General features: G+C 62.8%; 114 protein-coding genes and 3 pseudogenes (2 of these 117 only partly in view). 56 read left to right on the top strand and 61 right to left on the bottom strand.

The features are described 5' to 3' along the window. Nucleotides 1–34, bottom strand: partial view of an HAD family hydrolase gene (locus DSM43276_RS10915; protein ID WP_078331151.1) — the start only. 740 nt of this gene lie to the left of the window's left edge; only the first 34 of its 774 coding nucleotides appear in the window; it begins with the start codon at nt 32–34; the stop codon falls past the left edge of the window. An 88-nt stretch (nt 35–122) separates the two neighbouring features. Between DSM43276_RS10915 and DSM43276_RS10920 the strand changes: the two genes are divergently transcribed. Next, nucleotides 123–1,634, top strand: coding sequence for an FAD-binding oxidoreductase (locus DSM43276_RS10920; protein ID WP_078331152.1), 1,512 nt, complete (start codon nt 123–125; stop codon nt 1,632–1,634). Here DSM43276_RS10920 and DSM43276_RS10925 read toward each other — a convergent pair. The 3 genes from DSM43276_RS10925 to DSM43276_RS10935 all read right to left on the bottom strand — a co-directional run bounded on the left by DSM43276_RS10925 (nt 1,631) and on the right by DSM43276_RS10935 (nt 3,422). Then, nucleotides 1,631–2,290, bottom strand: coding sequence for an MBL fold metallo-hydrolase (locus tag DSM43276_RS10925; protein WP_078331153.1), 660 nt, complete (start codon nt 2,288–2,290; stop codon nt 1,631–1,633). The genes DSM43276_RS10920 and DSM43276_RS10925 overlap by 4 nt on opposite strands. Before the next feature lie 66 nt (nt 2,291–2,356). Continuing rightward, nucleotides 2,357–2,806 carry an SRPBCC family protein gene (locus DSM43276_RS10930; RefSeq protein ID WP_078331215.1) on the bottom strand — a complete coding sequence of 150 codons (450 nt, stop codon included), beginning with the start codon at nt 2,804–2,806 and terminating at the stop codon, nt 2,357–2,359. Between the two features lie 28 nt (nt 2,807–2,834). Beyond that, complete coding sequence (locus DSM43276_RS10935) at nt 2,835–3,422, bottom strand: TetR/AcrR family transcriptional regulator (protein WP_078331154.1); 588 nt, start codon at nt 3,420–3,422, stop codon at nt 2,835–2,837. 104 nt (nt 3,423–3,526) lie between these two features. Between DSM43276_RS10935 and DSM43276_RS10940 the strand changes: the two genes are divergently transcribed. The 6 genes from DSM43276_RS10940 to DSM43276_RS10965 are packed head-to-tail and all read left to right on the top strand — an operon-like array spanning nt 3,527 to nt 8,087. Beyond that, nucleotides 3,527–4,057: a DUF4242 domain-containing protein gene (locus DSM43276_RS10940; RefSeq protein ID WP_078331155.1), complete on the top strand. Its 531-nt coding sequence runs from the start codon at nt 3,527–3,529 to the stop codon at nt 4,055–4,057. Then, nucleotides 4,054–5,103, top strand: coding sequence for an acyl-CoA dehydrogenase family protein (locus tag DSM43276_RS10945; RefSeq protein WP_078331156.1), 1,050 nt, complete (start codon nt 4,054–4,056; stop codon nt 5,101–5,103). The genes DSM43276_RS10940 and DSM43276_RS10945 overlap by 4 nt, the downstream gene beginning before the upstream one ends. Continuing rightward, nucleotides 5,079–5,807, top strand: coding sequence for an ABC transporter ATP-binding protein (locus DSM43276_RS10950; protein WP_078331216.1), 729 nt, complete (start codon nt 5,079–5,081; stop codon nt 5,805–5,807). The genes DSM43276_RS10945 and DSM43276_RS10950 overlap by 25 nt, the downstream gene beginning before the upstream one ends. Nucleotides 5,808–5,830: 23 nt before the next feature. Next, entirely contained in the window at nt 5,831–6,973 is a 1,143-nt protein-coding gene (locus DSM43276_RS10955; RefSeq protein ID WP_412458696.1) for an ABC transporter substrate-binding protein, read from the top strand. Then, nucleotides 6,970–7,794, top strand: a complete 825-nt coding sequence (locus tag DSM43276_RS10960) for an ABC transporter permease (protein WP_109556272.1) — start codon at nt 6,970–6,972, stop codon at nt 7,792–7,794. The genes DSM43276_RS10955 and DSM43276_RS10960 overlap by 4 nt, the downstream gene beginning before the upstream one ends. Nucleotides 7,795–7,835: 41 nt before the next feature. After that, nucleotides 7,836–8,087 (top strand): hypothetical protein, encoded by a 252-nt coding sequence (locus tag DSM43276_RS10965; protein ID WP_078327229.1) that lies wholly within the window; start codon nt 7,836–7,838, stop codon nt 8,085–8,087. Between the two features lie 7 nt (nt 8,088–8,094). Here the strand turns inward: DSM43276_RS10965 and DSM43276_RS10970 are convergent, their stop codons facing one another. Both DSM43276_RS10970 and DSM43276_RS10975 read right to left on the bottom strand, forming a co-directional pair. After that, on the bottom strand, nt 8,095–8,745 hold the full coding sequence (locus tag DSM43276_RS10970; RefSeq protein WP_078331158.1) for an enoyl-CoA hydratase-related protein: 651 nt from the start codon (nt 8,743–8,745) through the stop codon (nt 8,095–8,097). Beyond that, complete coding sequence (locus DSM43276_RS10975; protein WP_078331159.1) at nt 8,742–9,404, bottom strand: TetR family transcriptional regulator; 663 nt, start codon at nt 9,402–9,404, stop codon at nt 8,742–8,744. Before DSM43276_RS10975 ends, DSM43276_RS10970 begins: the two co-directional genes overlap by 4 nt. 135 nt (nt 9,405–9,539) lie before the next feature. Here DSM43276_RS10975 and qcrB point away from each other — a divergent pair, with 135 nt between their 5' ends. From qcrB to DSM43276_RS10990, 3 genes are read left to right on the top strand one after another with little or no spacing between them, the layout of a single operon-like run. Then, nucleotides 9,540–11,126, top strand: coding sequence for a cytochrome bc1 complex cytochrome b subunit (gene qcrB, locus DSM43276_RS10980; RefSeq protein ID WP_136629040.1), 1,587 nt, complete (start codon nt 9,540–9,542; stop codon nt 11,124–11,126). Between the two features lie 34 nt (nt 11,127–11,160). After that, entirely contained in the window at nt 11,161–11,562 is a 402-nt protein-coding gene (locus DSM43276_RS10985) for a guanyl-specific ribonuclease (protein ID WP_078331161.1), read from the top strand. Beyond that, nucleotides 11,559–11,864, top strand: coding sequence for a barstar family protein (locus DSM43276_RS10990; protein WP_078331162.1), 306 nt, complete (start codon nt 11,559–11,561; stop codon nt 11,862–11,864). Before DSM43276_RS10985 ends, DSM43276_RS10990 begins: the two co-directional genes overlap by 4 nt. A 64-nt stretch (nt 11,865–11,928) precedes the next feature. Here the strand turns inward: DSM43276_RS10990 and katG are convergent, their stop codons facing one another. The 4 genes from katG to DSM43276_RS11010 all read right to left on the bottom strand — a co-directional run bounded on the left by katG (nt 11,929) and on the right by DSM43276_RS11010 (nt 16,040). Next, nucleotides 11,929–14,145, bottom strand: coding sequence for a catalase/peroxidase HPI (gene katG, locus DSM43276_RS10995; RefSeq protein WP_078331163.1), 2,217 nt, complete (start codon nt 14,143–14,145; stop codon nt 11,929–11,931). Nucleotides 14,146–14,181: 36 nt separating this feature from the next. Then, entirely contained in the window at nt 14,182–14,640 is a 459-nt protein-coding gene (locus DSM43276_RS11000) for a Fur family transcriptional regulator (RefSeq protein ID WP_078331164.1), read from the bottom strand. Nucleotides 14,641–14,793: 153 nt separating this feature from the next. After that, nucleotides 14,794–15,201, bottom strand: coding sequence for a MarR family winged helix-turn-helix transcriptional regulator (locus DSM43276_RS11005; protein WP_078331218.1), 408 nt, complete (start codon nt 15,199–15,201; stop codon nt 14,794–14,796). A 173-nt stretch (nt 15,202–15,374) separates the two neighbouring features. Beyond that, nucleotides 15,375–16,040 carry a GNAT family N-acetyltransferase gene (locus DSM43276_RS11010; RefSeq protein WP_078331165.1) on the bottom strand — a complete coding sequence of 222 codons (666 nt, stop codon included), beginning with the start codon at nt 16,038–16,040 and terminating at the stop codon, nt 15,375–15,377. Between the two features lie 243 nt (nt 16,041–16,283). Here DSM43276_RS11010 and ripD point away from each other — a divergent pair, with 243 nt between their 5' ends. After that, nucleotides 16,284–16,844: an NlpC/P60 family peptidoglycan-binding protein RipD gene (ripD, locus tag DSM43276_RS11015; protein ID WP_078331166.1), complete on the top strand. Its 561-nt coding sequence runs from the start codon at nt 16,284–16,286 to the stop codon at nt 16,842–16,844. A gap of 25 nt (nt 16,845–16,869) precedes the next feature. Here the strand turns inward: ripD and DSM43276_RS11020 are convergent, their stop codons facing one another. Further along, nucleotides 16,870–17,316: an SRPBCC family protein gene (locus tag DSM43276_RS11020; protein ID WP_078331167.1), complete on the bottom strand. Its 447-nt coding sequence runs from the start codon at nt 17,314–17,316 to the stop codon at nt 16,870–16,872. Between the two features lie 109 nt (nt 17,317–17,425). Between DSM43276_RS11020 and DSM43276_RS11025 the strand changes: the two genes are divergently transcribed. Next, nucleotides 17,426–18,100, top strand: a complete 675-nt coding sequence (locus tag DSM43276_RS11025; protein ID WP_078331168.1) for a (2Fe-2S)-binding protein — start codon at nt 17,426–17,428, stop codon at nt 18,098–18,100. A 15-nt stretch (nt 18,101–18,115) separates the two neighbouring features. Here the strand turns inward: DSM43276_RS11025 and DSM43276_RS11030 are convergent, their stop codons facing one another. Beyond that, complete coding sequence (locus DSM43276_RS11030; protein WP_078331169.1) at nt 18,116–19,597, bottom strand: flavin-containing monooxygenase; 1,482 nt, start codon at nt 19,595–19,597, stop codon at nt 18,116–18,118. A 176-nt stretch (nt 19,598–19,773) separates the two neighbouring features. Here DSM43276_RS11030 and DSM43276_RS11035 point away from each other — a divergent pair, with 176 nt between their 5' ends. The 6 genes from DSM43276_RS11035 to DSM43276_RS11060 all read left to right on the top strand — a co-directional run bounded on the left by DSM43276_RS11035 (nt 19,774) and on the right by DSM43276_RS11060 (nt 24,064). Then, nucleotides 19,774–20,085: a hypothetical protein gene (locus DSM43276_RS11035; protein ID WP_136629042.1), complete on the top strand. Its 312-nt coding sequence runs from the start codon at nt 19,774–19,776 to the stop codon at nt 20,083–20,085. A 44-nt stretch (nt 20,086–20,129) separates the two neighbouring features. Continuing rightward, nucleotides 20,130–20,363: a hypothetical protein gene (locus DSM43276_RS11040; RefSeq protein WP_078331171.1), complete on the top strand. Its 234-nt coding sequence runs from the start codon at nt 20,130–20,132 to the stop codon at nt 20,361–20,363. Between the two features lie 25 nt (nt 20,364–20,388). Continuing rightward, nucleotides 20,389–20,652 (top strand): hypothetical protein, encoded by a 264-nt coding sequence (locus DSM43276_RS11045; protein WP_078331172.1) that lies wholly within the window; start codon nt 20,389–20,391, stop codon nt 20,650–20,652. Between the two features lie 154 nt (nt 20,653–20,806). Beyond that, the gene (locus DSM43276_RS11050) at nt 20,807–21,289 is read left to right on the top strand and encodes a hypothetical protein (protein ID WP_078331173.1); all 483 of its coding nucleotides are present in this window, start codon (nt 20,807–20,809) and stop codon (nt 21,287–21,289) included. Nucleotides 21,290–21,449: 160 nt separating this feature from the next. After that, nucleotides 21,450–22,697: an MFS transporter gene (locus DSM43276_RS11055; RefSeq protein ID WP_078331219.1), complete on the top strand. Its 1,248-nt coding sequence runs from the start codon at nt 21,450–21,452 to the stop codon at nt 22,695–22,697. Then, entirely contained in the window at nt 22,694–24,064 is a 1,371-nt protein-coding gene (locus tag DSM43276_RS11060; RefSeq protein ID WP_078331174.1) for an LLM class flavin-dependent oxidoreductase, read from the top strand. Before DSM43276_RS11055 ends, DSM43276_RS11060 begins: the two co-directional genes overlap by 4 nt. Here the strand turns inward: DSM43276_RS11060 and DSM43276_RS11065 are convergent. From DSM43276_RS11065 to DSM43276_RS11090, 5 genes are all read right to left on the bottom strand, one after another. Beyond that, nucleotides 24,053–24,343 (bottom strand): hypothetical protein, encoded by a 291-nt coding sequence (locus DSM43276_RS11065; protein ID WP_078331175.1) that lies wholly within the window; start codon nt 24,341–24,343, stop codon nt 24,053–24,055. The two genes, DSM43276_RS11060 and DSM43276_RS11065, sit on opposite strands and share 12 nt — an antisense overlap. 166 nt (nt 24,344–24,509) lie before the next feature. Beyond that, entirely contained in the window at nt 24,510–25,346 is an 837-nt protein-coding gene (locus tag DSM43276_RS11070) for a ChuX/HutX family heme-like substrate-binding protein (protein WP_078331176.1), read from the bottom strand. Then, nucleotides 25,336–27,078, bottom strand: coding sequence for a diflavin oxidoreductase (locus DSM43276_RS11075; protein ID WP_078331177.1), 1,743 nt, complete (start codon nt 27,076–27,078; stop codon nt 25,336–25,338). Before DSM43276_RS11075 ends, DSM43276_RS11070 begins: the two co-directional genes overlap by 11 nt. Before the next feature lie 7 nt (nt 27,079–27,085). Beyond that, nucleotides 27,086–32,503 (bottom strand): glutamate synthase-related protein, encoded by a 5,418-nt coding sequence (locus tag DSM43276_RS11080; protein WP_078331178.1) that lies wholly within the window; start codon nt 32,501–32,503, stop codon nt 27,086–27,088. Between the two features lie 288 nt (nt 32,504–32,791). After that, entirely contained in the window at nt 32,792–33,124 is a 333-nt protein-coding gene (locus DSM43276_RS11090; protein ID WP_078331179.1) for a hemophore-related protein, read from the bottom strand. Nucleotides 33,125–33,411: 287 nt separating this feature from the next. On the opposite strand from DSM43276_RS11090, the gene DSM43276_RS11095 reads away from it, so the two are divergent. Beyond that, nucleotides 33,412–34,293 (top strand): universal stress protein, encoded by an 882-nt coding sequence (locus DSM43276_RS11095; protein ID WP_078331180.1) that lies wholly within the window; start codon nt 33,412–33,414, stop codon nt 34,291–34,293. A gap of 66 nt (nt 34,294–34,359) precedes the next feature. Next, complete coding sequence (locus DSM43276_RS11100; RefSeq protein WP_234803113.1) at nt 34,360–34,866, top strand: DUF1802 family protein; 507 nt, start codon at nt 34,360–34,362, stop codon at nt 34,864–34,866. Here the strand turns inward: DSM43276_RS11100 and DSM43276_RS11105 are convergent. Further along, nucleotides 34,836–35,612: a hypothetical protein gene (locus DSM43276_RS11105; RefSeq protein WP_078331182.1), complete on the bottom strand. Its 777-nt coding sequence runs from the start codon at nt 35,610–35,612 to the stop codon at nt 34,836–34,838. The genes DSM43276_RS11100 and DSM43276_RS11105 overlap by 31 nt on opposite strands. A gap of 133 nt (nt 35,613–35,745) precedes the next feature. Here DSM43276_RS11105 and DSM43276_RS11110 point away from each other — a divergent pair, with 133 nt between their 5' ends. Further along, nucleotides 35,746–37,362, top strand: a complete 1,617-nt coding sequence (locus tag DSM43276_RS11110) for a diflavin oxidoreductase (RefSeq protein WP_078331183.1) — start codon at nt 35,746–35,748, stop codon at nt 37,360–37,362. A 3-nt stretch (nt 37,363–37,365) separates the two neighbouring features. On the opposite strand, the gene DSM43276_RS11115 is transcribed toward DSM43276_RS11110, so the two are convergent. The 4 genes from DSM43276_RS11115 to DSM43276_RS11130 all read right to left on the bottom strand — a co-directional run bounded on the left by DSM43276_RS11115 (nt 37,366) and on the right by DSM43276_RS11130 (nt 39,793). Beyond that, nucleotides 37,366–37,731 carry an RNA-binding S4 domain-containing protein gene (locus DSM43276_RS11115; protein ID WP_078331221.1) on the bottom strand — a complete coding sequence of 122 codons (366 nt, stop codon included), beginning with the start codon at nt 37,729–37,731 and terminating at the stop codon, nt 37,366–37,368. A 60-nt stretch (nt 37,732–37,791) separates the two neighbouring features. Continuing rightward, nucleotides 37,792–38,598: an aminoglycoside 6-adenylyltransferase gene (locus DSM43276_RS11120; RefSeq protein ID WP_109556278.1), complete on the bottom strand. Its 807-nt coding sequence runs from the start codon at nt 38,596–38,598 to the stop codon at nt 37,792–37,794. An 86-nt stretch (nt 38,599–38,684) separates the two neighbouring features. Then, entirely contained in the window at nt 38,685–38,930 is a 246-nt protein-coding gene (locus DSM43276_RS11125; RefSeq protein WP_109556279.1) for a hypothetical protein, read from the bottom strand. A 236-nt stretch (nt 38,931–39,166) separates the two neighbouring features. Continuing rightward, complete coding sequence (locus DSM43276_RS11130; protein WP_109556274.1) at nt 39,167–39,793, bottom strand: TetR/AcrR family transcriptional regulator; 627 nt, start codon at nt 39,791–39,793, stop codon at nt 39,167–39,169. A 124-nt stretch (nt 39,794–39,917) separates the two neighbouring features. Here DSM43276_RS11130 and DSM43276_RS11135 point away from each other — a divergent pair, with 124 nt between their 5' ends. Further along, nucleotides 39,918–41,147 carry an acyl-CoA dehydrogenase family protein gene (locus DSM43276_RS11135; RefSeq protein WP_078331186.1) on the top strand — a complete coding sequence of 410 codons (1,230 nt, stop codon included), beginning with the start codon at nt 39,918–39,920 and terminating at the stop codon, nt 41,145–41,147. Nucleotides 41,148–41,168: 21 nt separating this feature from the next. After that, nucleotides 41,169–42,317, top strand: coding sequence for an acyl-CoA dehydrogenase family protein (locus DSM43276_RS11140; RefSeq protein WP_078331187.1), 1,149 nt, complete (start codon nt 41,169–41,171; stop codon nt 42,315–42,317). Here the strand turns inward: DSM43276_RS11140 and DSM43276_RS11145 are convergent. The 3 genes from DSM43276_RS11145 to DSM43276_RS11155 all read right to left on the bottom strand — a co-directional run bounded on the left by DSM43276_RS11145 (nt 42,314) and on the right by DSM43276_RS11155 (nt 45,566). Then, nucleotides 42,314–42,931, bottom strand: coding sequence for a DUF1345 domain-containing protein (locus DSM43276_RS11145; protein ID WP_078331188.1), 618 nt, complete (start codon nt 42,929–42,931; stop codon nt 42,314–42,316). The two genes, DSM43276_RS11140 and DSM43276_RS11145, sit on opposite strands and share 4 nt — an antisense overlap. Before the next feature lie 163 nt (nt 42,932–43,094). Then, nucleotides 43,095–44,507 (bottom strand): Hsp70 family protein, encoded by a 1,413-nt coding sequence (locus DSM43276_RS11150; RefSeq protein ID WP_078331189.1) that lies wholly within the window; start codon nt 44,505–44,507, stop codon nt 43,095–43,097. Nucleotides 44,508–44,564: 57 nt separating this feature from the next. Further along, nucleotides 44,565–45,566: an alpha/beta fold hydrolase gene (locus DSM43276_RS11155; protein WP_078331190.1), complete on the bottom strand. Its 1,002-nt coding sequence runs from the start codon at nt 45,564–45,566 to the stop codon at nt 44,565–44,567. 191 nt (nt 45,567–45,757) lie between these two features. Here DSM43276_RS11155 and DSM43276_RS11160 point away from each other — a divergent pair, with 191 nt between their 5' ends. Together DSM43276_RS11160 and DSM43276_RS11165 are read left to right on the top strand one after the other, a co-directional pair. Further along, nucleotides 45,758–46,285 (top strand): hypothetical protein, encoded by a 528-nt coding sequence (locus DSM43276_RS11160; RefSeq protein ID WP_078331191.1) that lies wholly within the window; start codon nt 45,758–45,760, stop codon nt 46,283–46,285. Beyond that, nucleotides 46,282–46,548, top strand: a complete 267-nt coding sequence (locus DSM43276_RS11165) for a YdeI/OmpD-associated family protein (protein WP_078331192.1) — start codon at nt 46,282–46,284, stop codon at nt 46,546–46,548. The genes DSM43276_RS11160 and DSM43276_RS11165 overlap by 4 nt, the downstream gene beginning before the upstream one ends. 11 nt (nt 46,549–46,559) lie before the next feature. Here the strand turns inward: DSM43276_RS11165 and DSM43276_RS11170 are convergent, their stop codons facing one another. Next, nucleotides 46,560–47,207, bottom strand: coding sequence for a TetR/AcrR family transcriptional regulator (locus tag DSM43276_RS11170; protein WP_078331193.1), 648 nt, complete (start codon nt 47,205–47,207; stop codon nt 46,560–46,562). Nucleotides 47,208–47,296: 89 nt separating this feature from the next. Between DSM43276_RS11170 and DSM43276_RS11175 the strand changes: the two genes are divergently transcribed. The 4 genes from DSM43276_RS11175 to DSM43276_RS11190 all read left to right on the top strand — a co-directional run bounded on the left by DSM43276_RS11175 (nt 47,297) and on the right by DSM43276_RS11190 (nt 51,047). Continuing rightward, complete coding sequence (locus tag DSM43276_RS11175) at nt 47,297–48,535, top strand: oxygenase MpaB family protein (protein ID WP_078331194.1); 1,239 nt, start codon at nt 47,297–47,299, stop codon at nt 48,533–48,535. A 10-nt stretch (nt 48,536–48,545) separates the two neighbouring features. Next, nucleotides 48,546–49,064 (top strand): flavin reductase family protein, encoded by a 519-nt coding sequence (locus DSM43276_RS11180; protein ID WP_234803110.1) that lies wholly within the window; start codon nt 48,546–48,548, stop codon nt 49,062–49,064. A 415-nt stretch (nt 49,065–49,479) separates the two neighbouring features. Then, nucleotides 49,480–50,298: a SigB/SigF/SigG family RNA polymerase sigma factor gene (locus DSM43276_RS11185; protein ID WP_078331195.1), complete on the top strand. Its 819-nt coding sequence runs from the start codon at nt 49,480–49,482 to the stop codon at nt 50,296–50,298. 326 nt (nt 50,299–50,624) lie between these two features. Beyond that, on the top strand, nt 50,625–51,047 hold the full coding sequence (locus DSM43276_RS11190; RefSeq protein ID WP_078331196.1) for an STAS domain-containing protein: 423 nt from the start codon (nt 50,625–50,627) through the stop codon (nt 51,045–51,047). Nucleotides 51,048–51,073: 26 nt separating this feature from the next. On the opposite strand, the gene DSM43276_RS11195 is transcribed toward DSM43276_RS11190, so the two are convergent. Both DSM43276_RS11195 and DSM43276_RS11200 read right to left on the bottom strand, forming a co-directional pair. Continuing rightward, a complete protein-coding gene (locus tag DSM43276_RS11195; protein ID WP_078331197.1) occupies nt 51,074–51,529 on the bottom strand; it encodes an ATP-binding protein in 456 nt (151 codons plus the stop codon). Between the two features lie 938 nt (nt 51,530–52,467). After that, nucleotides 52,468–53,148 carry a PAS and ANTAR domain-containing protein gene (locus tag DSM43276_RS11200; RefSeq protein WP_078331198.1) on the bottom strand — a complete coding sequence of 227 codons (681 nt, stop codon included), beginning with the start codon at nt 53,146–53,148 and terminating at the stop codon, nt 52,468–52,470. A gap of 260 nt (nt 53,149–53,408) precedes the next feature. Between DSM43276_RS11200 and DSM43276_RS11205 the strand changes: the two genes are divergently transcribed. Next, on the top strand, nt 53,409–54,779 hold the full coding sequence (locus DSM43276_RS11205) for an amino acid permease (protein ID WP_078331199.1): 1,371 nt from the start codon (nt 53,409–53,411) through the stop codon (nt 54,777–54,779). A 74-nt stretch (nt 54,780–54,853) separates the two neighbouring features. Continuing rightward, the gene (locus DSM43276_RS11210) at nt 54,854–55,306 is read left to right on the top strand and encodes a TIGR03618 family F420-dependent PPOX class oxidoreductase (protein WP_078331200.1); all 453 of its coding nucleotides are present in this window, start codon (nt 54,854–54,856) and stop codon (nt 55,304–55,306) included. A gap of 13 nt (nt 55,307–55,319) precedes the next feature. On the opposite strand, the gene DSM43276_RS11215 is transcribed toward DSM43276_RS11210, so the two are convergent. From DSM43276_RS11215 to DSM43276_RS11240, 6 genes are all read right to left on the bottom strand, one after another. Further along, nucleotides 55,320–55,928 (bottom strand): TetR/AcrR family transcriptional regulator, encoded by a 609-nt coding sequence (locus DSM43276_RS11215; RefSeq protein WP_078331201.1) that lies wholly within the window; start codon nt 55,926–55,928, stop codon nt 55,320–55,322. Continuing rightward, nucleotides 55,925–56,965 carry an agmatine deiminase family protein gene (locus DSM43276_RS11220; RefSeq protein ID WP_078331202.1) on the bottom strand — a complete coding sequence of 347 codons (1,041 nt, stop codon included), beginning with the start codon at nt 56,963–56,965 and terminating at the stop codon, nt 55,925–55,927. The genes DSM43276_RS11215 and DSM43276_RS11220 overlap by 4 nt, the downstream gene beginning before the upstream one ends. Beyond that, a complete protein-coding gene (locus DSM43276_RS11225; protein WP_078331203.1) occupies nt 56,962–57,945 on the bottom strand; it encodes a nitrilase-related carbon-nitrogen hydrolase in 984 nt (327 codons plus the stop codon). Before DSM43276_RS11225 ends, DSM43276_RS11220 begins: the two co-directional genes overlap by 4 nt. 99 nt (nt 57,946–58,044) lie before the next feature. Continuing rightward, nucleotides 58,045–59,205: an FAD-dependent oxidoreductase gene (locus DSM43276_RS11230; RefSeq protein WP_078331204.1), complete on the bottom strand. Its 1,161-nt coding sequence runs from the start codon at nt 59,203–59,205 to the stop codon at nt 58,045–58,047. Continuing rightward, nucleotides 59,202–60,107 carry a DUF1295 domain-containing protein gene (locus DSM43276_RS11235; RefSeq protein ID WP_211196720.1) on the bottom strand — a complete coding sequence of 302 codons (906 nt, stop codon included), beginning with the start codon at nt 60,105–60,107 and terminating at the stop codon, nt 59,202–59,204. The genes DSM43276_RS11230 and DSM43276_RS11235 overlap by 4 nt, the downstream gene beginning before the upstream one ends. Beyond that, on the bottom strand, nt 60,097–60,720 hold the full coding sequence (locus DSM43276_RS11240; RefSeq protein ID WP_078331225.1) for a class I SAM-dependent methyltransferase: 624 nt from the start codon (nt 60,718–60,720) through the stop codon (nt 60,097–60,099). The genes DSM43276_RS11235 and DSM43276_RS11240 overlap by 11 nt, the downstream gene beginning before the upstream one ends. 137 nt (nt 60,721–60,857) lie before the next feature. Here DSM43276_RS11240 and DSM43276_RS24010 point away from each other — a divergent pair, with 137 nt between their 5' ends. Next, a complete protein-coding gene (locus tag DSM43276_RS24010) occupies nt 60,858–61,070 on the top strand; it encodes a hypothetical protein (RefSeq protein WP_078331205.1) in 213 nt (70 codons plus the stop codon). Between the two features lie 14 nt (nt 61,071–61,084). Here DSM43276_RS24010 and DSM43276_RS11250 read toward each other — a convergent pair whose 3' ends face one another. The 5 genes from DSM43276_RS11250 to DSM43276_RS11270 all read right to left on the bottom strand — a co-directional run bounded on the left by DSM43276_RS11250 (nt 61,085) and on the right by DSM43276_RS11270 (nt 65,130). Continuing rightward, a complete protein-coding gene (locus DSM43276_RS11250; protein WP_078327310.1) occupies nt 61,085–61,630 on the bottom strand; it encodes a chromate transporter in 546 nt (181 codons plus the stop codon). Further along, nucleotides 61,627–62,196 (bottom strand): chromate transporter, encoded by a 570-nt coding sequence (locus DSM43276_RS11255; RefSeq protein WP_078331206.1) that lies wholly within the window; start codon nt 62,194–62,196, stop codon nt 61,627–61,629. The genes DSM43276_RS11250 and DSM43276_RS11255 overlap by 4 nt, the downstream gene beginning before the upstream one ends. Next, nucleotides 62,189–63,220, bottom strand: coding sequence for a phospholipase D-like domain-containing protein (locus tag DSM43276_RS11260; RefSeq protein ID WP_211196721.1), 1,032 nt, complete (start codon nt 63,218–63,220; stop codon nt 62,189–62,191). Before DSM43276_RS11260 ends, DSM43276_RS11255 begins: the two co-directional genes overlap by 8 nt. Before the next feature lie 62 nt (nt 63,221–63,282). After that, nucleotides 63,283–64,335 carry an acyltransferase family protein gene (locus tag DSM43276_RS11265; protein WP_078331207.1) on the bottom strand — a complete coding sequence of 351 codons (1,053 nt, stop codon included), beginning with the start codon at nt 64,333–64,335 and terminating at the stop codon, nt 63,283–63,285. A 408-nt stretch (nt 64,336–64,743) separates the two neighbouring features. Continuing rightward, nucleotides 64,744–65,130, bottom strand: a complete 387-nt coding sequence (locus DSM43276_RS11270) for a PPOX class F420-dependent oxidoreductase (protein WP_078331227.1) — start codon at nt 65,128–65,130, stop codon at nt 64,744–64,746. Between the two features lie 174 nt (nt 65,131–65,304). Between DSM43276_RS11270 and DSM43276_RS11275 the strand changes: the two genes are divergently transcribed. Both DSM43276_RS11275 and DSM43276_RS11280 read left to right on the top strand, forming a co-directional pair. Continuing rightward, complete coding sequence (locus DSM43276_RS11275) at nt 65,305–69,399, top strand: bifunctional nitrate reductase/sulfite reductase flavoprotein subunit alpha (RefSeq protein ID WP_136629044.1); 4,095 nt, start codon at nt 65,305–65,307, stop codon at nt 69,397–69,399. A gap of 191 nt (nt 69,400–69,590) precedes the next feature. Next, entirely contained in the window at nt 69,591–71,288 is a 1,698-nt protein-coding gene (locus DSM43276_RS11280; protein ID WP_078331229.1) for an amidohydrolase, read from the top strand. Here the strand turns inward: DSM43276_RS11280 and DSM43276_RS11285 are convergent. Continuing rightward, a complete protein-coding gene (locus DSM43276_RS11285) occupies nt 71,285–72,274 on the bottom strand; it encodes an acyl-ACP desaturase (RefSeq protein ID WP_136629046.1) in 990 nt (329 codons plus the stop codon). The two genes, DSM43276_RS11280 and DSM43276_RS11285, sit on opposite strands and share 4 nt — an antisense overlap. Before the next feature lie 444 nt (nt 72,275–72,718). Between DSM43276_RS11285 and DSM43276_RS11290 the strand changes: the two genes are divergently transcribed. Beyond that, a complete protein-coding gene (locus DSM43276_RS11290) occupies nt 72,719–73,078 on the top strand; it encodes a DUF5994 family protein (protein ID WP_078294570.1) in 360 nt (119 codons plus the stop codon). Here the strand turns inward: DSM43276_RS11290 and DSM43276_RS11295 are convergent. The 3 genes and pseudogenes from DSM43276_RS11295 to DSM43276_RS11305 form a co-directional block, all read right to left on the bottom strand. After that, nucleotides 73,075–73,482, bottom strand: a pseudogene (locus DSM43276_RS11295) (arsenate reductase ArsC); the annotation flags it as partial. The gene DSM43276_RS11290 and the pseudogene DSM43276_RS11295 sit on opposite strands and share 4 nt — an antisense overlap. After that, nucleotides 73,482–74,576: an ACR3 family arsenite efflux transporter gene (gene arsB / locus DSM43276_RS11300; RefSeq protein ID WP_078331570.1), complete on the bottom strand. Its 1,095-nt coding sequence runs from the start codon at nt 74,574–74,576 to the stop codon at nt 73,482–73,484. The pseudogene DSM43276_RS11295 and the gene arsB, both read right to left, overlap by 1 nt. Next, complete coding sequence (locus DSM43276_RS11305) at nt 74,573–75,004, bottom strand: ArsI/CadI family heavy metal resistance metalloenzyme (RefSeq protein WP_078331569.1); 432 nt, start codon at nt 75,002–75,004, stop codon at nt 74,573–74,575. The genes arsB and DSM43276_RS11305 overlap by 4 nt, the downstream gene beginning before the upstream one ends. Before the next feature lie 101 nt (nt 75,005–75,105). Here DSM43276_RS11305 and DSM43276_RS11310 point away from each other — a divergent pair, with 101 nt between their 5' ends. Continuing rightward, on the top strand, nt 75,106–75,465 hold the full coding sequence (locus DSM43276_RS11310) for an Rv2640c family ArsR-like transcriptional regulator (RefSeq protein WP_078331568.1): 360 nt from the start codon (nt 75,106–75,108) through the stop codon (nt 75,463–75,465). 37 nt (nt 75,466–75,502) lie between these two features. On the opposite strand, the gene DSM43276_RS11315 is transcribed toward DSM43276_RS11310, so the two are convergent. Further along, the gene (locus tag DSM43276_RS11315) at nt 75,503–75,958 is read right to left on the bottom strand and encodes a DUF5994 family protein (RefSeq protein ID WP_078331567.1); all 456 of its coding nucleotides are present in this window, start codon (nt 75,956–75,958) and stop codon (nt 75,503–75,505) included. Between the two features lie 296 nt (nt 75,959–76,254). On the opposite strand from DSM43276_RS11315, the gene DSM43276_RS11320 reads away from it, so the two are divergent. Beyond that, entirely contained in the window at nt 76,255–77,139 is an 885-nt protein-coding gene (locus tag DSM43276_RS11320) for a hypothetical protein (protein ID WP_078331566.1), read from the top strand. Between the two features lie 2 nt (nt 77,140–77,141). On the opposite strand, the gene DSM43276_RS11325 is transcribed toward DSM43276_RS11320, so the two are convergent. Next, a complete protein-coding gene (locus DSM43276_RS11325) occupies nt 77,142–77,672 on the bottom strand; it encodes an FKBP-type peptidyl-prolyl cis-trans isomerase (RefSeq protein WP_176134109.1) in 531 nt (176 codons plus the stop codon). Between the two features lie 252 nt (nt 77,673–77,924). Here DSM43276_RS11325 and DSM43276_RS11330 point away from each other — a divergent pair. Both DSM43276_RS11330 and DSM43276_RS11335 read left to right on the top strand, forming a co-directional pair. Further along, nucleotides 77,925–78,194: pseudogene (locus tag DSM43276_RS11330) on the top strand (FAD-dependent oxidoreductase); the annotation flags it as partial. 105 nt (nt 78,195–78,299) lie between these two features. Beyond that, entirely contained in the window at nt 78,300–78,491 is a 192-nt protein-coding gene (locus DSM43276_RS11335) for a hypothetical protein (RefSeq protein WP_078331577.1), read from the top strand. Between the two features lie 24 nt (nt 78,492–78,515). On the opposite strand, the gene DSM43276_RS11340 is transcribed toward DSM43276_RS11335, so the two are convergent. After that, nucleotides 78,516–78,728 (bottom strand): TOBE domain-containing protein, encoded by a 213-nt coding sequence (locus tag DSM43276_RS11340; protein ID WP_078283026.1) that lies wholly within the window; start codon nt 78,726–78,728, stop codon nt 78,516–78,518. A 286-nt stretch (nt 78,729–79,014) separates the two neighbouring features. Between DSM43276_RS11340 and DSM43276_RS11345 the strand changes: the two genes are divergently transcribed. Next, the gene (locus DSM43276_RS11345) at nt 79,015–80,118 is read left to right on the top strand and encodes a GGDEF domain-containing protein (RefSeq protein ID WP_109556312.1); all 1,104 of its coding nucleotides are present in this window, start codon (nt 79,015–79,017) and stop codon (nt 80,116–80,118) included. A gap of 86 nt (nt 80,119–80,204) precedes the next feature. Here DSM43276_RS11345 and DSM43276_RS11350 read toward each other — a convergent pair whose 3' ends face one another. Continuing rightward, nucleotides 80,205–80,411: a cold-shock protein gene (locus DSM43276_RS11350; RefSeq protein WP_078295515.1), complete on the bottom strand. Its 207-nt coding sequence runs from the start codon at nt 80,409–80,411 to the stop codon at nt 80,205–80,207. Nucleotides 80,412–80,958: 547 nt separating this feature from the next. Here DSM43276_RS11350 and DSM43276_RS11355 point away from each other — a divergent pair. From DSM43276_RS11355 to DSM43276_RS23940, 4 genes are all read left to right on the top strand, one after another. Then, a complete protein-coding gene (locus DSM43276_RS11355; protein ID WP_078331564.1) occupies nt 80,959–81,387 on the top strand; it encodes a cellulose-binding domain-containing protein in 429 nt (142 codons plus the stop codon). A 184-nt stretch (nt 81,388–81,571) separates the two neighbouring features. Then, a complete protein-coding gene (locus DSM43276_RS11360; RefSeq protein WP_078331563.1) occupies nt 81,572–81,940 on the top strand; it encodes a heme-binding protein in 369 nt (122 codons plus the stop codon). A 554-nt stretch (nt 81,941–82,494) separates the two neighbouring features. Next, the gene (locus DSM43276_RS11370) at nt 82,495–83,103 is read left to right on the top strand and encodes an LGFP repeat-containing protein (protein ID WP_078331561.1); all 609 of its coding nucleotides are present in this window, start codon (nt 82,495–82,497) and stop codon (nt 83,101–83,103) included. Between the two features lie 142 nt (nt 83,104–83,245). Further along, nucleotides 83,246–83,374 (top strand): hypothetical protein, encoded by a 129-nt coding sequence (locus DSM43276_RS23940; RefSeq protein ID WP_268807895.1) that lies wholly within the window; start codon nt 83,246–83,248, stop codon nt 83,372–83,374. Here DSM43276_RS23940 and DSM43276_RS11380 read toward each other — a convergent pair. Both DSM43276_RS11380 and DSM43276_RS11385 read right to left on the bottom strand, forming a co-directional pair. Further along, entirely contained in the window at nt 83,371–84,189 is an 819-nt protein-coding gene (locus tag DSM43276_RS11380; protein WP_078331560.1) for an SDR family NAD(P)-dependent oxidoreductase, read from the bottom strand. The two genes, DSM43276_RS23940 and DSM43276_RS11380, sit on opposite strands and share 4 nt — an antisense overlap. Nucleotides 84,190–84,220: 31 nt before the next feature. Beyond that, nucleotides 84,221–85,123, bottom strand: coding sequence for a 2OG-Fe(II) oxygenase (locus DSM43276_RS11385; RefSeq protein WP_157896067.1), 903 nt, complete (start codon nt 85,121–85,123; stop codon nt 84,221–84,223). Between the two features lie 381 nt (nt 85,124–85,504). Here DSM43276_RS11385 and DSM43276_RS11390 point away from each other — a divergent pair, with 381 nt between their 5' ends. Then, nucleotides 85,505–85,930 carry an SRPBCC family protein gene (locus DSM43276_RS11390; protein ID WP_078331558.1) on the top strand — a complete coding sequence of 142 codons (426 nt, stop codon included), beginning with the start codon at nt 85,505–85,507 and terminating at the stop codon, nt 85,928–85,930. Nucleotides 85,931–86,192: 262 nt separating this feature from the next. Here the strand turns inward: DSM43276_RS11390 and DSM43276_RS11395 are convergent, their stop codons facing one another. Continuing rightward, nucleotides 86,193–86,945 (bottom strand): hypothetical protein, encoded by a 753-nt coding sequence (locus tag DSM43276_RS11395; RefSeq protein WP_078331557.1) that lies wholly within the window; start codon nt 86,943–86,945, stop codon nt 86,193–86,195. A gap of 577 nt (nt 86,946–87,522) precedes the next feature. Between DSM43276_RS11395 and DSM43276_RS11400 the strand changes: the two genes are divergently transcribed. After that, a complete protein-coding gene (locus DSM43276_RS11400) occupies nt 87,523–88,089 on the top strand; it encodes a sugar O-acetyltransferase (protein ID WP_078331556.1) in 567 nt (188 codons plus the stop codon). A 144-nt stretch (nt 88,090–88,233) separates the two neighbouring features. Here DSM43276_RS11400 and DSM43276_RS11405 read toward each other — a convergent pair whose 3' ends face one another. Beyond that, nucleotides 88,234–88,845, bottom strand: coding sequence for a phosphoribosylanthranilate isomerase (locus DSM43276_RS11405; protein WP_078331575.1), 612 nt, complete (start codon nt 88,843–88,845; stop codon nt 88,234–88,236). Nucleotides 88,846–89,692: 847 nt separating this feature from the next. On the opposite strand from DSM43276_RS11405, the gene DSM43276_RS23690 reads away from it, so the two are divergent. Continuing rightward, on the top strand, nt 89,693–89,878 hold the full coding sequence (locus DSM43276_RS23690) for a hypothetical protein (protein WP_136629050.1): 186 nt from the start codon (nt 89,693–89,695) through the stop codon (nt 89,876–89,878). Nucleotides 89,879–90,337: 459 nt separating this feature from the next. Here DSM43276_RS23690 and DSM43276_RS11415 read toward each other — a convergent pair whose 3' ends face one another. Next, nucleotides 90,338–90,889, bottom strand: coding sequence for a YaeQ family protein (locus DSM43276_RS11415; RefSeq protein ID WP_078331554.1), 552 nt, complete (start codon nt 90,887–90,889; stop codon nt 90,338–90,340). 350 nt (nt 90,890–91,239) lie between these two features. Here DSM43276_RS11415 and DSM43276_RS11425 point away from each other — a divergent pair, with 350 nt between their 5' ends. Next, a complete protein-coding gene (locus tag DSM43276_RS11425; RefSeq protein WP_005058085.1) occupies nt 91,240–91,488 on the top strand; it encodes a DUF3297 family protein in 249 nt (82 codons plus the stop codon). An 865-nt stretch (nt 91,489–92,353) separates the two neighbouring features. Here the strand turns inward: DSM43276_RS11425 and DSM43276_RS11430 are convergent. Continuing rightward, nucleotides 92,354–93,844: a bifunctional aminoglycoside phosphotransferase/ATP-binding protein gene (locus tag DSM43276_RS11430; protein WP_234879377.1), complete on the bottom strand. Its 1,491-nt coding sequence runs from the start codon at nt 93,842–93,844 to the stop codon at nt 92,354–92,356. Nucleotides 93,845–94,053: 209 nt separating this feature from the next. On the opposite strand from DSM43276_RS11430, the gene mgtA reads away from it, so the two are divergent. Beyond that, nucleotides 94,054–96,687, top strand: a complete 2,634-nt coding sequence (gene mgtA, locus DSM43276_RS11435) for a magnesium-translocating P-type ATPase (RefSeq protein WP_078331553.1) — start codon at nt 94,054–94,056, stop codon at nt 96,685–96,687. Between the two features lie 288 nt (nt 96,688–96,975). On the opposite strand, the gene DSM43276_RS11440 is transcribed toward mgtA, so the two are convergent. Beyond that, nucleotides 96,976–97,794, bottom strand: coding sequence for a universal stress protein (locus DSM43276_RS11440; protein ID WP_234803131.1), 819 nt, complete (start codon nt 97,792–97,794; stop codon nt 96,976–96,978). A gap of 340 nt (nt 97,795–98,134) precedes the next feature. On the opposite strand from DSM43276_RS11440, the pseudogene DSM43276_RS11445 reads away from it, so the two are divergent. Both DSM43276_RS11445 and DSM43276_RS11450 read left to right on the top strand, forming a co-directional pair. After that, nucleotides 98,135–98,248: pseudogene (locus DSM43276_RS11445) on the top strand (universal stress protein); the annotation flags it as partial. 339 nt (nt 98,249–98,587) lie between these two features. After that, nucleotides 98,588–99,247, top strand: coding sequence for a VIT1/CCC1 transporter family protein (locus DSM43276_RS11450; protein WP_412458703.1), 660 nt, complete (start codon nt 98,588–98,590; stop codon nt 99,245–99,247). A gap of 12 nt (nt 99,248–99,259) precedes the next feature. Here the strand turns inward: DSM43276_RS11450 and DSM43276_RS11455 are convergent, their stop codons facing one another. After that, nucleotides 99,260–100,942, bottom strand: a complete 1,683-nt coding sequence (locus DSM43276_RS11455; RefSeq protein ID WP_078331574.1) for a SulP family inorganic anion transporter — start codon at nt 100,940–100,942, stop codon at nt 99,260–99,262. A gap of 136 nt (nt 100,943–101,078) precedes the next feature. On the opposite strand from DSM43276_RS11455, the gene DSM43276_RS11460 reads away from it, so the two are divergent. After that, nucleotides 101,079–101,339, top strand: coding sequence for a hypothetical protein (locus DSM43276_RS11460; protein WP_078331548.1), 261 nt, complete (start codon nt 101,079–101,081; stop codon nt 101,337–101,339). Here the strand turns inward: DSM43276_RS11460 and DSM43276_RS11465 are convergent, their stop codons facing one another. From DSM43276_RS11465 to DSM43276_RS11480, 4 genes are read right to left on the bottom strand one after another with little or no spacing between them, the layout of a single operon-like run. Further along, a complete protein-coding gene (locus DSM43276_RS11465) occupies nt 101,340–103,058 on the bottom strand; it encodes a sensor histidine kinase (RefSeq protein ID WP_078331547.1) in 1,719 nt (572 codons plus the stop codon). Nucleotides 103,059–103,108: 50 nt separating this feature from the next. Beyond that, the gene (locus DSM43276_RS11470) at nt 103,109–103,771 is read right to left on the bottom strand and encodes a response regulator (protein ID WP_078331546.1); all 663 of its coding nucleotides are present in this window, start codon (nt 103,769–103,771) and stop codon (nt 103,109–103,111) included. Beyond that, entirely contained in the window at nt 103,768–106,182 is a 2,415-nt protein-coding gene (locus DSM43276_RS11475) for a phosphoketolase family protein (RefSeq protein WP_078331545.1), read from the bottom strand. The genes DSM43276_RS11470 and DSM43276_RS11475 overlap by 4 nt, the downstream gene beginning before the upstream one ends. After that, a complete protein-coding gene (locus tag DSM43276_RS11480) occupies nt 106,179–107,081 on the bottom strand; it encodes a universal stress protein (protein WP_078331544.1) in 903 nt (300 codons plus the stop codon). Before DSM43276_RS11480 ends, DSM43276_RS11475 begins: the two co-directional genes overlap by 4 nt. Nucleotides 107,082–107,311: 230 nt before the next feature. Here DSM43276_RS11480 and DSM43276_RS11485 point away from each other — a divergent pair, with 230 nt between their 5' ends. Next, nucleotides 107,312–108,286, top strand: coding sequence for an Acg family FMN-binding oxidoreductase (locus tag DSM43276_RS11485; RefSeq protein ID WP_211196722.1), 975 nt, complete (start codon nt 107,312–107,314; stop codon nt 108,284–108,286). A 28-nt stretch (nt 108,287–108,314) separates the two neighbouring features. Here DSM43276_RS11485 and DSM43276_RS11490 read toward each other — a convergent pair whose 3' ends face one another. Both DSM43276_RS11490 and DSM43276_RS11495 read right to left on the bottom strand, forming a co-directional pair. Beyond that, nucleotides 108,315–109,316 carry a zinc-binding alcohol dehydrogenase family protein gene (locus DSM43276_RS11490; protein ID WP_078331573.1) on the bottom strand — a complete coding sequence of 334 codons (1,002 nt, stop codon included), beginning with the start codon at nt 109,314–109,316 and terminating at the stop codon, nt 108,315–108,317. Nucleotides 109,317–109,369: 53 nt separating this feature from the next. Beyond that, nucleotides 109,370–110,023 carry an Rv1733c family protein gene (locus DSM43276_RS11495; protein WP_234803130.1) on the bottom strand — a complete coding sequence of 218 codons (654 nt, stop codon included), beginning with the start codon at nt 110,021–110,023 and terminating at the stop codon, nt 109,370–109,372. A gap of 197 nt (nt 110,024–110,220) precedes the next feature. Between DSM43276_RS11495 and DSM43276_RS11500 the strand changes: the two genes are divergently transcribed. The 3 genes from DSM43276_RS11500 to DSM43276_RS11510 form a co-directional block, all read left to right on the top strand. Beyond that, nucleotides 110,221–111,027: a universal stress protein gene (locus DSM43276_RS11500; RefSeq protein ID WP_078331542.1), complete on the top strand. Its 807-nt coding sequence runs from the start codon at nt 110,221–110,223 to the stop codon at nt 111,025–111,027. 32 nt (nt 111,028–111,059) lie between these two features. Further along, complete coding sequence (locus tag DSM43276_RS11505) at nt 111,060–111,932, top strand: universal stress protein (RefSeq protein ID WP_078331541.1); 873 nt, start codon at nt 111,060–111,062, stop codon at nt 111,930–111,932. Between the two features lie 157 nt (nt 111,933–112,089). After that, nucleotides 112,090–112,969, top strand: the 5' portion of a protein-coding gene (locus DSM43276_RS11510) for an HNH endonuclease signature motif containing protein (RefSeq protein ID WP_136629052.1). 395 nt of this gene lie beyond the right edge of the window; 880 of the gene's 1,275 nt are visible here — the first part of the coding sequence; the start codon lies at nt 112,090–112,092; the stop codon falls past the right edge of the window.

Below are 112,969 nucleotides of genomic sequence, written 5' to 3' on the forward strand. Positions count from 1 at the left end.
CGGCCACCGGATTGGGTGCCGGGCTCACCGTCATGTGGGCCAATCTACCGTTGCACGCAACGCACACCGGGCGTAGGCGACAAGATGGGGCATCCACCCGATAGTGGCCGGCAGGAGCAGTGATGGACCCCCAACCGAATCGCCCGCGCACACCTGCGCTGATCACCAGGCGCAGTGTGCTGTCCGCCGGGGTGGCCTTGACATTCGGCGCTGCGGCGATCACCGGATGCTCACCAAAACACTCTGAAGACGTACCGACCATCCCTCGATGGGAAGACCTGCGCCGCAAACTATCCGGCACTCTCACGGTGCACGGGGAAGCCGGGTCTGACGAGGCCGCGCGGACGTTCAATCCCCTGTTTGACGTGAATCATCCTGGCGCGGTGGCCTTCTGCACTTCCGAGCAGGATGTGGCGGGTTGCGTGGAGTTCGCATCCAGCTCCGGGATACCCATAGCCGCGCGCAGTGGTGGCCACAGCTATGCCGGTTACTGCGTCCCGAACAACGGCCTGGTGGTCGATCTCGGGCAGATGGCGGCGGTGTCGGTGACCGGGACGCGGGCAACGGTCGGATCTGGCGCGCGTCTGATCGATGTCTACGCGGGTGTCTGGGCTGCAGGCCGGATGCTCGCAGGTGGCTCATGTCCGACCGTTGGCATCGCCGGGCTGACACTCGGCGGCGGGATAGGGGTTCTCACCCGCAAGTTCGGACTCACGTGCGACCAGCTGATATCGGCACGCGTGGTGACCGCCGACGGTGGGATCCGAGTCGTGTCGTCGGATTCCGAGCCCGAACTATTCTGGGCCATCCGCGGAGTTGGCGGCGGAAACTTCTGCATAGTCACGGAGTTCACCTTCGAGACCGCCCAGGCAACAGAGCTCACGGTGTTCACGCTCGACTACGCGCCGGGGGACATGGCGGCGATCCTGCGCCGGTGGCTGATGTTCATGGACGATGCGCCCGATGAACTGTGGACAACCCTGCACGCCGTGGCCGGCACCACACCGCAATGCCGGATCGTGGGATGTATCGCCAAGACCGACAATCCACGTGCACTGGTCGATGGTCTCCGCAGCGCGATCGGCATCGGCCCATCCGATCGATTCGTCGCCGACAAGTCCTTTCTCGATGCCATGAAGTTCATGGGCGGCTGCTCGACATTGACTGTGGCTCAGTGTCATCCGGCATGGAACGGCGACGGGGCGGGACAGCTGCAGCGCGAGGCGTTTGTGGCGTCCTCCCGCATGGTCCCGGACGCGGCTATCGACACTGCCAGAGTCGAGGCGCTCCTGGTCGGCGACCGCGGGCTCACCTTCATCTTCGACAGCCTCGGAGGCGCCGTGAGCCGAGTTTCGGCCGACGCCACCGCCTTCCCGCATCGGCGGGCGGCCGCATCGATCCAGATCTATCACGGAGTCGGCGCAGACTCGTCCGTCGCGTATCGCCGCGTGGACGAGGCACGGGATCGGCTCGCGGAGGTCTGTGGCGCCGCCGCATACGTGAATTACATCGATCCCCGGCTACCCGATTGGGCCGCAGCGTATTACGGGGACAACCTGACGCGGCTGCGACGGATTGCTTCGGCCTACGATCCGAATGGAGTCTTCGGGTTCATGCAGGCCGTTCGCCCTTAATCGCGCCGCACGCTTTGCTGCGCCTGGGCGATGAGCTCGCGCCAACGACCTTCCGGAAGCTCGTACACCGCGGAGTTCCCGCCGTAGGCGCTCGAGATGACGACGTCCGGGTCCAGGCCCCCCAACAGGTCCAGGCTCCCCGACAACTCATCGGCACTGCCGCGCCCGGGAACCAGGAAGGTAGACCATACGCCCCCCTCGGTGGGGAACATGGTGTCTCCGGTGAAGAGGTACTTCTCGCCGTCCGCACCCGTGACCAGATAGCTTGTGCTGCCGGCGGAATGTCCCGGTGTGGGGATGGCCTCAACGCCGTTGTCGTCCACGTGACGTTCGTCGATGGCGACATCAAGGTCCGCGTGCTCACCAATCTCGTTCCGCTCGTGGGCGGATGCGTGCAGACTCGACCCGAATCGTTGTTTCACGACGGCGAGCATGGGTCCGGCCTCGTCCTGATGCGACAGGTACTGGTGGGCCACCCCGCCCAGTTCTGCGATCACCTCGAAGTCGGCATCGGTGGCGGGACTGTAGAACAGCACGTTCCCGTCGGGGCGGGTCCACAGGTAGGCGTGGGTGGTCAACCCGGGGAACGGACTGTCCCTGCGTGTCTCCCACAGATCTGATCGAATCCGGCGCACATTCGACGTTCTCGTTGTCATGAGGCCAGTCTTCAATGTCAAGTGAACTTGAGGTCAAGGGTTGAACCCCGGATTCTTGGGCCGAGGCTAGGCGCGTGACTCGGCGAGTGCCGCGAGCCTGTCCACCGAGTCCTGCAGCCGCTCTGACGTCGTGTTACGAGCCCGCGGCAGCCTGTTCTCGTCGGTGAGATTTGTCCAGTCGTACGTATGGGTCACCCGTGTGCGGCTGTCGCCGAGCGGCTCTAGTTCCCATCGCCACAGGTGACCAGGCGGTTTCTTGCCCACCTCCGAGGGCAACCACGCGATCCTGCGCGCCTCCTCGAACTCCACGATGTGGTTGTCGCGAACGGCACCGTTGGTGAGGGTCATCACGAATACATCACCCACGCCGTGCACACGTTGTGCGGCGGCCTCGGCAAGGTTCTCGTTGCCATCCCATTCACGCTGCCGTGCGGCATCGGCAATGAGCTCGAAGATCACCGCCGCCGGGGCATCCACCTCGCGACTCGCCGAGACCACTCTGACGTCCTCAGTCATGCAACCCATCCAACCAGAGTCCTGCCGTCTAGCCGATCGATTCTCGAGCGAGTTTGCGTGCCAGCGTTATCGGCTCCACGGATTTCTCCATCTTGGACGCGGTCAGCGCGCCGTCGTAAAACAGCTGCACGCGTCGGGCGACGTTGTCGGGGCGTGATATCCCGGCCTCACGCAGCAGTGCTGTCACGGTCGCACGGAACCACGCACGATGCGCTCGCACCGGTTCCCATTCTGTCCCGGGGAATTCGGTAGCAGCGTTCGCGTACAGACAGCCGCGGAAGTTTCTGGCATGCGCGGCACTGGCGGCCAGATCGAAGAACGTCAGGACTTTTGCGATGGGATCCCGCCGTGTGGCGACCGCCGCATCCCAGCGGTTGCGATCACGCTGATCCAATTCTTCGAGGTAGGCGACGATGAGCGCATCCTTGGATCCGTAGCTGCTGTACAAACTCGCTTTGGCAACCCCCGACTCACGCAGTATCTGGTCGATCCCCACCGCTCTAATTCCCTGCGTGGCAAAGAGATCTGCGGCCGCACGAAGCAGTCGATCAGCGGGCGCGAGCACACGGGGGGTCCCGGCGATCTCGGCGTCCGACGGTGCTGTCGTGGAACTCATGAGAGCAGGGTAACCCACCCGACCCCGATAGACAGACCGGTCTGTCCATGGAACCGTCACCTTCGTCGCACATCGAGTCGTACACCGAAGTTAGGAAGAGTGACGTGACGCTGCACCTCTACGAGATCGCCCTTATCCCTGCCGATAAGACCGATGCCACTCAACTTCTCAAAGACATCGACGGGCTAGTTCATCGCGGTGGCGGCGAATTGATCGAAGCGCAGGTGACACGCGAAGCTCGCCGTATCTTCGTCATCGCGGAGTTCGATGGCGAGGCGGCACCGCTGGATGCGGACTCTCTGCGCGTCGAGACGGTTTCGGGACCGCATCCGGTTCGCCTTGTCGGCGCGGACCTGGAGCAGCTGAAGTCCGTGCGGCCGGCCGCCGGATACCTGGTGGAATGGGACCTACCGGCGGACCTGGATATGCCGACCTATCTGGCACGCAAGAAGGCCAAGGCGCCCAAGTACGCCGACGTACCTGAAGTCAGCTTCCTGCGCACGTACGTCCGTGAAGACATGGGCAAGTGCCTGTGCTTCTACGACGCTCCCGACGAGGAGGCCGTGCTCCGTGCACGTAAGGCCGTCGACACCCCGGTCGACAGACTGCACGGACTCGGAGATATCACGCTATGACGGCCGCCGTGGCCAAGGGCATCGACGCGGCACTCGAACGCGTCGGCGACGAGGTGGCCGCACGTGCGGCGGCTCTCGACGCGGATGAGACTGACGTACGGGCCGATATCGCCGCACTGGGCGCTGAGGGTCTGTTCGATGCAGGTCTCGTTGATACTGACCTCGCCCCCATGGCGCGCGTGATCGAACGGATAGCCACAAGCAGTCTGGCCGTGGGCTTCTCAGCATGGGCGCATCGCATGACCATCGAGTATGTGAGCCTCGCGCCGCAGGCCTTTCGTACCGCATATCTGCCCGCCCTGACGGCCGGTCGCCGCGCGGGGGTCACTGCGATGGCGGCCGGTCTCAAACAGGTTGCAGGGCTGGGGGAGGTGCCGCTACGCGCCACGACGCATCCCGACGGCCTACGCATCACCGGCCCGATCCGTTGGGCATCCAACGTGTTCCCCGATGCGCTGATGGTGCTACCCGCCTGCGGAGCGGACGGCGCCACCTTCGTGGTGGCGGTCGATGTCAACGCGGACGGGATACGTATCGAGCGACCACCGAACCTGATGGCATTGACTGCCACGGCCTCGACATCCCTGAAACTGGACAACCTCCATGTTCCTGCCGAGAACATCATCAGCACAGATCTACGAGGCTTTGTCGCCCGAATCCGGCCGGCATTTCTCCTACTCCAGACTGCATTCTGCACCGGAGTCAGCGGCGCGGCACTTGACGGCGCACGATCCGCGCGCGGCGAGCTCGCCGGACAGTTCGACACCGAACTGGGCGGGCTCGCACAGCGGAATCACGTACTGCGAGATCGTCTCTATGCCTTTGCGGCGGCACCGTCAGCTCCGAGTATCGCCGAGCTTCTTCGCCTCCGGCTGGACGCCGCAGGCCTCGCCGGTCAGGCGTCGCGGCTGGAGGTCACCTTGGCCGGAGGCGCCGGTTACGCACTGGGAACCTCGGCGAACCGGCGGTTTCGCGAGGCCGCCTTCCTGCCCATTCAATCACCCTCGGAAGGACAGCTGCGGTGGGAACTGAAGCAGTACGAATAACAAACGGCACCAGGTATTTCGGGTCAACAGCCGCCTTCCGTGACATCGATGTCCAGGTGACATCCGGTGAGTTCGTGGCTGTCCTGGGCCCCAGCGGGAGTGGCAAATCCACGCTATTGCGCGTACTCGCGGGACTGGAAGAACTCAGCACCGGAACCGTCGTCTGGGCATCGGATGGAGGGCGACCACGAACGGGCGTCGTCTTCCAAGACCCCTTGCTGATGCCGTGGCTCACCGTCGCGGAGAACATCGCGTTCGCCAAGCGGTTCGCGGTGCATCGCGGCGGCTTCGACGACGCGTACGTGGACGACTTGGTCGGGCGTTTCGGGATACGACGGCTCTCGGGCCGTTATCCCGATCAATTGTCCGGCGGCCAGGCCCAACGTGTTTCGATCCTGCGCGCGGTGGCGACCCGGCCGCGGTTGCTGCTCTTGGATGAACCGTTCAGCGCACTGGACCCCGCGACGCGAGCGGATCTACAGTCCTGGCTGGCAGAGCTGGCCGGGGAGCTGGCCGTCACCGTCATCCTGGTAACCCATGACGTCGACGAAGCATTGACGCTCGCGCACAGGGTGGTCCTGTTGGGCGACAACGGGCGCATACGTCAGCAGTGGTCGCTCGACAACAACGCCGTGGCGCAGCGCAACCGGATACGCCAAGAAATCCTTGTCCAGTACCAACCGGCCGAGACGGGGACCCAGTGAGCGGCATCATCTCGCGCCGGGCGGTGCTGGCGGGAGCTGCTGGAATAACCACCACAGCAGGACTCTTCGGCGGCGCGGGACTGATTCGCGCCGCGGCATCCGACGCCTCGAACAACAACGCCCAATTGCGCATCGGGTATCTACCGATCACCGATGCAGCACCGCTGCTCCTCGCGCACGCTGCGGGGTTGTATCCGGCCGGCGCCGTGAGCGCCGCCAAACCGGTGCTGTTCCGCAGCTGGGCCGCGCTGGCAGAGGCCTTCATGGCACGGCAGATCGATGTGGCGCATCTGCTGATGCCCATGGCGATCCAGCTCCGGCAGGTACTGGGGCACGGCGTCCGCGTGCTGGGGTGGAACCACACCAACGGATCGGCGCTCACCGTAGCTCCGGACATCGAGCACTTGGAGGATCTTGCCGGTACCCAGGTGGCCATTCCCTTCTGGTGGTCGATCCATAACGTCATCTTGCAAGAGCTGTTGCGCAGCAACGGGTTACGGCCGGTGGTTCGGAGCACCGCCTCCCGCGGCCAGCGCACCGTTGAGCTCATCGTGATGAGCCCCTCCGATATGGTGCCGGCGCTGGCTAACCGATCCATCGGGGGATACGTCGTCGCCGATCCGTTCAACGCCATCGCACAGATCAAGAAGATCGGACGGATTCACACGTTTCTCGGCGATGTGTGGCGCGACCATGCCTGCTGTGTCCTCGTCACACGCGACGATGTGATCGCCGGGCGTGCGTCGGCCGTTCAAGGTGTCACTGACGCGGTGGTGGCCGCCCAGCTGCGGATTGATGGGGACAGAAAGTCGGCGGCGAGCACACTCGGTGGCGGAAAGTACCTGCCGCAACCGGTGGCGGCGGTGCAGACGGCGTTGACCTACCCGAATCCGCCCTACCCGCTGAAACATCCGGACTGGCACCCGCAGCGTCTCGGCTTCCAGCCGTTTCCCTATCGGAGCTTTACGCAGCGATTGGTCGAGTCGATGCACAACACCGTCGTCGATGGCGACCGCGGGTTCCTTGACCGGCTGGACCCGGCGCGGCTACACGACGACCTCGTCGACGACACCTTCATCCGCAGCGCGATCGCCACACACGGGGGACCTGAAGCCTTCGGTATCACCGCCGATTTCACCCGAACAGAACAGGTACAGGCATTGTGAGCACCATCGAGAGCACGCCCACGATCATCCGCGACGGCGGAGCCCCACCGTGGAAACCACGACTGCTCAGCAAGATCTGGCCTCCGGCAGTGGCCATCACGGCGAGCATCGCCCTGTGGTGGCTCTCGAGCTCAGTGCTGAGCCAACCCCATTCGCTGCTACGCCAGACGGCTCCGGACCAGGCGCTGCCCGCGGCCATCGATCTGTTGAATCGCGGAGTGTTACTGCCGGATGTCGGAATCAGCCTGTGGCGGTTGCTGATCGGACTGAGTCTCGCCACCGTGATCGGCGTCCCAGCGGGTCTGCTGCTCGGTGTGAGCACCAGCGCCGAACGTGCCACCCGCCCGGTGATCCAGTTTCTGCGGATGATCTCACCACTGTCGTGGACGCCGATCGCGGTGGCCGTGTTCGGGATCGGCAGCCAGCCGGTCATTTTTCTCATCGCCGCGGCGGCGGTGTGGCCGATACTCATCAACACCACGGCGGGCGTCCACGGCATCGAACCCGGGTATCTGCATGTGGCGCGGTCGTTTCATGCCACTCGCCTCGAGCTCCTCACCACAGTGATACTCCCGGCCATCCGGGGCAACATTCAGACCGGGGTGCGCATCGCCCTGGGCATCGCCTGGGTGGTGCTTGTTCCTGCCGAAATGCTGGGCGTGCGATCAGGTTTGGGCTATCAGATCCTCAACGCACGTGATCAGCTGGCGTACGATCAGGTGGTGGCGGTCATTCTTGTGATCGGCGTGCTCGGATACACCCTGGACCTGCTGGCGCGACGAGTACTGGCGCCGAGGTTTCGTGCACCTCTTGCCGGGTAGGCTCACACGAGCCGTACTACCCGATACCAGAGGTGGGCCACATGAACACGCTTGCACGCCGACTAATGATTGTGGCCGCGGGAACGATATTTCCGCTCGCCGCGGTGTCCGGCATCGCACCGGCCATCGGCTCGGCAGATCCCATCGTGCCCAACTGTCCGGACGGATGGTGGGACCCGGTGGCCAACACGTGCCGACCAGCGGTAGCGACAACGCCGTTGAACTGCGATAACGGTTGGTGGTGGGACCCGGTGGGCAACGTGTGCCGCCCACCGGTGGTTCCACCTCAGTAGAGCTGCCCTACGCCGCCAGGGCGGCGGTGGTCGCGGCGAACATGGTCGTCTTGATGGCGCCCAGCGTTCCGCTGTTCTTACCGGCCAGGGGACCCATCAGATCGACTGCGACGCTGAGTACTTCGTCTTCGGCCGCGGCCCGGTCGGCCAGACCCGCGGCAACGGCGGCGTCTCCGCCGTACCGATGTCCGGTAGTCATGGCGGTGACCGCTGTCTGCGGGGTCACTTTGGCCTGGATGAGGCTCGCCATTCCGGGGGTAAACGGGATGTTGATATCGACCTCGGGGAAGCACAAGTACCCACGGTCGGATCGCATCACCCGGTAGTCGTGGGCGACGGCAAGCATCGCCCCGGCCCCGAACGCGTGACCGTTGACCGCGGCGACGGTGGGCAGCGGGAGGGTGAGGACCCGACTGAAGAGCGCGTGCACGCGGCCGATGTACCAGTCAGTCTGATCACCGTGGGACAGAAGCCAATCCAGATCGAGTCCGTTCGAGTAGAACTTTCCGGCTCCCACGGTGACCAATGGCTTGGCATACGTCAGCGCATCGTCGAGGAGCCCATCGACGGTATCGAGCCAATCTGGGGAGAAGCGGTTCTCGTCCGCGCCGAGGTTCAGAACCGCGACGGTGTCCTGAAGTTCGAGAGTGGGGGTCATCCCGTGTTTCCTTTCGTTTTGGCGCCCTTCGTTTTTGGGCGCGCTGAGGGTGGATCGAGAGCAAGAATGGCGCGCACCGCGGCCTGCAGACGCGAGCGTGCCGCCGCATCGGGCTGGCGGCGCCCCCGCAACAGAAGGCCGGTCGGCAACCCCACGATGCAGTCCTCGATGACCTGAACCGCGCGGCCGTCCTCCCGATCCCACAGGGCTCGTGACAGGCGAATGAACAACGCGACGAGCATCGCGTCGGCGCCCGCCATGGCGTCGACGACGTCGCCGGGAACATCGGGGCCCAGAAGATCCTCGCGCCGCACACCGAGCACGAGCCGCGAGGATTCGGGGAAACGTTCGGCGAAGACGGCGGGGGTGTCGGCGGCCGCGACAACCGCGTTCACGGCGGCGGCATGGATAGGGGCACCGGCCGCGAACGCTGCATCGACGGCGTCACGTTGCATGGCGAGATACCGCTCCGCGGCGCGCAACCAGGCCCGTCCGACCATCGCACCACGTGATCCGAAGGCATGGTAGATGGCGCCATTGGAAATCCCGGTCACCTGGGAAACCGCGCGGACCGTCACCGCCGCCGGACCCTCATCCACCGCGATCCGCTCGGTGGCATCGAGCAGATCGTCGACGGAATGGATGCGGGGGCGGGGCACACCCGGAGAATAACAGAGCGAATGCTCTGTTATTCAATAGGCCGACTCAACAAATCTCCGACAATTACTACCGCAAGTAGTAATGACGTACTACTCTCCGTAGTAGGCACAAAGTCTCTTTCCGAGGGAGCAGCTATGGGTCAAGCAACGGAGCTTGCCAGGGCGGTCGATTCGCGCTACCACGCGGCATCGGGCCTGCGAAGACAGATGAACAAGGTCTTCCCGACGCACTGGTCATTCCTGCTGGGCGAGATCGCACTCTATAGCTTTGTGGTGCTGCTGCTTTCGGGCATCTATCTGGCCCTGTTCTTCGATCCGTCGATGGCCGAGGTCACTTATAACGGCGTCTACCAACCGCTGCGCGGCATGCAGATGTCCAAGGCCTACGAGAGCGCCCTGAATCTGAGTTTTGAGGTCCGCGGCGGGCTGTTTGTCCGCCAGATCCACCACTGGGCGGCGCTGATGTTCGCGGCCTCAATCGTCGTGCACTTGGCCCGCGTCTTCTTCACCGGCGCGTTCCGCCGCCCGCGCGAGGCCAACTGGGTGATCGGCTCGCTGCTGCTGATCCTTGCCATGGCAGAAGGGTTCGCGGGCTACTCGCTGCCCGATGATCTGCTGTCCGGTACCGGCCTTCGCGTGGTCACCCAGGGCATGATGTCGCTACCGATCATCGGCACCTGGATGCACTGGGCGTTGTTCGGTGGCGACTTCCCCGGAAACATCGTGCTACCAAGACTTTACGCCCTGCATGTGCTGCTCATTCCTGCCATCATGATCGCTCTCATCGGCGTGCACCTGGCGCTGGTGTGGTATCAGAAACACACGCAATTCCCGGGGCCGCGGCGCACAGAATCCAATGTTGTTGGGGTGAGGATCGTTCCGGTGTTCGCCATGAAATCCGGTGCGTTCTTCGCCGTCGTGACGGCTATTCTCGCGCTCATGGGTGGTCTGCTGCAGATCAATCCGGTCTGGAACCTCGGACCCTACAAGCCATCCCAGGTGGCGGCCGGATCACCACCGGATATCTACCTGATGTGGACTGACGGTCTGCTTCGGCTCGTCCCAGATTGGGAGCTGTACCTCTTCGGCTACACCGTGCCCGCAGTGCTGTGGGGCGTGCTGGGCATCATGCTCGCATTCGCGATGATTGTCGCCTGGCCATGGATCGAGCGATGCATTACCGGTGACGATGCGCATCACAATCTGCTGCAGCGTCCGCGTGATGCCCCGGTACGCACCGCCATTGGGGCAGCGGCCTTTTCGCTGTACATTCTGCTCACGCTGTCGTGCATCAACGACGTCATCGCGCTGAAGTTCCACATCTCGCTGAACGCAACGACGTGGATCGGCCGCATCGGGATGGTCATCTTGCCGATCGTCGTCTACTACCTCGCCTACCGGTGGGCCATCGGCCTACAACGCAGCGACCGCGCGATACTCGAACACGGCATCGAAACCGGCATCATCAAGCGACTGCCGCACGGTGAATACATCGAGCTGCACCAGCCACTGGCCGGAGTCGACGAGCACGGCCACGCCATCCCGCTGGAATACCAGGGCGCAGCAGTACCTCAACGCATGAACAAACTCGGATCCGCCGGCGCACCCGGCACCGGCTCATTCCTGTTCGCCGACCCCGCCGACGAGCAAGCCGCACTGGTAGAAGCCGAGCACGCGTCCGCGCATACCGAATTGGCCGTGCTGCGGGGAAGATCGAGGTAACTCGGCCGTCAACGACCTCGGTTCCGGCAGATATATGCAGTACCGTCGAGGCATGTCGCCGTGTTTGCGTGCCGTCGGCGCCGCGGTCCTCGCATTGGCGCTCATCGGTTGCACTGAGCCCTTACCGGCGCGCGCCACCATCTCCCAGTGCGATCTGTCCGAGCTACCTTCCGAGGCGACCGGAACCGTGGACCTTATCCATGCCGGCGGACCATTTCCGTATCCCCGCAATGACGGCGTCGTGTTCCAGAATCGCGAGAGGGTATTGCCCTCGGAGCCCCGCGGGTACTACCACGAGTACACGGTCCGCACTCCGGGCGGTAAGACGCGCGGCACGCGGCGCATCATCACCGGCGGCAATCCGCTGAACGATCCGCCGCACGTCTACTACACGGGCGACCACTACCAGTCATTCTGTGAGGTTGACGGCGCATGAAGACCTATCTCGTCGATGGCTCCCACGTTCGCACCCGGGCGGACTTTTTCACCGAGCTCGGCCGTGCGGTGAACGGGCCGGGCGGCTACTTCGGCAGCAACCTCGACGCCCTTGTCGATTGCCTTCGAGGGGGATTCGGTACCCCCGAAGATGAGCCGTTCCGGTTCGTGCTGCGGGACGCGGCGCGCATCAAGTCGGCGGTGGGGAAGAGGGACTGGGACGCCATCGAGGAGATCTTCGAGGAGGCCGGCGTACCGCTGACGACGCGTGCCGAGACGAAAGACCCAGACGACAGACGGTGACTAGTCCTGACCGATAGCGCGATGGCCGGCCCCCGAAGGAGCCGGCCACCCACGTGCTGCGAGATCAGCGAACGTCGAACCGGTCCGCGTTCGACACCTTGACCCAAGCCGCGACGAAGTCGTTGACGAACTTCTCCTTGGCGTCATCCTGTGCGTAAACCTCTGCGAGAGCGCGCAGCTCGGAATTGGCACCGAACACCAGATCCACCCGACTAGCGGTCCACTTCGCCGTGCCGCTGGCACGATCGGTCCCCAGGTAGGTGCCGTCGTCGGCTGACGAGGGTGTCCACTGCGTACCCATGTCGACTAGATTGACGAAGAAGTCGTTCGTCAATGTTCCGGGCCTGTCGGTGAGCACGCCGAGCTCCGAGCCCTGGTAGTTGGCACCCAGCACGCGCAGACCGCCGACGAGGACAGTCAGTTCCGGCGGGGACAGCGCCAACAGGTTGGCCTTGTCGATCAACTTGTATTCGGCAGGGATCTGCGCCCCCTTGCCCAGGTAGTTGCGGAAACCATCGGCAGCCGGCTCCAGGTAGGAGAACGAGTCGACATCGGTCTGTTCCTGGGTGGCATCGCCGCGGCCGGGTGTGAATGGCACGGTGATATCGAATCCGGCGTCCTTGGCCGCCTTTTCGACGGCAGCGGCGCCACCGAGTACGACGAGATCGGCGAACGAGACCTTCTTGCCTCCCGTGTTGAAGGACTCCTGGATGCCCTCCAGTGTGCGGATCACCTGGGCGAGCTCATCGGGTTCGTTGGATTCCCAGCCGGCCTGCGGCTGCAACCGGATACGGCCGCCGTTGGCACCACCACGCTTATCGCTGTTGCGATACGAGGCCGCTGCCTTCCATGCGGTCGAAACAAGCTGCGGCACAGTAAGGCCGGAAGCGAGAATCTGCTTCTTCAGCTCGGCGATGTCATCGGCCCCGATATTGGTCTCGGAGGCGGGAATGACGTCCTGCCACAGCAGAGTCTCGGTGGGCACCAACGGACCGAGGTAGCGGGCGAGCGGCCCTAGGTCGCGGTGGATCAGCTTGTACCAGGCCTTGGCGTAGGCGTCGGCCAGCTCTTCGGGATGGTCGAGCCAGCGCCGGGTGATCCCTTCGTAGATGGGATCGAAGCGCATCGACAGATCCGTGGTGAGCATCGACGGATGCGTCTTGCCCGTGCCCTGCGCCGTCGGTACCGAGTTGGCCCAGCCCCCGTCTTTGGGCTTCCACTGATGCGCACCGGCAGGGCTCTTGGTCAGCTCCCACTCGTTGCCGTACAGAATCTCCAGGAAGCTGTTGTCCCACTTGGTCGGCGTGTGGGTCCAGGTAACTTCCAGACCACTGCCGATCGCGTCATTGCCCTTGCCGGAGCCGAACGAGCTCTTCCAGCCGATGCCCATCTGCTCCAGCGGCGCGTCCTCGGGAACCGGCCCGACCAGCCCGGCATCGCCCGCACCGTGCGTCTTACCAAAGGTGTGACCACCGACGATCAGCGCCGCGGTTTCCTCGTCGTTCATTGCCATCCGGGCAAAGGTCTCGCGAATGTCGACGGCGGCGGCCAGTGGATCCGGATTGCCATTGGGCCCTTCGGGATTGACGTAGATCAGACCCATCTGCACCGCGGCAAGGGGGTTCTCCAGGTCGCGATCACCGGTGTAACGCTCATCACCCAACCAGGTGTGCTCGGGGCCCCAGTAGACATCCTGCTCGGGCTCCCAGCGGTCCTCACGCCCGAACGCGAACCCAAAGGTCTTGAACCCCATGGTGTCCATGGCGTGGTTACCGGCGAAGACGATGAGGTCGGCCCAGGACAGAGAGTTTCCGTACTTCTTCTTGACGGGCCACAGCAGGCGCCGCGCGCGATCCAGCAGCACGTTGTCGGGCCAGCTGTTCAGCGGGGCGAACCGCTGCATACCGGCGCCCGCGCCGCCCCGACCATCGGCGACACGATAGGTGCCGGCGGCATGCCACGACATGCGGATGAACATCGGGCCGTAGTTGCCGAAGTCGGCTGGCCACCAGTCCTGCGAATCGGTCAGGACTGTCTCGACATCCTTTTTCAGCTGGTCAACGTTGATCGTCTGGACGGCCTTGGCGTAGTCGAAGTCCTCACCGAGGGGGTTGGCCGCCGGCGGATTCTTCTTGAGGATGCCCAGGTTGAGCTGGGTGGGCCACCATTCGCGGTTGGCGTTACCACCCTCGACGGGGTAATTCAGTCGGCCGCCAGCAACGGGGCAACCGTTCGACGGCTGGTTGTTCGCCTCTGCGATGGGCGGGTGTTCTTCAGGCACAGCGATCCTTTCGGGAGGGGGTGATATGGGCTGTGATCACGTGTGTGATCCCGAAATTCGTGTGGGCGCTTGCGGGGAAGCGCAGTCGGGGCATAGGCCCCAATAGATAACCTCGGCCTCCTCAAGGACGAAACCGTTGTAGTCGGATGGGGTGAGGCACGGCGCGGCGCCGACGGCGCAGTCGACGTCCGCGATAACGCCGCACGAGCGGCATACGACATGGTGATGGTTGTCGCCGACCCGCGATTCGTACCGGGCGACGGAGCCGGAGGGCTGGATCTTGCGCACCAGGCCCGCCGAAGTCAGCGCCGCCAAGACGTCGTAAACGGCCTGCCGGGACACTTCGGGCAGACCGGTCCTGACGACACCAAAGACGGTCTCGGTGTCGGCGTGCGGGTGCGCTTCCACGGCTTCGAGGACGGCCACCCGGGGCCGGGTCACCCGCAGATCAGCAGTCCGCAGCAGCGCCGCGTACTCATCCGAACTGAAGGCCACGAGGTCAGTATGCCTCAATTATCTGGAATGAATCCAGGAAATACGCAAAAGAGTCGGAAAGAGTTCACAACCAGCCTGACCAGCGCAAAGGAGTCGACAATGACCGTCACATGGCGTCGGCGCCGAGCGCTTTGCGCCCGGCAATGGGGAGAATTACCTCGCCGACATGGTTTCGATCACACCGCCGAGCAGCCTGCGCAGCTGGGCGCGATCTTTCTCTGTCATGTTGGCGAGTACCTCGTCGTCGTCCTCGCGCAGAGTGGCATCGGCACGCTCGAAGAGCTTGCGCCCTTTGGCGGTCAACTCGGTGGTCAGCACTCTGGCGTCGGCTTGTCGACGCGACCGAAGCACCAGACCTGCCTCTTCAAGGGACCGCTGGACCAGACTTACCGCCTGGGGCGTGATGCGAAGCTCTGCGGCGATCTCAACATTGGATATCCCCGGCTGTGCGGACAGCACGGCCAGACATTCCATCTGCGGAACCGTCACGCCGAAGTCGCGCACGATCACCGAGGCTCGTGACCACAGCACGCGATAGATCTGAGACACCAGAATGCCCATCGGAGATTCCTCGTGTGTGCTCATACCGTGTCAACAGTAGCGGACTTCGCCAATGTTCCACCGCCCGAAGAGGAACGCGAGGGCGGCGTGTCGTCCAGAAAATTCGCGCCAATTCGTCAGTGCATCAAGCACATTGATTAATGCTCTTGATGAGCGCCCGGCTACCTCCACACTCACGACGTGGCGGCTCCGGGGGCCCGCACCACCATGGGGACGGCGGGGAAGTAGGCCGCCATCACCGACCGGGACTTCCGCAAAGCCGCTGTGCCGTAACCCTTCTTTCGATGATCGGGATGAACCCAGATCCGCACGTTCACCTCACCGTCGACCAGTTCGCCAAAGACGAGACCCACCTTGCTGGGCCCTTCGAGCGCGACAAACCAGGCCGCTTCCTCGTCGTCAATGCGCGCGAGTGCCGCCCTCAGCTCGTCTTCGAGACCGCCCGCCGGGGCACCGGAACCGTCGCCCGCCTGGCCTACCTCGTCGGTGCGGGCCGCGAAGATATCGGCGTCGGAATCACCGGAGAACGGTCGCAGTTCGAGGCTGTCTCCCGAACTCGCGGGGCGTTCCATGAGGGTGAAGGTGAGCTGGCTGTTGAGATCCTCGAGCTCTGCGGCGTTCTTGCGGCGCTCATCCTTGGTCAGCTGGTTGAAGGACATGCCCATGACCGCTTCGCCGCCCAGGTGCGAGGTGCCCAGCAATGTAGCGATCGCATCGACGGCGTTCTTTCGGTCATCGGATTCCACAATCAGATCAAGCACCTCATGACGCCGTTCGAAGGCGTTCGTGAGTGCATCGGCAATCTCGCGGCGGGTGGCAAGGCGGTCGTGATCGGTCATGGCGTCAGCCTACGACCGGTAGGCCGAGCGCGCTCAAGAAACGTTGAGCGCAAGGGTTGACTTGTCGCCGTACAGCGTCCCAGTGTCACCGTTCGGTTACAGTACGACAACTCATTGGCCATGTCCGAGAACCTAATTGGGATCTACACGATGTCGGCGGTAGAAAGGATCTTGGTGGTCGTCGCCGGCCGGAAGGAACCACCCGGGAGTCAGAGTTCACGGCCGGAGAGAAGTGACAATCGAATGAAACGCACCTACGCAGTCATGCTCGGCATCGCCCTGTTGTTCGCCACGCCGGGGCTGGCCTCCGCCGACGTCCACAGAAGCCCCGCCGACGCCCAGAAGGCCATCAACGCGGTAATCGCGCGGGGCCTGAGTCAGCGCGGCGTGCCGTTCACGTATGGGGGCGGCAACACCGAGGGGCCGACCACGAGCACCGACACGGCGCCGGCCGCACCCGAGGCGACCACGAGCCTGCTGGGGTTGATTCCGGCTCCGGTGGCTGCGCCCGCCCCGAAGGTCCCGGGATTCGACGCCTCCGGGCTCATGGTCTACTCCTACGCCGCCGCGGGCATCAAACTGCCCCGCCGGTCCGGCGACCAGTACGACTACAAAGGCGGCCGGAAAGTACTTCCAGCACAGGCGCTCCCGGGAGACCTCATCTTCTATGGACCCAATGGCAGCCAGAGCGTGACGATGTTCCTGGGTAACAACCTCATGCTGGAGGCATCCGAACCCGCGGTGCAGGTATCGCCGGTGCGCTTCAACGACATGGCCCCCTACCTGGTTCGCGTGATCGAGTAGCCAGATCAGCGCGCATTCTGCGCGATCACTGCTCGCGCAGAAAGTCGTCAATCCGCTCCAGTACGGCGGGCCAGCCCACGAGACACAGCTGCCTGAATCGCATCTGGTCATGGTCATTCGGATCGAACCCGGTCGCCTCGACCGATAGTCGTGTTCCGTCCGAGTCCGGCTCCAGGATCCAGCGCGAGTTGATGACGATCGAACCGTCACGGGTGGCCATCCGGTAGGCCAACACCTCATCGTCGACCACCTCGGTGAACCGGCCGTCGATCTCTCCGACGAATCCGCTTCCCACGAACGGGAAGACGCTAAACGAAAAGTTCAGTCCCGTTTCGTATTTCGTCGGCCCGAAATCTCTGACCCACTGCCCGAAGAACTGTGGCGAGTTGAGCACCGACCACACGCTGTGAGCAGGATACGCGTAGTGGTACTCAAAGTTGACAGTAGTGAGGTCCCCGACCTGCTCAGCCACCAAACACCCCTTCCGTGCACACCACCAATCGATGCAGTGGACGCCAACAACCTAATCCCAATGCCTCGCCCGCGCGTGATCTTGATCGTGCTGGTGGCATCATCGGCGTGTGAGCGCGGTTGAGCTGTCGGCTTTTGGGCCCTTCTTCGCCGTTGAGATGCATGACGCCGGGGAGACACCGAGGCCCCCGTGGCGGTCTATGGCGGAGCTGACCGACGAATCAAGCGCGCTCGCGGACCGGATCGATAGCGTCCGAAGCAGTCTCGCCACGCGCACGGCGGCAGGTCCCGCCGACATCGATCTGCGGGTAGCGGCCTCGGTGGCACATCTGGGCCTTGTCGCCCGCATCCTCGCGCCAACCATCGCCGCCGCGACCTGCGGTGAGCTGCGAATCTCGCAGGAATTGCACGAGTTGTGGTGGCAGGACCAATTGGGTGGCCCCTTTCCGCTGTCGGTGGTCGTACGGGCGGGGGAGTGCAACGCCCTTGCCGGGTCGGCCGTCGAATCGATTACGCAGGGCGTCATCGACCACACCGGCGTGAGTCACCGCGTTCTCTGGGGAAATATCGGATCGGCCGTCAATAGCGCGGCGCGTCTCATCGCGTCGTCGCGACCTGAGCTGACCGATGTCGCCCGCGACATCGCCAACGCACACCTTCGCGACCGGCGCATCGACGACGGCACCCTACGCGCGGGACCGGATTTCCGGAGGCGCAGCTGCTGCCTCATCTACCAGCTCACCGACGACCGTTCTGCGGTCTGCGGTGATTGTGTCCTCACCTAGCCAGATCAGAACCGACTAGGCCAACTGGTACGCCTCGAGCGGGAACGACTCCTGCTCCTTGTACGCGCTGGCCGTCGACGTCGGACGCAGCAGCGCTGCCTCACCGTGCTGATTGAAGTAGTAGCTTCGTGCTGTCTGGCAGCTGCCGAGGTAGAACACCGAACTGTCCAAGTTGTGGTTCATGCGGTTCAGGAATTCGGTGTTGGCCTCGTCGGTGACCTCGAAGGTTTCCGCACCGGTGCGCGCCATTTCTCCGAAGAGCCGCTTCATGTGTCGCATTTGCGACTCGATGGTGTCGAAGTAGGACAATCCGCTGTAGGAGTACGGACCGTTCAGCGTCAACAGATTCGGGAACTTGGGGACGGTGATCCCCTCGAAGGCCTGGAAACGGTTGTCTCGCCAGAACTTTCCGAGGTTATAGTCCTCACGGCCGATCACCTCGAATGCCGGGAAGGCCGATTCCCACAGATTGAATCCGGTGGCCAGCACCAAGGTGTCGATGACCGTCTTGCGACCATCGCTCGTGACGATGCCGTCGGGCTCGATGCGCTCGATGGATGCCGTCTCGAGGCTGACATTCTTCTTGGCAAACGCGCGGAAATAGGTGTTCGAGAAGGTCGGCCGCTTACAGCCGAAGTCATAGTCGGGTGTCAGCTTGCGGCGCAGCTCGCGATCGCGCACCTGTGCGAACAAATGCGCCTTGGCCAGCATCGCGGCCCCATTGTTGGCCTGCCGGAACTGGCGGAAATGCAATACTCCGCCCACCATGATCACCTCGAGGATCGCCGAACCCACTGTGCGAGCGATCTTTTGGGTTCGTGGCACCCGGGCGAAGAGCTTCTTGATCACACCCGGGACCTTCGCGTCTGCCTTGGGCACCACCCAGATCGGCGTGCGCTGGTACACGGTGAGATGTTGCGCATCCTTGGCCAGCTCGGGAATGAGCTGAACGGCGGTTGCTCCGGTGCCAATCAGGCCAATCTTGTGACCCGCCGCACGAAAGCTGTTGTCCCATTTGGTGGTGTGGATGATCTTGCCGGCGAAGGATTCGATGCCCTCGATATCGGGCATCTTCGGCTGCGACAGGTAGCCGGTGGCGGTGAGCAGGTACTTGCCGGTGACGGTATCGCCGGCCTCGGTGGCCACCACCCAGTGCTGCCCCTCCTCGTCCCAGCGCGCACCCGATACCGGGGTGTTGAAGCGCATGTACTTGCGCAGATCGTGCTTCTCGGCCACATGCGCGGCGTACTGCTTGAGCTCGGCGCCCGGCGCGAACAACCGCGACCAGTACGGGTTCGGCTCGAATGAGTACGAATAGGTTGCCGAAGGGATGTCGACAGCCAGGCCGGGGTAGTGATTGACATGCCAGGTACCGCCGAGATCATCCTCGCGATCCAGGATCGCCAGATTGGTCAGGCCGAGCTCCTTGAGCTGGATCGCCGCGCCCATCCCGCCGAAACCGGCCCCGACGATCACGGCATCAAACTGCGTTGTCATGTCCCAATGCTAGCCGTGACCGCCGATAAATGGTTCGTCCGTCTAGATGTGCTCCACGCCACATGACACTGCGTTTACTTAATGACACGTAGTGTCTTATGGTGGACCTCAGAGCGAGAGGAGCAACTCCAATGATCCGTCAATGCGCAGGTCAACGCCGAAGAATGCTCGTCCGAGTGGTGTCCGCGACGGGACTCGTCTCGGCAGCGGTGTTCGCGGCCGAAGCCGTCGCTGGATCCCCGGTTGCCGCCGCGGGCCCGGCCGCGGTGGGTGGCGCCCAAGGGGTGATCAACATGCTCACCTCTGAGGGGTATCGCGTCATCGTCACCAAGGTGGGCGGACGAGACATCGAGGACTGCACGGTGCGTTCGATCCTGACCCAAACTCCGGTGCAGCACCTCCATACGAGCGATATCAGGCCGGCTCCGGCCCGCGACCCGGAGCCCCCGGATTTCAAGATCGCCTACGTGACCCTCAACTGCGCATAGGCCAAGCAGTGAATACCCAGTGCACCACAGAAGGGACACAACCGATGCTCGCCACCAATCTGGGCATTTCGCTGGCCGCCGGATGCGCGGTCGTGATGCTGCTCTTGCCCGCCGATGGCGCGCTCAGTCTGTCTCGCGTGGCATATCAAACACCGTGCGACACCGACGCGTTCGACTACTGCCTGCCGGGCGGAACCAATCCCCGTGTCCCGGCGGGCACCAATCCCGACGTCCCGTGGGGAGTCAGCATTCAGAACTTCCCCTACGGACAGCACTGACCAGAACGATAGGAAGGTCCGGATCATGCAGATCGCACACGTCAGCGGGCATCATGCCGCGAAAGCGTTGGTATTTATCGGCGCGGCCGTCGCCGTGGCGCTACCGATACCAACGCAGACCCCGCGGGCGCTCCTCGCCGGTGGTGAGACCCCCTGCCATGGACAGATCTTCTGCCCGGCGGGAGGCACCAATCCGTGGCTTCCTTATGGAACCAACCCCTTGGTGCCCTGGGGTACCAACCCTCCGGTCATGACCTACGACCCGAACTCGACGTCGACGTCGCGCTAACGACTCATCCGAGAAACACCGGAGGCCTGCGGCGCGGCACGGGGGCGAGGTCGACGGCGGGAACCTAGCAGGACGAATGACAAGTGGCATGGAACTGCCGCGGCCCCGCATCCGACCTCTAGTCTCAGAGATGTTCGGATTTGGGAGGCATTGAGTGAAGACGCAGCGCCAGGACGTTGGGCTTGAAGACACGCTTCGCGCGATCGAGCGCGGCGTGCTCGAGGACGTCTGGATGAGCAGACCACGCCGCTGGACCGCGCTCGTGGCGGCCATCATCCTGGGCGTGGCCGCGGCAAGCCGCTGGTCAAACCTCGGTGCCCAGGTCGGCCCGTCGCTGCATGTCGACGCCGTGGTGCCGGGAACATCGATCATGTTCCTGACGGCATGCGTTGTCTCGCTGATAGCTCTGCGGCGTCGACACTTCCGGTGGTGCTGCGCGGCGGCGTACACCGCGGCGCTCAGCATGGTGACCAGTCTCGCCGCGCTGTGGTGGCATCAGACCGCAGACGGCTCCGATCCGCTGGTGTGGACGCTGCTCGCCGCACTCGCCTCGGCGACCCTGACGGTGACCTGGCTCGCGACAATCCTTACTCCTCTGGAGGATTCGCAGCCCGATATGAGAGCCGGCGGCTTCTAGCCCCTGCCGCTGAAATCCCGCCGAGCGCAAAGGTTCCCACCGGCCGCCGGGCCGTACAGCATGGCGTCACGTGACCTCCACCAGCACGGCGCCTGCCGTCCGCGCGGACGGAACGGCTGACAAAGGCAGTCCCGGTGCCCGCACCGTCGCGCTGAGTTGCATGGTCGGCACCACGATCGAATGGTACGACTTCTACCTCTACGCGACGGCCGCAGCGCTTGTCCTCAGGCCGCTGTTCTTCCCGACCGTCTCGCCGACCGCCGGCACGCTTGCCTCGTTCGCCACCTACGCGGCAGGTTTCGGCGCGCGTCCCATCGGGGCGGTGATCGCCGGACACGTGGGAGACCGCGTGGGGCGTAAGGCCGTTCTCGTCGGCGCCCTGCTGCTCATGGGCACCGCCACCGCGATCATCGGCGCCCTGCCGACCTATGCCGAGGTGGGTGTTCTCGCACCGGCCGCGCTTGCGGTGCTACGGGTCCTACAGGGCCTTGCTGCCGGCGCGGAATGGGGCGGGGCCGCCCTGTTGTCGGTTGAACACGCACCGGCCGGCCGCCGGGGCCTATTCGGCAGCTTCACCCAGCTGGGCTCGCCCGCGGGAATGCTCTTGGCCACCGGGGTATTCGGTCTGACCCACGCAGTCACCGGGCCGGAGGCATTTCTTGCCTACGGCTGGCGGATCCCGTTTCTGAGCAGCGTCATCTTGGTAGGCATCGGCCTGGCGATCCGGCTGCGGCTGAATGACTCGGCGGTCTTCCGGCAGGTGCGCGAACGCGGTGAGGTAGCGCGGCTTCCTGTGGTGGAAGTGATGCGCACACAGCCCCGTAATGTTCTGCTCACCATTGGCTTACGGCTATCGCAGATCGCATTGTTCGTGCTGTTGACGACGTACTCGCTGACGTACCTGCAGGACCTATTCGGAAAGGATAGTCAGGTTGGATTGACCGCCGTCCTGATCTCCTCGGCGATCGGCATCCTGAGCACTCCCGCGTGGGCGGCGCTCTCGGACAAGGTGGGCCGCCGCGCCCTCTACCTGTTCGGTGCCGCCGCCGGTCCGGTGGCCTTGACGCTGTTCTTCCTGGCCGCCGGGAGCGGGTCGACGGTCCTGGTCGTGCTCTCTATTGTGTTCGGCATCAACATCGTTCACGACGCCATGTACGGGCCGCAGGCCGCGTGGTTCGCCGAGCTGTTCGACACCCGTGTCCGGTACAGCGGGGCATCCCTCGGCTATCAGATCGGGGCTGTGCTGTCCGGCGGGTTTGCCCCGCTGATTGCCGCGGCGCTGCTGGCCGCGAATCACGGCAGCCCCTGGCTCATCGTCATCTACTACCTGGTGCTGGCGGTGCTCACCTTCGCCTCGGCACGGGCCGCGCGCGAGACCTACCGCGATCGGATCGGAGATTCCCTGTGAGCCGGATCTATCTCAACGCCTTCGATATGGCATGTGTCGGTCACCAATCGCCCGGCCTGTGGCGCCATCCCGAAGACCAAGGGCACCGCTACCGCGCGCTGGGCTACTGGACCGGGCTAGCCCGGTCCCTTGAGGCCGGTGGTTTCGATCTGCTGTTCCTCGCCGATGTGCTGGGTGCCTACGACGTCTACGGCGGTTCCCGGGATGCCGCCGTGGTCGATGCCGCGCAATTCCCCGTCAACGACCCGACATTGGCCGTCTCGGCGATGGCGGCAGTCACCGAAACACTCGGGTTTGGTATCACGCTGTCTCTCACCTATGAACAGCCGTACGCGCTGGCTCGTCGTCTCTCAACACTCGACCACCTCACCGAGGGGCGGGTCGCCTGGAACATCGTGACTTCCTATCTCGATAGTGCCGCAAGGAATTTGGGTATGGACTCGCAGATACCGCACGATCAGCGCTACGACATCGCCGACGAGTACTTGCAGGTCTGCTACAAGCTCTGGGAGGGTTCCTGGGAGACCGATGCCGTGGTGCGTGACCGTGCGCGCGGCATCTTCACCGACCCCGCCAAGGTCCACGACATCGAGCACGACGGCCGGTACTTCACCGTTCCCGGACCATTCCTGTGCGAACCGTCCGCTCAACGCACGCCGGTGCTGTTCCAGGCCGGCACCTCGCCACGGGGAGTTCAGTTCGCGGCCGCGCACGCCGAAGCGGTGTTCGTGTCGGGCCCGACGCCCGAGGTGGTGCGCGGGCCGGTGCGGGCACTGCGCGAGGAGGCCGCCCGGCTGGGCCGCGACCCGCGGTCCATCAAGGTGTTCACCATGGTGACGCCGGTTGTTGCCGAGACCCACGACCTGGCGCATGCCAAGTTGCGCGAGTACCGCCAATTCATCAGTGCCACTGGTGCATTGGCACTCTTCGGCGGCTGGACCGGTGTCGACCTGGCCGAACTGGACCCCGATGAGCCACTGCGTCATGTCGATACCGATGCCAACCGTTCGGCGTTGGCCTCATTCACCAAGGACCCGAGCCGAACGTGGACCACACGGGAACTGGCACAGGAGATCGGGATAGGCGGACGCGGGCCGGTTCTCGTCGGCTCGGCCTCCGGCATCGCCGACGAGCTCGAACGCTGGGTCGATGAGGCCGACATCGACGGGTTCAACGTCGCGTACGTCACCACACCCGGGACCTTCGTCGATTTCGCCCGCTTCGTCGTACCCGAGCTGCGCCTCCGTGGCCGGGTGCCGCATCATCGGGAAACGCGCACGCTGCGTGAGCATCTCGGTAATGACGGCCCGCACCTGGCCGACAGTCACCCAGGCACGACGTACCGCCGGGCGGAATTACCCGGCTGACAGGGTCGAGTGGTCTCCGAATCGATCGCCCAGCGCCCCGATCAGCTGATCAAGGGCGGCCAGTTCTGCACGCTTGGCGCCGACGAGCCGGTGCAGGCGCGAGAGGCTGGATGGCTTGCCGCTCTGTCTTCTTCGCTCCACTGATGCGAGGTGGTCGTCCAATTCTCGCCGTGCTGCCGAACGCAGCTCGCCGAGGACATCCTGGTAGTACTGCGCCTGCCGCAGGTCCGCGTTCCGACCGGGCAGAATCGGATCGCCGATCTTGGCCAGGCTGCTCACGGTTCACGGCCCATGTTGCACACTCCTGGTGTCGCTCTCATGGACATACGCTAGGTCCGCACAATTTCCCGGACGCTGCCCCCAATTCACCGGGACATCTCAATCTGTTCACACGCCGCCGACCGGCCGCTGTGAGCAAAGCGCCGAAACATCCGTCCTACGGCGGTCAAACACCGTCCGGCAGTGAGGAAACCATGTGCTCCCATGCCTGGTGCAGCCGGGCCGTGATAGGCCCGGTCTGCGTAATGGCGGTGACACAACGGTGGCTGTGGTCGTACAGCTCCACCGAGGAGGTCAGCCCCTGGGTGCCGTACGCCTGCGTTACCCAGCTTTCGGCGATGAACACCGGATCCATGGCGTACCGCGAGGCACCGAAGATGACGGCGATATGTGCACCCGCCTGTTCGACCATCGCGGCGTGGCCACGGTGCAACTGGACACAGCCTCCGCCGGGAACCGCGACGGTAAACGGCATGTCCACATCGACGAGGTGGGCCAGGAGATGAGGCACAACTCCGGAATCGATCGTGCGGGCGCCGGTAAAGGGGAGCACGCGGTAACGCCCGGGGGTGAGGGCGTCGAGATGGGTGAGCTGATCGGTGTCACGCCAGCTGACGTCCGACCAGTCCGTGACAGGGAATGCCTCCGGATCGGCCGCCGACGCCAGTTCGAGGGCGCTGACCGTCAGGGGGTCCGAGAGCGGCGTGAGATAGGCACGGTGGGTGCCCGTGTCACCGACTATCGTCAGTCCCCGCGGAGCCAGGAACGCGTCGCGGACGAGGGCCGGATTCAGCCGGAGCGCAACGTACTCGTCATCGCAGCTGAGCGCATCGCCGGGAAATGAGGGGTCAAGGTACTCGCCGGTGTGGCTCAGCAGGGCGGCGTCGTTCGCGGTGACCGCGACCACCGTGCCGAGAGCGGGTAGCGCTTCGGCGATGGCCCTGGGCCCCGCCACGATTCGCCGGGCGGGGCAGTGCTCGCAACGTCGGCCGTCAGTACACATCGCGGACGTACCGCTTTTCCCGCTTGAGTGTGTTCACGTACTCAGAGGCTTCGTCGGGGCTCAAGCTGCCGTGCTCACCGACGATCTCGTGCAGTGCCTTGTCCACATCCTTGGCCATGCGCGTGGCATCGCCACACACATAGAAGTGCCCACCGTCCTGGAGCCACGTGAACAGATCCCGGCCGTGTTCGCGCATCCGCGTCTGTACGTAGACCTTCTCCGCCTGATCGCGGGAGAAGGCCAGGTCAAGGCGGTTAAGGAGGCCGGAGGCATGCCAGCCGTCGAGCTCGGTCTCGTAGATGTAATCGTGGTCCCGGTGCTGGTCACCGAAGAACAGCCAGTTACGGCCACTGGCACCACGGTGCTCACGTTCCTGCAGGAACGCCCGGAACGGCGCTACGCCGGTGCCGGGACCGACCATGATCATCGGAGCGTCGTCGTCGCTGGGCACCCGGAATGACTTGTTGGGCTGCAGGAAGATTCGGCCGCTGCTGCTGCGGTCTGCCAGGAAGGTGGAACACACGCCGCCGCGCTCGCGGCCCAGGCTCTGGTAGCGGACGCTGGCCACCGTCAGGTGGATGCGGTCGGGATGAGCCAGCGCGCTGGACGAGATCGAGTAGGCGCGGTGCGGAAGCGGCTTGAGGAGTCCGACGAACTCTTCAAGGCTCAGCGCATCCCCGCCGATGCGAAGGATGTCCAGGATGTCCTTGCCGTACAGCCAGGCGTCCAGCACCTCCTTCACCCCGCCACGGAAGGCGTGTGAGAACTCCTCGCTCTCCGCACGGCTCTCCACCTCGCTCAACAGGTCCCGTGACGGGGTGCTGATCTCGTACCGGGTGCCCAGCAGCTCGCCCAACGGCTCACCGTCGACAAGCGTGCCGACCGAGACACGGAAGTGATCGGCGATCGCCTCCACGAGTGCCGGGTCGTTCTCCGCGATGACCGCGAGGGCATCGCCGGCCTCGTACGCGATTCCGCTGTCGGCGAGCGCGAACTCGTAGTGTCGTATCTCCTTGTCCGAACCCGCCCGTGAGAGCAGCCGGTTGACCCGCAGCTCCGCCGAGAATGGGTTCTTTCGGGTCCAGCCGGATCGCGCCGCGATACTCGGCGGGGGAGTACCGGGACCGCCGCTGGCCCCGGCCAGGGTGGCCAGGCTTCCCACCGCCCCCTGGACCCATTCCGCGGCCTGCACCTCGTAGTCGATATCGCAGTCGCTGCGCCCCACCACCCGGCTCGCGCCGAGCTGCTCGAGCCGGGTATCGATGAGCTTGCCCGCCTGGCAGAAGCCGTCATAGCTGGTATCGCCGAGCGCGAGCACTCCGTAGGACACGCCCTCGAGCCGCGGCGCCAATGTCGAAGACAGCGCCTCCCAGAACAATTCGGCATTGTCGGGCATCTCGCCCTCGCCATAGGTGGACGTGACGATGAGGACATACTTCAGCCCGGCGAATTCGTCGAGTGCTATCTCGTCGAGTCCGCTGACCGTGGCGTCGAACCCCTGCGCCTTGGCGGCCGCCGCGATGTCACCCGCCACGCCCTCGGCGTTGCCGGTCTGTGTTCCGTAGAGGACCCGCAGCGGCGGGCGCGGGGCCGCCAGGTCTGCGGTGGCCGGCGGAGGCGGAGCTGCCAGGTTCATGGCAAGGCGGGAATGAAGCCCCGCCAGGAAGCCCGAGAGCCAGGCGCGCTGGTCCTCGTTGAATGGGGCGTCTTCGGGAATGTAGGCGATCTTCATGGCTTCTTCACGTGGTCAGGAGGGACGGTCCGGAGAGGGCGACGACAGGCAACGCTTGATGTGCGAACAGCTCTTCGAAGGAAGGCAAACGGCCGATCTTGTCCAGGTTCTTGGCGCTCTGGTAGAGGATCCAGCCATAGGTGCCGGGGCTGTCCATCGACAGGACGTTGCGCTGGTTCAGCGCGTCCTTGTAGTCGGTGAGGCGCTTGTCCGCGATGAGCACGGCCAAGTCCTCGTCGCTGTATCCGTCGATCGCCTCCCGGGCATACTTCTGCAGCTTTTGGATCAGGAAAAAGTCCTCGGTGAGCACGAGATTGCGCACCGCTTTGTCGATCCGCGGATCCGTCACGTTCGTGATGCTCGGCATTCTCGACAGGGCGAGCTGCTGCGCCATGTTCAGGACCGTGTAGGTGTTGAGCAGCGCGTACATGCCCTCGGTATCGGTGTCGCCATAGGCGGGCACCGATCCGCCGAGGACATCGCGCCGGTCGCGATACGACCGCTTCAACTTATGCACCTGGTACCCGGCCAGGGCGGCGGTGAGCTCGTCCAGCAGCTCCTTGCGTGTCTTGCCGTGCAGAATGGCGTCGGAATCCTGGTATTGCAGCAGAGCCCGCGACATCGTATAGACCAGGTGCTCTCGGGTGGACTGCCAATCATCAAGCAAGGCTTGACCTCTGGCTGATCCGGTGGCCGAGACATGCCACTCGAGCAGGATGCGTGCGGCCGCCTCGTGGAATGGCGCATCGGTGACGGGCAGTACCAGCACCGAGTCGGTGCTCACCTTCGACGGCAGTTCGCCCTGTGGGTCGTACTGGTACAGGAATCCGCCGCTCATCCCGTTCGCAACGCCCTTACCGAACCCACCGATGTTCAGAACAGCGCCGTTTGTCATGTATTCGCACAGGAATTCGCCGACTCCTTCGACCACTGCTGTGGCACCCGAGTTCCGAACGGCGAAGCGGTCCCCGGCCTGGCCCTCGACAAAGAGTCGGCCGCCGGAGGCGCCGAACAGTGCGAAGTTACCGATCAGAACGTTGCCTCCGACAGCATCGGAACCGCCGCCCGGCGAGCGCACCGTGATCGTGCCACCGCAGGCACTCTTGCCGACGCCGTCATTGCAGGTGCCCGTATGCGTGAGCACCATGCCGTCGTTACAGAAGACGCCGTAGCTCTGACCCGCCGAACCGGTGGTGGTGATGGTGACGCTCTCCGGCAGCAGATAGTGGCGGCCGCGCTCATCGGCGGCGACCGCGGATCCGCTTGCCCCCTGGTAGTTGAGCATCCGCTCGATGTCGATCGCGAACTGCCCGCCGACGCTCTTGTTCTGATTGGTCAACCGCATGGGCGGCAGTACCGCGCCGTCAAGGTCGAGCTGGGCGGCGAACGCGTCGTCCACCGAGTAGTCCTTCTCCATGTACACGGGGTTGTCGACTACGAATTCCTCTGCCACCGCAAGCATTCGGCGCAGATCGAGGGTGCCGATGCTCGAGGGATGGTCCAGTAGATGCAGCAGGTCGCTGCGCCCACGCGCTTCGCGCAGTGTCCGCAGGCCAAGCGCCGCCAGGATCTCGCGCACCTCGTGCGCGATGTTCAGCAGATACTGCGCGAGTGCGCGTGGGTCACCCTCGAACACCTCGGCGTTGGTCGTCAGCCCGGCGGGGCACTTGATATTGCAGTTCTTGGCCATCACGCACTTGAGCATCATCAACGCGGTGGTTCCGAACTCGAAGCTGTCCGCGCCCAGCAGCGCCGACTTGATGACGTCACTGGCGGTCTGGTGCGCACCCGAGCAGCGCAGCACCACCTTCTGCCGGATTCCATTGGCACAGAGCGCCTGATGCACTTCCGCCACGCCGATCTCGGCGGACCGGCCCGCATACTTCAGGCTCGTCACGGCCGCGGCACCGGTGCCGCCGGTGTTTCCGGCGACGTTGATGACGTCGGCGCCGGCCTTGGCGACACCCACCGCGATCGTGCCGATGCCCTCCGAAGACACCAGTTTCACGATTACCCGGACGCGCGCCGCCTTGCAATCGTGGATGAGCTGGGCAAGGTCCTCGATCGAGTACGTGTCGTGATGGGGTGGGGGAGAAACGAGTTCAACGCCAGGGGTGCCGCCGCGGGCCGCCGCGATCTGCACGGTCACCTTGGGTGCCGGGAGTTGGCCGCCCTCCCCGGGTTTGGCGCCCTGACCGATCTTGATCTCCAACTCCCGCAGCATCGGGTCGGCGAGGTAACCCGCCCACACCCCGAAGCGGCCCGAGGCGAACTGCTTGATGCGAGAGCCACGGATGGTTCCGTAACGGCTGATGTGCTCTCCGCCTTCGCCGCAGTTCGATAGGCCGCCAACCAGGTTGGTTCCGTGTGCCACCGCCTCATGTGCGGGAGCAACCAACGCGCCGTGGCTCATGGCTCCTGATGTCAGGGTCGGCGTGATCTCGCTGGCCGGCTGCACAGAGGACAACGGAACCGACTCCGGCGCCGTCCTGATCTTCGCCAGGTAGATCGCCGCCTGACCTGTCGCACTCACCCGCAGCTCGTCGCCGACGATCTCCTGGCCGGTGATGTCGCCACCGAACCGCACGCGCAGCGAGGCCGCCAGCGCCGCCAGCCGTTCGTGGGTGTGCGAGAGCCGCAGCACGAACTGACCGTCCGTCTGCTGGCAGGACAGGCCGCGCACCTGAAAGTCGTTGTTCCCAAACCGTGCGAATTGCCCCATTTCCCTGCGGAACTCATTGGCCGTACGCACAAAGTTGACATCAGCGGGCAGGGCCAGCACGTCGCGAAGAGCCGCCGGGCGCCGGGTGCGTTCCGTGTTCATCGCCCGGACGAAGCTGCGGTACCCGGGCGTGATGTCGAAACTGTCGACGGCACGTGTGGGCAGCTCGTCAAAGCTGTTGTTGCGGTATGCACCATCGTCCAGGCCGAACGCACCCTCGAGCTGGTGCAGTGGCAGCAGCCGCAGGTACGTGGGGTCGGCCATGTCGGGGTTCTCCGGGCGTGCGTCGTCCCCGAATGAGATCTCTTCCTCGGTCATGTCCACGAACCCGCGGACGGCTGTTGTCCCGTACGAGTGGCCCGCGCCTTCGGCCCGCTCCTTGAACAGCCCAAGTAACGGAACGTCGTTCTCACCTGTCACCTCCAGTGCCCGCGCATGCCAGTCGGCGACGGCGGCCGCAAGCGTGGAGAATCCAACACCGGCGACCGGTGACGTCACATTGGGGAAGTACCTGTGCAACACCGGATCTGACGTATCCAGATAATTCGGCTCGAAGAACTCTCCACCGATGTAACTCTCGACGGTACAGAGACCGACCCGACCCATCGTCTTCATCAGGGATTTCTCGGCAGCCTTGGCGAAATGCTTGAACGCCTTATCGGCGTCGGCACCGTACTTTTCCTCTGCCCGCATCTGCACCGCGAGCGGATACACGGCCGAAGCCCCGAAACCCAGCACGGCGGCCACATGATGCGAGGAGCACAGTTGTCCACTCTCAGCGATCAGCGAAACGCGCAGCCGCAGGCCTTCCTCGATCAGCCGCTGGTTGATGGCAGAGATCACGATGATGAGGGGCATCGCGGCGCGGTCGCTGGAGACATGGCGATCGGAGATGACGGCAATACCGCCGGTCTCCCGGGCGAATTCCTCTACCGCATCGCATAGTTCGTCGATGGCCCGCACGATCCGCTCGGCGTTCGACTCAGGGTCGGACAGCTCGACTCGGTAGCGCATCCCGAAACGCCGCACCGGGGTGCCTTGCTGCTCGCGGATCTTGAGCATGTCGAGATGGGTGAGGACGGGGGAGGGCACCACGATCTGCGGTGCTGACTGTGCTCCGCTGTTGGGTTTCGCGCCGAGCGCTACACGCAAGGTCATTCCATCCGCCTCGCGGATGGAGTCCAGCGGCGGGTTGGTCACCTGAGCGAACCGCTGCGAGAAGTATTTCGCAACGCCGCCTTCCTGATTGGAGAGCGCGTTGATGGCCGCGCCGTATCCCATCGCGGAGATCTTCTCCTGGCCAGTGGCCAGCATCGGATCCATCAGAAACTTGAAGCTCTCCTGGTTGAGCGAGTAGGCCACGTACCGCTGGTGCCGGTCGAGGTCGCCGTCATACCGGGCCGGCGAACCCTGACCCAACGGGGGTACATGGGGCAGATCAGCGATGTTCACGCGGGCCTGCGCCAGCATGGTGCGGTAATCATGCCGTGCTGCAAGCTTTTCCAGCGCTTCGATGGTGCCGTAGGACCGACGCTCGGCGTGATCGTAGTAGCGCATGCCGCCGGCCTCGATACGGCCTCGCTCGAGCACCGTGTTGGGGTCAAAGTAGATCTGCCCGGCCTCGGACATCACACCCAGGTACTCGGCCGTCTCGACGGTGCGCAGCGGCCGAAGGCCCAGCCGGTCCAGGCGCGCGCCGATAATGGTGCCGTCTCCGAAGATCAACGCGGCCGGGCCGTCGTTCTTCTCCTCATAGAGGCTGAAGTACTCCAGCATGGCCGTCACCTCGGGCGAGAGTGTCGTGTCGTTCTCCCACGCGGGCGGCATCATCGCGACAACGGCGGTGACGAGGTCGAGGTCATCCTCGAGCACACGGCTCTGCAGGGTCTGGTCCAGCCTGCAGCTGTCCGATTGCCCCACCGGGCGAATGATCGCTCGATTACGTGCGCGTGCCATCGCGTTCTCGGACAGGCGATTTTTCTTGTCCGTGTTGAGCTCGCCGTTGTGCGCCATCAACCGGAACGGCTGGGCCATGGTGGCGTTCGGCGCGGTGTTCGTCGAGAACCGGGTGTGGAAGAACATCGAGTGCACTTCCATGCGCGGGTCGGATAGGTCACTGAAGTAGGGCACCACCTCATTTGAGTTGAGGCGCCCCTTGAGGACCTGAGTCTGCGTGCTGAGCGAGAGTGGGTACAGCCCTAGCAATTCCGGGCGTGTGTAGCCGATAGCTTCGATCGCCATCAGCGCCTCGTGGGTCTTGCGGTCGGAGTCGGAGAGGAACACCCACTGCCGTATCGGCAGCTGGTATCTGATGGCCGCCGGACGGATCGCCGCATTGTTCACCGGCACATCGCGTTTGAGCAGAATCGTGAATCCCTGGGCGAGCAGTGCCTGCTCGATGACTGCCTCGGCCTCGGGGTGGAACGCCGGGTCGTTGGGCAGGAAGAAGTTGCCCACGCCGAACTGGCCCGGCTGCAAGTCGGGATCGCCCGTCAATTCGGAGAAGAAGCGCAAGGACAGGTCCATATTGACACCGGCTCCGTCACCGACACCTTCGGAAGACATCCCACCGCGGTGCGGAACGGCGCAGAGCGCCTCGTGGAGCATCCGCACGACATCGTGTGTCTGGATGCCGTCCTTGCGGGTCAGGAAGCCGACACCGCAGCTATTTTTCTCCTGGCTCTGGTCATACAGCCCGTTCAGCCGATTCTCCTCACCCAGCGCCGCGCACGGCGTATCCAGCGTGTGACGTTGGGTCTCTCGTTCGTTGAGCGAACCCGCCCTGACCAGCGCTCCGCATGGTCGCGACCCGACAGACGCCGGTAACCCGGCCTCCTGGGGTCAGTTAAACCAAGCCTAGCCTAAGTCCGTGAGGGCTGATAGCCAGCGGGATATACGTCACACCGACTACCAGCCCTAGCAAGCGTGCCGACGCATCAGTGGACCGGCCGCCCCATCACCATTATGGGGTAGCGGCCGGGAAATCGCCGATCAGTAGTTATTGCAGGAGCTGGCGACCTGGTTGATCAGGACGGTGTACTCCTGAACTGCCGGCATGCCCCGCACCTCGTTGACCATCTGCTGCCGCTTCGCTCGCGGGGAGGCCACGAACTGCTGCAGCCATGCGCCGGCGATCGGATTCGCGTTCACCTGCTGTGCCGCCGCGGGCGACTGCTCGTTCAGTGCCGCCATGATCTGTGGGTAGGTGCACGTGGTGTTGACGATGGCCGTCACATCCGGGTCAGCGGAAGCGATTCCACCGCCCGCAACCAGCGACAATGCCACCGCACCAGAACCAACAATCAACTTCGCCGTCAAGGGCATTCTCGTCTACCTTCCACCAGTTCCCCCGACGTCCATATCGACTGCCGGCAAGATTCCGTTACGTACAACGCTAGCAGGATCGTCAGAGTCCTTAGTCATGCTATCTACCAGTCCATGAGCTCCAAATGGGATCTCCGCCAACACGACTGACACGCATATCGAGTGATGCAGCACACGTTTGTATGGGCGAAAGTCACTGGAAATGGGGATTTTGGCCCATGGGAGCCACGGCAGATCGTCCATAGAGTCGGTGGTGAGAGCAATCGGGCTACCGCATCGGAGGAGCCATGACCACCACGCCTCGCCCACACATTCTTGTAGGTATCGACGGATCGACATCGGCTCTTCATGCACTGACATGGGCGGGCGCCGAGGCCGAGAGGCGGAACCTGCCGCTCACGCTGGTCCACGCCATCGACCACAGCAGCTTCGGTCAGGGCTACAACCTGGGGGCATCGGCGAGCTTCTTCGATCACCTGGACACCGACGGGGCCGAGTTCCTCAGCCAGGCAAAGGACCACGCCTACGCGCTGTACCCCAGCATTGAGGTGTCCACGGTCAAGGCGGCCGGTAGGCCGGTGGCGATCCTCGTTGAGCTGTCCAGAAATTCCATCATGACGGTGCTTGGTTCCAGCGGACTCGGCGGATTCACCGGGATGATGGCGGGCTCGGTGTCGGTGTCGCTGACTGCGAAGGGACACGGCCCGGTTGTCGTCGTCAGGGCAGCACCGGGACCGGCGGGGCCGGTCGTCGTGGGCGTCGCCGACTCCGATTCCAGCGACGGCGCGATCGCCTGGGCGTTCGAGGAGGCCGCGATGCGAGACGCCGAGCTGGTAGCAGTGCATGTCTGGAACAACATTCCGCCGGGCTACGTGTACGCCTATACCGCGTGGAGCACGATGGATTCGGCCAGGGAGGAGCAGCGCCAGCAACAGATCCTTGCCGAGCGACTCGATGGCTGGCAGGAGAAGTACCCGGATGTGCCGGTTCGGCGCGTTGTCGCGGTCGGGCATCCCGCCGACGTCTTGCTCGGCGAGGCCGAGGGTGCGCAGTTGCTCATCACGGGCAGCCGCGGCCGCGGTGATGTCGCGGGCTTCTTTCTCGGATCCACCAGCCATGCGCTGATACACAAGGCCACCTGCCCGGTGCTGGTGACATCCCGGCCGTAGTCTCGCGATGTGACCGAGATTCCGAGCCGGCTCGCCCTGAAGGAGTGGAGCGCCGCGATTCACGGCATGCTCGATGGCCGACAGACAATTCTGCTGCGCAAGGGTGGAATCCACGAGAAGCGTTTCACCCTTGCCGATTCCCGGTTCCTGCTCTTCCCGACAGCGGTGCACGGCCATGCCGAGCGGGTGCGGCCAGAACATCACGACCTGCTCGCACGTGGGGCCGCCGATAGCACCGAAACGCACGTCGTGGTGCGAGCCGGGGCCGAGGTCGTCGCCGCTGTCGAGGTCAACCGGCCAGAGGCGCTTGAAGAGCTTGCCGCACTACATATCTGGACAATCGAATCAATTCGCGCGGACCGTGTGGATTTTCGGCCCAAGCACCGCCTCACGGCGCTGGTGGTGTGTGCGTACCCCTTGGTCGCGCCGGTGCGAATTCTTCGCGGTGACGAACACGGCGGCTGCACCAGCTGGGTTCCGCTGACGATCGCCCCGCAATGGGGATCGCCGGTGCACGAGGAATCAACACTCGCCGAGATCGCTCAGCGCGTCCGCGACTCTGTAGGTGGGTGAGTAAGCTCGGGCGTCGGTGTGCCACCGATCGCGTCGAGCCATCGCCGACGTACCGGACCCCACCGACGGTCAAATACCAAGGCACGCTGCCGCGCCCGCGCGAGTTTGTCCGCCGGGTAGCGCCACCGCGCCCATGGGGATGTTGGGCGGGCGAGACGCACCGCGGACCACCAGGCGACGGGAGCGATGAAGATCCCGATCATCGCGGTGGGGTACTTGCCCTTGAGCGCGGTAATCGCCACCAGCGCAAGGTGGATCAGCAGCAGCAGCACCGCGACCCCGCGAGCGATCGCGATCACGCCGGTCAGGCCGTCCACATTCAGCGGTGACACACCGACAGCGGCCAGACCGATACACGCGGTGGCGAGCGTGACCATGTCGACCGATAACTGCCCCTCGTTGGACCAGTAGACATCCTCCAGATGGAAGATCATCGCGAACTCGTCGAGCACCAACGAGGCGCCGATTCCCACCAACAGGCCCGCCGCGTACGTCCACACCGACAGCGGCGGGGACCCGAGCGCCGTGAAACCACCGACGATCAGCAACACCACGCCCGGTACCGAATGGTGGATGTGCACACCGCCGCCGGAAATGTTGTGGAAGGGCCCCTTCCCATCGCGGATGAGCCGCGTGATGGTGCGTGTCACGACGAAGGTCACCACGAACGCGACGAATCCGAGCAGCAGGGGACCTTTGTAACCGTCCACCACGTCGTAGTGCCACCAGGAATTGAGCCAGACCACGTTCGGATGCTAGCCGGTTAGGCGGCCCACGCAGGGAAAAGAGGGGGGCGATCCCCATGACATCTCTCGCCAAAGTAAGGTCGCCCTTACCCAGCGCTGGGACCAGCCCCGCGCGCGCGAGCGAGGGAGTGTTGTGACCGCCCAGCCGGACTTCTCGTTGATCGTCGGCTATGGCACCGATATGGGCAATGCCGAGGACGCCGCCATGTCGTTCTCCGAGGCCCTGGAAGAGGCCACCGGCATCAAGTCCGAGGCGATCGAACTCAACCAGGTCGACGTCGCGGATCTGCGATCGGCATCGCATTTCGTTGTCGTGGTGTCGACATTCGGCGACGGTGAATTTCCCGATAATGCGCTGCTGTTCTGGGAGGCGATCAGCGCCGAGGCCGCCGATCGGCTGGAGCATCTGAATTTCTCGGTGCTCGCGCTCGGTGACAGCAGCTACGAATTCTTCTGCAACGCGGGTCTGCTGCTCGACCAACGTCTGGAGGCCCTGGGCGCCGCCCGGTTGACCGAACGCGTTGACATCGATGGGCCTTATCTCCAGCAGTCGAAGGAGTGGACCACCGATCTGGTCAAGCGTCTGGCGGCGGGACACATCAGTACCACCGCAACGCCTGTGGCGACGGAGGCGCCCGCACCGCCCAAGCGTGACCGCAACGAGCCCGTCGAGGCGCGGTTGCTCGTCAACCGGCTGCTCACCACTGGCGAATCCGACAAAGAGGTACGCCATTACGAAGTAGACCTTGCCGGCTCCGGGATCTCGTATGAGGCAGGCGATTCGATTGCCGTGCACGCGACCAATGATCCCGCGCTCGTCGCGGCGATACTTGCCGAACTGGGCGTCGGGGCTGACCATCGGGTGGCCGGTCACGACGAGCCGCTCGCCGAACTACTGTCCGACCATCTCGAAATCCGCACTCCCTCAAGGACTCTTCGCGCCTTGGTCGCCACCCGCACGGACAACATGGACGCGGTCGCCGCGCTCGGAGGCGACGTCACTCCCGCGCCCGGTTCCTGGTTGTACGGAAAGGATGTCCTCGACCTGATCAGGTTGGGGGAGTTGACCGTTGACGAGCTGTTCGACAATCTGCGCCCGCTTCAGTTCCGTGATTACTCCATTGCATCGAGCCCGGCCCTGCACCCCGAGACCGTGCACCTGACAGTGGCGACTATTCGGTACGCCGATGCCGATCGCACCTATGGGGGTGTGGCATCGACATTTCTGGCCGACCGCGGGCAGACGATGCGGGTGCATCTGCGACCCAACCACACCTTCCGGCTGCCGGCGGCCGACGTGCCGATCATCATGATCGGGCCGGGAACCGGGATCGCTCCCTTCCGCGGCTTCCTCCAGGAGCGCCAGGCCGCGGGAGCGCCCGGGCGTTCGTGGCTGTTCTTCGGAGACCGGCGCCGCGCCACTAGCTTCCTCTATGGCGAGGAGCTTCAGGGCTTCGTCGATTCGGGCATACTGACCCGGCTCGACCTCGCGTTCTCACGAGACGGCGCCGACGGTCAGCCGAAACAGTATGTCCAGCATCGCATGCTGGAGAGCGAGGCGGAGCTATTCGCCTGGCTGCAGGACGGCGCGTACGTGTTTGTGTGCGGCGACGCCGAGAACATGGCCAAGGATGTCGACGCGACGTTGCACGAGATCGTGGCCCGCTGCGGCGGCATGGACGCCGCAGCGGCGCACGCGTACGTCAACGACCTCATCAAGAGCCACCGGTACGTACGCGACGTCTACTGACGCTCATTCCCGGCCCGCACGCCACTTATCCAACATTCGCCGGTCCCGTTTAGTCGGGCGACCCGCGCCGCGATCACGCGCTGCCACCAATACCCGAGGGACCTCGGGCCGGGCAGGCGTTCGGTCGAGGTAGCAGGTCACGGCGTCGGCGGCGCCAACCCGTTTCTGGATCACCCTCACCACCTTGACGATTCGCGTCGTGTCACCCACCAATACGCGAATCTCGTCACCGGGTGCCACCATCGTCGACGGCTTCGCCGGTCGATCGTTGACCCGTACGTGCCCGCCTCGGCATGCCGCAGCGGCGTCCGGGCGGGTCTTCGTCAGCCGGACCGCCCACAGCCACCGATCGACGCGGGACGACTCCATGATGTCCATCATGCCGGGCGCAGGGGCTGGGCCTCGGCGGGTGCTGGTGTTAGCAGCCTCCTAAGCGCGCAGCGACAGGATCTGCTCAATCTCGCGCCGCAGCCGTTCGTGACGAAACGGTTTGAAACCGAGGGCGGCGCCGGTACGTGCCGACAGCCGCGCGAACAGGTCCACCGTCCGCCGCAGCGTGTTGACGGTGTCGTCGGCATCGAAATGCGCCCAACAGCCCTCGACTTCGTCGCGCACATCAGCATCCATCCAGCTGTTCATGCGGGTTCCCAGGTAGCGCGTGTCATGCGCGGTGCCATACCGAACGCGGTGGTCCCACTCAATGATGCGCAGCAGCTCTTCCTTGAGGTCTTGGTCGCGTAGTTTCGCCGACCAGAGCTCCTCGCGTACTACGGCTTTCGCACACATCAGCGCCGCGGCGTAGCCCCAGTGCACGCTCTCGTCGAACTCCTCCTCGTCGGGCAGGTCGCCCTCCGGTGCGTTCACCGCGCTCGGGTCAGGTGCCTGACCGTCCTTGTCGACCAACACGTGGAAAGGCCGATCATGCTCCATGTCGGCGAGATCCTCGGCGGGAATCAGGGTGAAGTCGAGCTTGCCGCCGGCGTAGTAGATCAGGCGGGTCTGATACCCGGAGTCCTCGTCTTCCAGACGCTCGACCACAAGAACTTCGCCCAGCGATGCCCACCACGAATCCTCGTCCGCCAGGTCATCGGGCTCGGACGCGTAGAGCTCGATGTCCCGATCCGACAGAGGGTGAACGTCCCCCTTGGCCGCGGAGCCGGTGACGATGACCGCCCGGACGGCATCCACCTCGGTCGCCCATGCGACCAACTTCTCAAGCACCTCACCGTAATTCACACCCATATCCTTGGCTGCCCGGCGTGGAGTTCTCAAGGGCTCTTCCGCGTGTCGGTCAGGTGTTTCGCGCGCGTCGCGGGTGTCCGCTAGCCGGCGTTGTTCTTGTTCGTGCCATCCGGCACGAATGGGTTGACCCCGGTTGGCGTCAACGGATTGGCGCCCTCGTAGGTGGGCTGATGGGCGCCTTGCTGGTACTCGACATCGCCCGGGGCAAGACACGGATCGAAGTCGGTCGAACCGACGCTCGGCTGGTTCGCGTAACACACGGGCGGGGGCTCCGGTGCCGCCTCGGCCACCGGGGACCCGATCAGCGTGACTACGCCGACGACCATTGCCGAACTCACTGCCACAAATACCTTCATGCCCGTACCTCTCCGCCTTTCCATCAATCAGCTAATCGAATCTGGTGCAACCCGCGCACGCAAATACATTGCTATCTATGCATATATCAATTTGAGTCGGCATGTCTAGACAGCCTCCAAGGAAATCAGGAAGCTCTCATGTAGATATCAGCTAATCCTCAGGATACCGGCGCGGGGTAGGGGTAGGTGACGCCAGCGACCGAATCTCAGAGTTGCGTGGAGCGTTCCGGCCCGTGGGCCAGGAGCATCTCGACCAACTGATCGATGAGCGCTTCTTCGGTGCCCGCGATGTCCTGATTCAGCCATGCCGCGACGGCCTGCCCAACGCCGCCCACGACGAAATGGGCCAGCACCGGAAGGCTGCCGTCGTCATCGCGGCGAAACCAGTCGCGCAGATGCTGGGCGAACAGCGACACAAACATCGCCGTGGCCTCGAACCTCTTGCGCACCAGAACCGGATTGACCTGGCGCGGGCTATAGAGCAGCTGCCCGATGCGACGGTCCGCGTTGATGACACGCACCACGCTGCTGATACCGGCCCTCACCTGCTGGCGCGGCGCCGCCGCGGCCACCTCGGCCTCGATGGTGGACGTCAGTCCCTCAACGGCCCAATCGAAGATCGCGATGGCGAATTCGTCCTTGTCGGCAAAGCTTTCGTAGAAATAGCGTTGCGCCAGACCGGAGCGCTGACAGACGGTACGCAGCGTGAGGTCGCCGGGCCCGTCCGGGGCGCCGAGGATGTCGAGTCCCACCTCCATCAGCTGCTGCCGACGCCGAGCCACGCGTTCGTCGGCGGGAAGACCGCTGTACGAGCGGCCGGCTGGAGATGACACTCACCCAGTCTTACAGGAACCGGTATTTGCCTGTGGGCAGAACGGGCACTAATCTGAATGCGCTTGCATCCAGATTGGTTGGATTCATCGCTTCCCACCACAGCCTCGACACAACGGAGTGCACATGGACCTGGCCTTCTCGGCAGAGGAAGAACAATTCCGTACGGAGGTCCGGGAGTTCCTGGAAACGAGCCTCACCGAGGATCTGCGCACCGCAGGTCGCCTGCAAACGAGTGTGTACAGCGACCACGAGGCGAGCCTCCAATGGCAGGCCATCCTTCACGAGAAGGGATGGGCGGCACCGGCCTGGCCAGTGAAACACGGTGGGCAGCCCTGGACTGTGGCGCAGCACTACATCTTCGCGGTCGAATCGACCCTTGCTGGGGCGCCCGCGTTGTCGCCCATGGGCATTCGGATGGTCGCGCACGCAATCGTCAAGTTCGGTACGCAGGAGCAAAAGGACTATTTCCTACCCCGCATTCTGACGGGGGAGGTCTTCTTCTGTCAGGGTTACAGCGAGCCCGAGTCCGGCTCGGACCTGGCGTCGTTGCAGATGTCGGCGGTCTCCGACGGTGACGACGTGATCCTCAATGGCTCCAAGATCTGGACAACCCATGCACGCGAGGCCAATTGGATGTTCGCCCTGGTCCGCACGACCAAGGGCCCGAAGAAGCAGCTCGGTATCACCTTCATCCTGATCGATTTCACCTCACCCGGCATCGACGTCAAGCCACTGGTGATGAGCTCGGGCGAGGAGGTGCAGAACGTGGTGTTCTTCGACAACGTGCGCGTCCCCAAAACGAACGTCCTCGGTGAGATCGACGAGGGGTGGACCGTCGCCAAGTACCTCCTTGAGTTCGAGCGTGGTGGTGGGGCAGTGGCCCCCATGCTGCAGGTGGGCCTCGACCAGCTGAGTGCGGCCACCCAGTCGGTGCCCGCCGAGAATGGCACCCTGGCAGACGATCCCGTGTTCGGCGCGAAGCTCGCCGATCTCGCCATACGTATCGACGTCATGGAAGTTCTTGAGCACCGGGTGCTGGCGGTCGTCGCGGGTGGCGGTAATCCGGGAACGGCGTCCTCGATGCTCAAGATTCTTGGCACCGAACTGTCCCAGGCGTTGACCACGCTCACACTGGAGGCCGCAGGTCCGCGTGGCCGCGTGTATCAGCCCCATGTCACGAAGCCGGGCGGTCCGGTCGTCGAGTACACCCCGCCCGCCGACGGCTACCACAGCGGTGAGCTGTGGCAGGCGGTAGCGCCACTGCACTACTTCAACGACCGTGCGGGGTCAATCTATGCAGGTTCCAACGAGATTCAGCGCAACATCCTCGCCAAGGCCCAACTCGGCCTCTGACAGACAAGAGCGAACACCACCATGGATTTCAGTCTTACCGACGAACAACAGCTCCTGAAGAACTCTGTTTCGGATTTCCTGTCCACCCGTTACGCCCTGGCCGCCAGCCGCCGCGCGGCACGCTCGGACGTCGGCTGGCAGCCGCAGGTGTGGAAGTCCTTCGCCGAGGAGCTCGGGATCCTTGCCGCGCCGCTGCCTGAGGACCGTGGCGGTCTGGGTGGCGGCGCGGAGGAGGTACTAGTCATCGCGGAGGTGCTCGGACAGCATCTCGTCGTCGAGCCCTTCATCGGCACGGTGGTGCTTGGCGGCGGCCTGCTCCGGCGCTCGAACAGCGACCTTGCCAAGGACCTCGTCGGTGGCATTGCGGCTGGCGATGTGGTGACTGGATTCGCCGCTCTGGAGCCAACTTCCGGGCAATCGTTTCACTCGGTGCGGACAACTGCCCGTCGCGAGGGACAAGAGTGGGTACTCGACGGCGAGAAGATCGTGGTGAGCGACGCGCCGATCGCCAGTCATCTGTTGATCACCGCCCGTACCGCGGGCAACGACGCCGACACCGCGGGTCTCACGCTGTTCGCGATACCGTTCGATCCCGCGAGCCCACCCCAGGGAATCGCTGCACATCACTATCGGACAATCGATGATCACCATGCCAGCGACCTCGTAATGACCGGTCTACGCGTGCCGGATTCTGCGCGTATCTCGGAGGTGAACGAGGCCTGGCCGCTGATCGATGCGGCCCTCGACGAAGCTACGGCCGCCACCGTGGCTGAGGCAGTGGGAATGCTGCGTAAGGTGTTGGCCGACACGGTCGAATACACCAAGCAACGTCAGCAATTTGGCGTGACAATCTCCAATTTCCAAGCTTTGCAACACCGCATGGTAAATATGCACATTGAGGTCGAGCAGGCGGTGGCCGCCTCCTACTTGGCCTCGCTTAATCTCGGTGGCCCGCGCCGCACCCGTGCAGTGTCGGCAGCCAAGGCAACCATCTCGCGCGCGGCCCGTCTGGTCGGGCAGGAGGCCGTCCAGCTGCACGGCGGTATGGGGATGACCGAGGAGCTGGCGATCGGGCATTACTTCAAGCGCCTCACTGCAATTGAGTCAGAATTCGGCAATCGCGACTTCCACACCACGCGGTATCAGCGCGCGCGTAGTGCCCAGGCTTAGCCGACGAGGTTGATGACCAGGTTGATCGTGCACGCGATGATGACGGTGCCGTAGATGTAGCTGAAAAGGCAGTGCTTCAACACCACATCGCGAATGTGTGACTCGGTGACGGCGGTATCGGAGACCTGATAGGTCATACCGAGATTGAAGGAGAAGTAGTAGAAGTCGACGTAGCGAGGCGGGACTTCGGAGTTGAAGTCGATACCTCCCGGGGCGCCCTGATAGTAGATCCGTGCGTATCGAGCAGCGTAGATCGTGTGCAGCATCGCCCACACCGTCAGGATCGCTCCGATGCATAGTCCTGCGTAGGCACCCTTGTCCTCCTCGTTGGCCGAGATCAGAAGTATCCCGATTGCGGACAAGCTGGCCACCAGCACTAGCAGCATCGCCAGGTCGCCCAGCTCGCCGTCCATGTCCTCGCTGCTCGCGCGGGCACGTGTTTGGTCGGGATCCATGGGCCACAACACAGTGAGCGCCCACACGACATTGACGACGGCGGACATGATGACTACCGCGAGCAATGCAACCTGCCACCGCTGCAAGAGCGTCCATGTCAAGGCGCCGGCCGTCAACCCCGCTACGAGCGCGATCCAGAATCGCCTGGCGCCGGTCATGCCTTCTCCTCGAACAACACCATCCCGACATCCAACAGTGCTGACACGAAAAAAGGAAGGCACATCACGCCTTCCGACTCTTACTTTTATAGCTCACATCGGTGCGTGCCGCGAGGCTCGGATACCACTCAGAACCGCTGGCCTAAAACAGGATTCACGAGGACTAGGGGTGCGGCGAGGTGGTCACTGTCGTCGTGGTTGATGTCCGGTTGCTCGGAGACGGAGCATCGTCGCGGTCCTGCCACGCGATAAACAGTGCGGTAAATATGGCCCCGGAGAACACTGCCGCGGCAAGGAACCAGAGGAACGGTCGCTGGAACCAACGCATCCGGTCGGTGTCACGGTAGTCGCCCGGTCCGGGGCTGAACGTCACCTCGGGTCGGGCGGCGGTGACGGGAGTCGAGTAGTCCTGGTACTCCTGCAATTCCGGGGAGGTGTCGCCTTCTGACCAGGCCAACCTGTCGGATTCGACGGTGTCGATGGGTTTGGATGCGGGGCTCTTGGCGGTTTCTTCACCCGCGGGTACCGGCCGCATCATGGTTGCTTCCGGGGACGGCGTTTCCTCTGGTTGACCGGCCATGACGGCAGCCCCGAACGCAGCGGCGAGCTGAGGCTGCGGTGCGGCGATGATCGGGCAGCGCAAGCGTTCGGAAAGCTGTTGGGTGACAAGGGGGATGCCGGAACCGCCGCCGATGCTAAGGACGGCACTGACCCCGGCAGAAGGAATGTTGTTGCTTTCCAAGGTTTCTTGAATCCCGGTGATCAGCATGGTCAACGGCTCCCGAATCCAGTCCTCCAGCTCACTGCGGGTAAGCCGCACATCAGAGGCGAGGCCGGGCAGCTCAACGGGAACCACGGTCGTCGTGTCGGCCGACAGATGCTCCTTCGCCGCGCGGCAGCGATCACGCAGGCGCGTCAAGGCGCCCAGGGATGCCGTTCCGTCCGGGTCCTGGTTGAGGCCGGCAAGAACCCGCGTCAAGAGCTCCTGGTCAATGCGCTGCCCCGAGAAGTCACGATGGCGAACGGTCTGGCCGATGGGCTCGAAGTTACGTGCGGCGTCGGCGAGCGTGATGCTGGTGCCGGTTCCGCCAAAATCGCAGACAATGACGACACCATGAGCGGGGAGGCGATCACGCGCGCTCTCCAGTGCGGCGCGTGCGTCGGGCACCAGCTTCATCGGGGTGCCGCCGGGTGCCAGGGCGGGCACCTTGTCGATGGCGGCGCGCAACGCGGCGATGGAGTGCGTACCCCAATGGGCCGGGACGGCAGCCGCGAGTGCCGGGGGAGTATCGAAGTTCGCCACCACGGCCGCGTCGGCGATCATGACCCGGATGGCCTCGGCCATCACCCAATCGGCACTGTGCACGGATCCGTCGGCCCCGACGATTCCGACAGGGTCACCGATGCGATCGACGAATCCGGTGAGGGCCAGGCCAGGTTCCTTCGGGATACCGACCTCCGAGGGCCGATCCTCGTGGAGCGTGAGCATCGAGGTCCGCACGACGGGGACGCCGTCAGGGTTGCCGTCGGTGGCGACCAGCTGTGTAGCCCCGATCGACATTCCGAGTGAGTTCATTCCCTACCTGTTCGCCTGTTCCTCAGTGATTCTAGGCGGGCGGCTTCTGGGGGAAGCCTAAAGGGCGTTGGCGTCGATGATCGCGGTGGCGAATTCTTTGGGCGCTTCCTGCGGGACGTTGTGGCCGATTCCGTCGAGTATCCGGTGGGTGTACTTGCCGGTGAACATCTTCCGGTAGGTCGCCCCGTCCTTGGCCACCCCGTCGAAATCGCTGCCGATCGTGATGGCCGGCACGCCGATGATCGGCTTGGCCGCCAGTTTGGCCTCAATAGCGTCATAGCGCGGCTCGCCTGTGGCCAGCCCGAGTCGCCAGCGGTAGTTGTGAATGACGATGTCGACATGGTCGGGGTTGTCGAATGCCCCGGCCGAGCGGTTGTAAGTGATGTCATCGAAGTGCCACATCGGAGAGGCGTTGTGCCAGATGAGCTCGTTGAAGTCGCGGGTGTTTTGCCGGTAGCCGCGCACGCCACGATCGGTGGAGAAGTAGTACTGGTACCACCAGCCCAGTTCCGCCTGCGGCGACAGCGGCTGCTGGTTGGCTTCCAGATTCACGATGATGTAACCGCTGACCGCCACCAGCGCTTTCACCCGCTCAGGCCAGATAGCGGCGACAATGTCGGCGCTACGGGCACCCCAGTCGAATCCACCGAGGATGGCCGAGGGAATCTTCAGCGCGTCCATGAAGTCGATGACGTCGGTGGCAAGCGCTGCTTGTTGACCATTGCGGAAGGTATCGGTGGACCTGAACCGGGTGCTGCCGTACCCCCGCAGATATGGGACCAGAACCCGAAATCCCTTGGTGGTCAGCAGCGGTACCACATCGAGATAACTGTGAATGTCATAGGGCCAGCCGTGTAGCAGGATCACCGGCTGTCCGTCGGAAGGCCCTTCATCGACGTATCCGACGTTGAGCAGGCCGGCGTCGATCTGTGTGAGGGGCGGGAACTGTGTGCGTGGTCGAGTCGTGTCGACACTGGCGCCGTTCGAGCAGGCCCCGAGGGTGGTTGCGCCGACCGCCGCGGCCAGCGCCACCTTGGAAAATCCACGTCTGCTGATCATGTCAGGGAACCGATTCCGTGAGAGGTCTGTTGGTGTCGCCCCAGGTGATGACGCCGTGGGACTCTACAACGGCGGGGTAACCATCCGGAGGAGCTTCGTGATGCTCGGCGAAGATCAGCCCCAGGCGCGGCATCGCCGCACTGCACCGCCAGTGACCAGCAGCTGCTGATCGTCTATGCGACGATGACTCGATGGATGTAGCCAAGCTGTTCGTCGCTGGCGTGATTGTCGCCGGTGCCGCGCTATCCCTGCCGACTCCCGCCGGAGCCGATCCTGTGGCACCTGGCCCCCAGCCCGGGCCGTCGGTTCCGGATGCGGCGGCCTCGGCCACCGCACCTGTCGGTCCGCCGCCCCCGCCGCCTGCTCAGCCATCAGTTCCCGAGGTCGCGAACCCCTCGTATGGCTCGGGGTCCGGAGGTCCGCTGGGGACCATCCGCGACCTATACCATCAGGCAAAAGACGGGCCGATGGACACGCCGGAAGGCGTCGCCGGGCGACCGGCCGGTGCGGGGCCCGCACCGCAGCTGCCCCCGGGTTATATCTCGACGAATGCCCCGGAGTCCTCCAACCCGGGGCGGATACGCGACCCCTACGCACCGGCCCCCTCGGGACCGCCGCTGCCACCCGGGTACACCTCGTTGACGGGCCCTCCTCCACCCGGCTATGAGCCGACCGGACCCGCTCCGGACAATGCTGCCCAAACCAACCCCGCGCCGTGAGCAGCCCGAAGGTCGCCGGGGGAGTCGTACACACGCTGCCTGCCGACCTGCGCTCGGCACTGATCGAGAACCCCACGGCCCTGGCCCTGTGGCAGGACATCACGCCATTGGGGCGCAACGAGTTCATCTGCTGGGTCGAGGACGCGAAGCAGGAGGCCACTCGGGTGCGCCGTATTCGGCGGACACAAGAGGAACTCGAAGAGGGCAAGCGCCGGCCCTGCTGCTGGCCCGGGTGTAAGCACCGCGAGCGCACCGGCAGGTAGCCGCAGTAACCTCAGGCAGAGGGGATGTTATCAACGGCCAGTACGTGATTCGTCACCGTCAACAGGAGATCGGCGCTCAGATCGATCAGCTGCTCCTTGCCGATGGCGAGATCACCGGCAAGCCAACTCGTCACACTCTCCATGAGCGCGCCGAACAATTGGACGCCCGCAAGCGTGACCCTGTGTTCCCGATCCCGCGATAGGGCTTCGGAAGCCATTCGATCCGCCTGGGCACGCATCAGGGCAATAAACATGCCGCGTATCTGGGTGCGGTGTTGGTGTGAATTGTGCGCGGGGGATTCGACAAACACCACACGCGCCTTACGCGGATCTCCGGTGAGCAGATCAATACACGCACCTAACCCGGCCCGCACGATCTGCCGTCCATTGCTCCCTGAGGCGGCGATGGCAGCGGTCATGGCCGCCAACGTCTGAGCCGCCAGCTCATCGACCAGTGCCACGAAGATCGCGTGGCGGTTCTCGAAATGCTCATAGAAATACCGGTCGTTCAGTCCCGTGGCCTGGCACAAACCCGAGACCGAGAGGCTGTTGTACCCCTGTGAACCGACAATCTCGAGCGACGCATCGAGGAGGCGCGCACGACGCTCGGCCCGTCGCTGCTCTGCAGGTATCCCGCCGTAACCGCGTGTGGCCGTCATTCTCCAATTCTGGTGGAGTCCTTGCACAAAAGCAACTTCTGGTGGAGACTTCCACCAGAATTGCCTCCCACTCCGGAAGGAACCCGCTCATGGCACCTCACGCAGCCCCCGTCGCCCCCGCCCGCCACCCTCAAGACCGCCGTAAGGTGCCCGTGGTCGGCCTCCTGGCCAAGGCAATGTTGATCGACCCGCCAACCGACGCGGAGTGGTGCACCATCGGCGCTGCCCTGAACGCGGGGGACCAGCCGATGGACGACTTGGTTGACTGGATGTACGCACAGGGGATGGACTCCACCCGACCCCTTTTCAACCAGGCAATGGCCCAAGGGATCCGCAGTGTCGAGAACCCGCCCGAACCGTTACTAGACTTCTTCACACACATCGAAGCAACACCGGATTGGGTTGACTGGAAGCGAATTCGGTCCGGGCAAAGATTCTTTCAGCGTGGCGGCCTCGACACGATCTTCCTGGCGCGAGACGTCCCGTTCTTGGGCGGTTTCGCTGCGTCAGGCATCAACCGGACGCTTCTTCTCACCAAGACGGGACAGAGCGGGGAAAGTGGGAGCGCCCAGCGCTTCGCCGAAACTATGCAGTGGGCACTCAGCACGATTGCCGATGACGGCCTGTCGCCGCAGGGGAGCGGTTATCAAGCGACCCTGCATGTTCGGATGATTCACGCGTTCGTGCGACGGCATGTCGGAGCATTACCCGAATGGCAGGCCGAGGATTGGGGGACACCGGTCAATCAAACCGACATGGCGGCAACCATTCTCGGTGCAATCTACGTACCGGCGGTGCTGTCGCTGTCGTTCGGTATCGTCGCGACACCTCGCGAGCTGGACGGTGTTGCACACCTGACCCGATATGTGGGGTGGCTCATGGGTGTCGAGGAACAATACCTTCCCGTGAGTTTTCGCGATGCGATGAAGCGGCTGTACCACTACCTGATGTCATTGCACCGCCCTGATGAGACCAGCCGAGCGATGGCGGTGCCGATGGCCAATGATCCGCTGCATTGGCGCTACTCGAATTTCGAAGCCATCCGCCGTCGAATCGCATGGGCACAACATATTTCGATCACCACGATGTACATCGGGCGGGCGCAAATGCGCAGACTTGGGCTGCCCACCTATATGCCTCCGTGGTATCCGATGCTGCGAATCCCGGTGAACCTGCTACGCACCGGCGCGAACTTCATACTGCCCGGCGGCCGCCTCAGGCAAGCGCACAACGGCTCACGTCGGCAGTATGAGTTCATGCAGGCCCTTAGCGCCGAGGGACATGCGAAGATCGGACATTCCGCCAGCTGGGTGGGGCATGCCGCCTAGCGTGTGAGGAATGGTCAGCGCGGCAGCTTCAGGGGAGTCGGATGTGCCTGCAGATTTCGCCAGCCTCATGAGCCAACTGGACCACCCTATGTATGTGGTGACGGTGCAGGGAGCCGACGGCCCCTCGGGATGTCTCGTCGGTTTCGCCAGTCAGGTCAGCATCGACCCACCACTATTTCTCGTAGGGCTGTCCGAACAGAACCACACCTGGCGGGTTTCGCACGAGGCAAGCCATCTGGCAGTGCATGTGATCCCCCGGGCGCAAGGTGAGCTGGTCCACCTTTTTGGGGAGATGACGGGCGACTGCGTCGACAAGTTCGCGGCATGTTCCTGGCTCAAGGGCCCGCACGGTGCCCCGATACTGCAGGATGCGTCGGCCTGGTTTGTCGGTGAGATCGCCACACGCGTCAAGCTTGGCGACCACGTGGGGCACGTACTGGCGCCGGTAGCCGTGTGTCAGGCATCGGAAATTTCTGGATACGTGACATCCCGCAATGCCACACATCTCCATCCGGGCCACGAAGCGTGAGAACCGGGCCGGACGACATTCATTGGCGGGCGCCGAACAAGAGCCTCCAGCCATCGGTGCCGAATCGCATTGCAGCGCATAAACACCCGGGCAAACGCGAATCGCAGGGCCGAGGGTGTAGTCAAACGATATCGGCGATCCCCTTCGGGATCCGGCGGACGGCCATTCGATGGTGGACTACCCGCGGGCCGCAGAACCAAACCTGCATTTTCTAGCGGACACCGGGTGGTGCCCATCGCAATATCCGCTTAGTGTGGGGGAAGCAGCGCCTATGGTTGACATAGGAGGACAGGGTCCCGCCGGCACAGGAACGGCAAGCGATCCGCCATCGGAATGCGGGCGCAGCTCGCCGACGCGGACGCAGTTGGCCCAGTCGAACGAGCTGTTTCGTCGACAGCGTTGAGAGGGTTCATAAATGGAATGCCCTGTGGATGCTCCGGAGACCGGGCGCACGGAGGCTAGATCCAAACCAAGTGGAACATCCGACGACTACTCGGACGTTCCCGACATGTTTCTGGCGCTCCGCGACCTGCCGCCCGATAGCCCCGCGTACCACCGTCTCCGTGAGCAGATCGTGACCAGGTGTCTCCATTTGGCCGACAATGTCGCACGCCATTTCGATCGCCGTGGTGAGGATCTCGAAGACCTGACCCAAGTGGCGCGTGTTGGACTACTCAATGCGGTTAACCGCTTTGATCCCGAAAAAGGTTCGAGCTTCCTTGGTTTCGCCGTTCCTACCATGATGGGGGAGGTGCGTCGGCATTTCCGCGACCATAGTTGGTCAATGCACGTGCCCCGTTCCATCCGGGACAGGCATGCCCAGATCGCTAGGGCCACTGCGGAATTAACGCAGAACCTGCAACGGTCACCCACCGCCAGTGAATTGGCAACCGAATTGGGTATCAGCCGTGAAGAAGTCGTGGAGAGCCTGGTTGCGGCGGATGCATATCAGCCCCAGTCAATCGACGCACCTGTGGCGTACGGAGATGACGAATCCAAGCATTTGGCCGACTTGCTGGGTGACAACGACCCAGCGCTTGAACACGTCACGAATCGCGAGGCAGTACGTCCGCTGTTGGCTGGCTTGCCGCCTCGCGAGCGCATCGTCCTGGAACTTAGGTTCTTCAAAGGGATGACGCAGAGTCAAATAGCTGAGCAGATCGGCGTGTCCCAGATGCATGTGTCACGGATTCTCAGCGACACACTGCGATACCTCCGGGAACAACTGCAGTAGTCGCCACTCCGACCGATACGTGGCTTCGCGCATGACTACCCGCAGCATGCCCCGCTGGGGGAGCCCAACCGGATCAGCGTCACGATCATCAAAATTAGCTTGATAGCTCGAGTACCTGACAATGCGGTTCGCCGATGTTTGCGCTGAACGACCCCGCTCGCTAGAAACATTGTGCACGAATGCGAGTCGGCGTAACGTCGTCATCAGGTTGAGTCCACAGCCGCGCAGGATCTGTAGATGCCAGTGCAGTGTTGGGCCCCTTGTATCGGGCGAGCAGCCTGGTGTCTCCAATCCGAAAGAATGCACGCTTCGATCGATGGAGTCATATGTCTGTCATTGACCAGAATGCATCACGTTTCTCGGCTCGAACCAAAACCGGTGTCATTTCTCTATTTTCATCAACGGACGACACGGCGCGGTTCACGGCTCATTGGCACCGTCCATCTGCAGTCCTGGTGAGTGTCACCGGGGAGATCGATGCAGTCAACGCCAGCCACCTCACGGAGTATGCAACACGTTACCTAGATGGGCACCGGACTTTGGTGCTCAATCTAGAAGGACTGCGCTTCTTCGGAACCGACGGCCTGGTGGCCCTGGACGAAATACGTCGCCATTGTGCGATGCAAGGGATCGAATGGTCCGTGATTCCGGGTCGCGCCGTGACGAGGCTCCTCGACATCAGTGGGGACAGCAGCACTTTCCCGCTGAGCGATTCAATACCCGAGGTATGGAGAAAGTTGGCACTGTAGCCGTAAGCGGTATTTGAGGGGCGGCACTATCCATGCGCCACACGCACCGCAGCAGTGGCGTCTCGTGCCGTAGTCATGGTGACACCGACGATCCGGCCGGCACTGCCTGCCGGTTCCTCCTCTTCGAAAGTTTCGATGTGGTCTACCAATGAGGTGAGGACGTGCCAGCTGAAGCTTTCGAGCGGAAAAACCTCCCCAGACAAACAGTGCGTGAACGCCACGATGCCGAAATGATCCGGATGAAAATCCAATCGGACGGTGAGCGTGGCCTCGGGCACAGATGCTCTGATGAGTCGAGTGCACGCTTCATCTGTGGCCAGTTTCAGATCGGCCACAGTATCCATATCCACGTCGTCAAATGTCGCGGCCGCCGCTACGACCGTACGTACCATCGCCAGATTGTCTAGCCGAGCGGCGGTTTGGAACGTGAGAGACCGGTCGTCCGCCTGACTACCGGATTGTGCGGTGTGAGTCTCGGTCATGTCTCTCCCAAGATTTCTGCGTTCGAGATTACCTGGATCATCGGTGCACAACCAATACGTGCCTGCAGCCGATCAGCATCCACGCCGAGCTATGCGTGCCGCCATTGGAATTGGGTAGCGCGAGTATACGTCTGCCGCTGTCGTCGTATGACGGGCCAAAGGAATCCATGGCCGATCGCTGTTCACAAGAAGGTTCGCACAGGCCGACATGCATGTCGGAGAGCACCGCGGCGCGGGGCACGAGTAGGGCCTGTTCGTTCATGATGGGTGTGGCCTACCCGGTGAACCGTCGACTCAATCATCGATTACGCAAGTCGACGCGTAACGAATGAGCACTTCCGCACGGAAACGCCGACTCTGGGTTCCACTCGTCCCTCTCTCCGCTATCTGTGTTAGCTCAATCGTGGGTAGGTTCCGAATGTTTCTGGTGACATTGTCTTTCCATCTGGCGAATCCGCCTACGTTCGGTGTGGAGCCAGGGCCTCTCCTATTGGTAAGAGGGGCAAAGGTACTCACCTAACAGCTGCGCGAGATGCGCGGCGTTTGGGAGCCGGTATCCCAGCAGTACCCGCGATCCCGTTGATCAAACCGGTGGGCGCAGTCAGGTCGTCATCATCCTTCCGGCCAGCATGAGATTCGCCACCATGAGCAACAGCAGGAACCAACCGGCGCCTTGCCAGATCCACAGCTCTCACGGCGCCTCCAGACCCGGTAGGTCTGGACAGAGGCAACGATGCCGCCTATCTCGGAATCTTCGCGCCGGGTCGCTGTACATCGGGGCGTTCATATGCGTGGCAACTAGCTATCGCAGGCTCCCGTAAAACAGGTCTGGCGCGCGGAGTAGGCGCACTCCGGCAGCGGCTTCTCGCGTGCGCACACAGTCACAGCTTTCAGATCCCGCATCGGCAGGCTTCCCGGACGGACGGGGTGTCAAACCCTTATCGAGGAACTCGCTGATGAGTGGTCAGAAGCAGGCGGTCGTACTCCGATCGTGAGGGCAAGCTCGTCCCGAAATCCAAACTTTGGAAGTCTGCGACGATCTGTTGGGCAAGCGCGCGCAGTTTCACGTTGCTCTCTTGTGACCGCCATTTCAGCAACTCAAATGCTGTGTCGGCATTGAGCCTGTAGATCAGCATCAGCATGCCCTTCGCCTGCTCGATGATCCCGCGGCTCTCCGCAATCTCGACGACGGCGGCGGTCAGCGAATCCTCACGGTCCTGATGGGCCGACGGGGTGACATCGACATAGAACCCGTGGGTGCCGACCACGGTGCCGTCATCGTCACAGAGCCGGTCGCCAATCACCACGACGTGGTGAACTTGCTGCTGCAAATCGATGATGCGATGACGAGTGCTGAAGGGCTGCGCCGTACGGCGGATCTCGTCGAGCGTTGCGGCGACCTGACGAAAGTCGTCGGGGTGTTTATGGGAAAGTACGATTTCCGTGGTCGGCGTGATTTCTCCCGACCCATAACCATGCATCTGTGCAACCTCGGCGGACCACTCCCAGCGCTCATCGGCAAAATAAAAACGAAACCAGCCGACGTGTTGGGGTGCCCCGCCCGCCAACGCCTGCTCCAAGTTGGCGTCGGCCGCCGTCTCCATAAGTTCATCAGACATGCTCTGACCACAACCTCACCATCCGACACCCCTCGGAGGCATCGGCCATGCGGGCCGTACCTGTGGTGTTTAGCCAATTGCCCACAGGATATTCGCCTCATCATGCGCCGCACAAGACAGGCTCATACGACGCGTGGATCTGGAAGCGGTGGTTAGCGGGCAGCTCCGATGACCGCGGTCAGCAGCAGAGCACCTAAACTCAGCTAACTTCCCGGTTAAGCCATAACTCGGAATGTGGCCACGCGATAGGAGTTCGCCCTGTGAACAGCACGCCGGAGACGCTCACGCGCGGGCTCTCTGCTCGCCATATCCGGTTCATCGCATTGGGTTCGGCCATCGGGACGGGGCTGTTCTACGGATCGGCCGAGGCGATCAGGCAAGCGGGACCTTCGGTTCTGCTGGCTTATCTACTGGGCGGGGCCGTGATCTACATCGTGTTGCGGTCGCTGGGGGAGATGGCCGTGCGCAGCCCGGTCGCGGGATCGTTCGGCGAGTACGCAACTCAATACCTGGGCCCGCTGGCCGGCTTTCTTACCGGCTGGACGTACGCCCTGGAGATGATCGTCGTCTGCTTGGCCGATGTCACCGCGTTCGGTGTGTACATGGGCTTTTGGTTCCCGGAGGTGCCGCGCTGGATTTGGGTTCTGTCGATCATCTTCTTCATCGGTGCGGTAAATCTTCTCAGCGTCAAGGTGTTCGGGGAGGTCGAATTCTGGCTGAGCCTGGTGAAGGTCCTCGCCATCGTGGCGATGATCGGCGGCGGCATCGCGATCCTGTTGTGGGGTACATCTGCCGATCACGGCGAACAGCACGGCATTGCGAATTTATGGAATGACGGGGGGTTCTTTCCCCACGGGCTCGCAGGTTTCGTGGGCAGCTTCATGATCGTGATGTTCGCGTTCGGTGGCACCGAGATCATCGGTATCACCGCGGGTGAGGCTAAGGACCCCGCGCGCACGATTCCCCGGGCCATCAACACGGTCCCAGCCCGCATCATGCTCTTCTACGTCCTGACACTCGCCGTCATCATGTGCCTGAATCCCTGGCGATCAATCGATGCGCATAGCAGCCCCTTCGTGCAGATATTTGAACGTCTGGGACTCACATCGGCTGCGACCGTGCTGAACATCGTCGTGGTGACGGCAGCACTGTCCGCCATCAACAGCGATATCTTCGCCGCCGGGCGAATGATCTACGGGATGGCTCAGCGGGGACAGGCTCCGGCGATTATGCGACGGGTATCGCGTAACGGTGTCCCGTGGATGACAGTGGTCGTCATGACGGCGGCCTTGTTCGTCGGCGTCGTGTTGAACTATGCGATAGAAGAGCGCGTTTTCGTCATGATCGCGTCCGTCGCCACCTTCGCGACGATCTTTGTCTGGCTGATGATCCTATTGTCCCACTTCAAATTCCGGGCACAGTCGAGTATCGGCGATGCATCGGCCCCGGCGTTTCCCGCGCCGGGGTGGCCGTATCTGCAGATGTTCGCGACGGGATTTTTGGTTTTCGTTATGGTCCTGCTGGCCTTTGGTGCCGATACCCGCGTTGCGCTCGTCGTCGGGGCGGTATGGCTGCTGCTACTCGCCGCCGGGTACCGAATGTCGCGTACGCCGTCACGTACAAGGACGTGAGAGCGCTAACTCACATCCGCGAGCGGAACCAGCACCTACAGTGAGGTAGCGCAGTTCATGGAAGGGATTCAGTCGTGACAGACATATCCGCATTCGCCGAGCTGGTTCATCTCGATCACGGCCTGTGCGTGCTCAGCACGGTTCGGGGCGACGGCAGCATCCAATCTTCGGTGATCAATGCCGGCGTCATGCGGCATCCCCAAACCGGCGAGCCGGTCGTCGCGCTGGTGGCGGCAGGGGGTACCCGCAAGCTCGACCATCTGCGGGCGGACCCGCGGGCCACCATCGTCGTGCGTGCCGGGTGGCAATGGGCCACGGTCGAGGGAGCCGCGGAGATCATCGGTCCTGACGACCCGCATCCAGGCGTCGACAGCGAAGCGTTACGTCTGTTGTTGCGCAATATCTTTCAGGCTGCCGGCGGCACGCATGACGACTGGGATGCCTACGACAGCGTGATGGCAGAGGAACGACGCGCCGCCGTCCTCATCACGCCCCGCCGCGTCTACTCCAATCCGACGGCCGGATAGCGGCACTGCCGCGTCATCCGCGAATTGGCTGAATACCCTTGGGGCTACGGCCATGTGCGGGGAGCATCAACTCGGCAGTGGCACGCAGATGAGCACGCGCCTCGGCGGCAGTGAGTTCTTGGGAAAGCCACCGGGACGCCAGCCCCTCGGTGAGCGCATTGAGAACTAAGGCGATACTGTCGGCGTCCACGGTTTTGGATACTTCGTTGATGTCCTGAGCGGCTTGGATGGCGGCAGCGGTTTCGCGCGTCCACTCCGCTGATGTGCGCGCGAGGGGTTCGCGCAGGGGTTCCTCGTAGACCGCCGAAGCACGTAACTCGTTCCACACCAACGAGTTCTCCACTACCGCCGCGGAATCCTGAATCTCCCCGAGAATGTGCTCAATAAGCTGGCCCCGTGATACTCCGGAACCGCTGGCGGCCTGCCGGTACGCGCGTGCCTGGTCGTTGATGTAGGTGAGGGCGGCCGCCAGCAGGCCATCGCGGTCTTTGAAGTGGTAGTAGAGCAGACCCGACGAGACCCCAGCCACGCGTGCGATATCGCTCACGCGGAGGCCCCGGACGCCGTTCTCGGCGATAGCGGCGGCACTGGCCCGCAGGATCGCTTCCTGTCGACTGATCACCCGACACACTTCCTTGCGCTCTGGAGAGGCTGTTGCTGGGTGATGCAGTGGATACCACCGCCACGCGCGAAGATCTCACGTGCATCTACGGTCACCACTGCGCGGCCCGGATATTCCTCGGCGAGAATGGCTTTAGCGATGTTGTCGGCCGGATCGCCGAACCGGCAGGCGATCACACCGTCATTGACCACGAGATGGTTGATGTAGCTGTAATCCACCCAGCCCTCGCTGTCGCGCAGCACCTCCGGCGCCGGTACTTGTGTTATCTCCCAGGGCTTTCCGTGAGCGTCGTGACTCTGTGTCAGCAGGTCGATGATCTCCCTGGTGACCTCATGGTCCGGGTGTGTGGCGTTGTTCTGTGTGTGTACCAGCAGCCGTCCCGGCGACGGGATGGCGACCACAATGTCGACATGGCCATTCGTACCGAACCGCTGCGCGTCACGAGTCAGGCCGCGCGGCAGCCAGATCACATGCCGCGCGCCGATCGTGCGGGCCAGCTCTGCTTCCACTGCGGGCTTGTCCAGCCCCGGGTTGCGGGCGGGATCGAGCTGCACCGTTTCGGTGACCAGCACCGTGCCCTCACCATCAACCTGGATACCCCCGCCCTCATTGACCAAGGGGGAGGAGACAATCTCAGCCCCGGCGAGCCGGCCGACAAGCCCACCGATGTGCGCGTCTTTATCCCAGCGCGCCCAGTCGCGGGCACCCCATCCGTTGAACACCCAGTCCACGGCACCCAGACCGCCATCTGCGCCGCGCACAAAGGTGGGGCCGATGTCCCTCATCCAGGCATCATCGAGCGGCGCCTCGAATACCTCGATTTCCCGTGATAGGTAGGTACGTGCCGCCGTGCGATCGGCTGGGTCGACGATCATCGAGACCGGTTCGAAGTCGAGGATGGTGTGCGCGACCGCGGCCCATGCGATGCGTGCTTGGTGCGTGGATTCCGCGTTCTCGAAGACGGTCGCCCCCTGCGAAGGAAATGCCATCCAGATACGTTCCTGCCGGGAGGTTTCCGGCGGCATGAGCCAGGTCATGACGCTTGCGACCCATAGGGATTGGCGGTATCGACAGGTGCGGTGAGCTGGGCGTAGGTGTCGGGCCGGCGGGTCATGTTGAACGGGAACAGATCCAGCCAATCTTGGCGCTGCTCAAGATCCAGATCTGCTACCAATACCGCCGCCGCATCGCGCGGCGCCTGCGCGAGAATCCGGCCATACGGATCGGAAATGAACGAGGAACCATAGAAGTTCACACTTCCCTCATCGCCAAAACGGTTGGGCACGACCATGAATGTCCCTGCGGTAATCCCGTTTCCCACGATCACGTGTTGCCAGAGCGGCTGAGTGTCAAAAGCTGGAAAAGTCGGTTCGGAACCGATCGCTGTCGGATAGACCAGGATCTCCGCGCCGGCCAGCGAGTACATCCGCGAGACCTCAGGAAACCACTCATCCCAACAGGTGGGCATCCCGACTGCGGCATCATCAAGTTGGGCCACGCGGTACAGCGGATACGCGTCTTTTGCGGGTCCTGGGCGAAAGTACGTGTCCTCGTAATAGCCCGCAGTGACAGGAATGTGCAGTTTGCGGGTGCGGCCGATGAGCTCGCCGCCGGGGGATACCAGGATGGCCGAGTTGTAGCCGAGCCCATCAGCGTCATCTGCGCGCTCGTACAGGGACGCATGTACCAGCACGCCGTTCTCCTTCGCGGCCTGTGCGGCGAAGGAGAACGTGGGCCCCGACAGCAGGTCCTCGGCACGAGCGCCCGGGTTCCTGCCTGCCCGTACATCCGCGGGGTAGCGGGAAAGCGTCAGCTCCGGCAGGAACACGGCCCTTGCGCCCTCGTCGGCGGCCAATCGGATGCCTTCGGAGAGTTGGTCGCGCAGGTGCTCGGGATCGGCGAGCCAGCGGTGCTGCACGAGGCCCACACGGAGCGGCGCTCGCCGTGGTTCGCGCACGCGCGCCGGCGAGATTGGCGGTGTAAACGCGGTTTCGACGATAAATCCCGACTCGGGCATTGCTTACCTCCTGGTGGTGATAACTGCGACGGTAGAACAAACTGAAAATTCAGTCAAGATTCGGTATTGTGCGGATATGTGCTGCCGATACCCATGTGATCAGTCCTTCTGGGGAGGTTGGAGCGCGTCGATGGCGGACGCAAGCGGCCGGTTCTCGCGGATGCCGCGGTAGATCCCGCGGCGGACGATCCAGGGTTGCAGTACGCGCTCGATCGACCACACCGGGAAGCGGAACGCGTGGCCAGAGGGCGCGAAGACTTCCAGCCCGTTGGGCTGCACACCGAGCACCGAGCCCCACCGGTACCTGGGTGGGCGGTAGGTACGCAACGGCCGCCCAGAGGCCCCGGCCCGAATATTGTGCGCCACAAGCCGGTCGGCACGATTGCGGGCAGAGGTGCGGAGCGGATCGGTGGCTGCGACGTCTCCGACAGCGAAGACATCCCGGGAGTGCGGAATATGCAGGTGCGGTGTCACCCGCACGAAGCCGTGCTCGTCGAGTAGCTCCGCGGGCAGCCAGCCCGTATTGGGCCGGACGTGACCGATGGCCCACACCACCGCATCGGCGGACGTCGGAGACTGCCCCGAACTCCAGTGAACCGGCTCGCCCGTGATCCGGTTGCACGTGAATCCATCGGGGATGAGCGCACGGTGCCCGGGATGCAGTCCCACGCGAAGTTCCTTCAGCCGCCGGCGGATCCGCTCCCACACTCTCGGCGCGTGCTGTGTCAGCGCGTGTTCACCGGGGAAATAAAGATCGACGCCTAGGTTCGGCCATGTCATCGCCAGGTTGGCGGCGCTGCTCACGGCGGCGGCCCCTCCACCGATGACGATCACTGTGTCCGCAGCGGCCAGCCGATGATGCGCCGTACGCAGGTCCGTGGCCACTTCGGTGCTCGACTGCAGAGTTGGCTGCCGCCAGAAGCCGTTACTGACGCCGGTCGAGATGATCAACGTGTCATACGGTTCCGCTAGCGGTGAACCGTCACTATTCTGGCCGAAAACTGTTCGGGCGCCCAGGTCTACGCCGGTAAGGCTGGCATGCACCGTACGCACGCGGTCCAGTTCGCGGAACCGGTCGAAGGGCACCCAGTAGTTCTGCGCCCACTCTTCCGGGCGCGACAGCCGTACGCCCAGTTCTTGTCCGCTGACCAACCCGGGTTTGGCGGAGATTCCGACGACATCGCAGTGGCGAGCGAGCCGGATCGCGGTGAGCAGCCCGCTGTCGCCGAGACCGGCGACCAGGACCCGTTGACGTCTCACGCCGATTTCCGTGGTGGGCGTGGCACGAATCGTGACACCCGCGCGATCACGTCCTGGTACTCGGGGCGACGCTGCAGACTGCGCTGCTCCATCATCGGGATGCTCGAACCCAGGAACATCCCCAACATGCCCGCGGCGCCGAGACACAGCCACCACGCGTCCCCAGGGGAGACTGCTATGCCGAAGAGCGCCAGGGAAAGCCAGAAACTGAATTCTCCGAAGTAGTTTGGATGGCGCGACCACGACCACAGGCCACGGTCCATCACCTCGCCGGGGCGACGGGTGCGGGTAAACCGGTGCATTTGTGTATCGGCGACCAGCTCCAGGGCGACCGCCGCGAGGCCAACCGCACAGGCGATCGCCGTCAGCCAGCCCACGTCGTCTCCGGGTCGTGTCACGGCGACATACGCGGGAAGCATCCCGGCGAAAACCAGCAGCGTGGGAATGAGATGGATCGCCACCAGATCGGCCAGGAAGCTCCATCGCCCAGCACTCGCGCGCAGCATGGGGTAGCGCCAATCCTCATGGTGCAGACCCGGAAACGCATACACCCAGTTGGCCGTGAGACGCACTGCCCACATCATGACCACCAGCGCGATGAGCCAACAACGCAACTCCTGCACCCCGGACTGAGACCACCAGTAGAGCAGCAGCAGCGGGGGTATCAGGCTCCAGTAGGCGTCGTAGAAGCTCGAATTGCGGTACAGCCTGCTGAATATGAATATCACCACGGTGGCCAGCACATCGGCGATCAAGGTGTCCAGCCACATGCGTCCCGTACCTGGCCCCCAGACAAGCCACGCGGCGCCCACGCACACAGCGATGACGTACGCGATGCCCACCAACGCCAGTGATTGTGGCTTGCCCCGTGTGACGGTCGTGCTGTGTGCCTCAGAGTTCATGAGGGGCGTCTCCTGCGCGAAGCAGCGCGACGAGAAAGTCGGAGTCATCGGTGAAGGGCCGCAAGTCCCAGGTGGACAGCAGAAGATCTGGGATGAGGCCAGCCTCGGCCGCATCGCCGAAGAAGCGGTTGAACTCGTAGTCACGGCCGGCGCCAAAGCCGATCACCGCGCGGCCGTCGCCCGCCAGGTGCGCACGCAGCCGGGTCAACACCTGAACGCGGGTGCTCGGGGCAAGAAATGCCATCACGTTGCCCGCCGACACGATGACGTCGAAGGGCTCGGCGATACCGCGCGAGGGCAGGTCCAGATCGGCGAGATCACTAACAATCCAACGTGATCCGGGATGGTCCTGCTCGGCCGCGTCGATGAGCACGGGGTCGACGTCGACACCGACCACATGGTGACCGGCCGCCGCCAGAAATCCGCCCACTCGACCGGAGCCGCACCCGGCATCGAGGATGCGGGTACCACGCGGCACCATCGCATCCACGAGGCGAGCCTCGCCCGCCAAATCAGCGCCCTCACGCGCCAGCGCGCGAAAGCGCTCGATGTACCAATGCGAATGGTGTGGATCGGCCGCGACTTTTTGCATCCAGAGGCTCTGCTCAACCATGCAGCCATTGTCGCAAGTGAATCTCGCGCCGCAGATCAGGCCATAGGAATGCATGGTTGAACCCCGGCGGATCACCGATTCCGGTGCTAATCTCAACTCCAGCCCCGCACGTTGTTGCCACGAAGAGGGGGTACGGAATGCCTTACAGTGCATGTGTCACAGCAGTATTGGTGGCAGCGGTGACATTCGCCGCGCCGGCCAGGGCCGAACCCCCGTGCCAGTTCTCGGGAGGCTTGGGCCCCGATGCCGCGTGTACACAAAGTACCGATGATGACCTTTCACCGTGGATGTGGGCAGACGACGACGGATTTGGGTACGGGTTTGGCGCACCCGGCTATGGCTGGCGCTGATCCGGACAGCGGTACTACACCAGGCCGAAGTAGCCGAACACTCCCGCCACGGCGACCACGATCAAGGGATTCATCTTCGTAATGACGAAGATGAGCGTGCAGACACCGGTCAGCGTGTACGCACGCCAATCGTGATCCGCCGCGCGACTCATCACCAGTGACGTCGCCAGGATCAGCCCAACGGTCAGCGGCGCCAGGCCTCTCTCCATCGCGATGCGCCATTTCGACTTCTGCGCCCGCTGCCAGAATCGCGTCACCGCGTACACCAACGATGCGGCGGGAAACACCATGGCGACCGTCGCGACGACTCCGCCGAGAATGCCCCCCGCGACGCCACCAACCGGAAGCCCGGCGGCATACCCGACCATCGCCACGATCAGAATGCTCGGGCCCGGCGTGGTCTGGGAAATCGAAAAGATGTCGGCGAATTGCGAATTGGTCAACCAGTGTTCGCCGCTCACTGAGCGCAGGTGCATCTCGGGCAGCACCGCATTGCCGCCGCCGATGGACATCAGCGAGAGTGATCCGAACAACACCACCAACTGCCAGTAGGTGCTCATGCGGACACCTTCCTGGGCCATGCCCAGAAGAGAGCCAGCGGTGCGAGCAGTGCCAGTGTGACCAGCAAGGGCCAGCGCATCAATCCGTTGAGCGCGAAGCTGGCAGTGAACAAGAGAACCGGTATCGCACCGGTCAGGCACGTGCGGCCCGTCTTGATCACCATTGCCAGGGTGAGTGCCACGGCGGCTGCCGAGGCGCCATGCAGCACGCCTTTGACGGCGGGCACTTCCTTGAAGCGAAAGTAGAAGTAGGACACCGTCAACACGAGGACCAGCGGTATCAGGCATAGGCCTGCCACCGCCGCGGCGGCACCCGGTGCACCACGCATCTTGGTGCCGACAAAGACGGCCATGTTGATCTGGTTGGCGCCCGGAAGAATTCGGCACATCGTCATCGCGGACAAGAACTCCTCTTCGCCCAGCCACTTCCTTTCGACGACGAGCACCTCCCGCGACCATGCCGAGAGGCCGCCCCCGAACGAGGCGAGCGCGATGTGGTTGAACGTCCAGGCCAACCGAAACAGGGACACCCGCGGCAGTGGGGGATCGTCATCCCTGTTACTCATGCATCAATTCCGGATCGTGCGGGAAGTCGTCCTCGTGGTGTTGGTATGAATCGAGCGGATCCGGCGGGTCATATTGATGCGACAGGTCCCAGTCGGTGTTGAACACATCCTGCAACCGGGCGACCACAAGTTCATCGGTGATAGTGATCCCAAGTTCGCGGCGCAGATCGAAGGCGCTGCGATCGATGTTCATCGAGCCCACCAGGGCGTGAGCGTTGTCGACGACGAGCAGCTTGGCGTGCACCCTGAGGTTCTTCTGCTTGTGCACCTTCACCCCGATGCGGCGCAGTGTCCGGAGCGACGCGAACGTGTCGAGGATGTCCCATTCGCTGATGCCATGTCTGCCTCCGCACAGCACACGCACCCGGACACCTCGGTCCACCGCTGCGGCGACGCGGTCCAGGATGACCGCATCGACGTACTTCGGATGTTGGATGTCGAGCCGCTGTTCGGCCGCGTCGATGAACTCCGCCATGTGGTAGCGAGAGTTCGCATTGCTCCACAGCAGCCCCTCGAAGACCGACGGCACCCAATCCCGGTGCTCCCAGTCGGCCTCGAACACCTCGACGATCTGTCTGACATGGCTGGGCACCACCGTGATGACGCCGTAGTCGCGGGTCCGTGTGAAGTACTTCTCACAGAGGTTGAAGGTGGCCACCAGCGCCGCTTTGTTGTCAGCGACTATCGACTTCTCATGTGTCACATAGAATTTCGGACTAGACCAGGCGACCTTCACTCCGGCCGCGGAGAGCGTCTCAAACGTTTCGTCGTTGGCTCGGTCGCCGCCCGACCGCTGCGGGTTAAGCATCACGCGGACATCCACACCTGCCCGACAACGGCCGATCACCGCCCCGATCAAGCTTCCCTCGGTGAAGGTGAATTGTTTGATGAGAAGCGATGTCTCCGCGCTCTCGATGAATTCGCGAACCGGTTCCAGGCCGTCATTCGGCTCGACGATCAGGCGAGGCGTGAAGGGGAGCACAAGAGCAGAAGCTAGCACCAAGATCGCGCATTGTTCTGCCATTCACATGAACACTTCGATCCTGTCCGCAACGACATTGAACCCCAACGCAACTGGCGCCGCCGTCAGGGCATCGCCACCCTCTGTGCGGTGGGCTGCTCGACCGACTTCCGGTGGATCCGAGATTTGAGAGCTGCGGCACGCTTCTCCACCGCAAACCAGCTCAGCGCGGCAAGCGGAAGGGTGACTGTGGCGGCAAGAAGAAAGAACAGGAACGGATTCAACCGCGTAAGCCCACAGCAAGCCAGCAACTGCTGGACCGGGAATGCATAGATATACACCCCGTACGAAAGATCGTTGCGCAGTCGCGTTTTGCGGATGAGGGCGCCAGAAACAACGACCGCGTAGGCCAGCGGCAGGGCGCCGATGACTCGGTAGTTTTGCGTGAATCCCGACGCGACGACGACGGCGACGCTCAACGCGACCAATGACCAGCGAGCCGGTACGTGATCTTGGTACTGGTAGAGCATCGCGCCTGCGAGGAACACGACGAAGAATCGGGCCAGCACCTGCGGCCAGCTGTACAGCGGTGGAGTGTACGAAACGTAGGCCGCCCACACTGTCGCCACGACGAACAGAGTCGGAATGACCCAGCGGTGTCTCAGTAGGCCGACAATGCCAAGCACCGAAACCATGACGTCGCAGAGCAGAACGAAGAAGACCGTCCAGATGGATCCGTTCCAGACTCCCGGATAGGGCACATCCGCAGGGGTGCCGTCGATATCGAAATAGGCCACATTGAGCAGGGCATTGTTGACCACATACGCGAGCTCTGAGGAGAGGGTGACTGTGGAGTGCTGGACCTTGGCGGCGATCGGCGCTATGACGAAGGCGACCACGAGCAGGCATACCCACAGGCCCGGGAAGATTCGCAATACACGGGATGCCCAGTACTCCTTGAGGTACGGGCGACGCATCCACGCCGCGGTGATGAGGAACCCGGAGATGACAAAGAATCCATCGGCAAATATGTTGCTGAGCAGCCGCACCGCTGGTGCGTAGTCAATCTGGCGACCAGTAAGGGGCCAGGAATGGTAGAGGACCACTCCGATCGCCAGAACGAGACGCCACATGGTCAGTGCATTGTGGTGTCTATCGAATACCTGCCCAAGCTTCATAATTCCTCGAGGCGCCGATGCTGTGCTTTTACCTTTGCGAATGAACATACTGCACAATCCCGACCAGCACCTGCTCTACGTCTAGCGTAAGAATCTCCGCGTCTTCGATCCTCAAGGTGTTTGCGAATTACTACAGCTTTTCTGAAATCGAGCGAGCGAATTTAATGTTTTCCGCAATGCGCTTTACTAAGCGGCACCCGCAGGGCATCGGAAATGGCCTGTAACAGAACATAAGGCATGTTCAAGAGCATGGTGAGTGTAAATTCTCTGTACGCTCATATTGGCGAAGGCAAATAATAGGAACGGTGCCGTGTCGATGGATGCATTTGCCGTCGGAGTATGCCGAACAGCCCTCCGGGGGAGGGACAGGTGTGGCCCGGGGTGTTTATCCGCTGATGTTGGCAACCGCTACGAAGCCGGGGAGATCTCGATGGCGACCGACGCCTGCTGGCGACGGGCAATCCAGACTCCGAGTTCACTCAACGGCCCCAAAAGCCAATACTTGCGACTGACGATCTTGCGGACCCGCGGAGTGTCCTCGAGGCCTAGCACCCGCGCGGTACCTGCCACGACCGGCGCACCAGGGGTGAGCTGCCCGCGAACACTGCACGGCTGCAACGTCACCGCAGGATTGCGCCGGATGCGTTTGACCTTGTACGCGCCCGCCTCCGAGAAGAAGTAGAGCTTGCCGTCGGCCGGAGCAATCCATACCGGTGTGGACACCGCCGTGCCGTCCTTGCGATAGCTCGTCAACGCCACATAGTTCGCCCGGCCGGCCACATCCCAATCGGTCATTCGTTGTCTCTCTTCCTCATCACGCACTCCATCCACGATTCTGTCGCAGAGGGCGCCGGATTGCATTCGACTGCCGATGCTTACATGTGCACCGGGCGCACTGTGAGGTGGGTTTTTCCTGCACATAGCGTCCACGGAAACCCTGGGGAAACACATCTCGGCGACAGTGGTGACATGGCCGGTCCAGCGGATACGAGCACGTCGACACGTACGGCGTGTTCGTACTGCGGGGTGGGCTGCGGGATCGAGGTCCAGACGAAGCCTGGCCCGACGGGTCCGGTGATCGCACGCGTTTCGGGCGACAAGCTTCATCCGACCAATTTCGGCCGCTTATGCACGAAGGGCGCCACCCATGCCGAGCTCATGGCGGCGGTCGATGGTCGGCTGACAACCGCTTTGGCCCGCCCGTCGCGTGGTGCCGAACTTGTCGAGACGCCCGTTGATGTCGCCGTCACCGAGGCGGGGCAGAGACTGCGCTCAATTCTCGATGAGCACGGGCCCGACGCCATCGCGCTGTACGTATCGGGCCAGATGTCGATCGAGGCTCAGTACCTGGCCAATAAGCTGGCCAAGGGATTCATCCGCACCGTACACATTGAGTCGAACTCGCGACTCTGCATGGCCAGCGCCGGGACTGGATACAAACAGTCGCTCGGGGCAGATGGCCCGCCGGGGTCGTACACCGATTTCGATTGCGCTGACGTATTTTTCGTCATCGGCGCGAATATGGCGGATTGCCATCCGATCCTATTCCTACGGATGGCTGACCGGCTCAAAGCCGGTGCAAAACTGATCGTCGTGGACCCGCGGCGCACGGCGACCGCCGACAAAGCCGACCTGTTCTTGCAGATTAATCCCGGCACCGACTTGGCACTTCTCAATGGGCTGCTGCATCTTTTGGTGAAATCCGGAGATATCGACGAGGAGTTCATCGCCGAGCACACCGAGGGCTGGGCGGCGATGCCCGAGTTCCTGGCCGACTATCCACCCGAGGTGGTAGCCGAGATCACCGGCATTCCCGAATCCGATATCCGCGCGGCCGCCACGATGATTGGTGAGGCCGGCGAGTGGATGACGTGCTGGACCATGGGCTTGAACCAAAGTACCCACGGCACCTGGAACACCAACGCGATATGCAATCTTCACCTCGCGACCGGTGCGATTTGTCGGCCCGGCAGCGGCCCCATGTCCTTGACCGGTCAACCCAATGCCATGGGCGGGCGCGAGATGGGTTACATGGGTCCGGGCCTGCCCGGTCAGCGATCGGTGGTCAGCCCGGAAGACCGGGTGTTCGTGGAGACGGAGTGGGGGCTCGCTCCGGAGACCATCCGGACCGAGGTGGGCCCAGGAACCGTCGCCATGTTTGAGCACATGACCGCGGGAGAGATCAAGGCGTGCTGGATCATCTGCACGAATCCCGTGGCAACAGTGCCTAACCGGGGAAACACAATCACCGGGCTGGAGACCGCGGAATTGGTCATCACCCAGGACACCTATGCGGCCACGGCCACAAATCACTACGCGGACATCGTCCTACCTGCCGCATTGTGGGCCGAAGCCGACGCGGTGATGATCAACTCAGAACGCAACCTCACCTTGCTCCAACGCTCGGTCGAGCCGATCGGCGAAGCCCGACCCGACTGGCAATTGATCTGCCAGGTCGCTACCGCCATGGGATTTGGTGACCAGTTCAGCTACACCTCCAGCGAGGACGTGTTCAACGAGATCCGTCGGTTCTGGAATCCTAAAACGGGCTATGACCTGCGCGGTGCCAGCTACGGGCGCCTGCGCGAAACTCCGTTGCAGTGGCCCTGCCCGCCGGACGATGCCAACGATCGCCACCCCATTCGCTACCTCAACGACGGCGTCAGCCAGAGCCTTTTCGAAGATGCCGCCGGGCGCCGGCCGCGGTTGGCGTTCGCGACTCCCTCGCGCCGTGCGGTCTTCCACCCGCGCCCGCATATGGATGCGCGGGAGCTGCCCGACGACGACTACCCGTTCATCCTGAACACGGGCCGCCTGCAACACCAATGGCACACCATGACCAAGACAGGCCAGGTGGCCAAACTCAACAAGCTCAACAGTGACCCCTTCGTCGAAATTCATCCCGACGATGCCGCGGGACTGAACATCACTGACGGGCAACCGATCGAACTACAGTCGCGGCGCGGACGAGCCGTGCTGCCCGCCGTCGTCACCGATCGGGTGCGGCCCGGAAACTGTTTTGTGCCCTTCCACTGGAACGACGAGCACGGCGAGTACCTCGCGATCAATGCGCTCACGAGTGATGCAGTGGATCCTGACTCGCTACAGCCCGAGCTCAAAGTATGTGCGGTCAGCATGCGGCCCACGGTGGTTATCCAGAAACCGGACCGACCGGAGGCAACGTCTATGCACCCTGTCGCTGAAGCCCTCGGCCTGATGTCGCAGCCGATTCCCACTCTTGCCGAGAGCGAACAGGCCTATCTATCAGGATTTTTCACCACGCTCGACCAAGGCGCGGAGGGTGTTCCCGTCCTGCCCGCAGGGGCACCGGTCGGTACTGCGGTACGACTATGGATCGATGGCGCGCTGGCCGGCATGTATTCCCGTACCACCGGTGGCGTGACGGTCCCGGGCGGCCTACCATTGCCTGCCGCCCGGCCAACAGCATTGGTGCTGTGGGCATCTCAGACGGGCAACGCCGAGGAATACGCCACCAATCTGGCGGCGCAGCTGGGGTCCACGGGCACCCCGCCGCGGATCGTCAACATGGATGACTGCGGGCTCGACGACCTCGCGGCGGCCACCGATGTCCTCATCGTCACCAGCACATTCGGAGACGGTGGCCCGCCGGATAATGGCGCTGGCTTCTGGGACCGCCTGCATACCCCCGAGGCGCCGCCATTGACGGGGATCCGTTTCGCCGTGTTGGGTATTGGCGACCGTGCTTACGAGAACTTCTGCGGCCACGCCAAATCCATCGACGAACGGCTGGCCAGCCTGGGCGCGGTCCGGCTGATAGACCGGTTGGACTGCGAGATATACGACGACGAACCCCTGGCGCAATGGGCCCGACAGGTGACCAGCCTGGTCACCACGCAGGAGGACACCGTCGCGGTAGCAGCACCGGTCACCGCAAGCCCGTGCCCATCGACCGCAGCCACGGCCGAGCCGTTCACCCGCAACAGCCCCATCGCGGCGCGCCTGAGCCGCAACACCGTGCTGACGCCTCGGTCCTCCTCAAAGGAGGTACGGCACTTTGGATTCGATATCTCCGAGCACGGCGTCACCTACAGTGCCGGCGACGCCCTCGGGGTGTGCCCAACCAATTCCGACAGCGCCGTCGCCGCATGGCTTGCCAGCACCGGGCTGCGCGCCGACGACATCGTCGAGGTCGACGGCGCAGAACGGACCTTGCGCGATGCCCTGACGTTCGCGTACGACATCGGCCGGGTAACGCCCAATCTGCTGAGTTTCCTCGCCGACAACATCACAGACACCGCGGCGGCCAAGGATCTACGCGACGCACGAAAAGACCTTGCATCGTGGGCGATTGGCCGCAACGGAGTGGATGCGGTGCACGAATTCCCCGTGCGCGCCACCGCCGAGCAGTGGCAAGACGTACTGGTGCGGCTGACTCCGCGCTGCTACTCGATTTCCTCCAGTCCGCTTGTCAGCCCCCATGAAATCCAGCTGACGGTGTCGGTGGTCCGCTACCGGGGAACCGCCGGCGCCGAGCGCGGGGGAGTGTGCTCAACATTTCTCGCCGATCGCGCCGACGACACGCGGGTTCCCGTGTTCCTGCAGAAGTCCCCGCATTTCCGCCCCCCGGAAGAGTCGCGGATTCCGATGATCATGATTGGCCCGGGGACCGGTATCGCGCCGTTTCGGGGATTCCTGCATGAGCGGCGCGCACTCGGCCATACCGGCCGAAACTGGCTCTTCTTCGGTGATCAGCATGCGGCACAACACTTCTACTATCGTGACGACCTGTCCGCAATGACTGATGACGGCTTCCTGTCCAAGCTCGACGTCGCCTTCTCCCGCGATCAGAAGGACCGGGTCTATGTGCAGCACAAGATGCGGGACAACGGCGCCGAGCTATGGGCATGGTTGCAGGACGGCGCTCACCTCTACGTATGCGGCGATGCCTCTCGAATGGCCAAAGACGTCGACACCGCGCTGACCTCAATCATCGAAAAGCACGGGCGGCTCTCCGCGGAGGGTGCACACGACTACAAACGCGAACTGGTCGCCAGCAAGCGGTATCTCCGGGACGTCTACTAGGCAACGGCTTGGCTCGCGTACCCGAGCACCAGCACCGCTTCAGGCTCTCCGGCACCACCTAGCCCCTCGAGCCGGCAAGTTGCGTCGAGGACGCCGTCAGAGAGACATGGGTATTCCTGCCAAATCCTGGCCCTCTTCACCAGATACTTGTTGACGCCAGGAAGCTCAGCACAGCAGGAATGGGAAGCAACATGCCGGACGTCATCTTGACCGCCGCCACCGTGATCACCATGGACGATGACCGGCCCCGGGCCGAGGCTGTCGCAGTATCGGATAGCCGCATCGTCGCCGTGGGCTCGCTGGCCGAGTGCGCCTCAGCGTTGCCCGGCGCAGAGGTGATCGACACCGGAGCCGGCGCTCTTCTTCCCGGTTTCGTAGAGCCACATGGTCATCCGTTCATGAGTGGTGTCATCACCGAAGCGCCGGTCCATTCGGTCGCACCCTGGAAGACATCAAGCTGGGCCGATGTCACTACCGCATTCCGGGCTGCGCTCGCGGACACTGATCCTTCAGAGCCCCTGATTTTCAGCGGATTCGACGCACTCTTGCATGAGCATCCCGCGCCCAATGTCGATGAGCTGGATCAGATATTCGGTGAGCGGGTCGCGGCCCTCACCGACAACTCCGGCCACGGGGTCTACTTCGGCACCGCATTGATCAAGCTGCACGGCTGGGACAGCGCTCCGCCGGCGGACCCGGTGGGCGGGCACTACCAACGCAACCCCGACGGCACCCTCAATGGGCGCGGGTTTGAAGTTCCGGCGCTGACGGAAGTGCTCGCCCCGTTGATCGCCGGGCTGGGCAATCCCTTGCACTCAGCCGCACAATTCTTCGCCGTGATGTCCCGTGCCGGGTACACATCGACCTCCGATATGACGTATGACCCTCAGCTCAAGCCCGCGTACGAGGCGCTCGCCGCGGCCCCGTCATGCCCACTGCGGGTCAGCCTGTGGGAGATGTCGACTACCGAAACCTACACCGAGCCAGAAACATTCACCGCCAGCGATGACATGCTGTGCAAGACGGGTGTCAAGCTGTGGACCGATGGAGCGGTCTGGGTCGGGTCAGGCGCGACGTCCTTTGCGTATGTCGACTCGGCGGCCACCAGGCGTGCGGCTATCGACCCCGCCACTGCGGGCGGGACCCGCTCGTTGAACTACTCCCGCGAGCAGCTCGATGCCATTCTCGACAAAGCCGCACCCCATGGTTGGCAGATGGCATTCCATTCCAATGGGGATCTCGCCGTGGAACTTGCGCTCGATGCCTACGAGGCAGCATTACTGCGTCATGGCCTGCTCGGCACCGATCACCGGTGGCGGCTCGAACACGCCGGTGGTGCTACCCGGGCCCAGCTCGACCGCGCCGCGCGGTTGGGCGTGCACGTATCCATGTCGCCGTTCCAGTACTACTACTGGGGTGATCTGCTGGACGGCCAGATCTTTGACCACGAGAACGGCAGCAGATGGCAGCCGTTCTCGGACGCGGTCGCATCCGGGGCCTGCATTTCCTTGCACAACGACGGCTCGGTATCGCCTCCCTCGCCGCTGACGAACATCCAGACGGTGACGTCGCGACGCACACGCGCCGGCAACGTCCATGGCGCCGGACAGGCCATCTCCATCCATGAGGCGTTGCGCGCACAGACCATCAATGCCGCCCGCACGCTGCGACGAGACCACCTGGTTGGTTCCATCGCCGTCGGCAAGCTGGCCGACTTCGTCGAGCTGTCCGCGGACCCCTACGACCTCGACCCGGCTCGGCTCATCGAGGTAGTCGGCGTCAACGGCACCTGGATCGGCGGTCGCAGGGTCGACCTGGACGTGTTCCTCGACGCCTCACGAACAGAACATGGCGCGCCACCGGTGGCGCCCATCAAGCACTGCTGTTAGCGGCTAACCAAAACCTTCGCGGCATTGCGCTCGGCGCGCTTGGCCTGGCGATCCAGGTACTTGGCCTTGACTTCCTCGAAGTCCTCGGAGGTCTTCCGGAGGTCGCCGACGATGCGGGCGAGGTCCTCGCGGTACCACTCGCCCTCGCCGGTGATGTCGTCACGATCGAAGATGCGCCATTTGCGCAGCACCGGCAGCACCACCTCGTCGAGGTGTGACTGCGGGTCGTACACGCCGCCGGTGGCGATGGTGACGGCGCTCCTGCGGAATCCGGGGATCGTGTAGCCGGGCATCGTGAAGTTATCAAGCACCTTATGTACGGCCTGAACAGCCTGATTCGGGGCGAACTCCAGACCGGCCGTCACCATGTTGCGGTAGAAGATCATGTGCAGGTTCTCGTCGGTCGAGATCCGCTTGAGCAGCTCGTCGGCCACCGGCTCGTTGCAGGCCTTGCCGGTGTTGCGGTGCGAGACGCGGGTGGCCAGCTCCTGGAAAGTCACATAGACCACCGAGTCGAACAGGCCCTCCGAGAACGGTACGTTCTGCCGGTTCTGGCCGGGGGAGAAGCCGCTCGTCATCTGCGCGATACGGAGTTTCTCGAGTTCCACGGGATCTACCGAGCGGGTGACCACGAGGTAGTCGCGGATGGCAATGCCGTGGCGATTCTCCTCGGCGGTCCACCGGTTCACCCAGGTGCCCCACGGCCCGTCCATGGTGAAGTTCATCGCGATCTCGCGGTGATATGAGGGCAGATTGTCCTCGGTGAGCAGGTTGGTGATCATCGCGACCTTGGCCAGCTCCGAGAGCTTGGACTGCTCCGGATCCCAGTCCTGCCCACCCAGTGCCTTGTAGTTCTTGCCCTCGGACCACGGCACGTAGTCGTGGGGGTTCCAGTCCTTGGTGACACCGAGGTGGCGGTTGACATTCTCCTCGACCACGGGCTCGAGCTCATGGAGCAACTCAAGGTCGGTGAAGGCCTTCTGCATGGACACGTTCCTCAGATCGGGGAGCCAGACGGATACCGCAACTAGCGGTACACGTATCCGGCAGTTACAGAAAGCTAGCATGTTCATGCCGCGAATGGGCGCCTACTTGCAGCACTCGCTCAATTGAAAGCATTCCGTGACCGCCCCTACTTCGGCCGGCGTAGTCATCCGATCGCCGGTAGCGCCAGCCGATCGCAAACTTTTGACTTATTCAAAATTGTTGAGCGTCAACCATTTACGAATCGGCGTGAACGGAGTCGCTCAAAGGGGGGGTAATATTGGTCAAGTAACTATCGCGATGGCACGTACCTAGCACCAACTGTTTCGGCTCATACGGATTCCCTTGTCTGAGTCTCATTGAGCAACAAGGAAGTACGTATGACACAGGCCGAATATCCTGGTCCGCCGATCCGCTATACGTTGGGTCCGCGCAAGACCGGCAGGATGAACGGCGCGTGGTGGCCGCAAGACGACGGATTCATCGCGCGCGAACTGTCACCGTTGATTGAAGAGCTCGCCGAGCACATTGGTCCGGTCAATCAGGTATCCCTGAACTGGAAGGCCGGCTCGCCCCGGTCGAGTATGAGGTCGGCGGCCATGCCTCCGACTCTCGCCAACCGTGCGTTCCATTGGGTGGTCACACTGCAGGGCGAGCATCGGACGGTCCGGATCCTCATGGTGCCGGCACGCACCAACCGGATTCTCGCCAGGGTGATCATGCGCTTGGCCGCGCAAATGCCCCTGCTCGATTCTCCCAAGGAGGACGAAGTCTCCGCGGCGCTCCGAATCATCATGGCCGCTTAGCCCGTGATGTTGAGTTCCACCAGTAGGTTGCGGACCCGCTGTTCGATGTCGTCCCGGATAGGGCGCACGGCCTCAATCGGCTGGCCGGCCGGGTCGGGTAGGTCCCAGTTCTCGTAGCGTTTCCCGGGGAAGTATGGGCAGGTGTCGCCGCAGCCCATGGTGACCACGACATCTGCGCCTTGCGCGATCTCGTCGGTCCAGGGTTTGGGGTACTCGCCGGTGATATCGATGCCCCGCTCGGCCATGACTTCGACAGCGGTGGAGTTGATTTCCTTTCCGGGTTCCGAACCGCCCGACCACCCAACAGCTCGATGACCGGCCATATGCGTGAAGAATCCGAGTGCCATCTGGGAGCGGCCCGCGTTGTGGGTGCACAGAAAAAGCACAGCGGGCTTACCTTCGGTCATTGAACCGCCTCCTTGCGTACGGCTTCGGACATATTCTGTTGCAGCACAGGGGCAAATCGGCGGCGCAGCGCCAGAGAAACGTAGACGAGCGCAACCAGGACCGGTACTTCGATCAGGGGGCCGACAACGCCGGCCAGCGCTTGGCCGGAAGTGGCGCCCCAGGTGGCGATCGCGACGGCGATGGCCAATTCGAAATTGTTCCCCGCGGCGGTGAACGCGAGCGTGGCGGTGCGCGGGTAGCCCAACCCCAGGGCAGCGCCAAGTAGATATCCGCCGCCCCACATGATCGCGAAGTAGGCCAGCAACGGCACCGCAATCCGAGCGACATCCCATGGCCGAGAAGAGATCTGAGCGCCCTGGAGAGCGAACAAGATCACGATGGTGAACAGCAGCCCCCATAGGGCCCACGGGCCGACGGTTGGCAGGAATCGTGTTTCGTACCAAGAGCGACCCTTGACCCGTTCTCCGAGACGGCGCGAGATGTATCCGGCTGCGAGGGGGATTCCCAGGAAGAGAAGCACCGACTTGGCGATCTGCCACGGGGAGGTGTCGATGGCGGTTTGCGGCAGGTGCAGCCAACCGGGCAGGACGGACAGGTAGAACCAGCCCAGCGCCGCGAACATAAACACCTGAAAGACGGAATTCAACGCAACCAGGAGGGCTGCGGCTTCACGGTCACCGCAGGCCAGATCGTTCCAGATGATCACCATAGCGATGCAGCGGGCCAGGCCGACAACGATCAAACCAGTTCGGTATTCGGGAAGGTCCGGCAACATCAGCCATGCCAGCGCGAACATCAACGCCGGGCCGAGCACCCAGTTCAGGACCAGTGAGCCGATCAGCAGCCCGCGGTCGGCGGTAACGGCATCGAGGCGGTCGTAGCGCACCTTCGCCAGGACCGGGTACATCATGACGAGCAGCCCGATCGCGATTGGCAGTGAGATCCCGTCGACCTGAACCCTTTCCAGCGCACCGCTCAGTCCGGGAATCCAACGGCCCAGCAGGAGCCCGCCAGCCATCGCGAGGCCGATCCATACCGGCAGGAACCGGTCCAGCGTCGACAATCTCGTTGCCGCGGTGGGCACGCTCATCCGGGGTGCTCGCACTGGCAGTCTGCGTCGTGAGCGAGGAGCTCGGGACTGGTGCCAAAGGTCTCAGAATCGGCCAAAACTGTGTAGATTTCCCACTTCTCACGATCGGGCGCGGCCACCCACACCTTGTCTTGCGTCGCGAAGCAGCACGTGGTGCCGATCTCTTCCTCGGTGAACATGCCGGCCTCGGTGAGGCGAGCAATCTCGGCGTGTACGTGCGCACTGGATTCCACCTGGACTCCCAGATGGTTGATCGTGCCGCCATGACCGGGGTTCTCCAACAGCACCAGCTTCAGCGGTGGGGAATCGATTGCGAAGTTCGCGTAACCCGGTCTGTGTTTGGCGGGCTGCATGCCAAAGAGCTTGGAGTAGAAGTCGATTGACGCATCGAGGTCGTCCACATTGAGAGCCAGCTGCACACGGGACACCGGTCCACCTCCGGAACTAATGAGATATTCATCGAACTTGTTGTACGCGTTCAGTGTGCCACGTCTTTGACATATGTCAAATACGTGGGCATGCTGGAACCATGCCCAAGGCGCTTCCCGTGGTAGACACCACCGGCCCCGTGTGTTGCGCGCCGGTCGCGGCCGGCCCGATGACTGACGAACAGGCCCTTGAAGTCGCATTGCGGCTCAAGGCACTTGCCGATCCGGTACGGGTCAAAATCATGTCCCAGCTGTTCGGCGCACCCCAGGGCGAGATCATCAGTGGTGACCTTGCAGGCATCCTCGGACTCACCGAGTCAACCGTCAGTCACCACATGAACCAATTGCGTAGGGCAGGGCTGGTGGAATCCGACCGTCGCGGAATGAATGTCTATCACCGACCGGTTCCGGATGCGCTCACCGCGCTCTGCGCAGTTCTGGATCCCACCTGCTGTCGGTAAGGGCCGGACAGTGGCGAGTATCGACAGGCCGGCTCTGTCAACTAGCTCTACGCGTCGCCGCCAACAGCTCAGCAGACAGCAGCTCCGTCGGGGCCGCGGTGCTACCCGGGATGGATGCGTCGGTCATCACATCGTGCGCAAAGTGCGGGTCAGTCATCGGAGGGACCACGAGCAGCACTAGTTGACGACGATCCAGATCGCTGATGTAGATGGTGTCCGCCTGCTGAGTGTGGTAGCCGTCCAACGACACCGTACGATCGCCGCAGCGCAGCTGTTTTGGGGCGGCATCCCATTCCTGGATGCGGTAGATCACCCGCTTGATGGCCCCCAATCGGGGCGCTATCGCATCCAAAAGCATTGGCAGATCTTGTGTTAAATCTCGCGAGTGCGGCCACCATGCGCCGTCGACGTGCCCGCTCCCGTCACCGTCGGGCTTTAACCGAAGGCGAACGGAGTCGTCACTTTCGAATGGCGAGAATATTTGATGCGTCATCAGACGCTCCTAGCTTCAGCGCCCGTGTCCGGTGCTGAACATTTCGACGACGCCACGCCCATGTGTGGGCGGGTGCAAAATTACCGTCTTCCAGCCAGCTTACTCCGATCGATAACTCACACAAGTTGGCTGTAAATCTTTGGGTGGAGGTGGTTTTCGGACAACCAGCACTGGACTATCGGCGTTCGCTTAGCCGATCAGCTTGCAGGTACTGCCGGTAACAACCGGCGACGCAGAACCAGCCGTAACTACAATCGACTGATGTCGACGACCGCACGCCATGACACCGCTATTCCATGCTGATCGGCATCGCCGCCGCCGTGCTGGCGTGCGTTGGGTATGGGACCGCCTCGGTTCTGCAGGGTTACGGTGCCCGTGAATCCGCGACGAAAGTCCACGGGCCGGCGGGCGACGGCGCCCCGCCGCTGAAATCGACCATCGCCGCGATGCTGACTCCGGCATTCATCGCCGGGATGGTTCTCGATCTGGTCGGGTTCGCGGGCAGCCTGGTGTCGGCACGGTTGATTCCGCTGTTCCTCTCCCAGACGATCATGAGCGCCAACCTGGTGGTCACCGCAGTACTTGGTATCGCAGTGTTGGGTGTGCGTCTGCAACGACGGGACTGGCTGGCAATCTCGGCCGTGCTGCTGTCGTTGTGCGTCCTCGCGATGACGGCCGGCCATCGCGGCGAGGATGCCGCACCGGCGGCCGTGCACTGGGGTGTGCTGATCGCATCGGTGGTGGTGCTGCTCACTGGCCTCGGCTCTATCCGCCTGCTTGGCACCCGCGCCGCGATCCCGGCGGGATTGTGCGCCGGGATTCTTTATGGGGCAATGGCTGTCGCGGTCAGAGTCCTCGATGGCCTGGATCCGTTGCGCATCAAGGTCATGCTGTCCGATCCTGCCGCCTACGCGGTGATTCTTGCGGGAGTGGGCGGCTTCTACTTGTTTACCGTTGCGCTGCAAGTGGGTTCGGTCAACGGTGCGGCGGCGGCATTGGTCGTGGGGGAGACGGTCGTGCCCGGCGTTACCGGTGTCGTGCTCTTAGGCGACAGCGCACGCCCGGGACTGGGCTGGCTCGTCGCCGTGGCATTCCTGGTCGCGGTTGTCGCGGCGGTGACAGTGGCCACGTTCGGTGCCGTCGAGAACGCGCAGTCGACGGCACCCGAGCCAGCCCGCTGAGATCAGTTTGACGCGTCGAGGATCTTGATCGCGAAGACGAGTGTGTCACCCGGACGGATGCCAGCGCTGGGTTGACCGGCCGGATAGCCGTCGGCAGGAACCATCGCCACAGCGACGGTGGACCCGACCTTCTGTCCCGCGATGGCCTTCTTGAAGCCCGGCACGACTCCGTTCAGCGGAAACTGAGCCGGGGCGCCCCGGGTGTAGCTGCTGTCGAACACGGACCCGTCACGACCGTTGACACCCATGTAGCAGACCGAAACCGTGGCTATGTCCCCGACGATCGGTCCGGTTCCGGCTTGCAACGTGTGCACCTGGGTCTCGGTCACGCTGAACGGAGCGGTCACGTTGACGGATGGCGCCGCCGTATCCGTCGATCCACTGACCGCGACATTGCCGGTGCTCCCGGCCTGTGTCCATTCGGGCGTGCCACCGTTCTGCGGTGCTGCTGTTGGGCACGCGCTGGCCGCGGTTGCCGGGTCGGCAGGTGCCGACTTGGCCTCCGTATCGGACCCGCACGCGGCGAGCGCCAGAACGAACGAGGCGGCGCAGGCCGCAAGCGCGACGGATGGGTACACACGCGAAGAGTTCACGGTGGTCACGCTAACAGCTGCCTTCCAAGGCGCCGGGGAAGCAGTGCGATGACATCGTCGAACGGTGTCATCGAACGTCATTTCATTCTGGACGAGATCACCGCCGTGCTCTGGTCGCCCACATCCCGAACCGTTGGCGCAGCACCGATACTGGCAGGGCACTCCGGCGGCATGACATTGGGGCGTCGCGACGGGGCTGATGTTGACCGGTTCGGCCCCAAAGCTGCCTCGCCGCAGGGCTATCACGAACAGGACTGGACCAACGAGCGGTACTCGGTTGGCGGAATGATCAGTCATGCGCCAACCGGAGTGCTGACGGAATTCGGGCCCGCGCTGCGCCAGCCGTGTGGTCGCATCCATTGGGCCGGAACCGAGAGTTCTGCCACGATGCTCGGGTGGGTCGATGGCGCCATCCGGGCGGGGGAGCGTGCGGCGGCCGAGGTGATGTCGGAGGAAGGCTGACCGCACATACGGGGGGAGTGCTCGTAAACTGTTGCCATGAAGTGGTTCTCGCGGAGGCGTAGCGAACGCCCCGAGCCCGTTCAGCTCAGCCCCGAGGCCACGCTGGTGGTCGATCAGCTCGTCGACCACCATCACGACCGCGAATGGCCCACGGCGATTGGCTGGTACCTGCCTGACGAAGAACCACCCTGGGACGCGCTTGATGAGCTTCGCCGTAGTGGCTACTGCGAGGTCCAGCGAGACGGCGACGAGGTCGAGGTGGATTTCACCGAGCTCGGGCACCGCACCTTTACGTGAGACCCAGCTCGCCGCGAACCTGAACTACTCGACTCCCACCGTCACCTCGGTGGACTTGATGAAGACGGTGGCGGCCTGACCGACGGTGAGCCCGAGGTCGGCCACGGCGTCCTTGGTGATTGAAGACGTCACGACCTGATCGCCACCGTCGAGCCGGATCTTCACAATCGCCATCACGGTTCCGACATTCACCTCGGTGATGGTTCCCGTCAGCTGATTGCGCGTAGACAGGCGCATGACATCTCCTTACCTCGGTGTCCGGGTATCCATGTTCAGGCTAGTCAACGTGTCGGCCGCGAAGCACAGCTATCACCGAATGGACCCAGCGTGCGGCCGTGGCCGCGAGCAACTTCCGCGGCCATAGGGACTGCAACACCGCCAGACCCTTTGACCAGCAACCACGTAGGAAACACATGGGAGGGAAGAGGGCTACGATGTCGCTGGCCTGGTTCGGGCGCGTGCCCCAAGGTCCAGCGCGGTACCGACGTTCTCGTAGCGAAGTGTTGATTCTTAGGCGGAAAACATGTCCAGCCATGTCATGAGCTTCCGCAATCGGGCGGAACAGATCTATACGGTCAATACCGAGACTCTTGAGGGCATTCGGCTGCTACGCCCTGTCTGGCTCCTCACAGCTATCTGCGCACCCGGTATCGGTGCGGCAGCTGCAACGCTGGCCTTCGCAGGCATGTCCACGGTTCCACTCGTCTGCCTCGCCATCTCGATTCCGGCATTCGCCTGGGGTATCCGGTACGCCCTCAAGAAACCCATCACCTACGCGGAGTCCATCACCTACATCCTGTACTGCGATGTAGCCATCACAGTCGGTGTCTGCGTCGTCACGGAGACAGGTATCGCGTTCCTCAAGCTCGTGTGGCTGGTGGCCGCCAACACCTACGCATTCGCATTTCACGGCAGGCTAGCGATGGCGGTACAGGCTGCCGTGACGGCACTCGCGACGGGCCTGACGATAGGCGGGGCAGTGATCCGCGGAGATTCCAGCGCGCCGGCACTCATTACAACCGTGGCGACCGTGATCTTGGTCAACGCGGTCGCCGCCTGGGCCATTTACCTCGGTATGGCTCAATTCGCCAAGGTCGCCCGCGACAAGGATCGCCTTGCCCGCCAGGACGAACTCACCGGCCTACTCAACCGCCGCGGCCTTCAGCAAGCCTGCGCGAACTGGTCCGGTGATACAACGGGCAAGCATGTCGTAGTCGCTGCCATCGATCTGAACGGGTTCAAATCGATCAACGACAAGCAAGGGCATCACGCAGGCGACCAAGTGCTGCAGCAAACGGCCCAGCTGTTGCAGTTGTTGGCAGGTCCCGACACGTGGCTAGTCCGGCTCGGCGGAGACGAGTTCGGTGTGGTTACCGTTGTCGACGGAAACCGGGTGCTCGACTACCAGCGTGCGGTCGAAGACGCCCTTGCCGACGACATTGCCCAGGTGGATGCCAGCGTCGGCGTCGCATCCGAGGAACTATCGCGGACCGACGACAGCGCGCCCGTATCGCTGGCGGCGGTAGTCGCGGACTTGCTCATTAAGGCCGACAGCGCGATGTACGCCGCGAAAAGGTATGCGACATCACAAGGAGTCAATCTCATCGAGCGCCGCAGGAGCCTGTGAGCCGGGCCTGGGTAGCGAATAAAAAGGCTGGCTGCCCAGGATTCCTGGACAGCCAGCCGGACGCATTGATGTTGCGCCGTAAGACTTTAGACGGTCTGCACTGAGACAGCCTGGGGGCCGCGATCGCCGGCTTCTTCTTCGAAGCTAACGCGATCGTTCTCGTTGAGGCTGCGGAAGCCGCCCTTGTCGGCGATGGCCGAGAAGTGAACAAACAGGTCCTTGCTGCCGTTATCCGGAGTGATGAACCCGAATCCCTTTTCGGCGTTGAACCATTTCACGATGCCTTGAGCCATGCGATTACTCTCCTGAGTATCTAATTGCGGGGTCGACGTTCGACCCTGGGTCTGCGGAGGTACGCGAAATCAAAGCAACTGGCAAAAGTCACGGAGATAGGTATGTGTCCGCCGCGGAAAATCTTCGCGAGCGTGTCACTAAGAAAATCAACCAGTTTCACCATATCAGAGGCTGAGCCCGATAGCGAGGCCAGCAGTAATCCGGTGCCGCAGAACATGAATTGGCAACCGGATTCCGAATGCCGGTGTGGGGGCCGAACCACCCAAACTGCTTGATGCCGAACAGAGTTCGCCGCTCGGCTGATCGCCGAGACTTGAGCCGAACCGGAAGAAGCGACTCAGATGAGCCCGAGGCCGCACCGGCACTGCACCCTTCCTGTCCAGTGAAACCCGTGAAGTGCCCCGAATCGGCTACTAACGGCCAACTTCCGAGCCCGGCCAGGGGAGCGAGACTAAGTTTCATGACGGTCTCAATTGAGCAAAGGTACTGCGCCTTACTGGCGGCGCGAGGGCCAATGACACCCGTTTGGATCTAGTGTTGGCTGCTATGGCCGGACTTGGTAATTACATGAAACGCTGGCGCGCAGCGCTTCATGTAATCGTGTCGGCGTTGATGCTTGCCGTCCTCGGACTCCCCGGCGCGCCCGTAGCTCACGCGGCTGCGGCGGCGGCCACGTTGTCGGTGACATCGACGTGGCAGACCGGTTTCATCGCGAGTTTCACCATCACCAACTTGAGCACGGTGCCGCTCACCGATTGGAGGCTTGATTTCGACTTGCCGATGGGGGAGTCCGTCCGGCACACGTGGAGTAGCACCCTTGCGCAATCTGGCACGCACTATGTTCTCGGCCCCGCGAATTGGAACCGCACCATCGCACCAGGAGGTTCGGCCACCGGTGGGCTACGCGGCGTACTGAGCGGTTCTTACACGCCACCATTGAATTGTGTGCTCAACGGGCAGTATCCCTGCAGCTAGAACGTCGGCAGAGCGGCGGGTTACCGCCCGGTGAGCAACAGCGCGGCATCGACACTCTTGCTGGAGCGATTCCGGCGAGGGGATGGTTCGGGCAAAATTCTTACGGCAAAACTGGCCAAATCTCGTCATTACGTTACTGTTTGCTTTGTCAAGGAAGATCCTGCTTCTCACGGAAGGAGTTCGCATGTCGTCTGCATCAAGATTTGTGGTTTATGCCGGAATCGCCGCCTCTGCTTTGGGGTTGTCTGGCATTGGAATGCCGTTGGCCTCGGCCGATGATCCCGGCATAGATGCATCCAACTGCTCTGCGGCGGACCTGCTGGGAGTGGTGTCCGGGGTTGCGGCCGTCGAATCGGTCTATCTGCACACACATCCTGACGTGAACGAGTTTTTTAACGGCTTCAAGGGCAAATCGAGAAACGAGATACGTTCGGAGATTGACGGGTACATGGCCGCGAATCCCGATGTCCGTAGCGATCTCGAAGGAATCCGCCAGCCAGTGACCGACTTCAAGGAACGTTGCGGCGTCTCAGCCAGCCCTGTCATCAATTGAGCCTGAAGAGAGGTGGCGCATTCGCCATGAGTACAGAATCTAGGTTTGGTCTGCTACTGGTACTCGCCCTCATCGGTTCCGCGGCACCTATAGGTGCTGGCCTTCTTGGCGCGACAGCTATCGCTGGGGGAGATGCGGCTTCTGTGACGTATCGTGCCGATTCCTGGGACGACGAGGCCGAGTTCCTCATCGGACACGAAGCGATGAATACGTACACGCCCGATTCGTGGCAGGTCGTGGGTGATCCCCAACTCGACACCGGTGGAAGAAATAGCAGCGGTATTGGAAAGTCTTGCAACAATCCCGGAGTTCAATGTAGGTAGCGTTCCTCAGCTGCCGGTATGAGAACTATGCGGGCTTGCGCGATATCCGTTGGTAACCCCCGGTATTCGATTCTGCCGTGTTCCTCTGGCTATCACTGCGTCGTAGGTCTGTGTGGACCTACGAAGACCGCGATCTCCCGCGCGACTTAAGTGGCTCGGTTGTAGTCTCGGCCGGGCGACAGGTTCAGCCGCATCTCGACTTACACCAGAGGAAGACGCGAGAGGGAGCTCATGAGGACGATTGCATACCGCTACACGGCAGTTGCCGGCCTGGCCGCCGCTGCGCTGATCACTGTGGGCTGCAGCAATGGCAAGAGCGTCGACACGTCGGCGCCGCCTCAGGTCGAGTTGATCGCCACCACCTCGTCTGCAGCGCCGGCGCAGCCCACCCAGGTCAAGCTGATCGGGGACAGGGACGTCGAGGTGACGCTGACTGGCCCGATCGCTGCCAAGTATTCGTCGGCAACCGAGGATCAGAAGCAGGCTCTCGGCAAGGCCTTAACGGGCGACCGCAATGCGGGCACCCGGGAGAGCGGCGCGGTGTTCCAGCAGTTCCAGGGCGGCGCGATCATCGCCAAGAACAACCAGGCAGGCACGCCCGCGTACATCGTCGTGGGCAAGATTCGGGACGCCTGGAATATCCAACGCGGCCCGGACGGCACACCGTCGATCACCGGCGATAACGGCTCGGCGGGGCCGCTGGGCCTGCCCACCAGTGACGAGAACGCCGATGGTGATCTGCTCGTGTCGACGTTCGAGCACGGCAAGATCGAATATGACGAGAAGACCGGCCAGGTCGAGGTCACGGTCAACGACAAGGTCGTACCTTCGGGGCTGTAGAAGGCGATGATGATTCGTGCCGAGGATGAGGCACGACCAATTCCATTCTGAGCCAGTCACGTTCAATCAGCCGGGCACTCGATCTGCCCGTCGTATCGGTCGGGTTGGACGAAGCCCCGTCCCATTTCGGGAGCGCGGCTCTGTGTTCGCCGCTGACGTCCCGGTCTCCAGCGCGCGCACCCGCGAGCTGCTCAGTGGGAACCCGAGTCAGTACATGCTGATCGAAGACCTCGAACACGGTGACTACTTCGCCGTCGCGGAAGCCCGCTAAGCCGAGAGACCCGTGAACACCGAAAAGAGGTCCTGGTAGCGAGCTCCCATCACCCGGACGAGCACATCGAGGACCTTGGCATCGGGTCCGACGAGCACGCGGGGCTTCTTCTCACGCACGGCGGTGAGGATGATGCGCGCGGCGGCCTCTGGGCTGGTGTTCGCCAGGTACTTGTCGAACACAGCGGCCGCCGCCTGCACATCGATACCCTCGGCGGCGGTGGCGTTTCGGGCGATTGCGGTCTTGATGCCGCCGGGGTGCACGCAGGTGACGGCGACGGGCTTCTTGGCGGCGATCATTTCCTGGCGCAGGGACTCGGTGAAGCCGCGCACCGCGAACTTGGCGGCGTTGTAGGCGCTTTGGCCGGGCAGGGACAGGAGGCCGAACAGGCTGGAGACATTGATGACGTGGCCGTCGCCGGAGGCGATCAGGTGGGGCAGGAATGCCTTGGTGCCGTTGACAACACCCCAAAAGTTGACATCGATGATGCGCTCGATGTCTTTGAACGGGCTCGCCGCGACGTCGCCCGCATAGGCGATGCCGGCGTTGTTGAATATCTGGTTAACCTTGCCGAACTGTTCCTTGATCGAGTCGGCGTACAGCAGGAAGGCTTCGCGCTCAACGACATTGAGGCAGTCCGCACGGACCTCGGTGCCGAAGGCCGCGACCAGGCGTTCGGTCACGGCCAGTCCCTCGGTGTCTACGTCGCTGATGGCAACCTTGGCGCCGGAGCGGGCCAGCTCGATCGCCACAGCGCGCCCGATGCCCGATCCTGCGCCGGTGACTACGGCCACCTTGCCGCCAAAACCTTCCATGCCTTGCCTCATTACAGTGCTGGCGCCGGTCCTAGTGCCGCAACTTTCGCAATATCTCGCGGGTTTTGGCCTTGCGGAGGTAGGCGAAATGAGCCTTGACCGCGGGGAGGCCGAGATTGGGGTTCACGACATAGGCAACCATGCTGATATTGCGGCTGAGGTTCAGGAGGCGCCTGAAGACGAACAGTCGGGCCTTGCGGGCGATGCCGTCCTGTGCCCCGTGCTCCCGGTAGTACGTCGTCTCGTCACCGCCGAAGCTGTCCGCCGGAGCGGCTGTGTAGTAGAAGAGCGCCAGCGATTGTCGCCATGAGCCTTCGGCGACTGGGAGAGGGAATCCGTGCACCGACTGGTCATCGGTGCGAAAGATGAGGGCCCTGCCCCAAACGGGAACGACCGTCTGAACGGCCCGGCCCTCCGCGTCGTAGAGCGATAGGCAACCTCCGTCATTCAGTGACCAGCTGTCATTCAGATAGACGATAACGTTGATGCGGCGGTAGAGGTTTAGCGCGCGAAGATAGTGGAAGTCGGTGTGGGGAGTCAGGACTCCACCCGAGCCGCTGAGGTGAATGCCACCCCCAAACAGATAGGGATCGGGGAGTAGCTGCCGGATGCCCGTGACCTTTTCGAGCACGCTCAGGAAGCGCGGTTCGTTGAGTTCTCTGATGACAGTTTTGAACGGTTCCGGGATGAGGTCGATTTCCGCGCAGAACCGTTTGTTCCGAATGTATCCGTCGTCCCATTGGTTCCACCAGGGCCAGGAGATGCCGGGAAAGTCATCGGCGGACTCCGAGGGCAGGCGTAGGAAGTCGTCGACCACCAGGTGCGGAAATGGCTCAGCCGTTTGGAATTGGCGGTGCAGATCTGGCGCGTTGCGCTCGAGTTTTTCGACTCTGACAACGGTATCTGTCTCGAGGACTGTTCCGTTCTCACCCACATAACTATCGAAGGATTCTGCTGACTCGTAGGCAGTTTCATTTTCGATGTGCATCAGATGTCTGCCTCTCGCGCTAGGCCATGCGGAGCCTCGATAGCCGACCGCATCGGTCCACACGATGTAGCGGCAGCCTGGTACCGCGCCATGGTTTCGGCCTCAACCAAAACGACGTTCTGTGAGATGTTCCGGCCGGCGAGAGCGGCGCGATACGCGTGGGCTGACCACGTCGTTCCCGGGTGGAAGTATCTAGGCAGTAGGGCCTCCTCATGATGACATGTCACCGACGGCTAGTCGCAGATCGACGAGATACGACAGGGGAGTGGCGCTGATTGCCCGATGGGGGCTGTGCGCCACTACTTTGATGCCCTACCATCCGAACCCATGACAACGCCGCAACGTGTTCACATCACTCACGAGTTCAAGTCCGACCCGCAGACCGTGTTCAACAAGCTCGCCGAGCACGAGAACCTCGGCCCGGTCTTTGGCGCCAATGTCACCCGCGTCAGCGACGGCACTAGCACTCGTAACGGCGCCGGCTCGGTCCGCCGCCTCAAGGTTGGTCCCCTTCCGGCGTTCGAGGAAACCACCACAACGGCCCAACCGAACACGCTCATCGAGTACAAGATCACCAAAGGCAGTCCACTACGCGGCCACTGGGGCCGCCAGGAGCTCACGCCGACTGCGAGCGGCGGCACCACGCTCGACTACACGATCGGGTTCGACTCAGCGATCCCCGGGCTCGCCGTCTTGGTTGGCAAAGTGCTCACGTCCACGATCGCCAAGGGGCTCCCGAAACTCGCCGACTGACCACGCGTAGACCAGGCCCGTGCCCTTGGAAAGGCAGAGGAACCGGAATTACGATCCGATTGTGCGACAGGGTGTTTGATGGCCCACGGCGATGCATCCGATCGCAGTTGCGGGATGGTTGTGATGGCCGTGTTCATGAGGCGATGCTGTTCAGCGTGGTCAGATCGGCGACTTCCGGAACCGGATAAGCCGAAACCAGGACAAGGGCCTGGACACGGGCAGAATGGCCTACCGGCGGCGAAATCGCTCAGGACCGGCCACATCAATGCTTAGACGCGTACTCAACCTTGGTGACGATCCACCGGTTCTTCTGGTACTCGAGAGTGGTGGCCCAGGTTCCGTGCGTGGTCTGCTGTGCAGGGTTTCTAGGTGTTGTTACCGACCAGGCGATCTGTGACTCAACGCGGGCGTTGGTACCGGAGCACTCGACCTGCTTGCTGGTCAGCTCGGCGATATGCGAGACGTATCGATCTGCGCCCGGAATCGTGCTGACGGAGCGGAATGCCTGTTCGGACTGTGTGTAAACCTCAGGGGATAGACGCTCCTTGAGCGCGGGCAGGTTCTGATCTGCGAGACCGGTGAACTCGAAGCTCAGGTGGGCAACCTCCTCGGCGGCGGCGACCGTAGTGTCGCAGTGGTTCGAGGCGCGTCGGATCGCGAAGTAGGCGGTGGTGCCCCCCGCGATCACTAGTACTGCGACAGCTGCGACTACCGCCCATCGCATCCGGTGGTTCCCGGACGCCGCGGCTGAAGGCGTGGGTGCCGGCAAGGTCGGGGCAGCGTTCTCCGATTCAGCAGGCTGGCCAGACTGTATGCCCGGCACTGCGGGTCCACCGGCAGCCAGCGGTGCAGCGAGTTCTGCTACCAGCGTGCGCAGCTGGCCATCGTCGTCGAGATCGATCTGCTGCTTGAAGGCCTGGTCGGCCACTGCCATCACCTGGTCGCGGCTGATGGCTTGCCCCGTCAGCGCGGTGATCCGCTGGGAAAGCTCAGCGAGCCGGTCGTGCACAGTCATGCTCGCTACCCTAACCACTCCTTCACCGTCCCTGCGTCCACCGGGATCCATTTGAAGGGGTAACCTGTGGCGACACAATGCTTGCCGATCCGGCGCACGACCAAAAACATTGCGTTACAGGGCGTTAAGTAATTATCTGGTGTAACCGGCCCGTTTTGTAACTAGCGTGGATGTCGCCCTTGTTATCGCCCGCGCTGTGCTGCAATGGAGCAGTGACGACTTAGGAGAGTCTGCTGGCCCGGACTCCGCCGATAGCCCAGATCAACCAGCCGATCGCACATTCGTCAGCTCCCAGCCGGGGCTGTCCGTTTCGGATTAGTTAGCCACTGCGACATGGGATTTGGCTATCTTTTCATGGACACTTGAGCGTCGATTCGTCCGGATAATGTTGGCCATTCCGTACACTGCACCTTTGACCGGCTAATTTCCGCCATCTCGGGCACCCGCTGCCGGTTGATATCCCCATCCGCACAAGCGAATTGGGCTGTATTGGTGCACCGATCGGGAGGCCTAGTGCCGCCGGGGTACGGGTCTCTACGCGCACCTTTCTGCCGAACTTCGGATAGATTGCCCGTCTGTGGGTGACAACAAGCGGCGGATGCTGAACGGCGAGCTCTACCGGGACAACGATCCCGAGCTCGTCGCCGAACGTAAGCACTGTCAACAACTGCTGGACCGGTACAACGCGGCAGGCGCCGCGGACGACTTGGTCAGGGACGAAATTCTTGCGGAGCTGTTGGGATCGCTCGGCGATGGGTCATGGATCATGCCCCGATTCCAATGCGACTACGGCTACCAAATCACCGTCGGCACAAACTCATTCCTCAACTATGACGCGATCTTGCTGGACTGCGCACGGATCACGATCGGCAACGATGTTTCAATCGGGCCGCGGGCACAGCTCCTCACTGCCTTGCATCCCATCGATGACCATCAGGCGCGGCGAGATAGATGGGAGTCAGCTGCTCCCATCACAATCGAAGACAACGTCTGGCTCGGGGGCGGAGTCATTGTCTGCGCGGGAGTAACAATTGGGCACAACAGCGTGATCGGGGCTGGCAGCGTCGTCACCCGCGATATCGCCCCCTGCACCCTTGCCGTCGGGAACCCCTGCCGCCCGATCCGGGCCCTGAACGTGCCTTGACCTACGGCCCAACGCGGTCGCAGGGGCGGACGGCCGGTCGGGGGGAGTGTGTCGGTATTTTCGCGCGTTCGAAAGTCCGTAGGCGCATTAGAGATGATGTGCAGGCCAGTTCCACCAGCCAAGCCGCTTTCAGCGACTACACATCTATTTCGCGTGATCGGTCTCTCGGACAACGTTCACGAACCTCTCGATCAAAGCGTGATCCTTGACGCCGCGGGACGATTCGATGCCGCTGGAGACGTCGACGCCCCAAGCTCCGGTGGCATCCAGTGCGTCGCGGACGTTGTCCGGAGACAGTCCGCCCGCCAGGATCCACCGTCCTCGAGGACGAGATCGCTGTTGGGCCCAGTCCCATGGCGTTCCCGACCCGGCGTCGGTGCCGTCGATCAGGAGCTCGTCCTCACCGAGCTCGAGGTTGTAACCGTCGCGGACGGTACCCGCGACGACCGCGCGGATCACGTTGAGGCCGGCGTCATGCAGCCGCTGCACTTGCTCGGCGTCGACAAGATCGTGAATCTGCACGGTGCGAAGCCCAGTCATCTCGGCGATCTCGGTGATTTGATCGATTGAGTTGTCGCGAAACACACCGATCGCCCGGATGTGATCGGGGATCCGCGCAAGCAGTTCGCCTGCGAGCGCGGGGGTGACCTTGCGGACGCTCTCAGCGAAGACCAGACCGATACCGTCGACGCTCAGTCTGACCGCGAGGTCGACCGTGTCAGCATCGCGCAGACCGCAGACCTTGATGAATGGCACCGCCTGCACGCTACCAGCGCCGCCTAGCCAGCTTAAGGAGCCGGTGTCCAGCAGAATGCTGGGTGAGCGCCGAAGCAGCCACGCTAATGCAACGGCTATCGGTGTGGTGTCGAGACGGGTGGCGACTGACCGTAGTTCGTCGGACTGCAGCGGTGAGAAGCCGCCGAGCGATGACGCGGTCGCGCCTGGGCACGTTTTTCGCGATACGACTCAAACACCACCAGTACAGATGCATCGGACCCCACTCCAAGGGAAGGCAGTCGCGGGCGGGAACCAAACGATTGGCTAATTCAGGTGTTTCGTCGCGCATCACTTGTCGGGCACGTCGAGCGTGAAAGGGGTTTGATGCAACCATGACCGCGGGGAGATGGTTAGCAGGCCCGCAGGCAACCGACGGTGAGCGCTCAACAGGTGCCACGGCTTACAGCCGACCTAGGATGTTTCAATGCCTGGCAAGTCCCAATCGTCGATTCCGCTGAGTGCATGGAGGCTGCGAGGACGACTTCTGTTACCTGCTGGCGCGATTGCCGCCGCCCTTGTCGGGGCGGTGTCTATCGCAGCGCTGGTAGTGCTGGCGAGCAGCATTCCGGGATTCGTGCGCGGCGGTGAACGGATCGCTGTGCGATTGCATAATCTTCCGCCTGGGGATGAATTTGCAGAGATCAACCGCGTGACGTACTGGCCGCCTGATTGGGTTGCTGCGGTATGCCAGCAGCCGGTATACCACCTGCGGACCCCAAATGAACGATTCCCTCACGCGACCGTGAGTTCGATATGTAAGGCACGTGTTCGGCTGGATGGCGAGTCGTCCGATATCACGATCGCACGTTTCCCAGCTGAATTGCCCATGCAGGCCGATCTTTTCAATAGCAGTTACAAGTGGTATGCGTTCGCCTACGACGACGGCGGGATGGTCGTTTTCGCGACCTTCTCCGAAGTTGCGGCCGGGTACGACACCGGCTTCACCGAGTCCGTAGTGCTGCAACCATTGAAGCAATTCGGCTTCCGCATCTACTCACGCCCTGGGCCTTAACCCTTCAGTGCCAAGCGGCTCGCGCCTGGGCACGTTTTTCGCGATACGCCCGGCGGCGGAGTCGTCACCGGTCCTGGAATCGCTCCGACTTGTCTTGACGGGTACCCGCAAGTTTGCGCTCTTCTGTTGTAGCGGCGCATTTCCTCATCGCTCCCGTCTGCGCAAGTCACTTGGCGCGGGCGCAGGACGGCACGCGGTTGAAAGTCACGAACCACTGGCGTGCCCGGAACGAATGGACGAGCGCCCGGTGAAAGTGGTGGCGACGGCCAACCCGGTCGGCTCAAGATAAGCGTGGCCCGGTATGGGCGCCGAGCGTGCTGCTGAGCCCGGACGTGGGCAGTCTTGCCCCGCGCGCGTCGAGCTCGCAGGCGGGGCGACCATTCCGGCCCCGACCCCGACGATGATCACATCAGCATCCGTGACGCTAGCGCCATCGACTAGCAACTCGGGCTCAGACGTTCACTCCAATGGCTCGGGCGTGAAGGTGACGTCGACCCCGCTTACGGTCATCGTCACCTGACCTTCGATCACCATCACCTGCGCCGAGACCCGTCGATCGACAGCCTCTGCCAGTTGCTGTACCGCTGCATTCGGTATCTGCATTACCGACAGGTTCGATAGCCCCGCCACTTTGGGGCCGACGGTGCGCCACCAGGTGGCCACGCCGGCGGCGAATGGGAAGAGCAGCACCTGGTCGGCCTGGCTGGCCGCCTTGCCCAATGCGCGTTCATCGGGCTGGCCGACGTTGACCCACTCCAGGATCCGGCCGGTGTAGTCGGCGAGCCGCAAGTCCGGTACACCAGGAGTGGACAGGCCTGGCCCGAACGCCAACTCGCCGTCGACGTCGCTGAGTCGGTGTGCACGAAGCCCAAAAGCCAACAAACGCACCACCATCCGCTCATCGGTCTCGCTGGGATGACGGGCCACGGTCAGTGCGTGATCGGCGTAGTAACCGTGATCGACATCGGAGACGCCAAGTTCGACTTTGAAAACTGTTGCAGAAAGGGCCACGTCATAGTGTCCACCCAAGTGGTGCCCCCCGAGCAGTCAGGTCGCATTCAGTGGTCACGACGCCTAGCCAGACGCCAGTTCGAGTCGCCACCCAGGCACGCAACCATGCAGCAACAGTGGGGTACGTCGATGGCGCGGGCGCTGATCGCCTACGAAGATGCGGTACTCAGCTTGGTGGATGCGCACGATGGGAGAGTGGCGCATTCCTCCCGGTACGAACGTGCGGAATTCATCAGAAGCGGCAGGGGAGAGCGGCCCTCCTAGACCTACCCGCAACCCACTACTGCAGGGTCGCGTAGATTCTTCGAGAACAATCCGAGCACCTAACGCAGCATTCAACGAAGGCCATCATGTCCGAGGATCAGAACACAGACGTTCCACCGAATCACCTCTCCATCGATCCGCGTAGCGCTTTCTATAGCGAAGAGGTGCTTCGCCGCGACGTGGGTATTCGCTTTAATGGTGTCGAGAAAACCAATGTTCACGAATACAACGTGGCCGAGGGTTGGGTGCGTGTTGAAGTCCCCACCGCGAAGGATCGCCGCGGAAATCCGATGGTCGTCAAGCTCAGTGGCACGGTTGAACCTTTTTTCCGCTGAGCAAAAATGCGGACGCCCCTGGATTTGTGGCGCGGCTGTCAACCGGCCCCGGCGGTCGGCCCGTGACTCGAGCGGCAGCGAGCAAGTTACAACTAATACCTGCGATTCAGTTGAGTTGCGACGGGCGAGAAACGCCGTCAACCGTCCGGCGCGCGGGGGTGGGCGTTTCGCGGCGAAATCAATATGCAGTACTTTAACTGACATAATGTGTCTTATCGGCGTTAGATATACGCTGGGCCGACGACGGACAGGCGTCTATCTGCACCTTTCCGCACAACGCCCTCTCGGCTGCCCCCCTGCATCGCCACCCATTGACTGAGTGCACGCGCGACACATCGAACTAACAAACACTCGTATGCGCGTAGTCGCCAGGTCTAACCGCGCCAGTAGCTAAAATCTATTGGGCGCAAGCATGTTTCGCGGATCTGACGCTCCTTCCGGCCATCCAGCCCAACACCCTCAAAACGTCACTGTGACGATATGGTCAGTTCGGGGAATTTCCAACCCGCCCCGTCGACGACACAACACAACCGCTCGGGAGCCGCTCGACGGTCAACAGAGGCATCAATATATGACTTTCGCGAAACCAATCATCTTCGATAATCCGCGGCGGCGAGTCCGCCGCCGACAGCACTCTGCCGTGCTTAGTGAACACCTGAAGGAGTTACCTGGGCAGCCTGGGTGTGATGACCCAAGTTGCGCGATCGCATAAAGCGGCATGAAGTGGCGCTACCCCACCACCCCAGCCCTCCCCTCTCTTCTCGACTATTACGTCACTGTGACGAATAGGCCTCGAATGACCTTGCTCTGCAACATCTTTCGTTACCAAAGTCTGAACGACACACCCAGGAGTCTCGGCCACGGACTACAGCACATGACACACGATCTGAGCTACTGACTCTGCGACTGGCCGACTGGTGTCGATGGGATGCGCCGTGTCGGACGTGTTCACAGTCGCGCCTAAGGCTGCGGCGACGTCAGAAGTGGCGTCCGAGAGTGTAGGCCCGCGGTGAGCAATTCTGTTCTGGGCAGCAGAAAGCGGGAGGCGGCATTCGAATTCATATATCAAAGTATGTGTTTCGCGGGCGATACAGCGAGTCTGCTCTTGCTGATGAGGGTCACGCCATGTTCCATCGAGGATCACTGACTGGCCCTGCGTCAGGAATTCTCGCGCACGCTGCACCACGGTCTCGTACACCGTTGCGACATTCTGTGCGGAGTACAACCCACTGTCGAGGGTGCCAGAATCGCCGACTATGGCACCTTGCTCGTGCAGCTGTTGGCGCACTGTATCGGTCGAGATTACCTGCGCTCCTGTCTTTTCCGCCAATGCAGTAGCGAGCGTTGTTTTTCCGGTACCCGGCCCACCGCCGATTCGGATCATCCGAACCGCGCCCGCCCGAAGGCGCTGACGCGCCAATTCAAGGTGCGCGACTGCCGCTGTCGCCGACGCCGGATGCCCCTGCGTGAATCGGATGCAGTCCACCTTCGCCCGCACCACGGCACGGTACGCAATGTAGAAATGCCACAACGATTGTGGAGTATCGATTCGGGCCGAACGCGCGTACTGATCGATGAAGTAATCGGCCAGATCGTCGCGCCCTAGGAACGCTAGATCCATCGCCAGGAACGCTGCATCATCAACACAGTCGACGTAGCGTAGGGAATCGTCGAACTCTAAGCAGTCCAACATGACAGGCCCGGTAGATACACAGAAGATATCCTCGGTCAGCAGGTCGCCGTGGCCATCAACGATCAGACCTCTATCGATTCGCTCGGCGAAAAGCCGATGCCGACCCCTGATGAATTCATTTGACAGTGTCCTTATTTCGCGCACTACGTCATCGCTGACCACGGATCCAGCGAAGCCGGCCAGGACAGTGATGTTCTCCTCCCAGCGGGCCGCAACGGCGTCGACGGTCCCTGATTCGCTGATCGCGGCGCCGCGTTCGGCTTCGGAGTGAAAGTGCGCCAGCGCCTCAGCGATAGCGACAAGATTCGGCTCGACGTCTGCCCCGGTTCTCACCATCGTGGCCAGTCGCGCGGAGTCCGGGTAGCGACGCATCACTATCACGGGCTCACTGGCACCGCCCGCGGGATCAGACAGGTGAGCCACACCCAGATAGCTGTCCGGCGCCAGCCTGCGATTCAGGAAAACTTCTCGATTACAGGCACTTTCGCGTAACTGCACGGTACTGAAATCCAAGAAATCGTTCGTCACCGTCTTCTTGACCTTGTAGGCTCGGTCGCCGATCAAGATTACGAACGCTGTGTGTGTTTCACGAAACTGCGCAGGACCGCCGTTGGACGCCAATTCATGTGAAGTACGGTACGTACCCGGCTGGATTGCGTCCACGGTTCCCATGATCGTCCGCCGATGCCCGGATATCGAGGCCTTGTGGCTCTTTCTCGATGCCCATTTCATTCGGGTGAGCAGGGACGAAAGCCTCTTTCGCCAACGCGGCGTCGCGCGGATAGTTCACATGACCCGCCCGACAGGGAGCAAACGATGCCGAGAACACTGTACGTCGCCGAGATCGACTGCTCCCCTGCTGTTCTGCGCCGATGAGCACCGGCGCGACGACCTCATCGGATACCGCCGCAGCATCCCTCGGTATTGCTGCGGCGAGCGCGTTGCCGGTAGAGCAAGTATTGACACAGCTAGCGGCCGGAGAGGACGGATTGACACAGGACGAAGCTCATCAGCGGATGCTCCAGCACGGGCCGAATGCTGTGTACTCACACCGGGCACGGATGGCAGCGGTGCTCTGGCGCCAGCTCCGGTCCCCCTTGCTTGGTCTGCTGGTAGCGGCGGCAACCGTATCGTTCTTCGTGGGAGAACGCACCGATGCACTGGTGATCGGCGCGATAGTTGCGCTCTCGGTCGGTCTGGGGTTCGGCAATGAGTACCGTGCGGCGAAAACTGCTGAGGCGTTGCACTCCCAGATCCACCACCGTGCGCTGGTTGTGCGTGATGGACATCAGGTTCTGGTGGATGTCACCGAGCTGGTACCCGGAGATGTGTTGGAGCTGCGGCTGGGTGACATTGTGCCTACCGATATCCGATTGTTGTCGGTCACCGAATTGGAATGCGACGAGTCGGTACTGACTGGTGAATCCTTGCCCGTCGAGAAGAATGTGGGCCAGAGCCCCGTCGGAGCGCCGCTCGCGGAGCTGTCCGGGTGCGCGTTAATGGGCACAGTGGTGCACGCTGGCAGCGGGCGCGGCGTTGTCGTGGCGACCGGCGCGCAGGCCGAGTTTGGGCGTATCGCAGCTGGATTGGATATCCACCACCCCGAAACACAATTTCAGGTTGGGCTGCGCAGCTTCTCGATGCTCTTGGTACAAGTCGCGGGCGTGTTGACCACTTTCATCTTCGTTGTCAACCTCGCGCTGCACCGACCGATTATCGACGCGTTGCTGTTCTCTCTGGCGATCGCGGTCGGGATCACTCCCCAACTGCTTCCAGCCATTGTCTCCACATGTCTGGCCGCTGGATCCCGGCGAATGTCTCAGCGCAAGGTGTTGGTGAAACGGCTTGTATGCATTGAAGATTTGGGCAACGTGAACGTCTTGTTCACCGATAAGACCGGCACCCTCACCGAGGGGCGCATCAGTTTCATGCGGGCGCTGGGCCCTGATGGCCGTCTTTCCGACGAGGCGTTGAGCTGGGGTCTGGTGTGTACCGAGGTGCACCTGGAGGGCACCACGGTGCTCGGTGGAAACGCGCTGGATGTGGCGTTGTGGGAGTCTTCTCAATCTGCTCGGCATCGAAGCGAAGTCGCCGGCTATCGAGTGCGGGCAGTGATTCCCTTCGACCACGAACGGCGGATGTCCTCTGTGCTCGTGGACGATTCAGCAGGCCGACGGACCCTGGTAACCAAAGGGGCACCGGAAACCGTTCTTGATCGATGTGCCGATGTTCCGCCGCAAGCGCGAGCGGCGCTCGCCGCGGAATTCGCCGCAGGAAATCGTGTAGTGGCCGTGGCTACCCGCTCCGCAACCACTCTGGTAACGCCCAGCCCCGATGACGAGCGCGACTTGCGATTTGCCGGATTGCTGGTCTTCCTAGACGCCCCCAAGCTAGGTGCTGCCGCGGCTCTACAACGGTTGGCACGCTTGCACATAGCAGTCAAGATCGTCACCGGGGATAGTCCGGCGGTTGCCGACAAGATCTGCCAAGACCTTGGTCTGCCCGTGACCGGCACCCTGACTGGCCCCGATCTTGACGTCCTCGATGATCAACAACTCGGCGCCGTCCTCGAGAACACCACAATCTTCGCCCGAGTAAGTCCCGAAGATAAGGCACGTATTGTGCGGGTCCAGCGCCGCAGCGGCTTCGACGTGGGGTTCCTCGGCGATGGCGTCAACGACGCACTTGCCCTGCACGCCGCCGACATCGGGATCTCCGTTGACTCGGCCAGCGATGTCGCCAAGGACGCTGCAGACGTCATCCTGCTCGAGAAGGATCTCGACGTGCTCGCCGACGGAGTGATGGAAGGCCGGCGAATCTTCGCCAACACCATCAAGTACATCCTGATGGGCACTTCCAGCAACTTCGGCAACATGTTCAGCGCTGCCGGTGCGTCGCTATTCCTGAGCTTTCTTCCTATGCTGCCCTCACAGATTCTGCTCAACAATCTGCTCTATGACGGCAGCCAACTCGCTATTCCCACCGACGAGGTGGACGCCGAGCAACTCGCTCGGCCATCTCGATGGAACATCGGTTTCATCCGCCGGTTCATGATGTATTTCGGCCCGATCAGCTCACTGTTCGACTTCGCTACTTTCGGGGTCATGCTGTGGGTGTTCCATTCTGGGCCCACACAATTCCGCACCGGCTGGTTCGTCGAGTCGCTCGCTACCCAAGCCCTGGTGATCTTCGCGATCCGCACCAGGCGGATACCATTCTTTCGTAGCACCCCCAGTATGCCGCTGGTACTTTCGGTGCTCGGCGTTGTTGTGATCGGGGCACTGCTGCCGGCGACACCTCTGGCACACAGCCTTGGCTTTCACCCGCTGCCACTCGGCTTCTTCGTCGCGCTGATCCTCATGGTCGTTTGCTACCTCATCCTCATCGAGGCGGGAAAGAAGCTCTTCTACAGCACGGCTCAGACAGCGACCCGCACACCAAAACCGCAGGATCCTCGGCACCACGTCCAACGCCGCGCGGCGCGCTTCAGCACCGCACTTTCCTAGAGTCAGCCCGTCCGCTTCACCCCGTTAATCCTCCATCGACGCCTTCGTCTGGGCGGACATCGGCATGCTCATAGCCCCACCGGAGCACCACATCATCGCCGGGTCGGGGTCGGTGAAATCGAAATAGACTATGCCCGACGCTGTTTCCCAGATCTGGCCGGAAGGGGTGTACCCCCAAAGCGCCGCCGTGGACTTCTTTACGTCGAAGATGGTCCACTCTTGTACGCCGCCACCGACTCATGTGCCTGGCCTTTTTCTGAGTTTCGGATGAGGGTGGTAGCCAAAATTTCAGAGACGTAGGTCGTGCCCGCTGATCATGACGGTGCAGGTTGTGCCGGGACACCCTACGGTCGGTATCTGATCGATAAGCTCAGCGACACCCTGCCTGCGGTGCCGCCCTACGACAAGCAAATGCACTGAATCATGTTCGTGCGCAAGATAATCAGTAATCTTTCTCGGCAAGATGATGACATCGAGGGATGTACCGGCGTATTTGTGACGCCATGGCTCCAGGAGTTTATCCAGACGTGCTCGCAAGAGGTCTGTGTCGGCCCCGAACGTACTGCCCCCCTGCCCTGACCGGCAAGCAATGATCTGGACGGCCGCGCCCCGCAATGTCGCGGCATGCAAACCCTGTGCCAGCTCATCCTCAAAATCACGTAAGTCCTCGAATTCGATGAGAACACTTCCCTGCCTGCCGGCGTAGCGGCTTCCTCGAACGACCACAACAGGACAATGGGCATGCCGCGATAGTGCGGCCGCTGTCGACGCCGCCCGGTGATCTGATGCGCGGTCGCGACTCAGCGCGCCGACGCATATCAACGCCGCAGAATGCGACTGCCCGATCAGAACTTCCCGAGCTCGGCCCTGAAGGATCTCAACCTCGAGCTTCACGGGCTTATCGCAGGATTGCACGGCGAGTACTGCCCCCTGGGTGGCAATCTCTGCTGTCGCCACGTCGTGGGCAGAGTAGAGATCGTCGTCTGACTGCTGTCGAGGCTCGATGGCATAAATGAGGCGCAATGGGATATCCCGATCAACGGCTTCATCAACTGCCCACAATGCGGCCGCGATAGCGCGATGCGATCCGTCGATACCGACAACCACAGCGGATGCCGGTTTGTCATCCTTGGGATCGGCCGCGCCCCGGCCATCTTTGTGTGCGCCTGTATGGTCTCGCATCACATTCTCCCTTCGATGAGAGCGGCCGATTCGAAATACACTGCCGCACAGCACTGATCCTCGCGGGTCCACGAGGCAGGGGTAAGTGCCGAGAGTCGGTTCCTGCAGAGCCGAAAGTCCGCGATGACAACCTCATACCGCGTGACCAATGGCAGCCCGATAGGGACTGCCGACTCCATCGCGCCATGGGTACGGACTCCTAGCCTGCATTAAGGATCCAGGTGAAAGGAACGCGAGCATGTACGAGATCACCAAGAAGACAGGTGTCGTCGCGGGCAGCCACGGCCGCGGCGGGTTCGCCGGTATGTCGCTTGGGTCCGTGAGCCGAAGTGTCGTGCAGGGATCGCACGCGCCGGTGATTGTGGCCCGGGCCGTCTAGGGTAGTTGGAGGTCGCCATGGACATGTTGATTCTCGAGCTCTATCGATACTTGGCTTCCCGGGTCTGCACGCGTAATCCTAATATCCTTCTATCAGAACGGATCACGGCGCTCGCCGAGTTGAGTCTGACCATCCTCGCGGAATTGGCGTTAGCCGCGATAGTTGCGATACGTACTGGCCGGCAACACAATCAGTGAAGGGAATCGCGATCCTAGAAGCCGCGAACTTAGTATGTACTGCCTTGCTGGACAGAAGAGTTCAGAATTGCTTAGGTGAGCTGTGACTGACGAAAAGGCTGCACATTCTGCCGAGCCACATCAGGTCGGGACCGGCCGCAGACTGAACTGGCTACGCGCGGGGGTCTTGGGCGCCAACGACGGCATCGTGTCGACCGCGGGCATGGTGGTCGGTGTCGCGGCGGCCACCATTGAGCGGGCACCGATCTTCACCGCGGGACTAGCCGGTGTGGCCGCCGGCGCAGTCTCCATGGCGCTGGGTGAGTACGTTTCGGTGAGCACACAGCGCGACACCGAACGAGCCCTTCTGGGCAAGGAGCGGCAGGAACTCAAGGACCTGCCCGCCGAAGAACTCGCCGAACTCACCTCGATATACGAATCAAAGGGCCTGTCGCCAACAACCGCCCGGCACGTGGCAGTTGAGCTCACCAGCCATGATGCCTTCGCTGCGCATGCTGACGCTGAGTTGGGAATCAACCCCCACGAATTGGCCAACCCGTGGCATGCTGCCCTCTCGTCGGCCATCTCGTTCTTGACCGGCGCCATCTTGCCCATGGTGGCGATCCTCCTGCCGCCGGCGGCATGGAGAATCCCCGTGACCGCAGTTGCCGTGTGCCTGGCTCTGATTGCGACTGGGTGGATCAGCGCGACCATCGGCCAGGCCAGTCGAACCCGCGCCATCCTGCGCGTCACGATTGGCGGACTTGCTGCCATGGCGGTCACCTACCTGATCGGCACCCTCGTCGGTCACGCCATATCGTGAGGCCGAGTCTGTCTACCGTGCGTTGAAAGCATCGAGGGCGGTCGGCAGTGTCACGAAGATCCGGTCCTCCCCTATTGTGGTCAGCAACCCTGCCGCCGCCAGCGCGTCACGCAGGTCCTGTTTGACTCGTGCCATCACGAAGACAATCCCCATGTTCTCCAGGTCTTCCCGGAGTCGATCAAGTGCGTCGAGCGCGGTCAGATCCACGTCGACATTCGCCTCCGCGCTGAGAATGAACCATTCGACCGGCTCGGGCCCCGCGGCAACGGCTGCCATCGCGCGCTGGCGGAAATCCTCGGCGTTGGCGAAACACAAAGGCGCGTCGTATCGATAGACCACGAGGCCGGGTATCGCATGCGCGCCGGGGTAATCATCAAGGTCATGCATTCCGGGCACTCCCGGTACAAAGCCCAGCACACTGTCGTGCGGGTGTGCGACACGGCGGAGCAGATCTAGAATCGACAAAGCCACGGCTGTAAGGATTCCGTACAGCACCCCGACCCCGAGCACGGCGAATGTTGTTGCCAGGGCGATAATGAACTCGCTGCGACGAAAGCGGGCGAACCTACGGTACTCGGGAACATCAATCAGCTTGATGGCGGCATACACCACGAGTGCCCCCAGGGCGGCGCGGGGAAACTGCGCCAAGGTGCCGTGCGCGAAGATCAGCACGATCAGGACCAGTGCGAGTGTGGTCAAGGAATGTAGTTGACTACGGCTTCCCACCGAGTCTCCGAGCGCGGTCCGGCTACCACTGGAGCTGACCGGAAAACCTTGTGTAAGTCCGGATCCCAGGTTGCACAGCCCCAGCGTACGTAGCTCCGCGTTGGCATCGATGTCTTCATTGCGGCGAACGGCGAATGCGCGTGCCGTCAAAATGTTGTCGGAGAACGCCACGATCGCGACACCTAACGCGGGCAGGACGAGGGCACCCAGGGTATCGAGGCCCAGCTGAGGTACCCCGGGGTGCGGCAGTCCTGCGGGGATGCGGCCGACGAGGTCGATGCCGGAACCGGCAGACGGCAGGACGGCCACTGCGGCCGTTGCCGTCAACACCGCGATGAGCGGCCCTGGTGCTCGCGGCGCCCATCGTGCGAGCACACCGAGCAGTGCGAGCACCGATGTAGCGACGATGATTGTGGGCCAACGGATCTGCTCGACGTGATCGGAAAATGACCTGATTTGTTCGATGAACTCGTCACCAGAACTGACCGTGCCCGTAATGGTACCGATCTGACTGCCCACCATCGTGATTCCCACGCCACCCATGTAGCCGACAAGCACCGGGTGCGACAGTAGATTAGCGAGCAGACCCAGACGTGCCAGCCCTGCGATCAAACACGCCACCCCGACCAGCAACGCGAGCGCTGCCGCTAGCGCCGCATATCGGGCGGCCTCACCAAAGGCCAAGGGAGCCAATACTGCTGCGGTCATCAACGCGGTGGTCGACTCCGGCCCCACGGACAATTGCCGGGACGAACCCAGCATCGCATAGATCGCCAACGGGGCCAGCGCCGCCCACAACCCGGCCACCGGCGGCAGGCCGGCCAGCGTCGCGTATGCCATGACCTGCGGGACGAGGTATGCGGCCACCGTGATTCCGGCGAGGATATCTCCCCGCAGCCATCGTTTCTGGTACCTCTGCAGCTGTGCCAGACCCGGCGCGTAGTTCGCCCATTGCATGGTGAAGATCATGGTGCGTCGGCGGTTCTCACGCAGCTGAACGGACCTGATGACCAAGGACCCAGCTGCGACGGGCACAACTCTCCTACTCAAGGACGCCGAGCGGTGCGATGCTCTGTGGTGCCACTACCAAAAGACAGGAACGACAATGGATTCGTCGAAGGCACCTGCATTCCGGATCGTGAAAACGACTCCGATGGAACGATTCAGCTGGCTGATCATGGGTGTGATCGTGCTGGCGACGGGTGTGCTGTTCTTGATGGACAAGACAGAACGTGTCTCCACGATCGAATTGGTGCTTCTCTGGGTGCTGGTTCTCGCCGGGATCAAGATGACAATCATCGCGGCGTTCGGCCGCTACCCGTTGCCACGCTGGCTCAACTTCCTAGCTGCCAATCCGCCCAAATAGTCAGGGCAGCGGCACCGACCAGAAGACCTGGGTACCGCCGCCGGCCGCCTCCGCGATGGTCAGTTTCCCTTGCAGCGCCGCAGCCCGGGTACCGAGATTGCGCAGACCCCGGTGGTTCGCGCCCTCGGGTATGCCTATCCCGTTGTCGGTGACGTCAACGACGACATCGTCGCCGACGGCGACCAGTACCGCCAATTCCGATGCTTTCGCATGACGGACAGCATTGCTTACCGCCTCGCGCAGCACAGCTTGGGTGTGTTCGGCGATATCCGTCGGGACAACATCGAGCGGTCCGTTCATACGCACGGAGACTTGCAGCGAGGTGTCATCGGTCAGCTCGGCGACGATAGCGCGCAGGGCCGCACGCAGCGAAGGGCCGTCGGTGGCAACAGTATGCAAGTCAAAAATGGCGGTACGAATGTCTTGAATGACGTTGTGCAACTGATCGATGTGTTCGGCAAGCCGGGCAGCTACTCGCGGTGATTTAGCCGCGCGCCGGTGCGTTCCCTGCATGGCCAATCCGACAGCGAACAGCCGCTGGATGACGTGATCGTGAAGATCGCGGGCAATGCGGTCACGGTCGCCCAGCATCTGCAGTTCATTCATCGTGGTGCGGGTCTGGGCCTGTTCGAGCGCGAGTGCCGCCTGATCGGCGAAGGACGCGGCGATATCGAGCTGCCCGTCCCCGAAAGGCGCGCTGTCAGCCGGCCGGATCAGCAGGAGCACGCCAGAAGTGGAATCGCGTCCACTCAGCGGCAAGGCCATCGCCGGCCCAAATGCCACCTGCGTTCCCGCGGCGATATCGAACTCGAGCTGAGTTACGATGCGTGGCAGTCGATCTCGAAATGCCGCTCCGGAAGTCGACCCCTTCAGCGGAATACGTATTCCGCTGAGTTCTCGGCCCGAGGCGCCGGCGCATGCTGCCACGACGAGCTCGCCGGCATCATCGTCATCATCGGACTCCCGGGGCAGCGCGATCAGGGCGTAGTCAGCATCGACCAGTGCGGCCGCGCGGATGGCTATCAGCTGCAGCGCCTCGGCGGGCTCGACCCCGGCGAGCAGCTTGGATGTCACTTCGCCAGCTGCCTGCAGCCAGCGCTGTCGCTGCCGGGCCTCTTCATAGAGGCGGGCGTTCTCCACAGCTATTCCGGCCGCACCGGCCAGCGCCCGCACGACTACCTCGTCATCGGCAGTGAATTCCTCGCCATTGCGTTTCTCGGTGAGGTACAGGCGCCCGAATACCTCGTTGCGCAATTGCACAGGCACGCCCAGAAAAGTGCGCATGGGTGGATGATTGGGCGGAAAACCGATGGATGACGGATGGTGCATGATCTCGCTGAGCCGCAGCGGTTTGGCGTCGTCAATGACCACACCGAGGACACCGTGGCCGGTGGGCAGCGGCCCGATGAGTTCCCGGGTGGCATCGTCGATGCCCTCGTAGATGAACTGGGTAAGCATGCCGTCCTGGCCCAGGACCCCGAGAGCTCCGTATTGGGCATCCACGAGCCCCATGGCGACTCTGACAATCTGGCGGAGTGTGACATCCAGTTCCAGCCCCGCGCTGACCGCCATCACGGCATCCAAAAGCGCATCGACCCGGACCCTGGTCTCAGTGATGATGCGCTCAATACGGCCCTGGACCTCCGCCAGCAGCTCGCTGAGCTGGATATGCGCAAGTTCCTTGGACACCGACTCGTCGGCACCCAACCGATCGGTCACCTATTGAGTATGCCGCAACCAGTCGATATTGGCTGGTCAAAGGCCAAGTCTTAACGCTCCGAGTATCGCTCTCCGGTAGCGCTTCGGTCGCCGGCGAGTTTGGTTACGAGCACCGCGGCCTGTGTACGACGTTCCAGTCCGAGCTTGGCCAGCAACCTCGATACGTAGTTTTTCACCGTCTTCTCCGACAGGAACATCTCCCCCGCGATCTGCCGATTGGTGAGGCCTTGCCCTATCAGCTCCAGCAGAATCTGTTCCTGTGGCGTCAACGAGGCAACGGGCGAGGATTGAGTCGCCACACGCAGTCGATCCATAAGGGCCGTTGCCGACCGGTTATCCAGCAAGGACCGTCCAGAGCCGACCGTCCGTATCGCGGACACCAGATCCATACCCTTGATGTCTTTGATGACGTATCCCCCGGCCCCGGCCAGGATCGCATCCAGCATGGCTTGCTCGTCAGTGAAAGACGTCAGCATCAGACAGTTCAGGGCAGGACACCGCGAACGTAGGTCCCGGCAGAGTTCGATCCCGTTGCCGTCTGGCAGCCGTATGTCGAGTACCGCGATATCGGGATTGAGGGCGGGGATGCGGGCCATCGCTTCAGCAACCGAACCGGCCTGCCCTATGACGACAAGGTCCTCTTCGTCGTCGATGAGATCGGCCACCCCGTACCGCACGATTTCGTGGTCATCGACCAGGAACACGGTGATCATCGCGTCTCGTCCTCTCCCCATCGCCAATCCCGCACCTCCGGCAGGTCTTCACCGTGGGCACGTATCCACGCGTTGTGGCGTTCATGCATGCGGAGCATCTCGTCCCTCAGCCCTTGGGCGTCAGCGCATTCCAACAGGCCCGGTGTGCGCTCCACTACATCGATCACCAGCTGGAATCGGTCCATCTTGTTCAGCACCAGCATGTCGAAGGGTGTGGTGGTGGTGCCCTCCTCCAGGTAGCCGCGAACATGCAGGTTCGCATGACCTGCCCGACGGTAGGTAAGCCGGTGGATGAGCGCCGGGTATCCATGGAAGGCGAAGATCACAGGACGGTCCGCGGTGAACAGCGTGTCGTAATCGACATCGGACATGCCATGCGGGTGCTCGCTATCGGGTTGCAGACGAAACAGATCAACAACGTTGACTACCCGGGTCTTCAACTGCGGCAGATGCGTTCGCAGTATCGACACGGCGGCCAGTACCTCGATGGTGGGCACGTCACCGGCACAGGCAAGAACAACGTCCGGAACGGCTCCGGCGTCACTGCTAGCCCATTCGAAGATATCGGCACCACGTGCGCAATGCAGTGCTGCCTGTTCAGGATTGAGCCATACCGGCGTGTAGTTCTTGCCGGCGACGATGACATTGATGTAGTCGCGGCTGGCCAGGCAATGCGCCGCAACCGACAGCAGAGTGTTGGCATCCGGCGGTAGGTAGATGCGCGCAACCTCCGCGCGTTTGTTCGCAATATTGTCGATGAAACCTGGATCCTGGTGGGAGAAGCCGTTATGGTCCTGACGCCACACATGAGACGTCAGTAGATAATTCAGTGACGCGACGGGGCGGCGCCACGGTAGTTGCCTGCTGATCTTGAGCCATTTAGCGTGCTGGTTCACCATCGAATCCACGATGTGGGCGAACGCCTCGTAGCAGGAGAACAGGCCATGGCGGCCTGTCAGCAAGTAACCCTCCAGCCAGCCCTGGCACAGGTGTTCGGACAAGACCTCCATAACGCGACCATCTCGCGCCAGGTGCTGATCGCCGGGCAGAATCGTTGCGCTCCACTGTTTGTCCGTGACGTCATAGACGTCTCCGAGTTTGTTCGACTCGGTTTCGTCCGGCCCGAAGAGTCGGAAGTTCCTTCGGTCGGCGTTGCGGACCAACAATTCTCGAAGATAGCGGCCCAGCACCCGGGTCGGTGATGCGTCCACTGCACCCGGCTGGCCGGTCACCACACCGAAGGTTCCCGGAGCCGGCAGCGACAGTGGCGTGAGGAGCGTGCCACCGTTGGCATGGGGGTTAGACCCCATGCGTCGTTGCCCGGAGGGAATGAGCCGCGTTACCAGCTCATTCGGCGCTCCTGTTTCGTCGAAGAGCTCTTCGGGGTGGTAGGACCGCAGCCAGTGGGCAAGTTGGGCCCGATGTGTTGGGTTCTCGCGCACATTGGCGATGGGTACCTGGTGCGATCGCCATGTGCCCTCGACCTGATGTCCGTCGACCACCGCTGGGCCCGTCCACCCTTTCGGACTGCGCAGAACGATCATGGGCCAGAAGGCACGATGTAAAATCGGTACCTGGCAACGGGACAACGTCTGAAAGTCGCGGATCTCCATGATCGCCCGGTCCAGTGCAGCGGCCATCTGTTGGTGCATATCTGCGGGTTCATGGCCCGTGACGTAGATGGGTGTGTAGCCGTATCCCCGTAGCAGGCTCTCAAGCTCTTCATCGGTAATTCTCGATAGCACAGTGGGGTTGGCGATCTTGTAGCCGTTGAGATGAAGGATCGGTAGGACCGCACCGTCGGTCGCGGCGCTGAGGAATTTGTTGGCGTGCCAGCTGGCGGCCAGTGGCCCGGTCTCGGCCTCGCCATCGCCGATCACGCAGACTGCGACCAGATCCGGGTTGTCCAACACAGCGCCATAGGCATGGGCCAGGCTGTACCCCAGTTCGCCGCCCTCATGGATAGATCCGGGGACCTGCGGCGCTACATGACTAGGCACGCCCCCGGGAAATGAGAACTCCTGGAATAGCTTCCGCATACCCTGTCCGTCACGCGGGACATCGGGACGAATATCGCTATAACTGCCCTCTAGCCACGTATTCGCGAACAGCGCGGGCCCGCCATGCCCAGGCCCGGTGACGTAGATCGCGTTGACATCGTGAGCGATGATGGCCCGATTCATGTGGGCGTAGATGAAATTCAGTCCCGGTGAGGTTCCCCAGTGCCCCAGCAGACGGGGCTTGATGTGCTCGGCCCGCAGAGGTGCCGTCAGCAGCGGATTTTCCATGAGATAGATCTGACCGGCGGTGAGATAGTTCGCGGCCCGCCACTGCGCATCTACTGCCGCAAGCTGATCGGCAGGTAAGGCGCGCGGCTGATGGCGCGCGGTGCCTGGCGTTGCCATACTCATCGCTTCTCGTCTCCTGCATGTGAGCGAGCGACCAACACCGGGCAGGGAGCTTGGTGAATCAGGGCGTGACTAGTCGAGCCGAGAAAGAAGCCTGCGACATCGCCGCGTCCACGGCTGCCGACCACGAGCAGCTGTGCGTGCTGGGCCCAGTGCAGCAGGATGTCCGCGGGATTGCCCATCGCGACTACCCGGCGCACGGTGACGTCGGGATATTTTTCCTGCCAGCCCGCCAGCCTCTCGGCGAGTATCTCAGTCTGCTGCTGCTCGGCGATATCCCAATCCATCATGTTCCAGGCGGTGTACGCGTACACATAGCTCGGTGGCACTTCGCCCCCGGCATTCACGGCCACCAACTCGGCGCCGCGCATGGAGGCTTCCTCGAAGGCCCACGCGATTGCTTCCTCGCTTGAGGGAGATCCACTGACGCCGAGGATAACCGGGCCCGCTGGCGGAGCTCCCGACTCGCGAACGACTACCACGGGGCCGTGCCCCTTCGCGGTCAATGAGACCGACACCGACCCGGCCATCATCCCGGTGAAGCCGCCAAGCCCGCTAGATCCGACCACGGTAATGAATGCATCCTTGGACAGCTCGACAAGTGTGGGCACGGGTTGAGCGTTTACCTTGGCGGTAGCCACTTCTAGATGGGGATGCAGGGCGAAGACGTGGTCCTTGGCCCGAGCAAGGAACTCCACGCCGTCGTTATCCATATGGTCGTAGAAGCTTGTCGACGCCGACAGGTTGAAGCCGTAACCGAAGCTGCCGTAATCGACAGCATGCACGAGCCGAAGGGGCAGATTGTGCCGTTCTGCCTCGGCCCCAGCCCATGTCAGTGCATGCAGAGAGGACGCAGATCCGTCGATGCCCACCAAAATGTATGGACGTGGTGTGGTGTTCATGGTGTCCTCCGAGTTGGTCGGTACCAGTGGCTGGTGACGACAACGCTATGGATCAGCCGTGCGATCTCCCACGGTCAAAGGTCCCGTTCCGCCGGGTAGCACGTCCCCGATCAGCAAGGCAATACGGTTCTTCGGTCCTAATGCACTGCCAAACCGGGACTAATTGCTCTCATCTGCGATGTCGCCTCAGTTCATGCTTGGTGCAGGACGACTTACACGGAGGTATGGCTGTGACGCAGGTAGTGCTAGGCCGTGATGTAGTCATCAAGGCAATCCAGGCCGCGTGCCGGGCGCCGTCGGTCCACAACAGTCAGCCATGGCGTTGGGTTATGGATGAGGAACTCAAGCTCTTCCTCGACGTGAACCGCGTACTACGCGTCGACCCGTCGCAGCGCGAGGCCTTGATCAGCTGCGGTGCCGTGCTGGATCACTTTCGGGTGGCTGCGGCCGCTTTCGGTTGGCTAGTGCGACCGGAGTACTTCCCGAACCCCAATGACCATACGCACTTGGCAACAATGAATTTCACCAAGATGCAGTACGTTACGGATGCGCATCGCGATCGCTTACATGCCCTTGAGCGGCGCTACACCGATCGACTCCCCTTCCTGCCGCCGCGCCGGTGGGCGGTGACCGAGCAGCTACTCCGGCAGGCGGTCAGCGACCGGGCCTTCCTCGACGTCCTCGCCGACGGGGCCCGCCCACGCGTCGTTGAGGCGGCTCAGCTCAGTGAAGGACTGCGCCAATATGATTCGGAGTACAAGTCGGAGATCGATTGGTGGACTGCCCCGTTCAAGCTATCCGAGGGAATCCCGGACAGCTCATTGCCCTCCGAGGAAGAAGGAAATCGAGTCGATATCGGCCGCGATTTTCCTTTCGCGCGGCATCGGGAGCGCCGTGCCGCCGTGCCGCAGGATAGGGCAACTCTGGTGGTGCTCTCGACCGGCGATGATTCTGCGCAGGACTACGTGAAATGTGGCGAAGCCTTGTCGGCCTTGCTGATTGAAGCAACCGTTGCCGGGTCGGCCACCTGCACGCTGACCCATGTCACGGAGCTTGTTGCGAGCCGCCAGATCATCGAGGGCATCACTGACCGCGACTACCCGCAGGCGGTGGTCCGGATTGGCACAACGCCGCCGCTGGATCCGATACCGGCTCCCACGCCGCGGCGGCCGCTCTCTGCTGTCATCGAATTCGCGGGTACGTAGCTTTATGCCGAGCGCCGCGGCGCACGCGCTAGGGAACGAGCACGGCGGCGCCGGTGATCCGGCCGGCGGCAAGATCTGACAGAGCATGGTCCGCATGCCGGAGGTCGTATCGGGGGCCTGCCAGGTGGAGACGATGTGTCGCGGCGAAGTCGAGGAATGCCCGCGCGTCGGACCGGGTGTTTGCCGTGACCGATCGAATCTGCCGCTCCTGGAACAGGTGCTGCTGATAGTTCAGCGCAGGAATGTCTGTGAGGTGGATACCGGCGATGGCCAATGTGCCTCCCCGGTCAAGCGCCGCCAACGCGGGCCCCACCAACTCCCCGACCGGCGCGAACAGTATCGCGGCGTCCAGCGCAACGGGAGGCGCATCGGCAGGCCCCTGCGCCGAGCTGGCACCAAGCTCGAGGGCAAGCAGTTGGGCGTCCTTCCCCCGGGTCATCACGTGGACCTCGGCGCCCTGGGCCAGGGCGACCTGCGCGGTGATGTGTGCGCTGCCGCCAAATCCGTATAGGCCTAGGCGGCCCCCCGCGGGCAGCTCTGCACGCTGCAGTGAGCGATAACCGATGATGCCAGCACATAGCAACGGGGCAAGCTCGGCGTCGGTGTATCCCGCGGGCAGCGCCAATGCGTAGGCTGCGGGCACCACCGCGAATTCTGCGTACCCACCGTCGGCATCCCAGCCTGTGTACAAAGATCCGGGACAAAGGTTTTCGTTGCCACGGAGGCAATACCTGCACGCACCGCACGTATGCCGAAGCCATGGGATGCCGACTCGATCGCCTACCGTGAAGTCCGTGTCGTCCTGCTCGCCCAGTCTGACGACTTCGCCAACGATCTCGTGTCCGGGCACAACGTTTGGCCTGTGCGGGACCAGATCACCCTCGGCGACATGAAGATCGGTGCGGCAAACCCCGCAGGCAAGCATTCGCACCAGTAACTCGCCCGGGTGAGGCTCGGGCACTTGCACACGCACACGGCGCAGGGGCCCGCTCGCGATGAGGCCCGGCCGCTGAACCTGCCAGGCCAGCATCTCCGTGTCCATGGCTGCCTTCTTCCACTCTGCTCACGAATGAGCCTACGAGCTCAATGGTCGCTTTTCCGGCGGCCCCCGCGATCCACCAGGGCATTGAAGTCTGATTCCCAGCGCGCATACCGGAGCCGATCGATGCGCCGGAGCACCAACCCGACGGTACCGACGATGAGACTCGTCATTGCCGTCCACAGCAGGACCGCGGCGGCAATGGCATCAGCCGCGGCGTCCCCGCGTGACGTCGGTGCCGACACACTGCGACCAGTAGGATCAACCCACATCAGGAACCTGTCTCCTGTATTGAGATCTGCACCGTAGCGGACAGTTTCGTGATATTGCACGCCCCCGACGCTCCACTGGGCTGGTACCAAAACGACCGCGCTGTACCGGGGTGCCACCGCGTGACTATCGCCGGTTGCCACTGCCTGCACCCGGTGGCGTGTGTGCAATTGTTCGCTGCTGGTTCTGCTTCCGGCGTCGTACAGAGCTGTGCCGACCGCTCCCGCAACCGACAACATCACCAACGCCGCGAGCAAACCCACCAGCTGTACTGCAGCCGCGACCCGATCGTAGCCCCGGACCAAGGGATGGCGCCGGAACAATCTGGTAAGCAGGACCTGCACATAGCCAAACGCCAAGACATTCATGACATCTCCTAGGCCGAGCATCTGCGGTAACCAGCTGATCGTCGCATCGGGTGCGTCCACGCTGCAGAGACCGCGGCCTCCACTTGACCAGGTCATTAGTCACGGTGCGCATCAACCCTTTGACACCGCGGGGCGCATACCACTGGCAGGGAATCGGGGACTTACGACTCCGCCCTGCGCCCGAAATCGGTCCTACCGTCAGTTCAGCCGATCAAAGGGCCGGCGACCGCGTTCGATCACCCAAAGGAGTGAGTCCAATGACTGATACCGACCGGCACGGCCCCGTAGTCGTTGGCATTGACGGTTCACGGGCCGCTATTCACGCGGCCGAATGGGCCACAGATGAAGCAATCACCCGAGATGTGCCGTTGTGCCTGATTCATGTGACCAGGCCCGTGGTCACTGCCAAATCTTTTGTGGACCAATACAACATCGACAAGGAGTACGCAGAAACATCACTGCGTGATGCCGCGTCCGCTGTCAAGGCGACCGGAAAGCCCGTCAAGGTCGACTGCGTGATCCGCCACGGGCTGGCCTCGGATGCCTTGGCCGCAGAGTCACGCACCGCCAGTCTCGTGTGCGTTGGCTCCGAGGGATTCGGGAGATTGGCGAGTGCCTTTTGGGGTTCCACCGCAACCGAAATCGCTAAGCGTGCGCACTGCCCCGTCGCGATAGTCCATCGACCGGTGTTTGTCGCACATGGGCTTCCCGCGTGGATTGCTGTGGCTGTCAACGGTCCTCAGGACACGGACACCGTCATCGACCACGCGGTGCAGGAAGCACGACTTCGCCATCTTCCGATTCTTGCGGTGGGCACCTGGCAAGAAGACATGGGCGCATCGCCCTACGACGAACTCGATAGACGCGTGACGAGCCTGCGTGAACGTTATCCAGACGTCCACATGTACCCGGTTGCGGCACGCTCCGATATCGGTCATTTTCTCGCCGACTGTGATGAACCGATCCAACTGGCAGTAGTGGGACGTGCAGATATTCCACATGTCATCCGTATGCGGCCTTCAGCAGAGCACGGCGACCGCACCATCCTGATCGTTCGCAACTAACAACTCATGATGACGAACGGGGTTGAAACGACATGATATCCAAGAACCATCATGCGGGGATCGTGGTCGGGGTCGATGGATCGGCCTGCGCCGACATGGCGGTTCGTTGGGCCGCACAAGAATCGAGCATGCGCAACGAACCGCTGACCCTCATCAGCGCCTTCGACATCGAACAAACCCATGTCTACGACCAGCAGTTCCGTGAGCGGATCTATCAGTCGCGCGAACGTCAAGCGCAATTGGTCCTGGAAAACGCCCAGCGCATTGCCGAAGAGGCCGCCGGGTGCGCATTGCCCTCCGCACGCGGCCGAGTGGTATTCGGGCATCCGGTGTCGGCGCTCGTCGACGCGGCACAGGAATCACGCGTGCTCGTTGTCGGCAGCCGAGGACAACGCGCGCTCGATCGTCTGTTGCTGGGCTCGGTCAGCACCGCTGTCCTGCACCACGCGCGATGCCCCGTCGCGGTGATCCACAACGAGGCAACACTCGACGACCACGCACCTGTCCTACTCGGTGTCGACGGCTCGCCCACATCAGAGAAGGCGACAGCTATCGCCTTCGATGAAGCATCACATCGGAAGGTTGGGCTCATTGCCGTGCACGCCTGGCACATGCCCAACTTCTTCGAACCGGCATTTGACCTGCGTGCCACGGAAACCCAAGAAAGACAAACACTCGCCGAACGACTGGCAGGATGGCAAGAACGCTACCCCGACGTGAAGGTCGACCGCCGTGTCGTGTGTGAATACCCCGGCCCGTACCTCATCGCCGAGTGCACGCACGCCCAGCTTGTCGTTGTCGGCAGTCACGGCCGCGGAGGCTTCGCCGGAATGCTGCTCGGCGCAGTCAGTTCTGCCGTCGCTCAAGCCTCGCGAGTACCCGTCATCGTGGCACGGCGACCATGAATTTCGGTGCCCGCACCGCACATGCAAGAAATCGCTAGCCAAGATCGGACAATCCGCAGTTCGACGTCATGTGGCTGAGCCAGTTCACTTGCGCCACTGTAGTTTCTGGTGTCACATAGCGAGCTATTTTGTCGGTGGGTGTCGTTAGTATTCGAACGTGGGTTCGATTGGGGTGTTGGAGGCGGTGGTTGATGCCTTCTGCGCCGAATCGCGCGATGGGTTGACTGCCGCTGAGGCGTTGACGGTGCTGGCCCGTGTGGAGGTGGTGCAGCGTCGGTTGTCCGCCCATGGGTTGGGGCTGGTGCCGAGGGTGACGTCGCAGGCCTCGCCGGTCGAGCTCGGTGGCACTTCTTATGCGGATGTGATTGCGCGGCGGTTGCATATCGGTAAGGGTGCGGCCCGGCGCCGGATCGCCGATGCCGAGCAGTTGGCGCCGCGGCGGGCGTTGACCAGTGAGGTGCTGGCACCGCAGCTGCCAAATGTCGCCGCCGCGCTATCTCGCGGCGATATCGGGGACGAGCATGTGCGGATCATCCGGCAGTTCTTTGATCGGCTCCCGGTGGTGGTGGATGCCCCGACCCGCCAGGGCGCCGAACAACAACTAGCCCAGATGGCCGTCCGGTTTGGGCCCGAGGCGCTGCGTATCGGTGCCGACCGCATGATGGCCCTGTTGAATCCGGATGGTGAGTTCGCCGATGTGGATCGGGCGCGGCGGCGCGGAGTCACGATCGGGCAACAGGGCTTTGACGGCATGTCACCCATCAGCGGCCTACTGGATCCGGAGACGCGCGCCTATCTGGATGCAGTGTTCGCCAAACTAGCCGCACCCGGCATGTGCAACCCGGCCGACCAGAGCCCTCTCGTGGACGGGGAACCCAACCCGGAAGCCGCCGAACACGACCACCGCTCGGGTGCCCAACGCCACCACGACGCACTACGCACCTGCCTGCGCGCCACCCTGGCCTCCGGTGATCTGGGTTCGCACCATGGACTGCCGGTCACCGTCGTGGTCACCACCACCCTGGCCGAGCTCGAAG

Source organism: Mycobacteroides salmoniphilum (assembly GCF_004924335.1).
Classification (GTDB): Bacteria; Actinomycetota; Actinomycetes; order Mycobacteriales; family Mycobacteriaceae; genus Mycobacterium; species Mycobacterium salmoniphilum.

Excerpts from the sequence above, each read along its gene's own strand:
- DSM43276_RS11220 (WP_078331202.1), bottom strand. The coding sequence starts at position 56,965 with ATGACCTGGCTCATGCCGCCGGAAACCTCCCGGCAGGAACGTATCTGG.
- DSM43276_RS11315 (WP_078331567.1), bottom strand. The coding sequence starts at position 75,958 with ATGACGCATCAAATATTCTCGCCATTCGAAAGTGACGACTCCGTTCGC.
- DSM43276_RS11275 (WP_136629044.1), top strand. The coding sequence starts at position 65,305 with ATGGCCGGTCCAGCGGATACGAGCACGTCGACACGTACGGCGTGTTCG.
- mgtA (WP_078331553.1), top strand. The coding sequence starts at position 94,054 with ATGAGCACCGGCGCGACGACCTCATCGGATACCGCCGCAGCATCCCTC.
- DSM43276_RS11455 (WP_078331574.1), bottom strand. The coding sequence starts at position 100,942 with ATGATCTTCACCATGCAATGGGCGAACTACGCGCCGGGTCTGGCACAG.
- DSM43276_RS11100 (WP_234803113.1), top strand. The coding sequence starts at position 34,360 with ATGCTCGATGGCCGACAGACAATTCTGCTGCGCAAGGGTGGAATCCAC.
- DSM43276_RS11270 (WP_078331227.1), bottom strand. The coding sequence starts at position 65,130 with ATGACCGATTGGGATGTGGCCGGCCGGGCGAACTATGTGGCGTTGACG.
- DSM43276_RS11345 (WP_109556312.1), top strand. The coding sequence starts at position 79,015 with ATGTCCAGCCATGTCATGAGCTTCCGCAATCGGGCGGAACAGATCTAT.
- DSM43276_RS11280 (WP_078331229.1), top strand. The coding sequence starts at position 69,591 with ATGCCGGACGTCATCTTGACCGCCGCCACCGTGATCACCATGGACGAT.
- arsB (WP_078331570.1), bottom strand. The coding sequence starts at position 74,576 with ATGAGCGTGCCCACCGCGGCAACGAGATTGTCGACGCTGGACCGGTTC.
- DSM43276_RS11155 (WP_078331190.1), bottom strand. The coding sequence starts at position 45,566 with ATGATCAGCAGACGTGGATTTTCCAAGGTGGCGCTGGCCGCGGCGGTC.
- DSM43276_RS11355 (WP_078331564.1), top strand. The coding sequence starts at position 80,959 with ATGGCCGGACTTGGTAATTACATGAAACGCTGGCGCGCAGCGCTTCAT.
- DSM43276_RS11370 (WP_078331561.1), top strand. The coding sequence starts at position 82,495 with ATGAGGACGATTGCATACCGCTACACGGCAGTTGCCGGCCTGGCCGCC.
- DSM43276_RS10965 (WP_078327229.1), top strand. The coding sequence starts at position 7,836 with ATGAACACGCTTGCACGCCGACTAATGATTGTGGCCGCGGGAACGATA.
- DSM43276_RS11185 (WP_078331195.1), top strand. The coding sequence starts at position 49,480 with ATGGAATGCCCTGTGGATGCTCCGGAGACCGGGCGCACGGAGGCTAGA.
- DSM43276_RS11040 (WP_078331171.1), top strand. The coding sequence starts at position 20,130 with ATGCTCGCCACCAATCTGGGCATTTCGCTGGCCGCCGGATGCGCGGTC.
- DSM43276_RS23690 (WP_136629050.1), top strand. The coding sequence starts at position 89,693 with ATGCAGGCCGATCTTTTCAATAGCAGTTACAAGTGGTATGCGTTCGCC.
- DSM43276_RS11380 (WP_078331560.1), bottom strand. The coding sequence starts at position 84,189 with ATGGAAGGTTTTGGCGGCAAGGTGGCCGTAGTCACCGGCGCAGGATCG.
- DSM43276_RS11350 (WP_078295515.1), bottom strand. The coding sequence starts at position 80,411 with ATGGCTCAAGGCATCGTGAAATGGTTCAACGCCGAAAAGGGATTCGGG.
- DSM43276_RS11310 (WP_078331568.1), top strand. The coding sequence starts at position 75,106 with ATGCCCAAGGCGCTTCCCGTGGTAGACACCACCGGCCCCGTGTGTTGC.
- DSM43276_RS11145 (WP_078331188.1), bottom strand. The coding sequence starts at position 42,931 with ATGACCGGCGCCAGGCGATTCTGGATCGCGCTCGTAGCGGGGTTGACG.
- DSM43276_RS11135 (WP_078331186.1), top strand. The coding sequence starts at position 39,918 with ATGGACCTGGCCTTCTCGGCAGAGGAAGAACAATTCCGTACGGAGGTC.
- DSM43276_RS11265 (WP_078331207.1), bottom strand. The coding sequence starts at position 64,335 with ATGAAGCTTGGGCAGGTATTCGATAGACACCACAATGCACTGACCATG.
- DSM43276_RS11030 (WP_078331169.1), bottom strand. The coding sequence starts at position 19,597 with ATGACAACGCAGTTTGATGCCGTGATCGTCGGGGCCGGTTTCGGCGGG.
- DSM43276_RS10920 (WP_078331152.1), top strand. The coding sequence starts at position 123 with ATGGACCCCCAACCGAATCGCCCGCGCACACCTGCGCTGATCACCAGG.
- DSM43276_RS10990 (WP_078331162.1), top strand. The coding sequence starts at position 11,559 with ATGAAGACCTATCTCGTCGATGGCTCCCACGTTCGCACCCGGGCGGAC.
- DSM43276_RS11075 (WP_078331177.1), bottom strand. The coding sequence starts at position 27,078 with ATGAAGATCGCCTACATTCCCGAAGACGCCCCATTCAACGAGGACCAG.
- DSM43276_RS11260 (WP_211196721.1), bottom strand. The coding sequence starts at position 63,220 with ATGGCAGAACAATGCGCGATCTTGGTGCTAGCTTCTGCTCTTGTGCTC.
- DSM43276_RS11095 (WP_078331180.1), top strand. The coding sequence starts at position 33,412 with ATGACCACCACGCCTCGCCCACACATTCTTGTAGGTATCGACGGATCG.
- DSM43276_RS11490 (WP_078331573.1), bottom strand. The coding sequence starts at position 109,316 with ATGCTGGCCTGGCAGGTTCAGCGGCCGGGCCTCATCGCGAGCGGGCCC.
- DSM43276_RS11090 (WP_078331179.1), bottom strand. The coding sequence starts at position 33,124 with ATGCCCTTGACGGCGAAGTTGATTGTTGGTTCTGGTGCGGTGGCATTG.
- DSM43276_RS11340 (WP_078283026.1), bottom strand. The coding sequence starts at position 78,728 with ATGCGCCTGTCTACGCGCAATCAGCTGACGGGAACCATCACCGAGGTG.
- DSM43276_RS11045 (WP_078331172.1), top strand. The coding sequence starts at position 20,389 with ATGCAGATCGCACACGTCAGCGGGCATCATGCCGCGAAAGCGTTGGTA.
- DSM43276_RS11010 (WP_078331165.1), bottom strand. The coding sequence starts at position 16,040 with ATGACCGATCACGACCGCCTTGCCACCCGCCGCGAGATTGCCGATGCA.
- DSM43276_RS11390 (WP_078331558.1), top strand. The coding sequence starts at position 85,505 with ATGACAACGCCGCAACGTGTTCACATCACTCACGAGTTCAAGTCCGAC.
- DSM43276_RS11225 (WP_078331203.1), bottom strand. The coding sequence starts at position 57,945 with ATGCCCGAGTCGGGATTTATCGTCGAAACCGCGTTTACACCGCCAATC.
- DSM43276_RS24010 (WP_078331205.1), top strand. The coding sequence starts at position 60,858 with ATGCCTTACAGTGCATGTGTCACAGCAGTATTGGTGGCAGCGGTGACA.
- DSM43276_RS11240 (WP_078331225.1), bottom strand. The coding sequence starts at position 60,720 with ATGGTTGAGCAGAGCCTCTGGATGCAAAAAGTCGCGGCCGATCCACAC.
- DSM43276_RS11115 (WP_078331221.1), bottom strand. The coding sequence starts at position 37,731 with ATGGAGTCGTCCCGCGTCGATCGGTGGCTGTGGGCGGTCCGGCTGACG.
- DSM43276_RS11320 (WP_078331566.1), top strand. The coding sequence starts at position 76,255 with ATGCTGATCGGCATCGCCGCCGCCGTGCTGGCGTGCGTTGGGTATGGG.
- DSM43276_RS11470 (WP_078331546.1), bottom strand. The coding sequence starts at position 103,771 with ATGATCACCGTGTTCCTGGTCGATGACCACGAAATCGTGCGGTACGGG.
- DSM43276_RS11195 (WP_078331197.1), bottom strand. The coding sequence starts at position 51,529 with ATGACCGAGACTCACACCGCACAATCCGGTAGTCAGGCGGACGACCGG.
- DSM43276_RS11125 (WP_109556279.1), bottom strand. The coding sequence starts at position 38,930 with ATGGTCGTCGGCGTAGTCACGCTGATCGGGTCCCCGGTGGCCGAGGCG.
- DSM43276_RS11505 (WP_078331541.1), top strand. The coding sequence starts at position 111,060 with ATGATATCCAAGAACCATCATGCGGGGATCGTGGTCGGGGTCGATGGA.
- DSM43276_RS11190 (WP_078331196.1), top strand. The coding sequence starts at position 50,625 with ATGTCTGTCATTGACCAGAATGCATCACGTTTCTCGGCTCGAACCAAA.
- qcrB (WP_136629040.1), top strand. The coding sequence starts at position 9,540 with ATGGGTCAAGCAACGGAGCTTGCCAGGGCGGTCGATTCGCGCTACCAC.
- DSM43276_RS11200 (WP_078331198.1), bottom strand. The coding sequence starts at position 53,148 with ATGTCTGATGAACTTATGGAGACGGCGGCCGACGCCAACTTGGAGCAG.
- DSM43276_RS11160 (WP_078331191.1), top strand. The coding sequence starts at position 45,758 with ATGGATGTAGCCAAGCTGTTCGTCGCTGGCGTGATTGTCGCCGGTGCC.
- DSM43276_RS10930 (WP_078331215.1), bottom strand. The coding sequence starts at position 2,806 with ATGACTGAGGACGTCAGAGTGGTCTCGGCGAGTCGCGAGGTGGATGCC.
- DSM43276_RS10925 (WP_078331153.1), bottom strand. The coding sequence starts at position 2,290 with ATGACAACGAGAACGTCGAATGTGCGCCGGATTCGATCAGATCTGTGG.
- DSM43276_RS11425 (WP_005058085.1), top strand. The coding sequence starts at position 91,240 with ATGTCCGAGGATCAGAACACAGACGTTCCACCGAATCACCTCTCCATC.
- DSM43276_RS11290 (WP_078294570.1), top strand. The coding sequence starts at position 72,719 with ATGAACGGCGCGTGGTGGCCGCAAGACGACGGATTCATCGCGCGCGAA.
- DSM43276_RS11070 (WP_078331176.1), bottom strand. The coding sequence starts at position 25,346 with ATGTGTACTGACGGCCGACGTTGCGAGCACTGCCCCGCCCGGCGAATC.
- DSM43276_RS11460 (WP_078331548.1), top strand. The coding sequence starts at position 101,079 with ATGGATTCGTCGAAGGCACCTGCATTCCGGATCGTGAAAACGACTCCG.
- DSM43276_RS11500 (WP_078331542.1), top strand. The coding sequence starts at position 110,221 with ATGACTGATACCGACCGGCACGGCCCCGTAGTCGTTGGCATTGACGGT.
- DSM43276_RS11170 (WP_078331193.1), bottom strand. The coding sequence starts at position 47,207 with ATGACGGCCACACGCGGTTACGGCGGGATACCTGCAGAGCAGCGACGG.
- DSM43276_RS11475 (WP_078331545.1), bottom strand. The coding sequence starts at position 106,182 with ATGAGTATGGCAACGCCAGGCACCGCGCGCCATCAGCCGCGCGCCTTA.
- DSM43276_RS11395 (WP_078331557.1), bottom strand. The coding sequence starts at position 86,945 with ATGACTGTGCACGACCGGCTCGCTGAGCTTTCCCAGCGGATCACCGCG.
- DSM43276_RS10985 (WP_078331161.1), top strand. The coding sequence starts at position 11,161 with ATGCAGTACCGTCGAGGCATGTCGCCGTGTTTGCGTGCCGTCGGCGCC.
- ripD (WP_078331166.1), top strand. The coding sequence starts at position 16,284 with ATGAAACGCACCTACGCAGTCATGCTCGGCATCGCCCTGTTGTTCGCC.
- DSM43276_RS11140 (WP_078331187.1), top strand. The coding sequence starts at position 41,169 with ATGGATTTCAGTCTTACCGACGAACAACAGCTCCTGAAGAACTCTGTT.
- DSM43276_RS11285 (WP_136629046.1), bottom strand. The coding sequence starts at position 72,274 with ATGCAGAAGGCCTTCACCGACCTTGAGTTGCTCCATGAGCTCGAGCCC.
- DSM43276_RS11250 (WP_078327310.1), bottom strand. The coding sequence starts at position 61,630 with ATGAGCACCTACTGGCAGTTGGTGGTGTTGTTCGGATCACTCTCGCTG.
- DSM43276_RS11055 (WP_078331219.1), top strand. The coding sequence starts at position 21,450 with ATGGTCGGCACCACGATCGAATGGTACGACTTCTACCTCTACGCGACG.
- DSM43276_RS11360 (WP_078331563.1), top strand. The coding sequence starts at position 81,572 with ATGTCGTCTGCATCAAGATTTGTGGTTTATGCCGGAATCGCCGCCTCT.
- DSM43276_RS11175 (WP_078331194.1), top strand. The coding sequence starts at position 47,297 with ATGGCACCTCACGCAGCCCCCGTCGCCCCCGCCCGCCACCCTCAAGAC.
- DSM43276_RS10945 (WP_078331156.1), top strand. The coding sequence starts at position 4,054 with ATGACGGCCGCCGTGGCCAAGGGCATCGACGCGGCACTCGAACGCGTC.
- DSM43276_RS11255 (WP_078331206.1), bottom strand. The coding sequence starts at position 62,196 with ATGAGTAACAGGGATGACGATCCCCCACTGCCGCGGGTGTCCCTGTTT.
- DSM43276_RS10935 (WP_078331154.1), bottom strand. The coding sequence starts at position 3,422 with ATGAGTTCCACGACAGCACCGTCGGACGCCGAGATCGCCGGGACCCCC.
- DSM43276_RS11005 (WP_078331218.1), bottom strand. The coding sequence starts at position 15,201 with ATGGGCATTCTGGTGTCTCAGATCTATCGCGTGCTGTGGTCACGAGCC.
- DSM43276_RS11180 (WP_234803110.1), top strand. The coding sequence starts at position 48,546 with ATGGTCAGCGCGGCAGCTTCAGGGGAGTCGGATGTGCCTGCAGATTTC.
- DSM43276_RS11480 (WP_078331544.1), bottom strand. The coding sequence starts at position 107,081 with ATGAACACCACACCACGTCCATACATTTTGGTGGGCATCGACGGATCT.
- DSM43276_RS11150 (WP_078331189.1), bottom strand. The coding sequence starts at position 44,507 with ATGAACTCACTCGGAATGTCGATCGGGGCTACACAGCTGGTCGCCACC.
- DSM43276_RS10970 (WP_078331158.1), bottom strand. The coding sequence starts at position 8,745 with ATGACCCCCACTCTCGAACTTCAGGACACCGTCGCGGTTCTGAACCTC.
- DSM43276_RS11235 (WP_211196720.1), bottom strand. The coding sequence starts at position 60,107 with ATGAACTCTGAGGCACACAGCACGACCGTCACACGGGGCAAGCCACAA.